Annotated in this window: 99 protein-coding genes and 1 pseudogene (1 of these 100 cut by a window edge); 54 read left to right on the forward strand and 46 right to left on the reverse strand. The window is 62.5% G+C overall.

The features are described from left to right. Positions 1 to 289: 289 nt before the first annotated feature. From AC07OT_RS27150 to AC07OT_RS27180, 7 genes are all read right to left on the reverse strand, one after another. On the reverse strand, positions 290 to 1234 hold the full coding sequence (locus AC07OT_RS27150) for a D-isomer specific 2-hydroxyacid dehydrogenase family protein (protein ID WP_495109518.1): 945 nt from the start codon (positions 1232 to 1234) through the stop codon (positions 290 to 292). Beyond that, positions 1231 to 2400 (reverse strand): acyl-CoA dehydrogenase family protein, encoded by a 1170-nt coding sequence (locus tag AC07OT_RS27155; RefSeq protein WP_495109519.1) that lies wholly within the window; start codon positions 2398 to 2400, stop codon positions 1231 to 1233. The genes AC07OT_RS27150 and AC07OT_RS27155 overlap by 4 nt, the downstream gene beginning before the upstream one ends. A 39-nt stretch (positions 2401 to 2439) precedes the next feature. Beyond that, positions 2440 to 3123 carry a peroxiredoxin-like family protein gene (locus AC07OT_RS27160; RefSeq protein WP_495109520.1) on the reverse strand — a complete coding sequence of 228 codons (684 nt, stop codon included), beginning with the start codon at positions 3121 to 3123 and terminating at the stop codon, positions 2440 to 2442. Beyond that, on the reverse strand, positions 3120 to 4484 hold the full coding sequence (locus tag AC07OT_RS27165) for an LLM class flavin-dependent oxidoreductase (protein WP_495102402.1): 1365 nt from the start codon (positions 4482 to 4484) through the stop codon (positions 3120 to 3122). The genes AC07OT_RS27160 and AC07OT_RS27165 overlap by 4 nt, the downstream gene beginning before the upstream one ends. A gap of 11 nt (positions 4485 to 4495) precedes the next feature. Then, the gene (locus AC07OT_RS27170; RefSeq protein WP_146477979.1) at positions 4496 to 5470 is read right to left on the reverse strand and encodes an ABC transporter substrate-binding protein; all 975 of its coding nucleotides are present in this window, start codon (positions 5468 to 5470) and stop codon (positions 4496 to 4498) included. 319 nt (positions 5471 to 5789) lie between these two features. Further along, complete coding sequence (locus AC07OT_RS27175) at positions 5790 to 7373, reverse strand: rhodanese-related sulfurtransferase (protein ID WP_495109521.1); 1584 nt, start codon at positions 7371 to 7373, stop codon at positions 5790 to 5792. After that, positions 7370 to 7981, reverse strand: coding sequence for a cysteine dioxygenase family protein (locus tag AC07OT_RS27180; protein WP_115488250.1), 612 nt, complete (start codon positions 7979 to 7981; stop codon positions 7370 to 7372). The genes AC07OT_RS27175 and AC07OT_RS27180 overlap by 4 nt, the downstream gene beginning before the upstream one ends. Before the next feature lie 216 nt (positions 7982 to 8197). Here AC07OT_RS27180 and AC07OT_RS27185 point away from each other — a divergent pair, with 216 nt between their 5' ends. Together AC07OT_RS27185 and AC07OT_RS27190 are read left to right on the forward strand one after the other, a co-directional pair. Beyond that, positions 8198 to 9103 (forward strand): LysR family transcriptional regulator, encoded by a 906-nt coding sequence (locus AC07OT_RS27185; protein ID WP_027608694.1) that lies wholly within the window; start codon positions 8198 to 8200, stop codon positions 9101 to 9103. A gap of 164 nt (positions 9104 to 9267) precedes the next feature. Further along, complete coding sequence (locus AC07OT_RS27190) at positions 9268 to 10062, forward strand: class II aldolase/adducin family protein (protein WP_108572797.1); 795 nt, start codon at positions 9268 to 9270, stop codon at positions 10060 to 10062. A 130-nt stretch (positions 10063 to 10192) separates the two neighbouring features. Here AC07OT_RS27190 and AC07OT_RS27195 read toward each other — a convergent pair whose 3' ends face one another. Then, complete coding sequence (locus AC07OT_RS27195) at positions 10193 to 11269, reverse strand: LLM class flavin-dependent oxidoreductase (RefSeq protein WP_495109522.1); 1077 nt, start codon at positions 11267 to 11269, stop codon at positions 10193 to 10195. Positions 11270 to 11565: 296 nt separating this feature from the next. Here AC07OT_RS27195 and AC07OT_RS27200 point away from each other — a divergent pair, with 296 nt between their 5' ends. Continuing rightward, the gene (locus AC07OT_RS27200) at positions 11566 to 12147 is read left to right on the forward strand and encodes a phosphatase PAP2 family protein (RefSeq protein WP_495109586.1); all 582 of its coding nucleotides are present in this window, start codon (positions 11566 to 11568) and stop codon (positions 12145 to 12147) included. On the opposite strand, the gene AC07OT_RS27205 is transcribed toward AC07OT_RS27200, so the two are convergent. Together AC07OT_RS27205 and AC07OT_RS27210 are read right to left on the reverse strand one after the other, a co-directional pair. Continuing rightward, positions 12099 to 12431, reverse strand: coding sequence for a hypothetical protein (locus AC07OT_RS27205; RefSeq protein ID WP_495109523.1), 333 nt, complete (start codon positions 12429 to 12431; stop codon positions 12099 to 12101). The two genes, AC07OT_RS27200 and AC07OT_RS27205, sit on opposite strands and share 49 nt — an antisense overlap. Continuing rightward, on the reverse strand, positions 12428 to 12736 hold the full coding sequence (locus AC07OT_RS27210) for a phosphomannomutase (protein WP_223841602.1): 309 nt from the start codon (positions 12734 to 12736) through the stop codon (positions 12428 to 12430). Before AC07OT_RS27210 ends, AC07OT_RS27205 begins: the two co-directional genes overlap by 4 nt. A 230-nt stretch (positions 12737 to 12966) precedes the next feature. On the opposite strand from AC07OT_RS27210, the gene AC07OT_RS27215 reads away from it, so the two are divergent. The 18 genes from AC07OT_RS27215 (at position 12967) to AC07OT_RS27300 (ending at position 32173) form a co-directional block, all read left to right on the forward strand. Next, entirely contained in the window at positions 12967 to 13407 is a 441-nt protein-coding gene (locus AC07OT_RS27215) for a low molecular weight protein-tyrosine-phosphatase (RefSeq protein ID WP_027608688.1), read from the forward strand. Positions 13408 to 13447: 40 nt separating this feature from the next. Further along, positions 13448 to 15667 carry a polysaccharide biosynthesis tyrosine autokinase gene (locus AC07OT_RS27220; RefSeq protein ID WP_495109524.1) on the forward strand — a complete coding sequence of 740 codons (2220 nt, stop codon included), beginning with the start codon at positions 13448 to 13450 and terminating at the stop codon, positions 15665 to 15667. A 5-nt stretch (positions 15668 to 15672) separates the two neighbouring features. Next, on the forward strand, positions 15673 to 16986 hold the full coding sequence (locus AC07OT_RS27225) for a lipopolysaccharide biosynthesis protein (RefSeq protein WP_115488245.1): 1314 nt from the start codon (positions 15673 to 15675) through the stop codon (positions 16984 to 16986). After that, entirely contained in the window at positions 16983 to 18158 is a 1176-nt protein-coding gene (locus tag AC07OT_RS27230; protein WP_141155237.1) for an O-antigen ligase family protein, read from the forward strand. The genes AC07OT_RS27225 and AC07OT_RS27230 overlap by 4 nt, the downstream gene beginning before the upstream one ends. Beyond that, the gene (locus AC07OT_RS27235; RefSeq protein WP_495109525.1) at positions 18155 to 19318 is read left to right on the forward strand and encodes a polysaccharide pyruvyl transferase family protein; all 1164 of its coding nucleotides are present in this window, start codon (positions 18155 to 18157) and stop codon (positions 19316 to 19318) included. The genes AC07OT_RS27230 and AC07OT_RS27235 overlap by 4 nt, the downstream gene beginning before the upstream one ends. Next, positions 19315 to 19866, forward strand: coding sequence for an LbetaH domain-containing protein (locus AC07OT_RS27240; RefSeq protein WP_027608684.1), 552 nt, complete (start codon positions 19315 to 19317; stop codon positions 19864 to 19866). Before AC07OT_RS27235 ends, AC07OT_RS27240 begins: the two co-directional genes overlap by 4 nt. Positions 19867 to 19880: 14 nt before the next feature. Beyond that, complete coding sequence (locus AC07OT_RS27245; RefSeq protein WP_159440249.1) at positions 19881 to 20840, forward strand: nitroreductase family protein; 960 nt, start codon at positions 19881 to 19883, stop codon at positions 20838 to 20840. A 1-nt stretch (position 20841) separates the two neighbouring features. Next, complete coding sequence (locus AC07OT_RS27250; RefSeq protein WP_495109526.1) at positions 20842 to 21777, forward strand: glycosyltransferase family 2 protein; 936 nt, start codon at positions 20842 to 20844, stop codon at positions 21775 to 21777. A gap of 69 nt (positions 21778 to 21846) precedes the next feature. After that, the gene (gene gmd / locus AC07OT_RS27255) at positions 21847 to 22968 is read left to right on the forward strand and encodes a GDP-mannose 4,6-dehydratase (RefSeq protein WP_027608681.1); all 1122 of its coding nucleotides are present in this window, start codon (positions 21847 to 21849) and stop codon (positions 22966 to 22968) included. Positions 22969 to 22970: 2 nt separating this feature from the next. After that, on the forward strand, positions 22971 to 23948 hold the full coding sequence (fcl, locus tag AC07OT_RS27260) for a GDP-L-fucose synthase (RefSeq protein WP_065925164.1): 978 nt from the start codon (positions 22971 to 22973) through the stop codon (positions 23946 to 23948). After that, on the forward strand, positions 23948 to 25156 hold the full coding sequence (locus tag AC07OT_RS27265; protein ID WP_495109527.1) for a glycosyltransferase WbuB: 1209 nt from the start codon (positions 23948 to 23950) through the stop codon (positions 25154 to 25156). Before fcl ends, AC07OT_RS27265 begins: the two co-directional genes overlap by 1 nt. Positions 25157 to 25161: 5 nt before the next feature. After that, positions 25162 to 25620: a GDP-mannose mannosyl hydrolase gene (locus AC07OT_RS27270; protein ID WP_495109528.1), complete on the forward strand. Its 459-nt coding sequence runs from the start codon at positions 25162 to 25164 to the stop codon at positions 25618 to 25620. 23 nt (positions 25621 to 25643) lie between these two features. Next, positions 25644 to 27053: a mannose-1-phosphate guanylyltransferase/mannose-6-phosphate isomerase gene (locus AC07OT_RS27275; protein ID WP_115488242.1), complete on the forward strand. Its 1410-nt coding sequence runs from the start codon at positions 25644 to 25646 to the stop codon at positions 27051 to 27053. A 178-nt stretch (positions 27054 to 27231) separates the two neighbouring features. Continuing rightward, positions 27232 to 27471 (forward strand): hypothetical protein, encoded by a 240-nt coding sequence (locus AC07OT_RS27280; protein ID WP_141155232.1) that lies wholly within the window; start codon positions 27232 to 27234, stop codon positions 27469 to 27471. Between the two features lie 87 nt (positions 27472 to 27558). Further along, positions 27559 to 28671, forward strand: coding sequence for a polysaccharide biosynthesis/export family protein (locus AC07OT_RS27285; protein WP_495109529.1), 1113 nt, complete (start codon positions 27559 to 27561; stop codon positions 28669 to 28671). Positions 28672 to 28683: 12 nt separating this feature from the next. Further along, positions 28684 to 29337, forward strand: a complete 654-nt coding sequence (locus tag AC07OT_RS27290) for a YjbF family lipoprotein (RefSeq protein ID WP_495109530.1) — start codon at positions 28684 to 28686, stop codon at positions 29335 to 29337. Next, positions 29334 to 30101: a capsule biosynthesis GfcC family protein gene (locus tag AC07OT_RS27295; protein ID WP_495109531.1), complete on the forward strand. Its 768-nt coding sequence runs from the start codon at positions 29334 to 29336 to the stop codon at positions 30099 to 30101. Before AC07OT_RS27290 ends, AC07OT_RS27295 begins: the two co-directional genes overlap by 4 nt. Continuing rightward, entirely contained in the window at positions 30098 to 32173 is a 2076-nt protein-coding gene (locus tag AC07OT_RS27300) for a YjbH domain-containing protein (RefSeq protein WP_495109532.1), read from the forward strand. Before AC07OT_RS27295 ends, AC07OT_RS27300 begins: the two co-directional genes overlap by 4 nt. A 175-nt stretch (positions 32174 to 32348) precedes the next feature. Here the strand turns inward: AC07OT_RS27300 and AC07OT_RS27305 are convergent, their stop codons facing one another. The 7 genes from AC07OT_RS27305 to AC07OT_RS27335 form a co-directional block, all read right to left on the reverse strand. Next, positions 32349 to 33740: an undecaprenyl-phosphate glucose phosphotransferase gene (locus AC07OT_RS27305; protein WP_115488237.1), complete on the reverse strand. Its 1392-nt coding sequence runs from the start codon at positions 33738 to 33740 to the stop codon at positions 32349 to 32351. 224 nt (positions 33741 to 33964) lie between these two features. Beyond that, entirely contained in the window at positions 33965 to 34537 is a 573-nt protein-coding gene (locus AC07OT_RS27310; protein WP_495109533.1) for a winged helix-turn-helix domain-containing protein, read from the reverse strand. 32 nt (positions 34538 to 34569) lie between these two features. Then, the gene (locus AC07OT_RS27315; protein ID WP_115488235.1) at positions 34570 to 35262 is read right to left on the reverse strand and encodes a YuxH family protein; all 693 of its coding nucleotides are present in this window, start codon (positions 35260 to 35262) and stop codon (positions 34570 to 34572) included. Then, positions 35255 to 35983 (reverse strand): winged helix-turn-helix domain-containing protein, encoded by a 729-nt coding sequence (locus AC07OT_RS27320; protein ID WP_115488234.1) that lies wholly within the window; start codon positions 35981 to 35983, stop codon positions 35255 to 35257. The genes AC07OT_RS27315 and AC07OT_RS27320 overlap by 8 nt, the downstream gene beginning before the upstream one ends. Before the next feature lie 296 nt (positions 35984 to 36279). Next, positions 36280 to 36822, reverse strand: a complete 543-nt coding sequence (locus AC07OT_RS27325) for a thioesterase family protein (RefSeq protein WP_065941947.1) — start codon at positions 36820 to 36822, stop codon at positions 36280 to 36282. A 175-nt stretch (positions 36823 to 36997) separates the two neighbouring features. Next, on the reverse strand, positions 36998 to 37306 hold the full coding sequence (locus AC07OT_RS27330) for a hypothetical protein (RefSeq protein ID WP_495109534.1): 309 nt from the start codon (positions 37304 to 37306) through the stop codon (positions 36998 to 37000). 145 nt (positions 37307 to 37451) lie between these two features. After that, positions 37452 to 38174 (reverse strand): pirin family protein, encoded by a 723-nt coding sequence (locus AC07OT_RS27335; protein ID WP_027608665.1) that lies wholly within the window; start codon positions 38172 to 38174, stop codon positions 37452 to 37454. Positions 38175 to 38355: 181 nt separating this feature from the next. Between AC07OT_RS27335 and AC07OT_RS27340 the strand changes: the two genes are divergently transcribed. Next, positions 38356 to 39306, forward strand: coding sequence for a GlxA family transcriptional regulator (locus tag AC07OT_RS27340; RefSeq protein ID WP_115488232.1), 951 nt, complete (start codon positions 38356 to 38358; stop codon positions 39304 to 39306). 95 nt (positions 39307 to 39401) lie between these two features. After that, positions 39402 to 40925, forward strand: coding sequence for an ATP-binding protein (locus tag AC07OT_RS27345; RefSeq protein WP_115488231.1), 1524 nt, complete (start codon positions 39402 to 39404; stop codon positions 40923 to 40925). On the opposite strand, the gene AC07OT_RS27350 is transcribed toward AC07OT_RS27345, so the two are convergent. Then, the gene (locus tag AC07OT_RS27350) at positions 40872 to 43634 is read right to left on the reverse strand and encodes an ATP-binding protein (RefSeq protein WP_495109535.1); all 2763 of its coding nucleotides are present in this window, start codon (positions 43632 to 43634) and stop codon (positions 40872 to 40874) included. The genes AC07OT_RS27345 and AC07OT_RS27350 overlap by 54 nt on opposite strands. A 58-nt stretch (positions 43635 to 43692) precedes the next feature. Further along, positions 43693 to 44091 carry a helix-turn-helix domain-containing protein gene (locus AC07OT_RS27355; RefSeq protein ID WP_027608661.1) on the reverse strand — a complete coding sequence of 133 codons (399 nt, stop codon included), beginning with the start codon at positions 44089 to 44091 and terminating at the stop codon, positions 43693 to 43695. A 204-nt stretch (positions 44092 to 44295) separates the two neighbouring features. On the opposite strand from AC07OT_RS27355, the gene AC07OT_RS27360 reads away from it, so the two are divergent. The 7 genes from AC07OT_RS27360 to uvrA all read left to right on the forward strand — a co-directional run bounded on the left by AC07OT_RS27360 (position 44296) and on the right by uvrA (position 55357). Beyond that, a complete protein-coding gene (locus AC07OT_RS27360; protein ID WP_495109536.1) occupies positions 44296 to 45204 on the forward strand; it encodes a LysR family transcriptional regulator in 909 nt (302 codons plus the stop codon). A gap of 92 nt (positions 45205 to 45296) precedes the next feature. Next, positions 45297 to 45914 (forward strand): transcriptional repressor LexA, encoded by a 618-nt coding sequence (gene lexA, locus AC07OT_RS27365; protein WP_495109537.1) that lies wholly within the window; start codon positions 45297 to 45299, stop codon positions 45912 to 45914. Beyond that, complete coding sequence (gene imuA, locus AC07OT_RS27370) at positions 45914 to 46528, forward strand: translesion DNA synthesis-associated protein ImuA (RefSeq protein WP_141155222.1); 615 nt, start codon at positions 45914 to 45916, stop codon at positions 46526 to 46528. The genes lexA and imuA overlap by 1 nt, the downstream gene beginning before the upstream one ends. Positions 46529 to 46535: 7 nt before the next feature. After that, the gene (locus AC07OT_RS27375) at positions 46536 to 47951 is read left to right on the forward strand and encodes a Y-family DNA polymerase (RefSeq protein ID WP_495109538.1); all 1416 of its coding nucleotides are present in this window, start codon (positions 46536 to 46538) and stop codon (positions 47949 to 47951) included. Continuing rightward, entirely contained in the window at positions 47927 to 51019 is a 3093-nt protein-coding gene (locus AC07OT_RS27380; RefSeq protein WP_495109539.1) for an error-prone DNA polymerase, read from the forward strand. The genes AC07OT_RS27375 and AC07OT_RS27380 overlap by 25 nt, the downstream gene beginning before the upstream one ends. Before the next feature lie 109 nt (positions 51020 to 51128). Next, positions 51129 to 52841 carry an ATP-binding protein gene (locus tag AC07OT_RS27385; protein WP_495109540.1) on the forward strand — a complete coding sequence of 571 codons (1713 nt, stop codon included), beginning with the start codon at positions 51129 to 51131 and terminating at the stop codon, positions 52839 to 52841. After that, entirely contained in the window at positions 52838 to 55357 is a 2520-nt protein-coding gene (gene uvrA / locus AC07OT_RS27390; protein ID WP_495109541.1) for an excinuclease ABC subunit UvrA, read from the forward strand. The genes AC07OT_RS27385 and uvrA overlap by 4 nt, the downstream gene beginning before the upstream one ends. 119 nt (positions 55358 to 55476) lie before the next feature. On the opposite strand, the gene tkt is transcribed toward uvrA, so the two are convergent. Then, positions 55477 to 57534, reverse strand: a complete 2058-nt coding sequence (gene tkt, locus AC07OT_RS27395; RefSeq protein ID WP_495109542.1) for a transketolase — start codon at positions 57532 to 57534, stop codon at positions 55477 to 55479. A gap of 175 nt (positions 57535 to 57709) precedes the next feature. Here tkt and AC07OT_RS27400 point away from each other — a divergent pair, with 175 nt between their 5' ends. Continuing rightward, entirely contained in the window at positions 57710 to 57934 is a 225-nt protein-coding gene (locus tag AC07OT_RS27400; protein WP_141155217.1) for a DUF465 domain-containing protein, read from the forward strand. Positions 57935 to 58092: 158 nt separating this feature from the next. Here the strand turns inward: AC07OT_RS27400 and hglS are convergent, their stop codons facing one another. Continuing rightward, positions 58093 to 59469: a 2-oxoadipate dioxygenase/decarboxylase HglS gene (gene hglS / locus AC07OT_RS27405; protein WP_495109543.1), complete on the reverse strand. Its 1377-nt coding sequence runs from the start codon at positions 59467 to 59469 to the stop codon at positions 58093 to 58095. Between the two features lie 288 nt (positions 59470 to 59757). Here hglS and AC07OT_RS27410 point away from each other — a divergent pair, with 288 nt between their 5' ends. Beyond that, positions 59758 to 61167 carry an OprD family outer membrane porin gene (locus tag AC07OT_RS27410; protein WP_421147057.1) on the forward strand — a complete coding sequence of 470 codons (1410 nt, stop codon included), beginning with the start codon at positions 59758 to 59760 and terminating at the stop codon, positions 61165 to 61167. 69 nt (positions 61168 to 61236) lie between these two features. After that, positions 61237 to 63912, forward strand: coding sequence for an MGH1-like glycoside hydrolase domain-containing protein (locus AC07OT_RS27415; protein WP_495109544.1), 2676 nt, complete (start codon positions 61237 to 61239; stop codon positions 63910 to 63912). A 67-nt stretch (positions 63913 to 63979) separates the two neighbouring features. On the opposite strand, the gene AC07OT_RS27420 is transcribed toward AC07OT_RS27415, so the two are convergent. Together AC07OT_RS27420 and AC07OT_RS27425 are read right to left on the reverse strand one after the other, a co-directional pair. Then, positions 63980 to 64294 (reverse strand): SCP2 sterol-binding domain-containing protein, encoded by a 315-nt coding sequence (locus AC07OT_RS27420; RefSeq protein WP_005788868.1) that lies wholly within the window; start codon positions 64292 to 64294, stop codon positions 63980 to 63982. A 56-nt stretch (positions 64295 to 64350) separates the two neighbouring features. Beyond that, positions 64351 to 65061 (reverse strand): histidine phosphatase family protein, encoded by a 711-nt coding sequence (locus AC07OT_RS27425; RefSeq protein WP_092356735.1) that lies wholly within the window; start codon positions 65059 to 65061, stop codon positions 64351 to 64353. Between the two features lie 195 nt (positions 65062 to 65256). Between AC07OT_RS27425 and sohB the strand changes: the two genes are divergently transcribed. After that, complete coding sequence (sohB, locus tag AC07OT_RS27430; protein WP_027608646.1) at positions 65257 to 66282, forward strand: protease SohB; 1026 nt, start codon at positions 65257 to 65259, stop codon at positions 66280 to 66282. A 498-nt stretch (positions 66283 to 66780) separates the two neighbouring features. Here the strand turns inward: sohB and AC07OT_RS27435 are convergent, their stop codons facing one another. Then, on the reverse strand, positions 66781 to 68289 hold the full coding sequence (locus tag AC07OT_RS27435) for an MFS transporter (RefSeq protein WP_495109545.1): 1509 nt from the start codon (positions 68287 to 68289) through the stop codon (positions 66781 to 66783). 150 nt (positions 68290 to 68439) lie between these two features. Between AC07OT_RS27435 and AC07OT_RS27440 the strand changes: the two genes are divergently transcribed. Continuing rightward, on the forward strand, positions 68440 to 69336 hold the full coding sequence (locus tag AC07OT_RS27440; protein WP_027608644.1) for a LysR substrate-binding domain-containing protein: 897 nt from the start codon (positions 68440 to 68442) through the stop codon (positions 69334 to 69336). Here AC07OT_RS27440 and dhaL read toward each other — a convergent pair. The 7 genes from dhaL to AC07OT_RS27475 all read right to left on the reverse strand — a co-directional run bounded on the left by dhaL (position 69293) and on the right by AC07OT_RS27475 (position 76647). Continuing rightward, positions 69293 to 69940, reverse strand: a complete 648-nt coding sequence (gene dhaL, locus AC07OT_RS27445) for a dihydroxyacetone kinase subunit DhaL (RefSeq protein ID WP_065927173.1) — start codon at positions 69938 to 69940, stop codon at positions 69293 to 69295. The two genes, AC07OT_RS27440 and dhaL, sit on opposite strands and share 44 nt — an antisense overlap. Before the next feature lie 3 nt (positions 69941 to 69943). Continuing rightward, complete coding sequence (locus AC07OT_RS27450; RefSeq protein WP_495109546.1) at positions 69944 to 70945, reverse strand: dihydroxyacetone kinase subunit DhaK; 1002 nt, start codon at positions 70943 to 70945, stop codon at positions 69944 to 69946. 147 nt (positions 70946 to 71092) lie between these two features. Further along, a complete protein-coding gene (locus AC07OT_RS27455; RefSeq protein ID WP_027608641.1) occupies positions 71093 to 72208 on the reverse strand; it encodes an MDR/zinc-dependent alcohol dehydrogenase-like family protein in 1116 nt (371 codons plus the stop codon). A 27-nt stretch (positions 72209 to 72235) separates the two neighbouring features. Beyond that, complete coding sequence (locus AC07OT_RS27460; protein WP_495102369.1) at positions 72236 to 72991, reverse strand: SDR family oxidoreductase; 756 nt, start codon at positions 72989 to 72991, stop codon at positions 72236 to 72238. A 150-nt stretch (positions 72992 to 73141) separates the two neighbouring features. Next, positions 73142 to 74149, reverse strand: coding sequence for a substrate-binding domain-containing protein (locus tag AC07OT_RS27465; protein WP_495109547.1), 1008 nt, complete (start codon positions 74147 to 74149; stop codon positions 73142 to 73144). Between the two features lie 36 nt (positions 74150 to 74185). Further along, positions 74186 to 75163, reverse strand: coding sequence for an ABC transporter permease (locus AC07OT_RS27470; protein WP_027608638.1), 978 nt, complete (start codon positions 75161 to 75163; stop codon positions 74186 to 74188). Beyond that, on the reverse strand, positions 75160 to 76647 hold the full coding sequence (locus AC07OT_RS27475; protein ID WP_065941970.1) for a sugar ABC transporter ATP-binding protein: 1488 nt from the start codon (positions 76645 to 76647) through the stop codon (positions 75160 to 75162). Before AC07OT_RS27475 ends, AC07OT_RS27470 begins: the two co-directional genes overlap by 4 nt. 283 nt (positions 76648 to 76930) lie before the next feature. Between AC07OT_RS27475 and rpiB the strand changes: the two genes are divergently transcribed. From rpiB to AC07OT_RS27490, 3 genes are all read left to right on the forward strand, one after another. Further along, positions 76931 to 77392: a ribose 5-phosphate isomerase B gene (rpiB, locus tag AC07OT_RS27480; RefSeq protein ID WP_016969738.1), complete on the forward strand. Its 462-nt coding sequence runs from the start codon at positions 76931 to 76933 to the stop codon at positions 77390 to 77392. Between the two features lie 63 nt (positions 77393 to 77455). Continuing rightward, positions 77456 to 78436, forward strand: coding sequence for a sugar-binding transcriptional regulator (locus tag AC07OT_RS27485; RefSeq protein ID WP_027608636.1), 981 nt, complete (start codon positions 77456 to 77458; stop codon positions 78434 to 78436). A gap of 538 nt (positions 78437 to 78974) precedes the next feature. Then, the gene (locus tag AC07OT_RS27490; protein ID WP_495109548.1) at positions 78975 to 80543 is read left to right on the forward strand and encodes a TerC family protein; all 1569 of its coding nucleotides are present in this window, start codon (positions 78975 to 78977) and stop codon (positions 80541 to 80543) included. Positions 80544 to 80586: 43 nt separating this feature from the next. Here the strand turns inward: AC07OT_RS27490 and AC07OT_RS27495 are convergent. Both AC07OT_RS27495 and AC07OT_RS27500 read right to left on the reverse strand, forming a co-directional pair. Next, positions 80587 to 80853: pseudogene (locus tag AC07OT_RS27495) on the reverse strand (thioredoxin family protein); the annotation flags it as partial. Between the two features lie 75 nt (positions 80854 to 80928). After that, positions 80929 to 81177: a hypothetical protein gene (locus tag AC07OT_RS27500; protein ID WP_027608634.1), complete on the reverse strand. Its 249-nt coding sequence runs from the start codon at positions 81175 to 81177 to the stop codon at positions 80929 to 80931. 332 nt (positions 81178 to 81509) lie between these two features. Between AC07OT_RS27500 and AC07OT_RS27505 the strand changes: the two genes are divergently transcribed. The 8 genes from AC07OT_RS27505 to AC07OT_RS27540 all read left to right on the forward strand — a co-directional run bounded on the left by AC07OT_RS27505 (position 81510) and on the right by AC07OT_RS27540 (position 88004). Then, positions 81510 to 82358 carry a transporter substrate-binding protein gene (locus tag AC07OT_RS27505; RefSeq protein ID WP_027608633.1) on the forward strand — a complete coding sequence of 283 codons (849 nt, stop codon included), beginning with the start codon at positions 81510 to 81512 and terminating at the stop codon, positions 82356 to 82358. 52 nt (positions 82359 to 82410) lie between these two features. Further along, complete coding sequence (locus AC07OT_RS27510) at positions 82411 to 83073, forward strand: amino acid ABC transporter permease (RefSeq protein ID WP_115488214.1); 663 nt, start codon at positions 82411 to 82413, stop codon at positions 83071 to 83073. 11 nt (positions 83074 to 83084) lie between these two features. Then, a complete protein-coding gene (locus tag AC07OT_RS27515; protein WP_065941973.1) occupies positions 83085 to 83747 on the forward strand; it encodes an amino acid ABC transporter permease in 663 nt (220 codons plus the stop codon). Further along, positions 83744 to 84526 (forward strand): amino acid ABC transporter ATP-binding protein, encoded by a 783-nt coding sequence (locus tag AC07OT_RS27520; RefSeq protein WP_027608630.1) that lies wholly within the window; start codon positions 83744 to 83746, stop codon positions 84524 to 84526. Before AC07OT_RS27515 ends, AC07OT_RS27520 begins: the two co-directional genes overlap by 4 nt. A 16-nt stretch (positions 84527 to 84542) precedes the next feature. Beyond that, positions 84543 to 84932 (forward strand): RidA family protein, encoded by a 390-nt coding sequence (locus AC07OT_RS27525; RefSeq protein WP_012723821.1) that lies wholly within the window; start codon positions 84543 to 84545, stop codon positions 84930 to 84932. A 167-nt stretch (positions 84933 to 85099) separates the two neighbouring features. Then, the gene (locus tag AC07OT_RS27530; RefSeq protein ID WP_495109549.1) at positions 85100 to 85864 is read left to right on the forward strand and encodes an IclR family transcriptional regulator; all 765 of its coding nucleotides are present in this window, start codon (positions 85100 to 85102) and stop codon (positions 85862 to 85864) included. 9 nt (positions 85865 to 85873) lie between these two features. Continuing rightward, entirely contained in the window at positions 85874 to 87082 is a 1209-nt protein-coding gene (locus AC07OT_RS27535) for an amino acid deaminase (RefSeq protein WP_495109550.1), read from the forward strand. Between the two features lie 10 nt (positions 87083 to 87092). Further along, positions 87093 to 88004: a sugar kinase gene (locus tag AC07OT_RS27540; RefSeq protein ID WP_495109551.1), complete on the forward strand. Its 912-nt coding sequence runs from the start codon at positions 87093 to 87095 to the stop codon at positions 88002 to 88004. Between the two features lie 82 nt (positions 88005 to 88086). On the opposite strand, the gene AC07OT_RS27545 is transcribed toward AC07OT_RS27540, so the two are convergent. From AC07OT_RS27545 to AC07OT_RS27600, 12 genes are all read right to left on the reverse strand, one after another. Continuing rightward, complete coding sequence (locus tag AC07OT_RS27545; protein WP_065941977.1) at positions 88087 to 88362, reverse strand: peptidylprolyl isomerase; 276 nt, start codon at positions 88360 to 88362, stop codon at positions 88087 to 88089. Positions 88363 to 88393: 31 nt separating this feature from the next. Further along, on the reverse strand, positions 88394 to 90901 hold the full coding sequence (locus AC07OT_RS27550) for a PAS domain-containing hybrid sensor histidine kinase/response regulator (protein WP_115488210.1): 2508 nt from the start codon (positions 90899 to 90901) through the stop codon (positions 88394 to 88396). A 134-nt stretch (positions 90902 to 91035) separates the two neighbouring features. Continuing rightward, a complete protein-coding gene (locus AC07OT_RS27555; RefSeq protein ID WP_495109552.1) occupies positions 91036 to 92994 on the reverse strand; it encodes an acetoacetate--CoA ligase in 1959 nt (652 codons plus the stop codon). A 61-nt stretch (positions 92995 to 93055) separates the two neighbouring features. Further along, entirely contained in the window at positions 93056 to 93829 is a 774-nt protein-coding gene (locus AC07OT_RS27560; RefSeq protein WP_092356753.1) for a 3-hydroxybutyrate dehydrogenase, read from the reverse strand. Between the two features lie 7 nt (positions 93830 to 93836). Then, positions 93837 to 95228: a GntP family permease gene (locus tag AC07OT_RS27565; RefSeq protein ID WP_495109553.1), complete on the reverse strand. Its 1392-nt coding sequence runs from the start codon at positions 95226 to 95228 to the stop codon at positions 93837 to 93839. A 293-nt stretch (positions 95229 to 95521) separates the two neighbouring features. Beyond that, positions 95522 to 96913, reverse strand: a complete 1392-nt coding sequence (locus AC07OT_RS27570) for a sigma-54 interaction domain-containing protein (protein WP_495109554.1) — start codon at positions 96911 to 96913, stop codon at positions 95522 to 95524. Beyond that, entirely contained in the window at positions 96910 to 98484 is a 1575-nt protein-coding gene (locus AC07OT_RS27575; RefSeq protein WP_495109555.1) for an ABC transporter ATP-binding protein, read from the reverse strand. Before AC07OT_RS27575 ends, AC07OT_RS27570 begins: the two co-directional genes overlap by 4 nt. 10 nt (positions 98485 to 98494) lie before the next feature. Continuing rightward, positions 98495 to 99517, reverse strand: coding sequence for an ABC transporter permease (locus AC07OT_RS27580; RefSeq protein ID WP_495109556.1), 1023 nt, complete (start codon positions 99515 to 99517; stop codon positions 98495 to 98497). After that, on the reverse strand, positions 99517 to 100578 hold the full coding sequence (locus AC07OT_RS27585) for a microcin C ABC transporter permease YejB (RefSeq protein ID WP_027608619.1): 1062 nt from the start codon (positions 100576 to 100578) through the stop codon (positions 99517 to 99519). Before AC07OT_RS27585 ends, AC07OT_RS27580 begins: the two co-directional genes overlap by 1 nt. After that, a complete protein-coding gene (locus tag AC07OT_RS27590) occupies positions 100578 to 102437 on the reverse strand; it encodes an extracellular solute-binding protein (RefSeq protein ID WP_115488205.1) in 1860 nt (619 codons plus the stop codon). The genes AC07OT_RS27585 and AC07OT_RS27590 overlap by 1 nt, the downstream gene beginning before the upstream one ends. Positions 102438 to 102567: 130 nt before the next feature. Next, positions 102568 to 102849: a peptidylprolyl isomerase gene (locus AC07OT_RS27595; RefSeq protein ID WP_003208024.1), complete on the reverse strand. Its 282-nt coding sequence runs from the start codon at positions 102847 to 102849 to the stop codon at positions 102568 to 102570. Between the two features lie 762 nt (positions 102850 to 103611). After that, the gene (locus tag AC07OT_RS27600) at positions 103612 to 104106 is read right to left on the reverse strand and encodes a DUF1543 domain-containing protein (RefSeq protein ID WP_495109557.1); all 495 of its coding nucleotides are present in this window, start codon (positions 104104 to 104106) and stop codon (positions 103612 to 103614) included. Between the two features lie 106 nt (positions 104107 to 104212). Here AC07OT_RS27600 and AC07OT_RS27605 point away from each other — a divergent pair, with 106 nt between their 5' ends. Further along, complete coding sequence (locus AC07OT_RS27605) at positions 104213 to 105034, forward strand: aldo/keto reductase (RefSeq protein WP_495109558.1); 822 nt, start codon at positions 104213 to 104215, stop codon at positions 105032 to 105034. Positions 105035 to 105087: 53 nt separating this feature from the next. On the opposite strand, the gene AC07OT_RS27610 is transcribed toward AC07OT_RS27605, so the two are convergent. Then, the gene (locus AC07OT_RS27610) at positions 105088 to 105603 is read right to left on the reverse strand and encodes an Hcp family type VI secretion system effector (protein ID WP_048729440.1); all 516 of its coding nucleotides are present in this window, start codon (positions 105601 to 105603) and stop codon (positions 105088 to 105090) included. A gap of 469 nt (positions 105604 to 106072) precedes the next feature. Between AC07OT_RS27610 and tssA the strand changes: the two genes are divergently transcribed. The 7 genes in view from tssA to tssH are tightly spaced (at most 32 nt apart) and all read left to right on the forward strand, a layout consistent with a single transcriptional unit that may run on beyond the window. Beyond that, on the forward strand, positions 106073 to 107629 hold the full coding sequence (gene tssA, locus AC07OT_RS27615) for a type VI secretion system protein TssA (protein WP_495109559.1): 1557 nt from the start codon (positions 106073 to 106075) through the stop codon (positions 107627 to 107629). Between the two features lie 32 nt (positions 107630 to 107661). Next, positions 107662 to 108159 (forward strand): type VI secretion system contractile sheath small subunit, encoded by a 498-nt coding sequence (tssB, locus tag AC07OT_RS27620; protein WP_115488201.1) that lies wholly within the window; start codon positions 107662 to 107664, stop codon positions 108157 to 108159. A gap of 26 nt (positions 108160 to 108185) precedes the next feature. After that, entirely contained in the window at positions 108186 to 109661 is a 1476-nt protein-coding gene (tssC, locus tag AC07OT_RS27625; RefSeq protein ID WP_495109560.1) for a type VI secretion system contractile sheath large subunit, read from the forward strand. 14 nt (positions 109662 to 109675) lie between these two features. Then, entirely contained in the window at positions 109676 to 110077 is a 402-nt protein-coding gene (tssE, locus tag AC07OT_RS27630; protein WP_065941989.1) for a type VI secretion system baseplate subunit TssE, read from the forward strand. Next, positions 110067 to 111854, forward strand: coding sequence for a type VI secretion system baseplate subunit TssF (gene tssF, locus AC07OT_RS27635; RefSeq protein ID WP_495109561.1), 1788 nt, complete (start codon positions 110067 to 110069; stop codon positions 111852 to 111854). Before tssE ends, tssF begins: the two co-directional genes overlap by 11 nt. After that, entirely contained in the window at positions 111818 to 112825 is a 1008-nt protein-coding gene (gene tssG / locus AC07OT_RS27640; protein ID WP_495109562.1) for a type VI secretion system baseplate subunit TssG, read from the forward strand. Before tssF ends, tssG begins: the two co-directional genes overlap by 37 nt. A gap of 12 nt (positions 112826 to 112837) precedes the next feature. Further along, positions 112838 to 114982: the 5' portion of a type VI secretion system ATPase TssH gene (gene tssH / locus AC07OT_RS27645; protein ID WP_495109563.1), read on the forward strand. The gene runs 423 nt beyond the window's last position; 2145 of the gene's 2568 nt are visible here — the first part of the coding sequence; its start codon is at positions 112838 to 112840; its stop codon lies beyond the right edge, outside the window.

Here is a 114982-nt window from a genome sequence, read left to right on the forward strand (position 1 = left end):
GGGTAACCCGGCAGGACGCCGGGTTAGCCGTCCTGGGCCAGGGATGGCCCATGACGGCGGCCCACGGATTCAAGCCTGCGTTCGGGCATACCGAGCCTAGGCGAGGTACCGAGTGGTGGGGCAAGAGCCCTTTGGTTACTTTGGGGCTTTTCCAAAGTGACCCGCCGTAAGGGCGGAACCAATAGCGGCCGTTACCGCAGCAACGGATATGTACTCACCCAAACCCCAAAAAGCGGTCGGCCCGAAGGCCGCCACGGGAGCAAGCTCCCTCCCACATTTTTGAACAGCGTCAGGCGTTAGCCAGATTCGCCAGTTCGATCCCTGAAACGTAGCGCTCCAGATTCGCCAAGAACGTATCGGCAATCTCGTTGCGGCTATTGGTCGAAATCGCTGACGTGTGCGGCGACAACCGTACCCGTGGGTGGCTGTACAGCGGGTGCCCGTCCGGCAAGGGCTCCGGCTCGGTCACGTCAAGCGATGCCAGGCCGATCTGGCCGTTATCCAGGGCCTCCAGCAACGCCTCCTGATCGAGCAGGCCCCCACGTGCGATGTTGATCAGGTGCAGGCCCGGCCTGGCGCTGCCCAGCACATCGCGGTTGATGATATGCCGCGTGGCGTCGGTCAGTGGCGCGGCCACCACCAGGTGGTCGGCGCGGGCGAACAGGTCGTGGATGTCCTGGGCGGCGTCCACGCCGGCGCCGAACGGTGCCTGGCTCTGACGCAGCGCGACCACCTTGATGCCCAGGCCCAGGGCTTTTTGCGCCAGGCTTTCACCAATCGCGCCAAAGCCAAGGATGCCCAGGGTGGTGCCCTTGAGGGGGCGCAGGGCGGTGAAGTTCCATTGCGAGTCCTTCACCCAGATGTCCGGCAAATGCTTGGAGGCGGCAAAGATCGCTGCCAGGGCGAACTCGGCCAGGTTGTCGGCGGCGCTGCCTCGGGAAGTGGTCACCGGCGGACCGTTGAACAGCCATTGCGGGTAGAAGTCGATGCCCGATGAGACCAGGTGCACCCATTGCGCGCCGTAGGGCCAGCCCGGTGGCGGGGTGTCCGGGGCAGTGTAGCCGCGCACGTTGATCGGGCGCAGCAGCAGGATATTCGCCTGGGGCGGCAGGTCGCTTGGCACGCCTGCCGGCACGCCGATCACCTGGGCTCCGGGGTGGATCGCAGTGAGGCGTGTGCGGATCACGTCGTTGTAGTCTTCGTCCAACTGGCTGGCAATAATCACCTGGCTCATGTGCGCTCCTTCTGGCGTTGGGCGAACACGGCTTTACCCACGCCCTGCAGCACCGCATCGTTCTGCGGGGTATGCACACGACTGCACAGCACATCGCGGTAGTGGCGTTGCAGCGGGCTATGGCGTGACAGGCCGGGGTTGCCGGAGGCCTCGATGGCCAGCTCCACGGCGCGGATGGCGTTGTGGGTGACCAGGTACTTCAACTGCGCGGCATTGGCGGCCGGGGTGTGGCCGTCGGCGGCGGCGTCGAGCAGGCTGCGGTTGGCGAACAGCAGGGTGTCGATATGGCCGACGGTTTCCTGGAAACGCGGCAGTGTCGACAACGCCGCACCGAGATTCGATGGCTGGCGCTCTTCCAGCCAGTTCACCAGCCAGTCCCGCGCAGCCTGGGCCACGGCGTCATACACCGAGGACAGCAGCACCGACATCCACAGGAAACCCTCGGCATCCAGTTCCGGTTGCGGCGCGCTCCAGGGGCTGACGCTGACGGCGTGGTCCAGTGGCACCAGTACATTGTCGAGCACCACTTCATGGCTACAGGTGGCGCGCATGCCGAGGTGGTCCCAGGTGTCGATGATGCTTACGCCGGGGCTGTCCTTGGGCACCAGCCAGGCGCCCACCAGCGGGTCGGCGTCATCGCTGCGCGCCCATACGCTGAACCAGCTCAGGCCATGGCTGCCGGTGGAGTAGATCTTGCGCCCGCTGATGCGCCAGCCCTCGGCAGTGCGCACGGCAGTCGTCGCCGGCAGTCCGCCACGGGCCGGGGTGCCGAGGTCGGGTTCGACGCGCAGGGCATTGATCAATGCACCGTTGCGCACCGCATCCTCGGCCACTTGGGTACGTAGGTGGGGCGGCCAGGTCTTGCTGTCTTGCAGGCGCGTGTGTTGCAGGTACTGCATCACCAGGATCAGTGCGGTGGACGGTTCGCCCTTGGCAATCGCACTGATCGCTTTGCGCGCCTGGGGCAGACTGGCTCCACCGCCGCCGAGGGCCTTGGGCACGGTGAGGGCGACCAGGCCGTGGTCGTGCAGCCGCTGGAAGTTGGCATGGGGGAAGGCGCCGCTCTCGTCATACAGGTGCGCGGTGCCGGCCAGCTCGGCGCTGAGGCGCTCGAGCAGGGCCTCGAAGTTGGCGACCTCCACGGAGCGTAGAGACGGTTGGGTCATGAGAATGTACTCGGTCAAAATGTGGGAGGGGCGGTGGGCCTAGATGGCGATGCGTACAGGCTGTTGGCCCAACAAGCGCTCCACCACCTGCACCACCGGCTCGGCTTCGGTACGCACCAGCCAGTCCGGGCTGACGTCCACGAACACCACCGTGCCGTCCTGGGCAATCACCACCACGGTCGGTTGCGGCAACTCCCAGGTCCCCGTCCCGGTGGTTTCGCCGATGTGATTGCCCTTGGCCAGGGCTGCATTGCGCGAGGCTTCGTCGAAGCTGTAGAGGATGCCCAGGCGGCGACCGAGGTGGTTGCCCGGGTCGCTGGCCACCAGAAATTGCAGGGCGTGGCGGCTCTTGATCTCAACCAGCCGTTCAGGCACTTGCGGGCTCACCGCGACCAGAGGCACGCCCAGTTCGCGCAGGCGTGGGTAGAGTTGGCGTTCGTAATAGGGCAGGGCGATATTGCACGCCGGGCAGCCGGCAAAGCGGAAGAAGATCAGCACCGCCGGGCCGTCGGCCAGCAGCCGTTCGCGGGTCAGTTCGCCGCCTTCCACATTGAGCAGGGTGAAGGGGTCCAGTTCATCGCCGAGCTGCACGTAGTCGTCTACCCGTGCTTCATCCACCAGGCGCTGGCGCTGGTCGATATTGACCTGCAACGCCGCCGGTGCCCAGGTCGCTACACGCTCGGCGTGCAGCGCCGCCAACTGACGGTTGAGGGACTCGCTCATGCCAGCGCCTCCTGTTGCGTTTCGACCTCGGCGGTGACGCTGTAACGGTTGGCCGGCACGTCCAGGCCGAGGTTGTCGCGCAGGGTGTGCCCCGCGTATTCGCTACGGAACAGGCCGCGCTGTTGCAGCACCGGTACCACCAGTTCGGTGAAGTACTGCAAGCCGTCCGGCAGCACCGAGTTGATGATGAAACCATCGCTGGCCCCGCGCTCGAACCAGGTCTGGATCGCGTCGGCGACTTGCTCCGGGGTGCCGACAAAATCACGCTTGGGCCGCGAGAAGCGCAGCGCCACTTCGCGCAGGGTCAGGCCTTCGTCCCTGGCCAGTTGCTTGATGCGGTCGGAGCCGCCTTTCTGGCTGTTGGCGCCCAGGTCGCCGAGTTCCGGGAAGGGCGCGTCCAGCGGGTACTGGCTGAAGTCATGGTCGTTGAACGGGCGGCCGAGGGCGACGATGGCGTCTTCCACGGTGACCAGCTCCACCGCCTGCTGATAGCGGCTTTCCACTTCGGCCTCGTCGCGGCCGACAATCGGGCGGATGCCCGGCAGGATCGACAGGCTGTCGGCGTCGCGGCCAAAGCCTTTGGCGCGGCGCTTGAGGTCCTGGGTGTAGGCCAGGCCTTCTTCGATGCTTTCCACATGCACGAAGATGGCGTCGGCGTTCTGCGCCGCAAAGTTACGCCCATCTTCGGAGGTGCCCGCCTGGAAAATCACCGGCTGGCCCTGGCGCGAGCGCGCAATGTTCAGCGGGCCTTTGACCGAGAAAAACTCGCCTTTGTGGTTCAGCGCATGCAGCTTGCCCGGGGTAAAGAATTCGCCGCTTTGCTTGTTGTAGGCAAAGGCGTCGTCTTCCCAGGAATCCCACAAGCCCTTGACCGTGTTCAGGTGTTCCTTGGCGATGCGGTAGCGCACGGCGTGGGGTGGGTGCTCGGCTTTACCGAAGTTGTCGGCGGTGCCGCTGAGCCACGAGGTCACCACGTTCCAGCCGGCGCGCCCGCCGCTGATATGGTCCAGGGACGCGAACTGGCGCGCCACCTGGTAGGGCTCGGTGTAGCTGACGGTCACGGTGGCCACCAGGCCGATATGCGTGGTCAACGCGGCCAGGGCCGAGAGGATGGTCAGCGGTTCGAAACGGTTGAGGTAATGCGGGCTGGACTTGGCGTGGATGTGCAGGCTGTCGGCGATGAACACGAAGTCGAACTTGGCCGCTTCGGCGAGTTCGGTCTGCTGTTTGTAGAAGCCGAAATTCGTACTGGCATTCGGTTGCGCCTGCGGATGGCGCCATTCGCCCCAGCCGTGTCCGACACCGTGGACCATGGCGCCCAATTTCAAATGACGGGGTTTCAATGGATGTGGCGTGCTCATGTTCTGCTCCTTCAGCGTGATGCTTGGTTGTTGGGGGCGCGCTTGGCGTTAAAGCTCGTGTCGAAGCCCTGGGACACGTCGATGTGCCGGGGCAGCAGGCCTTCTTGCTGGTAGGTGTCGGCGGTGGCCTGCAGGCCACTGATCACGCTGTCGTCAATCAGCACCGGGCTCAGGCGGGTTTCCTTGGCCACGGCCACATGCACGGCCAGCGGCAGCCCGGTGATTTTGGCCTGGGCGGCGGCGTACTCGTCGGGGTGGGTATTGGCCCAGGCGTAGGCGCGGTCGACGCGGGCGACAAAATCGTCCAGCTGCGTGCGCTTGTCGGCGATGGCCTGGCGGGTGGCGGCGAGGTACAGGTGGTTGCTCAACAGCGTGTTGCCGCTGGCCAGGATCCGCGCCTGGCTTTGGGACGTGACGACGGTGGTGTAGGGGTCCCAGGTCGACCAGGCGTCGACGGTGCCGTTATCCAGCACCAGGCGCGACTCGCTGGGCAGCAGGAAAATGAACTGCACATCCTTAGTGGTCAGGCCGGCCGTGGCCAGGGCCTTGATCGCCAGGTAGTGGCCGATGGAGCCGCGGCCGGTGACGATTTTCTTGCCCTTGAGGTCGGCCACCGTCTTGATCGGCGAATCCTTGGGCACCAGCAGGGCGGTGGTGTTACGCCCTTCGGCGTGGATGATGCTGACCACCTTGAGCGAGGCGCCGGCGCCAAGGGCAAACACGTAGGGCGCATCGCCCAGGGCACCGATATCCACGGCACCGGCATTCAAGGCTTCGCCCAGGGGCGAGGCGGACGGGAATTCCGACCACTGGATTTCATAGGGCACGTTTTTCGTTTCGCCGGAGACTTCCAGCAGCGTCTTGATCGTCGATTTCTGATTGGCCACCCGCAGCGGTTGCAGGTCGGCGGCGTGGGCGCCGGTGGCCAGGCCAAGGGCCAGGGCGGTGCCCAGGAGCAGGCGTTTGAACGGAGTGAAAAAGACCATGGGATGCAGGCTCCAGGCAGATCGAAAAAGGGTTCGGCTACCTCCGCCTGGAGAAGGGGTCGGTGAGGAGTTCACGTTATGCCCATAAAAACCTGCTGTGAAGGTCTTTTTGGTTATATGGTAATTATTAAAATAATTGATTATCTGTGAATTGATTATTCTTTAATTTTATTTATTGGTATTGGAGTAGATGCGGCCCATGTGGGAGGGGGCTTGCCCCCGATTGCGGTTTATCAGTATCAGATGTACTGACTGACACACCTCAATCGGGGGCAAGCCCCCTCCCACAGAGATCTGTGCTGGACCTGCAAAAAAGTGATCAGATCACATAGAACCCATGGGTCCCATCACGGGCCAGTTGCTCCACCAGACCGAACTCCCAATCCAGATAAGCCTGCATGGCCTCCCTGGGGTTGTCGGTGCCTTCGTACGGCCGGCGGTAGCGGTCGATGCGTGGCGAGGCCAGGTGGGTTTCGCCTTCTTCCAGCGGCAGTTGCGCGTTGATCCAGGCGGCGGTGCCGTCTTGCAGCAGGAACACTTGCTTGCCGGTGATCGCTTCGACTTCAGCCACCGCCAGGCGCGCCAGTTGGCTGCTGCCGCAGGTCAGCACATAACGCTGGGCGGCGGGTACCTTGGCCAGGGCCTCGGGCAGTTGCGCGCGCAACACCCACCAGGCACCGGGTATATGGCGCTTGACGTAGTTGGCGCTGGCGGTGAAATCCAGCACCACGGTGTCGCCATGGGTGAGCCATTCGGCGAGGGTGTGCGGGCTGATCAGTTCGGCCTGGGGCGGCGCGGGCACCGGGGCGACCCAGGCGCCTTTCGCGCTGAAATGCGCTGCCTGCAGGTCATCCAGCACATGCACCTCCCAGCCCAGTTGGGCCAGCCAGGACGCAGACATATTCGCCCGCACGCCATCGTCGTCCACCAGGACCAGGCGTGCCCCGCGCACGCTGGCGACATGGTCGGTTTCCTGTACCAGCTGGCCGCCCGGTGTGGAGCGTGCGCCGGGCAGGTGGCCAGCTTCGAATTCTTCCGGGGTGCGCACATCGAACAGGTAGGTGGTGCGCGCAGCGTCTTGCTGCCAGGCTTGCAGGTCGGCCAGGGTGGCGCGGCCGACGCGGGCCTTGTCGGCGACACGGCGGGCATCGACGGCGGCGATCTGGCGGTGTTCTTCCGACGTCGGGGCAAAGCGCCGCGACTGGCCGTGGGCGAGTTTCTGCCCGGCGAGGGTCCAGCCGATGGTGCCGTTGCGCAGCGCAGACACCGGGTTGGCCACGCCGGCATTGATCAGCGACTGGGTACCGATAATGCTGCGGGTACGCCCGGCGCAGTTGACGATGATGCGGGTGGCCGGGTCGGGCGCCAGTTCGCGCGCCCGCAACACCAACTCGGCACCGGGTACGCTGATGCCGGTGGGGATGCTCATGGTTTGGTATTCGTCGAAACGGCGGGCGTCGAGCACCACCACATCGGCCTGGCTGTCGAGCAGCGCCTGCACTTCTTCAGCGGCGAGGGACGGCGTGTGGCGCTCGCTTTCCACCAGCTCGCCAAAGGCCTTGCTCGGCACGTTCACATCGATAAACAGCTCGCCACCGGCCTGGCGCCAACCGTCCAGGCCACCTTCCAGCAGGCTGACCTGGGTGTAGCCCAGCGCAACCAGGCGTTCGGCGGCACGGGCGGCCAGGCCTTCACCGTTGTCGTAGACGGTGACCTGCGTATCGCGGCGTGGAATGCGCGAATACACCTCCAGTTCCAGCTTGGACAGCGGGATATTCGCCGCGAACAGCGGGTGGGATTCGGCAAACGGCGCTTCTTCGCGCACGTCCACCAGGGCGACTTCTTCACGGTCCAACAGGGCCTGGCGAATCCGGGCAAAGCTACGGGTCGATACGGTGGTCATAGGGCAGGGCTCTTTTCTTTGGACAAATCCCAGATATTCGGGAGGAAGGCATTGGAATAACCGGAGATAAACAGTTTCTCGCTGCCGTCGGGCTGGTACACCGCACGGCGCACCGCGCCGATATTGGCGCCGTACACATGAATGCTGATCGACACCTGGTCGCTGTGGGCATTGCTCACCTGGTGGATGTCGCCGACCTTGGGCGACACCGCTTCGACCTGGCCCGGCACCAGTTGAATCGGCTGGCCTTCGGCAACCAGGCTGCCGTCGGGTGCGCGTTGGAAGCCTTGGGAGAACTCTGCGCCGCGCAACATGCCGATCAGCCCCCACACCCGATGGTCGTGGATCGGCGTGCGTTGCCCCGGCCCCCAGACAAAGCTGACGATGCTGAAACGCTGGCGCGAATCGGCATGCAGCAAAAACTGCTGGTAGCGCTCGGGGTCGGGTTGGGCAAATTCATCGGGGAGCCAATCGTCATGGCTGACCAGTTGCGCCAGCAGCTTGCCGCCACGGTGCAACAGGTCGCCTTCCCGTGGGTTGCCGTCGATCAATTCCGCCAGGGCGCCTATGAAGGCTCTGAGTCTCTCGGGGTGTCGGGCCTGGGTCATGGCACTTCCATCGTGTGGTCGCAGGGATGGGGTTATCTAAGCATAATGTTTATGGTTAATATGCTATTTTTTAATGATTAGCTTATAGCTGAAGGTAATTTAGAACCGGTCTGAATAGCGTTAGACGTTATCGATTGCAGCGCGGGCTATTCACGCCACGTTCCTGCAACTATGCTTCACACACATCTTAATGACTGTTCTCTATGTGCGGCCCAAATGAAAATTGACGATATCGATGCCTTTGTCGAAGTGATTCGTTGCCAGTCCATCAGCCATGCCGCCGAGTCGTTGCAATTGACCCAGCCGGCCATTACCCGCCGCGTGCAGAACTTCGAGCAGGCGCTGGGCGTGGAGCTGTTCGACCGCAACACCAAACCCCTCAAGCCGACATTGATCGGCACCCGCGTCTATGAGCAGTGCCGGCTGATCCTGCGCGAGATGGATGCCCTGCGCGAGCTGGTGGCCACCGACGCACCGCCCACCGGCCTGCTGCGCCTGGGGGTGCCGCAGACCATCGGCGACGTGGTGCTGCTGGACGCGCTCAAGCACCTGCGCAGCGAATACCCCGACTTGCGTGCCCAGGTCGCCACCGGCTGGGGCAGCCAGTTGGTGGGCAAGATCGAACGCGGCGAACTGGATGCGGCGGCGGCGCTGTTCCCGGCAGGCAAGATCTTCCCGGACAACATCGTCGGCGAGTCCATCGGCAAGATGGAACTGGTGGTGGTCTGCGCCAAGGCCCAACTGCCGAAAAAGCCGTGCAAGCTGGCCGATGTGTACCAGAATGGCTGGGTCCTCAACCCGGACGGCTGCGGCTTCCGCGCCGGCTTGCAGCGCACCTTGTCCGATCAGGGCCTGGCCCTGCGGGTCAACCTGGAGACCTTCGGCACCGAACTGCAACTGGGCCTGGTGGCCGACGGCCTGGGCTTGGGCCTGGTGCCACGGCCGTTGCTGGAACGCAGTGCGCACCGTGAGCAGCTGGCGGTGATGCCGCTCAAGGATTTCAAGCCGGTGATGGATCTGTGGCTGATCTATCCGCACTTCCTGGGCAACCTGCAGGGGCCGGTGGATGCATTTGGCAAGCGGGTGGCGGCGTCGTTGCATAAAGTCCGCGACGCAGCCTGATCCATGTGGGAGGGGGCAAGCCTGCTCCCATTTGCCTTGTGCTGTTGCTGAGGGTTATATGAAAAAAAATAATAATTAGCTTAGATTAAAATGTGCTTTTTATTATTTTTGACCATCCCCTAGGCTTGCCTGGAAGTCCTTAAGGCCATCCAGGAAGTTTTGCCATGAGCAGCGTCACCTCGATCACCAACCTCACCAGCAATGTTCGCCAGCGCGTTACCCCGCAAGAGTGGGAGGTGCGCGTCAAACTGGCCGCCGCTTATCGCCTGGCCGCCTTGTACAAGTGGACCGACCACATCTATACCCATTTCTCCGCCCGTGTACCGGGGCCGGAGGAGCATTTCCTGATCAACGCCTTCGGGTTGTTGTTCGATGAAATCAGCGCATCCAACCTGGTCAAGGTCGACCTCGACGGCACTATCGTCGATGACCCTACCGGCCTGGGCATCAACTACGCCGGTTATGTGATCCACAGCGCGATCCACGGCGCACGCCATGACCTGCAGGCGGTGCTGCACACCCACACCCGCGACGGCATTGCGGTGTCGGCGCAGAAAGACGGCCTGCTGCCGATCTCCCAGCATTCCATTGGTTTTTCCGGGCGCGTGGCGTACCACGGATATGAAGGCGTGGCCCTCGACCTGGACGAACGCGAGCGGCTGGTGGCGGACCTGGGCGACAAGAGCGTGATGATCCTGCGTAACCATGGCTTGTTGACCGCCGGCGTCAGCGTTGAACATGCGTTTGCGCAGCTGCAACAGTTGGAGCGCGCGTGCAATATCCAGGTGGCGGCGCAGGCGGCGGGGAATGCGGAGTTGATCTTCCCGCCGGCCGAAGTGGTGGCGAAAGTCGAACAACAGGCCAAGGTGTTTGCCAGTGGCGAAGGACCGGGGGTGGCGCGGCATTGGAATGCGCTGATTCGGCAGTTGGAGCGCAACGATACCGATTACAAGAACTGATGCCGGGCCAGATGAAGATCAAAATGTGGGAGGGGGCTTGCCCCCGATGGCGGTGGATCAGTCAATTATCTTTGACTGACACTCTGCCATCGGGGGCAAGCCTCTCCCATACGGGGTTTGTGGTGTTTGGTCAGGCGACTTTCTGCTCGCGTTCAGCAATCAACTGCCGGGTGAGGGGGATCAACCGCTTGCCATAGTCGATCGCATCATTGAGCGGATCAAACCCACGGATCAGGAAGGTGGTGATGCCGAGGTCGTAATAATCGACCAATGCCTCTGCCACCTGTTCGGCGGTCCCCACCAACGAGGTGGAATTCCCCTGCGCCCCCAGCAACCCGGCAATCCCCGTCCACAAACGCTTGTCCAGCCGCGAGCCCTGTGCCGCCGCCGCCAGCAGCCGGCGCGAGCCTTCATTCGGCGGTTCACGCCGCACAAAGCCATTCTTCTCGGCCAACTCGGTGGCCTGTTGCAGGATGCTGTCGGCGCGCGCCCACGCGAGCTCTTCGGTCGCGGCCAGGATCGGTCGCAGCGACAGGCTGAAGCGAATCGTGCGCCCATGCCTGGCCGCTTCGGCGCGCACCTGGGTCACGATCTCGCGGACCTGCTCATAGGTTTCGCCCCACAGCGCGTACACATCGGCATGCTTGCCCGCCACTTCAATCGCGGCCTTGGACGATCCGCCAAAGTACAGCGGGATATGGGGCTGCTGCGGCGACTTCACCGCGGAGTGTGCGCCTTCGACCTGGTAGTAGGTGCCGGCAAAGTCGAAGGGCTGATCGCTGGTCCATTCCTGGCGGACCACGCTCAGGTATTCATCGGTGCGCGCATAGCGTTCGTCCTTGCCGATATGGCTGCCATCGGCGCGCAGTTCGCGGTCGTCGCCGCCGGTGATGATATGCACGGCGGTGCGCCCGCCATTGAACACATCGAGGGTGGCGAACTGGCGGGCGGCCAGGGTCGGTTGGGCGAAGCCCGGACGGTGGGCAATCAGGAACTGCAGTTTTTTCGTCACGCTGGCGGCATGGGCGGCGATCAGCGTGCTGTCCGGGCTGTTGGAATGGAACGCCACCAGCGCGCGGTCGAAACCGGCTTCTTCGTGGGCACGGGCCACGGTTTCCACGTAGTCCGGTTGCAGGGTAGGGCCGCTGCGTGGGTGGATCTCGGAAGCGTGGTGACCGCCGATATAGCCGATGAATTCAATGCTCATGGTCTGTCCTTGTCGAGTAGGGGTGAATACCTCCGCCGGGCAGGGGGTCGGTCATGCTCGTCCACGGTAGGGGCCGCGACAGCCTGTGTAAAATGCCGTTTGGTTCTAACCTAATTATTAAAATATAGAATCATATTTAGGTGTTGTGATCAGTAAATTGCATTTTGAGCGCGTTGCTGACCCTAGATAACGTTGTGTTTTTGCCGGGCCTGAGGTCTGATGAGCGCCGAAAATGGCATGTCGAAGGTTAAGCAGTGATGCGGGCAGAACTTGCGCAATATGGCGGCATTACCGTCATGATTCCGGCCGCACTGGTGATTGCTGTCTGGTTAAGGTATTCCACGCCGTGGGCATTGCGGGCCTGGATAATAACCGTAGGTACGACTTATTCGATTGTGGCGGCCAGCAAGTTGCTGTTTAAAGGCTGGGGCTTATCGTCTCAGCACTTGGATATTGCTGTAATAAGTGGCCATGCCATGAACACCTGTTTGATGGTCACGGTGGCAACGAGTTTGCTGGCTCGCCAGTTCAACCTGGCCTGGCGCTGGCCGGCGGCGTTGGTGGGGTTAGTGATAAGTATCGGGTTCAGTGCTTATTGTGTTGCGCCTTATATACATCCGCTGAATGAAGCCCTGGCCGGTGCCGCACTGGGTGCGACAGCGGCCATTGTCTTTCTGTGGCGTATCGATGCCGCGCCCATCAAGGTATCCCCCGTGTTCATCGGCGGCGGGCTGGTGTTTTTGCTGGTCTGTGGGCTGGTGCCCAAGTACAACGCGGAGTGGCTGCTCAACCGCGTCGCAGTGACCCTCTCAGGTGCCGACCAGGCCCATCAGGAGCCTGCCTGGCGCCTGGAAACCGCGCACAGGAAGGCCGAGTAGGTCGCCAGGTCCAGCGCCAGGTTGCTTTCCACCATCAGCGCCAGCAAGGTCGTCTGCGCGTTGAAGCGTCGCGCATTGCCCCGGCGCCGCGCGCGTTTCATCTGCTGGAACAGCGCATGGGTGATCTGCTGGGGGGAGCTGCCGCGCAACAGGTCCAGCCAATGGCCGATGGCCCGGGTGTTGCGCTGGTACTGCGCGCCCTGCACCGGTTCGGCAAACCCCTCGAACATCCCCGTCAGTCTGCGCAACGCATAGTCGCGTCTCAAGCCCGCCCACAGGCTCATGGCCGCTCCTCGGTGCCGCAGATATTGGCCAGCAGTTCGGCCGTCTTGACCTGCATGAACTGGCTATCGCCGCGACTTTCCACGCACAGGCATACCGACAACGGGTCACTGACCTGCAACTTGAAGCGCCAGTCGGCGAACACCATGGAAAACCCGGCACCGGACGCGTCGCTGTCCAGTGAGTTATCGGCATACAACACCTGCAGGCGTTCGACGACATGGGATGAATCATGCACTTCCACTTGAATATTTCCCGAAGAAGGAAATAGGCCAATACGCTCTACCAATAACTTTGACGTGTTCATGGCCGTCCCCTATCTGGTGCATTCAAATCGCACTTTATTATGGGACGGTGAAAAAATACCGGAATGTTAGTTTTAGTCGGTTAATGCCGGTGTTGTTATTTTTTGTCTTGCGCGATAGATGGTCTCGGTTTGTAGGCTGTGGTCATAATTAGTCGGTCGTTAGTTGCAACTCATTAAATAAGGTCGTCCCTTTTGCCGAAGAATAAGTGTGCGGTGCGTGGGAGGTTGCCTTGTTCAAAAAGATATTGATTGTGTGCATCGGCAACATCTGCCGCAGCCCCACGGCGGAACACTTGCTGGGGGCCGCACTGACGTCCTCCGGAATCACGGTGAGTTCGGCGGGCTTGGCGGCGTTGCGTGACCATCCGCTGGAACCGACGGCCGGGCAAGTGCTGCAGGAGCATGGGCACGTTCCCCGGGCACACAAGGCGCGGCAACTCAGCGTTGAAGCCGTGAGTGAGGCCGACCTGATCCTGGTGATGGAACAACGGCACATCGACGGCGTGCTCGACCTCGCTCCCGAGGCGCGGGGCAAGGTCTTCCTGTTGGGCAAGTGGCAGCACGATCGCGAGATCACCGACCCCTATCGCCAGGGCAAGCCCGCCTTTGTGCAGGCCTATGCCTTGATCGAACAGGCCGCACAGGCCTGGGCCCAGCGCCTGGCGCGCTGACGCTCCTCTTTAAACGATTGCAAGGACGAAGACGCGATTTATGTATTCACCCCAGAACGCTTCCCCTGAAAGCCCTCACCGTGACGAGATCGATGTGCTCGGCATGCTTGGCACCCTGATCGATCACAAATGGCTGATCGCCGGGATCACCGGCACCTGCATGCTGATCGGTGCCGCCTACGCGATTCTGGCGGCGCCGGTGTTCCAGGCGAATGCATTGATCCAAGTGGAACCGAAGAAGAACGACATGCTCGGTTTCTCCGACGTCAGTAGCCTGCTGGGCAAGGAATCGCCGGCGGTGACCGAGATCGAGCTGATCAAGTCACGCACCATCATTGGCAAGACCGTCGATACCCTGGCGTTGGACATCACCATCACGCCGCAGCATTTTCCGTTGATCGGTGGCTTCCTCGCGCGGCGTTATGCGCCTGAACACAAGGGCGATATTGCGCCGCCGCTGTTCGGTTTCAGCCGCTGGTCGGCAGGGGGCGAGGCCCTGGCGCTGAGCAGTTTGAACCTGCCGACGGCGTTGCTCGGGACCACCCTGGTACTGGTGGCCGGCGAGGCCCAGGCCTACACGTTATTTGATGAGGACGGCGTCGAGATCGCCGCAGGAAGCGTCGGCGTGCCGTTTGCCGCCGACGGCGTCGAGGTGCTGGTCAAGGAGCTGCGGGCCAATCCGGGCGCGCATTTCAAGATCGTGCGCAAGCCGCGCCTGGACGCGGTGGCCGACTACCAGGACCTGCTCACCGTGATCGAACGCGGCAAGGAGTCGGGCATCATCAGCCTGTCCCTGGAGAGTACGCGCCCGGCCCTGGCGGTGCGGACGCTGAATGAAATCTCCAACCTGTATGTGAAGCAGAACGTCGACCGCACCTCGGCCGAGGCGGCGCAGAGCCTGTCGTTCCTCAATGACCAGTTGCCCCAGGTGCGTCGCGACCTGGAGAAGGCCGAGAACGCCTTGAACCGCTTCCAGACCCGCAGCAAATCCATCGACATCAGCCTCGAAGCCAAGGCCGTGCTCGACCAGGTGGTGGCCCTGGACACCGGCATCTCCGAACTCAAGCTGCAACAGGCCGAGATGGACCGCAAGTTCACGCCCCAGCACCCGGCTTATCGCGCCTTGATCGCCAAGCTGGCGGAACTCAATGCCAAGCAGGCGCAGATGACCAAGCGCGTCGAAGGCTTGCCCACGACCCAGCAGGAATTGCTCAGCCTGACCCGCGACGTGCAAGTGGGCACCGAGATCTACACCCAGTTGCTCAACCGCTCCCAGGAGCTCGACGTAATGCGCGCCGGCACCGTGGGCAACGTGCGTTTGATCGACAGTGCCGATGTCAACCTGGCCAAGCCTGTGGCGCCGCGCAAGGTCATCGTGGTGCTGCTGGCGATGCTGCTCGGCGGCATGCTCTCGGTGGGCATCGTACTGGTGCGCAGCCTGCTCAACCGTGGCCTGGAAAGCCCGGATGAGATCGAGAAACTCGGCCTGCCGGTGTACGCCTCGATCCCCTTCAGCCTGTTGCAGAAGGCCGAGGAAACCAACGCCGCCAAGGGCCGCTCCGGCGCACCGTCGCTGCTGGCGGTCAATCACCCCCATGACCTGGTGATGGAAGCCATGCGCAGCCTGCGCACCAGCCTGCACTTCGCCATGCTCGAGGCCAGGAACAACCGCCTGATGATCACCGGCCCGAGCCCCGAGGTGGGTAAGACGTTTGTCTCGGCCAACCTGGCGGCGATTGTCGCGCAGTCGGGCCAGCGCGTGCTGCTGATCGATGCCGACATGCGCAAGGGCTACTTGCACAAGATGCTCGGCAAGGCGGTGGAGGCGGGGTTGTCCGACCTGCTCGCCAAGCGCTGTGATCTGCAGGAAGCGATTCACCCGACTGCCGTGGAGCGCTTCGACTTTATCGGTCGTGGGCAGATTCCGCCTAACCCGTCGGAACTGCTGATGCACCCCAACTTCGCCGCGTTGCTGGCCGGCGTCAGCGAGCGCTATGACCTGGTGATCATCGACACGCCGCCCTTGCTGGCGGTGACCGATGCCGCGATTGTCGGGCGCCAGGCCGGCACCAGCCTGATGGTCACCCGTTTTGGCGTGAACTCGGCGAAGGAGATCGAATTGACCCTGCGCCGCTTCCATCAGAACGGCATCGAGCTCAAGGGTGCGATCTTCAATGGTGTGGAAAAACGCCGGTCCGCCAGCTACGGCTATGGCGACTACGGCTACTACAGCTACGCCTATCAGTCCGACAAGGCCTGATGACCATGAGCAAAGTGCTTGAAATGCCGCGCTCGTTGTCGCGACGGTTTCGCCTCAACGTGTTGAGCTACGGCTACACCCAACTGGTGACGCTGGCGGCGCAACTGGTGCTGGTGCCGTTCTTCCTGCACGCCTGGGGCACCGGGCGCTATGCCGATTGGCTGGTGCTCACCGGTATTCCGTCGATGCTCAGCCTGCTGGACCTGGGGGTGGCCCAGGCGTCGGCCACCAGCGCCACGCTGCGTGCGAGCCAGGGCGATGTGCCGGGGGCGCGGCGCAGTGTGCAGACCGCGCTGGCCTTTACCCTGGCGGTGGTCGCGCTGGTACTGGTATTCGCCCTGACCTTGGGCCAGTGGCTCGACTGGGTGTCATTGCTCGGGCTCAAGACACTGACACCCGAACAGGCCGGCCTGGTGGTGCTGTTCATGTCCGGCTACCTGTGCACGCGCTTGCTGGGTGGGCCGATCGACGCCTGGTTTCGCACCATCGACAGAACCGTCGGCGGCGTCTTCATCATGGCCAACCGCAGGACCCTGGACATTGTGCTGTCCATCGTCGTACTGCTGCTGGGTGGCTCCGAACTGCAATTGGCCCAGGGCATGTTTTTCAGCCAGGTGCTGTTCCTGGTGCTGGTGACCCTGTTTGTGCGGCGGATTTCACCCTGGCCGCTGCTGGGGCTGGCGTCGGCGTCCTGGGCCGAGTTCCGTGGTATCTGGAAACCGGCGCTGGGCAGCGCGGCGATCCCGCTGGCGCAGGCGATCACCCTGCAAGGCGGCCTGCAAGTGCTCAACCAGATCGCCGGCCCGGCGGTGGTGGTGGGTTACACCATGGCGCGCACCCTGATGCGCCTGATCATCCAGTTGGGCATCACCTGCAGCAACGCCCTGACCCCGGAGATCTCACGGCTGGCCGGGCGCGGCGAGTTCGAACAGGCACGACGCTTTACCCAGCGCGCCAGCTCCCTGGTACTGGGCCTGTGCCTGCTGGTATATGTCGCCGGGATCTGGGCCGGGCCGCAGGTCATCCTACTGTGGAGCCATGGCCTGGTGCAGGTCGATCGCCTGTCATTGGCGCTGATCGGCTCCCATACGATTTTGAATGTGGCCTGGTTCATCCTCGCGGCGATGCTGATTTCCACCAATCGCCACACCCTCACCTCAGTGATCTATGCCGTAAGCAGCGTGATGGCCTTGCTGCTGTGGCTGGCATGCAAGGAGCGCATCGATCCGCTGCTGGGCGCGTCGCTGTTGCTGTCGCTGCCGGAACTGGTGGTGTTGGTGTACCTGCGGGTGATTCGCGTGGGGGAGGTCGGCCCATGATGCTGTCCCAGGCGCGCCTGACCCTCTACTTGCCGCTGACGTTCTTCGCCTTGCCCCTGGCGCTGAGCAACAACCTCTCGCAACCGGTGGCGCTGCTGCTGTTGCTGCCGTTCGTGGTGTACGCGGCGCGCGGCTTTACCCGCGCGCTGCCATTGCTGGCGCTGGTGGTCGCGTCCAGTGTGTTGCAGGTATTGGTGAGCAGTGGGGCGAATATCTCGCTGTACCAGTTCCTGCGTTCCGGCATTCCGTTTTTCTATTTTGTGCTGCTGTTGGCCGGGTACAGCCATGTGTTGGCCAACGTGGAAAAAATCGCGCTGGCCCATAGCGTCAACTACCGGCGCATCCTCGAACGCATCATCTACATCTTCGCCCTTGGCCAGTTGCTGCAGGTCAGCCTGTATGGCGTGGGCATCGACCTCACCAACGCGGCGTCCAAGTCCAGCGACGAAGTCGGGCGGATCATGTTGTTCCCCACCAGCTCGGCGGTGCTGCTGTTTTTCTATGCCTGTTGCCAGCGCAGGGTCGGCTTGATGCTGATCCTCGCGGTCACGTTGCTGGCGGCCGGGTCCAAGACCATCCTCGCGGCGATGGCGGTGATGATCCTGTTGTCGGCGATTACCCAGCGCAAGCTCAAGTCGTTGGCGGTGCTGGTGGTGGCCATCGGCGCGCTGGGCACGCTGACGTTCTATGCCAGCCCCCTGGCGGTGTCGCGCTTTGCCACGTACCTGTTCGAGGAGAAGGGCGAGGACGTGACCCGTGCGTTCGAGATCGCCCATGCCAAGGAATCGTTTCTCGACAACCCGGCCACGGTGTTCCTGGGCAATGGCCTGGCCAAGCAATTGACCCCCGGCGTGCCCACCAATGACGAGCGCTGGTTCGAGAACTCCAAGTTCGATATCGAGAACGGCTACTGGGGCGTGACCGCGAAGCTGGGAGTGCTCGGCGTGGCGCTGTTTTGCCTGCTGTTCAGCGGTTTGCCGCGCAGCCCGGTATCCCTGGCCGTGGTGGCGATCCTGCTGATTTTCTCGTTCAAGACCAGCTACCAGTTCTTTACCACTTTCGATGGCAGCTACCTGCTGGTGTGGTCGATGTTCATCGGCCTGCTCAACAAGGCTGCGCCTGCACGCCAGGCGGTTTACCCCAATTACTTACTGAAACAGGCTGGATCATGAACGCACCTGCTAGCCCCATCAGGGCCGGGATACTGACGTACCACTTCAGCGAAAACTTCGGCGCGGTGCTTCAAGCCTATGCCTTGCAGCGCTGGTTGCAGCAACAGGGCTTGCAGGTAAGCCTGATCAACTACCACCCGGCTTACGTGGAGGATGGCAGCGAGATCCGCCAGCTGTTCAACCCGCGCCAGCTCAAGGCCAACCTCAAGGCCCTGTACCTCAAGACCCTGGCGTTGAAAACCCGGGTGCTGGGACCGAATGCCCAGTCGCGCCAGTTCGAGGCGTTCAAGATGCGCTTCCTGAATATCCAGGCGCCGCGCTACGCCCACGCCCACCAGCTCCACCAGGCGGTGGCCGGCCAGCAGTTGCTGGTGGCCGGCAGCGACCAGATCTGGAACCCCTCGGGCCAGACCGGCCTCGACCCGGCGTACTTCCTGGCCTTCGACTGCGACAAGGCGATCCGGCGCATCTCCTACGCCGCAAGTTTCGGCAAGGAATACCTGGAGCCGCAGTACCACGCCGAAGCCGAGGGCCTGCTCAAGCAACTGTCGGCGATCAGTGTGCGCGAGGAGAGCGGGGTGGGCATCGTGCAACAGGTCTCGGGGCTGGCTGCCCAGTGCGTGCCGGATCCGACGCTGCTGCACCGCGACTATTCGGCGCTGCTCGCCACGTCCACCCAGACCCGCACCGGCCACGTGTTCTGCTATGCGCTGCGCACCGGCGTGGGCGTGCGCGAAGTGGCCCAGGCGCTGTCGCGGCAGGTGGCCGGGCCGATTGTCTCGCCGTACAACGCGCACCGGCGCTGGCGGCAGATCGGCGAGACCGTGCAGGTGGGCCCGCAGGATTGGCTCAAGTTGCTCAAGGAGAGCGCCTACGTGGTGACCAACTCCTTCCACGCCACGGTGTTCGCGATCATTTTCGAGAAGCCGTTTATCGCCGTGGGGTTGCCGGGCAATAAGGCCTCGCTGAACGCCCGTGTGCGCAACCTGCTGGAGAAGCTGGAGCTGTCGCAACGCTTCCTGCCGGCAGACGATGCCGACCAGGTGCACGCCTTGATCGCGGCGCCCATCGACTGGGTGGCGGTGCGGGCCCGGCGCCAGGCCCTGCAACAGGTGGGCGAGCGCTACCTGTTGGAACAACTGGCGGCGATCCGGTCATGAGCGACTTCGCGCAACTCAAGTACGTCGACACCCTGCCGCGCAGCAACAAGGCGCGCCGGCTGTTGTGGGGCATCGTCTACCAGCTGCTGTTTCGTCCCACGCCGCGCTGGATGCTGCACAACTGGAGGCGTTGGTTGCTGCGCTGCTTTGGCGCCAAGGTCGGCGTGGGCTGCCGCATCGCGCCCACGTGCAGCATCTGGGCGCCGTGGAACCTGGAGATCGGCGACTACACCGCCATCGGCGATGGGGTCGATGTGTACGCCATGGCCAAAATCACCCTGGGCTCCAAAGTCACCATCAGCCAGCGCAGCTTCCTGTGCACCGGCAGCCACGACACCCGCAGCCTGCTGCGGCCCTTGGTGACCCGCGAGATTGTGATCAAGGACCACGTGTGGGTCGCCGCCGAGGCCTTTATCCACCCCGGTTGTGTGTTGGAGGAGGGCTGCGTGGTCGGCGCGCGTTCGGTGGTCACGGCCAGCCAGCCGGCCTGGATGATTTGCGTCGGTGCGCCGTGCCGCCCCCTCAAAACGAGAGACATCGCACTATGAAACAGGTGAAACCCATGATGGATAAGGCATGGAAGTTGATGTATTTCGTCAGCGAGTTCTTTCGCGACATGCTCACGTTTATTCGCCACAACGGTTACTCGCCGTTGGAAAGCCGCAACAAGAAGCTGTTCTACAAAATCCTCATCGAAACCCACACCGTGGAAAAGGGCCTGTCCCTCAAGGAACCCAAGCCGCTGTTCGGCAAGGACAAGATCAACGGCATCATCCATATGCTCAACGAATACGACCGCACGTATTCGGCGCTGCCGGTGGAGATGGCCCTCGGCGCGTTCCAGGGTTACCTCGAGCTGCACCGCACCCTCGGCATCAGCGACGACTTCGTGTTTTACCTGGATGCCTATGTGGAGCACCTCAAGCGCGACGGCACCGCCGGCAGCGGCGGCATCAAGCGTGCGGCGCCGTGGCTGGGCAATGGCGGGCTGGATGCCAAGGCGTTCCTGCAATCGCGCTCCAGTTGCCGCATGTTCCAGGCCGGCAAGATCGACAGTGGCCTGCTGACGTCCCTGGTGGAGCTGGCGCAGTCGTCACCCTCCCAATGCAACCGGCAGTCGTCGCGGGTGCATGTGTATCAGGACCGCGCGGTGATCGCGCAGCTGCTGGAGCTGCAAGGCGGCTCGCGCGGGTTTGCGCAGTCGGTGGACAACCTGTTTGTGGTCACGTCCGAAGTCACCGCCTGGGGCGGCGCCGGGCAGCGCAACCAGCTTTACGTCGACGGTGCGTTGTTTTCCATGGGCCTGCTGCTGGCCTGCCACGCCAATGGCCTGGGCGCGTGCCCGCTGAACCTGGCGATCCTCAATTCGGTGGAAAAGAAGATCCGTGGCATCGGCGCCATCCCGGCCAGCGAGCGGTTGATCATGATGATCGCCGTGGGGCTGCCCCTGGAAAGCCACTTCCGGGCCGCGCGTTCACCGCGCCGGCTCACCACCGAAGTCCTGCAGATGCACGGTGGCTGATATGAAGCGCGAAACCATCAGTGTGATCATCCTCACCTACAACGAAAGCCTGCATATCGCCCGGGCCATCGAGTCGGTACGGACCTTCAGCGACGAAGTGCTGGTGGTCGATTCGTTTTCCACCGACGACACCTGCGACATCGCCCGGCGCCATGGCGCGCTGGTGGTGCAGCACGCCTTCGTCAACCAGGCCAAGCAGTTCCAGTGGGCGCTGGATCACCTGCCGATTACCGGCAACTGGACGATGCGCCTGGACGCCGACGAAATCATCGAGGCCGACCTTGCCGCCGCGATCAATACCCGGCTGCCGACCCTGGCCCGCGACATCACCGGCATCAACTTCAAGCGCAAGCATATCTTCATGGGGCGCTGGGTGCGCCATGGCGGCCGCTACCCGTTGAAGATGTTGCGGCTGTGGCGCACCGGCCAGGGGCGCATGGAGGACCGTTGGATGGACGAGCACATCTCGGTCGCCGAGGGCCGCACCATCACCCTCGACGGCGGGTTTGCCGACCATAACCTGCATGACTTGACCTTCTTCACCCACAAGCACAACCAGTACGCCACCCGCGAAGCGATTGAAGTGCTTAACGCGCGGCTGGGGCTGTTTGCGATACGCGATGAATTGCATGCCGGGCAGAGTTCGTTCCAGGCCAAGGCCAAGCGCCTGGTCAAGAACCGCGTGTACAACCGCGTGCCGTTCACCCTCAGTTCCACCGCGTATTTCCTGTGGCGCTACATCATCCAGCTGGGGTTTCTCGATGGCCGCAGCGGCCTGGTCTATCACCTGCTCCAGGGCTATTGGTACCGCTTTCTGGTGGGCGCCAAAGTGCTCGAGCTGGAAACCGCGATTGCGCACTTAAACGATAAGGAAGCCATTGTCCGGGAACTCTCAAAGTTGACCGGCCATAACTTGAACCTGCCCACACCGAAGTAACTGAGCGTTTTTAACAAACACCCAAGTCTGGGTGTCGGCCTTCGCTCGCCTATCAATTGGGAGACAGACATGAATAAAGTCGCGCTTATTACCGGGATCACCGGTCAGGATGGCTCGTACCTGGCCGAGCTGCTGCTGGAAAAAGGCTATACCGTGCACGGCCTCAAGCGCCGTTCTTCGTCGTTCAATACCCAGCGCATCGATCATATTTACCAGGACCCCCAGGCCCTGCGTAAAAACCTGATCCTGCACTATGGCGACCTGGCGGATTCGTCGAACCTGACGCGTATCATCCAGCAGATCCAGCCCGATGAAATCTACAACCTCGGCGCCCAATCCCATGTGGCGGTGAGCTTCGATTCGCCGGAATACACCGCCGATGTGGATGCCCTCGGCACCTTGCGCATCCTCGAGGCGATCCGCCTGCTGGGCCTGGAAAAGAAGACCCGCTTCTACCAGGCCTCGACCTCCGAGCTGTACGGGCTGGTGCAGGAAACCCCGCAGAAGGAAACCACGCCGTTCTACCCGCGTTCGCCCTATGCGGTGGCCAAGCTGTACGCCTACTGGATCACCGTGAACTTCCGCGAAGCCTATGGGCTGTATGCGTGCAACGGCATCCTGTTCAACCACGAGTCGCCGCGTCGCGGTGAAACCTTCGTGACCCGCAAGATCACCCGCGCCCTGAGCAACATCGCCCTGGGCCTGGAACAGTGCCTGTACATGGGCAACATGGATGCACTGCGCGACTGGGGCCACGCCAAGGACTACGTGCGCATGCAGTGGATGATGCTGCAACAGGAACACCCCGAGGACTTTGTCATCGCCACCGGTGTGCAGTATTCGGTGCGCGACTTTATTCGCTGGTCGGCGGCGGAACTGGGGCTGCATCTGCGCTTTGTCGGCGAGGGCGTGGAAGAGGTGGCGGTGGTCGAGCGGATCGACGGCGACCTGGCGCCGGGCATCCTGGTGGGCGATGTGATTGTGCGCGTCGACCCGCGTTACTTCCGCCCGGCGGAAGTCGAGACGCTGTTGGGCGACCCGTCCAAGGCCAAGCGCCTGCTCGGCTGGGTGCCGGAAATCAGCGCCCAGGAAATGTGCGCGGAGATGGTCCGCGAAGACCTCAAGGTCGCCCAGCGCCACGCCTTATTGCGCCTGCACGGGCATGACGCACCGATTGCCGTGGAGAACTGAGCATGGCACGTGACTTTGATGCGCGGATCTTCGTGGCCGGTCATCGCGGCATGGTCGGCTCGGCCATCGTGCGGCGCCTGTGGGCCTTGGGCTACACACAGTTGCTTACCGCCGGTCGTGACGAACTGGACCTGCTCGACCCGGCGGCAGTGCAGGCGTACTTCGCCCGGCACCGAGTGGACCAGGTGTACCTGGCGGCCGCCAAGGTCGGCGGGATTCACGCCAACGCAACGTACCCGGCCGATTTCATCTACCAGAACCTGATGATCCAGGCCAACGTGATCCACGCCGCCCACAGCCATGGCGTGGAGAAGCTGTTGTTCCTGGGCTCGTCCTGCATCTACCCGGTGCATGCCCCGCAACCGATGATCGAAGCGGTGTTGCTCGACGGCGCGCTGGAGCCCACCAACGAACCCTACGCGGTGGCCAAGATCGCCGGGATCAAGCTGTGCGAAAGCTACAACCGCCAGCATGGCCGCGATTACCGCAGCGTGATGCCCACCAACCTGTACGGGCCGGGCGACAACTACCACCCGCAGAACAGCCATGTGATCGCCGCCTTGCTGCGGCGCTTCCACGAGGCGACCCAGCGCGGCGATGAGGAAGTGGTGATCTGGGGCAGTGGCAAGCCACGGCGCGAGTTCCTGCATGTGGATGACATGGCGGCGGCCAGCGTGCATGTGATGGAGCTCAGCCAGGAACGCTACCGCGAGCAGACCCAGCCGATGCGTTCGCATTTGAACGTCGGTACCGGGGTGGATTGCACCATCGCCGAACTGGCCCAGGCGCTGGTGCGGGTCACCGGCTTCAAGGGGCAGTTGCGCTTTGACGCCAGCAAGCCCGACGGCGCACCGCGCAAGCTGCTGGATGTGAGCCGGATCAACGCCCTCGGCTGGGAAGCCTATGTGCCGCTGGAAGAGGGCCTGCGCGACGCCTACAACGCCTACCTCGCGGCCCTCGAACAGCCTCGGGGCCACTGATGAAGATCCTCCTGTACGGCATCAACTACAGCCCGGAGCTCACCGGCATCGGCAAGTACAGCGGTGAACAGGCGCGCTGGCTGGCGGGCCAGGGCCATGAGGTGCGAGTGGTGACAGCGCCGCCGTATTACCCGCAGTGGCAGGTGGGCGAGGGCTATTCGCCGTGGCGCTTTCGCACCGAGCAGGACGACGGCGTGACGGTGATTCGCTGCCCGCTGTATGTGCCACGCCAGCCCACGGCGTTGACGCGCCTGTTGCACCTGATGAGCTTTTCCGCCAGTTCGTTTTTGGCGGTCATGGGGCAGTGGCGCTGGAAACCGGACCTGGTGATCCTGGTGGTGCCCACGCTGTTTTGTGCGCCCCAGGCACTGTTGTTGGCCAGGCTCAGTGGCGCGCGCTCGGTGCTGCATATCCAGGACTACGAAGTGGACGCGATGTTCGGCCTCGGCATCGGTGGCGGCTCCCTTGTGCGGCGCCTGGCGTTTGGGCTTGAACGCTGGCTGTTGCGGCGCTTTGACCGGGTCTCGACGATTTCCAGCGGCATGCTCGACAAGGCCCGGGGCAAAGGCGTGAACGGCAAGCGCCTGCTGTTCTTTCCCAATTGGTCGGAAACCGCCCGCTTTCGCCAGGTGCCCCGCAGCCCCGGGCTGCTGCAGCGCCTGGGTGTGGCGCCGGGCCAAAGGGTGTTGTTGTACGCCGGCAATATCGGCGAGAAGCAGGGCCTGGAGCTGATCCTCGACGCCGCCCAGGCCTATGCCGATCGCCCGGAGCTGGTGTTCCTGATCGTCGGCCAGGGCACCGGCAAGATCCGTTTGCTCGAGCGTGTACAGCGCGATGGCCTGCGCAACGTGCTGTTTGCGCCGTTGCAGCCCTACGAGGATTTGCCGGTGCTGCTGGCCTCGGCCGACGTGCACCTGGTGATCCAGAAGCGCGGGGTAGCGGACGCGGTGCTGCCTTCCAAGCTGACCAATATCCTCGCGGTGGGCGGCCACGCCATCATCACCGCCGACCCCGGCACCACCCTCGGCCGCCTGTGCGAGGAACACCCGGGCATTGCGGTGCTGGCTGAACCGGAGTCTGTCGCGGCGCTGAACATCGGGATCGAGCGGGCACTGGCATTGCCCGCGCGCAACGAGGTGGCGCTGAACTACGCCAAGGAGTTCCTCGACAAGGAACGTATTCTGCAACGCTTTATGGCACAGGTCTGATGGGTATGTGGCTTGATTTACTGACCTTTAATACGGTCGTGGCATCGACGCCGCTGGTGGCGATCGACCTGGTGGTGAGAAACGCCCGTGGCGAGGTCCTGTTGGGCCTGCGCGTCAATCGGCCGGCCTATGGATTCTGGTTCGTGCCCGGCGGGCGTATCCAGAAAAACGAACACCTCGACAACGCTTTCCGGCGCATCACCCGCGACGAACTGGGACACCCGTTCGAGCGCGCCGAGGCGCGACTGCTGGGGGTGTACGAGCACTTCTACGACGACAGCGTGTTCGCCAACGCCGGGGCCGGGCCGAACACCCATTACGTGGTGCTCGGCTATTGCCTGGACCTGGGCGAAGGCCAGACCCTGCAACCGCCCACGGAGCAACACCAGCATTACCGCTGGTGGTCCGCAGATGAACTGCGCATCAGCCCGCGGGTGCACGAACACACTCGCGCCTATTTCTGACTCTCTCTCCCGAGGACGCTCTCATGTTGTTACCGGTGATCATGGCAGGCGGTTCGGGGTCGCGCCTGTGGCCGCTTTCGCGGCAACTGAACCCCAAGCAGTTCCTGCGCCTGACCGACGCGCACCTGTCGATGCTGCAGCAGACCATCACGCGGCTGGAAGGCGCCAACGTCGCGCTGCCGCAGTTGATCTGCAATGAGCAGCATCGCTTCCTGGTGGCCGAGCAATTGCGCCAGTTGGGCATGGAGCAGGCCAGCATCCTGTTGGAGCCGGTGGGGCGCAACACGGCGCCGGCCATCGCGCTGGCGGCGTGCAAGGCGCTGGCCGAGGCACAGGACCCGATCCTGCTGGTGCTGGCGGCAGACCATTTGATCGAAGACGTCCCGGCGTTTCATGCCAGCCTGGAAGTGGCGCTGCCGCTGGCCCGTGACGGCAAGTTGGTGACCTTCGGGATCACGCCCACTTGCGCCCATACCGGCTACGGCTATATCGAACAAGGCGCGGCGGCGGGCGAGGGCGGTTATCGGGTCAAGCGCTTTGTGGAGAAGCCGGACGCCGCCACCGCTGCGGCGTACCTGGCCAGCGGCGGGTATTACTGGAACAGCGGCATGTTCATGTTCCGCGCCAGTCGTTACCTGGAGGAACTGGAGCGCTTCCAACCGGCGATCCTCGAGGCCTGTCGCGTGGCGCTGGAAGGCGGCAGCCAGGATCAACCCTTCACCCGCGTGCATGCCGCGACTTTTGCCGCGTGCCCGGACGATTCCATCGATTACGCGGTAATGGAAAACACCCATGACGCGGTGATGGTGCCGTTGCAGGCCGGCTGGAGTGATATCGGCTCGTGGTCGGCGTTGTGGGAGGCCAGCGAAAAGGATGCCAGCGGCAATGTGATACGCGGCGACGGGCTGAGCCTGGACACCCGTGACACCTACGTCCACGCCGACAGTCGGCTGGTGGCCACGGTGGGGGTGCAGGACCTGATCATTGTCGAGACCAAGGACGCAGTGCTGGTGGCCCACAAGGACCAGGTGCAGCAGGTCAAGGGCATCGTCGACCTGCTCAAGCAGGCCGGGCGCCATGAGCATCTCAACCACCGCGAGGTGTACCGGCCATGGGGCATGTACGACTCGGTGGACAACGGCCAGCGCTATCAGGTCAAACGCATCACGGTGAAGCCGGGGGCCAAGTTGTCGGTGCAGATGCACCACCATCGCGCCGAGCACTGGATCGTGGTCAGCGGTACGGCGCGGGTGACCAATGGCGAACAGACTTACCTGGTGTCGGAAAACCAGTCGACCTATATCCCCATCGGCCAGGTGCACGCCCTGGAAAACCCGGGGGTGATCCCGCTGGAGTTGATCGAAGTGCAGTCGGGCTCTTATCTGGGCGAAGACGATATTGTGCGCTTCGAAGACAAGTACGGCAGGGCCTGAGGTTTTCCGACAATTAATAACGTTTTTAATAACTTTGCCGGGCGCAACGCATTGAAGGCCGGGGCTTGCCGGGAAAACGTTATTTTCAACTAAGTCGGCTGAATATTATCCGTCTGGTGTGCTGTTTAGTTGAATGGCACTATCGGTTTGCCTGCTCACTGATGATAAGGAGTCTGAAATGAGAAAATCACTGGCTATTCTGGTACTCGGTGTCTTGAGTACTTCGGCGATGGCCGACGAGTTACCGTTGGGGCTTGATACCACAGTGGCCGGAACCGTTACGGTGGGGCAATCGTTGTTGGTCGGCGCTGCCCTGGTTGCCGGTGTTGCCGCTGTTTCCAACAGCGGCGGCAGCTCCAATGGCGGCACCACCACGGGTACTACCGGCACCACCGGCACTACGGGTACCAGCAACTAGTCGTACACCCTCCGCTTTTAAGACCGCTTGGAATCCCCGCCCAAGTGGTCTTTTTTTCTTGTCGTCTATCGCGAGTGTCCTAGCACTATGATGCGTATTTTTTCTATTGCAGCCGTGGCCGCTGCATTATTGCAAGGCTGCATGTTTGCCCCGGGTCAATCTATGGACACGGCCGCCCTGACCGAAGAGGGCGGGCCTGAAAACAGTCGCGTGGATTTAATTCCGATTACCCCAAAGTTATTGGCCATGGACGCGGCAAGTCATGTGCCTTATTCCATTCCTGCAGAACTCTTGAGTTATAAACCCGGGCCGTATTTGATCGGCGCCAATGACGCGCTGTATATCACGGTGTGGGATCACCCTGAACTTACCGCGCCATCCGGCCCGCAGCAGCAGATCGATGCCAACGGTCGCTTGGTCAGCCCCGAGGGCAACCTGTTTTACCCCTACGTCGGCGAGGTGGTTGCCAAGGGTCGCAGCATTGAAGCGCTGCGCAGCGAGATCACCGACAAGCTGCGCCAGTACATCGACAGCCCCCAGGTGGATGTCAGCGTGTTACGTTTTGCCAGCCAGAAAGTGGTGATCAGCGGCGCGGTGATCAAGGCCGGGCCGGTGCCCCTCACCACCATTGCCATGAACGTCAGCGAGGCCCTTGGCGCCGCCGGGATCGACCCGATCAACGCCGACCTGTCGAACCTCACCCTCACCCGTGGCGGCAAGCGCTACACCCTGGACCTCGACACGCTCAACCTTGAGCAGTCGCGCCTGAATGACATCTACCTCAAGGACGGCGACCAGCTGTACCTGGCCTACAACGACCGCAAGCGCATCTACGTGATGGGCGAGGTGATGCAACCCCGTGCGCTGAGTTTCAAGACCCGCAGCATGAACCTCTCCGACGTGCTGGGTTCAGTGGGCGGGGTCAACCAGAACACCTCCAACGCCGATGCCATCTACGTGATTCGCGGCGCGCAGAACATTGATGTGGAACCGGCCAAGGTGTTCCAGCTGCAAGCCAGCTCCCCCTCGGCCATGGCCCTGGCCACGCGTTTTGATGTGCAGCCCCAGGACGTGGTGTTTGTCGGCCCGGCGAATATCACGCGCTGGAACCGCTTTATCAGCCAACTGGTGCCGTCCGCGTCGATCATCGGCATTGGTGCATCCACCCAGAACAACCTGAGCGAAGCCAGCAGCCGATAGGGTGGTACCTGCGTGAATAGTCTGAAAATCGGTACGTACGCGGGGTTGGCGTGGCTGTTGGCTGGCTGCAATCCGCTGATGCAGGCCTCGCTGGATACCTTCAAGGCTGCCGTCGGCGGCCCGCCGCCGCTGGTGTTGAGCCAGGCCCAGGTGGATGCGGTGCCGTTCCCCCAGATCAAGGTCACCACGGTGTCCGGCGCAGGGGTAATGGCGTTGATCCGCCAGCGTGACGACCTGCAGTTCTGGGTGGCGTCCGGCAAACAGGTGCTGCTGCTGCGCGACGGTCTGGTGGTGCGCACGGTGGGCCTGGGCACTGACCTGGATGGCACGCGCTGGCAAGGCCGGTCACCGTTCCAGCAAGGGTTGCATCGTGTCCCGGACGGCTATCGCAGCACGCGCCAGATTGACGTGGTCGACGGCTATCGCCTGGGCGTTACGGTCAACAGCCGCATGACGCGCCAGGGGCTGGAGAGCGTCGAGATTCTCGACAAATCCTATGCCTTGCTGCGGGTGGATGAAGACATCGAGGCCCCCGGCTTTCACGCGCGTAACCGTTACTGGGTCGACCCCGGCGACGGTTTTATCGTGCAGAGCGAGCAGCACCTGACGCCCGACCTGACGCTCACCATTACCCAACTGCAACCGACCCGCAAGGATGCCCCATGATGCTGCGAAAATTGGCCGCGCTGGTGCTGTTGTGCAGTGGCGCCAGTGTGTCCCTGGCGGCGATGACCGTCAGTGGCGAGGTGCGCAATCCGGGGCCGATCCCCTTGGCGCCCGAGGCGCGCTTGCTGGATGTGATCACCGCGTCGCAACCGGATGCCCAGGGCTATTGGCTCGGTGCGGCCTGGCTGCGCCAACCCTTGCTGGCACAGCAGGCACGGCTCAAGGCCGGTGTGCTGTTTGACCTGCAAACCCTGCAGCGTGCGGCGTTGGCGGCCGGTCGCGAAGGTCGCGCGCATGCGGCGGCTCGGCTCTATCAACAGGTGCAGGCCTTGCCGGTGACCGGCCGCCAACGGGCGATGCTGGATCCGGTGGCGGTGGAAGTCGGCTTTGCGCCGAACCCGCTGGTCAGTGAGGGCGACCGCCTGGTCTATCCGCCGAGGCCGGACAGCGTGCGCGTGGTGGGGGCCGTCGCCGCGGCCTGCACGTTGGCATTCCAGCCGATGCAGCGGCCCCTCGATTACCTCCACGCCTGTCCGGCCCTGGCGGAAGCGGACCGCGATTACCTGTGGCTGATCCAGCCCGACGGCCATGTCACGCGCCTGGGTATCGCGGCATGGAATCGCGAGGAGGGCACGCCTCCCGCGCCGGGCAGCACGTTGCTGGTACCGATCCGCAGCGACGACCTGGACCCGCTCACCCCCGAACTCAATCAGCAACTGGCCGAGTTTCTTGCCACCCAACCCCTGGCCGAGGTCACGCCTTGAAATTATGTATTGCAGCCGTGCTGCTGGTGCCCTGTGGCGTCGCCCATGGCGATCCCCGTTACACCCAAAGCGATTTCGGCGGCGTCGGGCTGCTGCAAACCCCCACCGCCCGCATGGCGCCCGCCGGCGAACTCAGCGTGAATGCCAACCGCACCGAACCCTACAGCCGCTACAGTTTTTCGGCGCAACCCCTGGACTGGCTGGAGGGCACCTTTCGCTACACCGCGATCACCAACCGCCCCTATGGCGCCGAGTCCTTCAGCGGCGGCCAGAGCTATAAGGACAAGGCGGTCGACGCCAAAGTGCGCCTGTATCAGGAAAGCCACTGGCTGCCCGAGGTGGCGCTGGGGTTCATGGACCTGGGTGGCACCGGGTTGTTTTCCAGCGAGTACCTGGTGGCCAACAAGCGCTACGGTGACGTGGATTTCAGTGCCGGCATCGCCTGGGGGTACCTGGGCAGTCGCGGTGATTTCGGCAACCCGTTGGGCGCCTTGGATGATCGTTTCAACCAGCGGCCCGCCGCCGAAGGCTCCGGCAGTTTTTCCAACGGCTACTTTCGCGGCCGGCCCGCGTTGTTCGGCGGGATTGCCTATCAGACACCCTGGGCACCGCTGAGCCTCAAGCTGGAATACGAGGGCAACGACTATCAGAACGAACCCCGCGACAACAACCAGCGCCAGGACTCGCCCATCAACCTCGGCCTGGTCTACAAGCTGGCCGACTCCATCGATGTGAGTGCCGCCTGGGAACGTGGCAACACCGCCATGTTCGGCATCACCCTGCACACCAATTTCGTCAGCCGCAAGGCCCCGGTAAAAACCTACGACCCGCCGGCCCCCAAGTTGCCTGCCAGGGCCCCGACCACGCCGATGGACCAGGTGGATTGGGCCGCCGTCTCCCAGCGCCTGCATGACAATGCCGGCTACAACGTGCAGCGCATTACCCAGCGCGGGCCGGAGTTGTTGGTGTACGGCGAACAGCAGCGCTATTTCTACAGCGCCAAGGCGGTGGGCCGCGCCAGTCGGATTCTGGATGGCAGTGTGAATGACCAGATCGATTGGTTCACCCTGGTGAGCGAGCGTTATGCGCTGCCGATCGAAGAAACCAGCGTGCCGCGCGAGACCTTTCGCGAGGTGGTCAACCACCGCGAGGACCTGCAGAACCTGCATCGCCAGGTCGAGGTCAATCGCGCCAGCAACCGCAGCCAGACAGTGCTGTACACCCAGCCGCCCAAACCCTTCACCTATGGTGTGGGGCTGGGCTACAAGCAGAACGTCGGCGGGCCGGATGGCTTGCTCTACCAGCTGTCCGCCGACCTCGACGGCGAGTATCGTTTCACCCGCACTACCTGGTGGAGCGGCCTGCTCAGCGTCAACCTGCTGAACAACTACGACGGGTTTACCTACGATGCGCCCAGTGGCTTGCCCCGGGTGCGGACCGACCTGCGCCGGTACATGACCTCCTCCGATGTGACCCTGCCGACCTTCCAGCTCAACCATGCGCAGCAGTTGGACCAGGACCTCTACGGCATGGTCTACGGTGGTTTGCTGGAGTCGATGTACGCCGGCGTCGGCAGTGAAGTGCTGTACCGCCCGATGGGCCAGCGCTGGGCGTTGGGGGCCGACCTGAACTACGTGCGCCAGCGCGGTTTCGAGCAGGATTTCAGCTTGCGCGATTACCGCACAGTCACCGGGCATATCACCGGTTACACCGATCTGCCGTTCAACATTCAGGGCGCCTTGAGTGTGGGGCGCTACCTGGCCAGGGACTGGGGCGCGACCCTGGACCTGTCGCGGGAATTCAACAATGGTGTGCGGATTGGCGCGTGGATCACCCGCACCACTGCATCCAGCGCAGAGTACGGCGAAGGCAGCTTCGACAAAGGCCTGTACCTGTCCATTCCGTTCGATGAGTTGATGAGCCTGTCGACGATGCGGCGCGCCAACCTGGTATGGGCGCCGCTGACCCGCGATGGCGGCGCTCGCTTGAACCGCGCCTACTCACTACATTCGATGACCGATGGGCGCGACAGTGAGCTGTTCTACAAGAACATCGACAAGATCACTGAATAGACCTAGCGTTGTCGCGCAGCAAACTGGGACCTTTGTGGTGAGCGGGCTTGTCCCGCGTAGGGGGGCGAAGCGCCCCTGATGAAGACGAATGCGGTGTATCAGGCACTCCTCTGGGCCTGGTTTTGGGGCTGCCGCGCAGCCCCTCCCACATTTGAACTGTATTGATTGCCGGCTATCAGTAGATGTCCTTGGACAGCAGCGTAAACGGCGTCTTCAGCAGGATCTTGATGTCCAGCCACAGCGACCAGGTATTGATGTAGCGCAGGTCGATGTCGACGCGCTGTTGCATCTTCTCCAGGGTCTCGGTCTCGCCCCGGCAGCCATTGACCTGTGCCAGGCCGGTGATGCCGGGTTTGATCCGGTGGCGGGCCATGTAGGCGCGGATTTTCCCCGAGTAGTAGTCGTTGTGTGCAATCGCATGGGGGCGTGGGCCGACCAGTGCCATGTGGCCTTGCAGCACGTTGAACAGCTGCGGCAATTCGTCGATGGAGGTGCGCCGGATAAACCGGCCCACCGGCGTAATGCGCGAATCGTTGCGACTGGCCTGGCGTACCTCATGGTCGTCATGCACACGCATGGAGCGGAATTTCCACACCTTGATCACCTCGCCATTCCAGCCGTGGCGGTCCTGCTTGAAGATCACCGGGCCGGGGGAGGTGAGCTTGATCAGCAGGGCGACCAGCAGCAGCAACGGGCTCAGCACGATGATCGCCAGAGCAGCCAGGCTCTTGTCCAGCAGCGACTTGCTCAGCGCCGCGGTGGGGCGGCTGGTCAGCGGGCTTTCGTTGAGGTAGATCGCCGGCAGCCCATCCACTTCGGCCACGCAATGGTTGAGCAGCAGCATGTTATTGAGGTCGGGCACCCAGATCACATCCACGCTGATCTCCAGCAGGTTGAGGTACAACGCCTCAATGTGGGTGGCGTCCTGCAATGAATGGGTGATGTAGAGCCGACGGATGCCGTGTTGCCGGATCAATTGGGGCAGTTGCGGCAGCTCGCCCAGGATCTGCGCTTGCGCACCCTCTGCGGCGCCGGCAGGGTTGCCGACGAGCCCCACCAGGGGTGAACGCTTTTGACGGGAGAGGGTTCTGGCCAGGTCCACGGCAAGCTTGCCGGTACCCACGATCAATGACTTTTGGCGCTCGTGAAGTTGGCGGTGGTAATACCGGGACAGGCTATGTAAAGGGATATAGCACAGGGCCAGTAACGGATAACTGATTGCCGCCCAGAGTAATAAGGTTTCCCAAGGAAATAATGAACTTGCATTGCACGCCATGCCCACGATAAACACTATTGCGACGGTCAGCAGCCAGCCCATGAACAGTCGTCCCAGGCCCACGCGGTAGTCATCTTTTTTACTATAGACGTCACACAGGCTATACGCCGGAAGGGATGCCAATATGGTAAATGCGGCCAGCGCTCGGTAGTTGTATTCAAGTTGGCCGGTCTTTAAAAAGACCAACATGAATAACGCTGTAACCACCAATCCCGATGCCAATGTCCACTGGCCCCAAAACGTTAAACCCTTGGGGGTCAGGTTGCGATGCATTCTAGTATTGTTCAACATAGTTCTGCTCCCGGTGGTGACCACGCACGTGGTGGCAGGGTTTAATCAACAGGCGGGCACGCGCACGCGCGTACCCTTGGATAGTAATGAACGGCGGGGGGCAGTGGCTGACGACTTATAACAAGGTCGCAAGGATGTTGTTATGGCGCTGATGTTATAAAAAGGCAGGTAGAAGAGGGTGGTAGTAGGCAGGGTGCGTGATAAGGTCTGATGTATTTATTATTTTAGCGGCGCGTCTGGGTCGGCTCTAATGGCTTCTTGATTTTCTGTGTCAGGCAATAACCGCGATTTCTGACGGCGCGAAATAAACGTTCGCCTTCGTTGGCCCGCTTGAACTTTTCCTGCAGGCGACTCAAGCACATCTCCAAGCCGCGATAGTATTCCGGCTCGCGCCCGATATTACGGATCAGTTCTTCTTTGCTGACCACACGGTCTTCGTGGTTCAGCATCTTTTTAATCAAGGCCGACTCAATGGCGGTCAGCGAAATGCGCAGGCCGCCTTTGACCAGCGTTCGGTCATGCTGGGTAAGTAACCAGAAATCCTGGGGATACAGTTGAGTTCTTTCCAGGCCGATGTCCATGGAACGAGAGTGGGGATCCCCCAGGTCGTCGGGAGTCTTGGGCGTAGGCATTCTTGCTTCTTGCCGCGCGGCGTTAAAAGGGTGTGAGAGCAAGGTGATGGAGTGCGTCGCCAGCGCGTTCAAATCGTAGTGGAACGTTTCTGCACTGGGGGTGAAGTCCTGCAGTGCGATAGCCGGGAGTGTCGGAGTGAAGGCGTATTTCTTGAGGGAGCTCATAGTGTCCACCGAGATCAGTGAGAGGCAGGTTTTTATAAGCGATCAGCTGGGGCGTAATACCCGCCCTGAAAGTATTTGAATGGCAGGTTTTTAGCCAACATTGCGCTGTCGCAAAACTCGACATGGTCGGCAATGAAACGCACCCCCGTGGCATTGATCAGCTCAAGCATGTGGTCGTAGAGCCGATCGAACAGGCCCGACCGCGTGTTCAGGCTCAGCCGGAGGGCGGAGTCGGGGAAAGGCATTTTTATGTAGTCGTAGAGGTCCAGCTCGATCAACAGGTCGCCGCGTGTTGTATCGAGTGTGTAGCCACTGTAGGCCAGCTTGATACAACCCTGGTCTTTGAGCTTATACAGTTGGCGCACCATGCCCCGGCGTTCTGCAGGATCCGGGAGTGCGCCCAGCGGGTTGTGGAGGCTGACTGTCAAGGTCTGGCCGTGGGTTTTCAGGACGTGGGCGGCTGCAATGATGTCCTTGACCAGAGGCTCGTTCATCAAGGCGGCCTGATCTATATTCACAAGCCGGTGGCCCACCTGCTGGAGGGCTTTGTGGCGTGGGTGGCTGCGTTGCAGCGCCTCACGGTAAGCAACCTCGAGTTGCTCGCGGTGGCCGCTGCCCACTACGCTGATTTCGCTGCCCCATAGAGCATGCGTACGCTCGACGATGGCCTGCCGGGCCAGTGTGAAGTCCACCGTGTATGCGGGTGATAGTTGCTCGTTATTCACGGTCCGACCGCTCCCTGGAACGTTGGAAATGGCTGGCGCAAATAAGACCGCTGCTGAGTTTGTAGCCGTAGCCGCGGATGTTCTGGATGATATTGTCGCCGTAGTGCGCCTTGATCTTACTGCGCAGTCGACTGATAGACTTTTCCAATGCCCTGGAGTCGTAGTACTTGGTGTTAAGCCCCATGACCGCCGCAATTTCATTGTGACTCAGCAGTCTGTTCTGAATAAGGGCTTCGAGAACTTTCATTTCGACGAAGGATATTTCCAGCTTTTTACCGTCGCCATAGATGCACATGCGATCCTGATCCAGCACCAGGCCACAACGTTTCAGTCGAGCGCTTTCACTCAAAAAAGCATCAAACAGGCTTAGTTCTTTTTCGGCAGAGGTTTCCAGCGCTTTGATGCAATAGTCAGCACCGGCCAGATAATATTTTGTCTTGCTCAGTGTGGAGGCAAAGGTCACGACAACGAATATCGTGCAGCCCGGATTATCGCTGCGGGTCTTTCTGATAATGTCCAGGGTCTGATTGCTGGCAGAGGGTGTATCAATTTCTATAATAATGGCGCGGTAATGCTTATGACTTTCCAAGGACTCGGTTAGTTGCCCGTAGCATCGTGTATCGATTTTTAAATCATTCGGTACAGTACGAACTATCAGCGCCCGAAAGTCCTCCGATTTCGATGGAGTCCGTGCAATAGCGAGGACATTGGAAAAATGCATCACCTACTCCCTTTTCTGGCATGCAAGGCCATCAGTTCAATCGCTGCTAGCATTTAGATACTAATCGAATTGAATACGCTCAAACGTGACAAATTTTAACATTCATCACGTTATTTTTGATGGCGAAGCGAGGGGGGAGGCGGTTGTTTCGAGGATCTTTACCTGAACTTACACATAGGCTAGTGCAAATTTGTAATGCGCGGTAAGTATTTTAGCCCTAACGATTTTTTGAGCGGGGCAGGGTTTAAGCCTTGCCCATTTATGCGGCGCTAACAGGGGCTGGGAAGGTGGCATCCTCAGGTCAATTCCTCCTCCCGCAACTGCACGCTCATGTCATCGCAACTCTGCGCCCAGTCGATCAACCATTGCGGCATCGGCGGTGATGCCTCGTCCAGACCCAGTTCCCGCACGAACTCACCCGGAGGCAAAGTGCCCTTGGCCGAGCGGAACAGCCCGCGCATCACCACCACGCCGACTACGCGACCGCGACTGATAAAACGGTGTTCCATCAGGCTCCACTTCGCGTCCCAGCCCAGCATGCGGGTGTGCACCTCGAACACCTCGAACAGCTTCAACTCCCGTCGAAACTTGCCCCAGGTGTCGCCCACGATGGGCAGGGCCTTGTGGCGCAGGGCGACGCGAAAGGCACCGGTACGCAAGACGAAATCCATGCGTGCGACATCCGCCAGTGAAAAGTACCGGCCATTGGTGACATGCCGGTTGATATCCAGGTCCAGGGGCCACACCCGCATGCGCACCACCGTGGTGGCCAGGCCGTGGGCGGGGGTTCGCCATGGGCGGCGGCAGAGCATGTACAGCAAACGCAACCAGAGATTCATAAGTACGCCCGTCAATTGCTCAGTGGCAGCACTTTAAGGACCTGGAGTCGGCCATGGTAGGTCCGTAAATGACTTATTTGCGCAGGAAAGCGCAATTCGGTGACTTCTCTGATGAGGCAGACGAAAAAAAACCGGCTGATCAGGCCGGTTTGGGGGGCTCGCAAACGCTGCGGTATCAAGCGTGGTTGTCCAGCAGGCGATCGGCACCGCCCTCGGCCAGGCCACGTTCCTGCAAGCGATCGGCACCACCTTCGGCTACACGATTGCCTTGCAGGCGATCGGCACCGTCTTCGGCTACACGATTGCCTTGCAGGCGATCGGCACCGTCTTCGGCTACACGATTGCCTTGCAGACGGTCAGCCCCGCCTTCGGCAACACGGCTTTCGATCAGGCGATCCGCGCCGCCTTCAGCAACAACAGGGTGGGCAAATGCGTTTGCAGCGAGTACCGAGAAAGCGAGGCTAAGCAAGATTTGGCGTTTCATGAGGGGGTGCTCCGAGTGTTTTAGTTGGGTGTTGCCTGGTATGGGTTTGATGTTACGCGTTGCATTTTTTAAGAGAACTTCATTGGGATGATGGTGACTATCGATGCCAGCGATGGCCCGTTTCAAAGGGCCAACGCCGAGCCGGTCACGGCATCTGTGGCCGTTCCTGGGGGCGCAGGTCGAACACCAGCACCTCGGCATCCTGGCCCTGGCTCAAGCGGATTTGCCGCTCATCGCGCACTCGGGCACCGTCGCCTTCCTGCAAGCGCTGGCCGTTGATGTCCACGCTGCCCCGAGCCACATGGATGTACACGTGGCGATCCGGCGGCAGGTCGAGGGTCGCGGCTTCGTCGCCATTGAACAGCCCGGCGTACACCCTGGCGTCCTGGCGCACGGTCAGGGAGCCGTCGCTGCCGTCCGGCGAGATGATCAGTTGCAGGCGCCCTTGTTTCTGCGCCGCGCTGAAGTGCTCCTGTTGATAGCGCGGTTCGGCACCGGCCACGGCGGGTACGATCCAGATTTGCAGGAAGTGCACGCCACGGGTCTGGCTGTGGTTGAACTCGCTGTGGGCTACGCCGCTGCCGGCGCTCATCAGTTGCACATCGCCGGGGCGGATCACCGAACCGGTGCCCAGGGTGTCCTTGTGTTCCAGGGCGCCTTCAAGCACATAGGAGAAAATCTCCATGTCGCGGTGCGGGTGCTGGCCGAAGCCTTTGCCGGCCGCGACGCGGTCGTCGTTGATCACCAGCAGGTCGGAAAAACCCTGTTCATCGGGGTTCCAATAGTTGGCGAACGAGAAGGTGTGGAACGACTTCAACCAACCGTGATTGGCGGCGCCGCGTTCGGAAGCTTTGCGAAGGGTCAGCATGGTCTTGTCCTCAAGTGAGCGCGGGCTGCGAGATGCAGGGCGCTTGCGTTGAGAAGAAGGTTACTGGTAACCGAAATATTCATTAAGAAGATGAAATCTGAATAACTGTCTCCTTGAGATTGACAGTGAAGGGCATGCCATAATGCCTTTCGCTTTCTTACCCTCGATGGATGCTTCCCGTATGAAAACCGTGGCCATGGCGCTGTTCCCGGACTTCCTCCTGCTTGACATGGCCGGGCCGCTCGAAGTGTTTTCCATTGCCAACCGCTACCTGCCGGCGGCGGAGCATTACCAGATCCTCACCCTGGGCACCGAGCCCGGGCCGTTACGCGCCTCCAATGGGGTGCTGGTCCAGGCCGACCTGCTGCTGGACCAGGCCCAGGCGGCTTATGACCTGCTGCTGGTGCCCGGCGGCCCGGGTGCCTATAACGAATGCCATCCGGCGCTGCTGCCCTGGCTCAAGGCGGCGGCGCCACGGGCGCGGCGCTTCGGCTCGATCTGCACCGGCGCTTTTGTGCTGGGCCACGCCGGGCTGCTCGACGAACGCCGCGTGACCACCCACTGGCACTACACCGAGCGCTTGATCAAGGCCTTCCCCAAGGCCATCGTCGAGACGGATCGCATCTACCTGCAGGACGGGCGGTTGATTACCTCGGGCGGGGTCACCGCCGGTATCGACCTGGCGCTGTCGATCGTCGCCCAGGACCATGGCAAGCAAGTGGCGGTGGATGTGGCCAAGGTGCTGCTGGTGGTGATGAAGCGCCAGGGCGGCCAGGCCCAGTTCAGCCCGATGACCGCGTCGGTGGCGCCCCAGGAAACCCCGATCACCCGCGTGCAGAACCATGTGCTCGCCCATCTGGACCAGCCCTTCACCATCGAGTCCATGGCCGAACTGGCCGGCATGAGCCCGCGCCACTTTGCCCGGTTGTTCGCCAAGGACGTACAGATGACGCCCATGGCCTTCCTGCAGGGCGCGCGCATCGACCGCGCCCGGCAACTGCTGGAAACCACCGACCTGCCGCTCAAGACCGTGGCGTTCCACGCAGGCTTCGGCAGCGTGCGGCACATGCGCTTTCTATTCAGTGAAAAACTCGGCCTCAACCCGACCCAATATCGCCAGCAGTTCAGTTAACGACAGGATGTCCGTCTCGCGCACCCGATTGTCCGTATCGCTCCCCGTGCCAGCATTGCCCTGTCACGGGTAGCTGGCAAGATAACGTCGAGCCCATGGAAAAGGATGCGCGGACGCCCAAGACCGGGTGTTTCAGCGCGATTGCAGACATGAATATGCCTCAGGCGATTGACGCGGATAGCACGGTGCGCTTCGGTGACTATGCCTTTCATCGGCAGCAGCGGCTGGTGAGCAAGGCGGGTTGGCCGGTGCCGTTGGGCGGGCGGGCATTGGATATTCTGGCGGTGCTGCTGGAGTCGCCAGGGCAATTTATCAGCAAGGCCACCCTGATCGAGCGGGTCTGGCCGTCCAGCGTGGTGGAAGAGAACAACCTGCGGGTGCACATCGCTGCATTGCGCCGTGCCCTTGACGGGCAACGCTTGATTATCAACGACCCCCAGCGCGGTTACTGCTTCGCCGCCCCCGTGCGGGTCGCGGCTGCCGCGGTGCTGCCCCGACATAACCTTGCCCCCCGGCTCAGCCCGCTGATCGGTCGCGATGAACTGCTGGGCGTGCTGGTGCGGCGTGTGTCCGGGCAGCGCCTGATGACCCTGACCGGTTGCGCCGGCGTGGGCAAGAGCAGCCTCGCCCTGGCGCTGGCCGAGCGGGTGTTGCCGCGCTATCGCGACGGTGTGTGGTGGATCGACCTGGCCACGGTGGAGGCGCCGTTGATGATGCTGCGCCACCTGGCCACGGTGCTGCATCTGGAACCCGGCGGCAGTGTCACGCAGTTGTGCCGCCAGCTGGTCTCCCGGCAATTGCTGCTGGTACTCGACGGCGCCGACCTGCTGCTCGGTGCCTGTCGACATCTTTTACGGGCGCTGCGCGAAAATGCGCCCCAGGTCAGCGTGCTGGTCAGCAGTCGCGAAGCGTTGCAGGCCCCAGGCGAATGGGTGCTGCGCGTCCCCCCGCTGGGCGTGCCGGCACCGTCGGCGTTGGGCGGTGTTGAACAGGCGATGGCGTTCCCCGCCGTGCAACTGTTCGTCGCCCGGGCGTGTGCCGGCCAACAGGGCTTTGTGTTGCGCCGACAGGACCTGGCACCGTTGCGGGACATCTGCCGGCGCCTCGACGGTATTCCCCTGGCCCTTGAACTGGCGGCGGCCCAAGTGGATGCGCTGGGCGTGCGCGGTCTACAGGCGCAGTTGCACAGTGGAGTGCAGGTACTGACCCGGGGCCGCCGCACAGCGGTGGAGCGCCACCAATCCCTGGCCGCCGCCCTGGACTGGACCTACGAGCGCCTGAGCCTGCCGGAGCGCTGGCTGTTCCTGCAACTGAGCCTGTTCAAGATGGCCGTGACCTTACCCACCCTGGGTAAGCTGGTGGCCGGCACCGAGCTGGAACACGCCGATTTGTCGTACCTGCTCGGGCGGCTGGTTGGTACCTCGCTGCTGAGCCTCGAACCCGGTCCGGGTTATCCACGCTATCGTCTGCTCAACAGCACGCGCAGCTATGGCCTGGCACTCCTGCGCAACCCGCAGCAGGTGGCGCGTTTGCAGCAGGGCTATGGGCATTACCTGGGGACGTTTTCAGGCCGGCCGTTTGTCCTGCAACTCGTCGAGCAGGCGGCGTACGCGGACTAGGTCCTGGGTGGCGAAGCCTTCGGTAAATCGCGCGTAGACCGAACCCAGCAGGTCGCGGGCGGCCTGCACACGACCCTGCTGTTGCCACAGCCGCGCCAACGAGTCTGCACAGCGCAGCTCCCAGGCCAGCGCGCCTTGCTGGTGTGCCAACTCCAGGGCTTCGAGCAGCAGCGCCTCGGCCCCTTGGGGATCGGCCATGGCCTCGGCGCGCACGCGCAGGATTTCCGGGCTGCACCAGCCGGCCGCACCGCTCCGGGCGCGTTCGAACAAGGCTTCATCCACGGCTCGGGCGTTGAAGGTCACCAGGATGTCTGCGACCAGCCCCAATCCCTGCATATCGGCGATCTGCGCCGTGCCTTCGTAGCATTGCGCCCAGGTGTGGAACAACTGCACCGAATGCTTTTGCGCCTGTTGCAGGAGGAGGTCCAAGCGGTCGCGGGCCGTGAGGGTGTCGCCGTTGCAATGGGCGATGACCACCCCGGCCAGGGCCAGGGTGTAGCAAATCGACGTGCCGTGGTTGATCTGCAGCGCCAGCTCCAGCGCCTGGCTGGCGGTGCGCCACGCACGTTCGGGAAAACCGCGCAGCCACAGGATGCGCGCGAGGATGGTCAACGAGGCCACGCTCTGGTCGTACTGTACGCCAAAGCCGTGGGTAAACCGGTTGAGATGGCCGCTCTGGGCCATGCGCTGGATCACCTGTTCGGCATTCTGCTGCGCCAGTATCTGATTGCCGGCGAAGTGCTGCGCCAGCACCCTCAGGCGTTGGGCACTGAGGGCCAGCAACGGCTCGGCCTGCGGCCCCAACCGGTCGAAATGCAGGCTTTGCTCCAGGGCCTCGCGGTAGTTGCCGCCACACAGGCTGACCGCCATTTGCCCCGACACCGCGCGCAGTTGGCCAACCAGGTTGCTGTCGGCTTCGGCCAGGCGCCGTGCATGGGCAAAGGCTTCGATGGTCTGCGGCGTACCGCCCTGGGTGTGATAGGAAAAACTGCCGAAGGCCAACTGCAAGGCCATGTTCAAGTTCGGGCTCGGCGTGCTCGATTGCCCCAGCCGCGCCAGGGCCTTGCCCACGTACAGCCCGTGTTCGCGCAGCAGCGACAGCTCCTGCCACAACGGCATGGCGCTGACGGTGAGACGAATACCCAGCAGGTGCACGCCCTGGTCGCCCAGGCCCCAGTCGAGGGCGGCACGAATGTCTTCGCGCAGCGGGGCATAGCGGTCGATCCAGGTTTGGGTGGCGGTCTGTTCCCAATCGTCCTGCGCCTGGTTCATCAGCACCAGGCAGCGCTTGGCGTGGTGTTCACGGGTGGCGTCGAGTTCATTGGCGACGCTGAGTTTTTCCAGGGCATAGGTGCGGGTGATGTCCAGCAGGCGGTAGACCACCTCGTCATCCCCGGCCTCCACCGTGAGCAGGGATTTCGCCACCAGCTGGGTGATCGAACCCAGCACCTCGGCCGGTGCAACCTGTTGCCCGGCGATTACCGCCGCTGCACTGGCCAGGCTGAAACCACCGCGGAACACCGCCAGGCGACGCAGGCAGATTTGCTCGCAGCCGGTGAGCAATTCGAAGCTCCAGTCCAGGGTGGCACGCAAGGTTTGATGGCGGGGCAGGGCGCTGCGTCGGCCACGGGTGAGCAGGCGAAAGTTGTCTTCCATCTGCACCAGCAGGCCGGGCAGCCCGAAGCGCTCGATCTGTGCGGCCACCAACTCGATTGCCAGGGGGATGCCGTCCAGGCGTTGGCAGATATCAATGGCCAGGGGCAGTTCGGCTTCGCTCAGTTCGAAGCTGTCCTGATGGGACATGGCCCGCTCGATCAGCAGTTGCAGGGCCGGATAACCCAGGGCTTGGGCGCGGTTACCGGTGGCGGGCGGGCAGGCCAGGGGTTCCAGGCGCTGCACCGACTCGCCCTCGGCGCGCAAGGCTTCGCGGCTGGTGGCGAGGATGTGCAATTGGGGCGCGTGGCGCAGCAGGGCCTCGCTGATCAGCGCGATGTCGTCCAGCAGGTGTTCGCAGTTGTCGATCACCAGCAGCAACTGGTGCTCCTGCAGGCGGCGTGCAAACACGGGCAACGGTTCATGCTCGGTGTAGGTGAGGTCGAGGAGCGCGGCGAGATTGGGCAGGATCATCGACGGCGCGCTGAGAGGTGCCAGGTCCAGCAGGCGAATACCGTCGCGGTAATGTCCGATCAACAATTCCGCAACGCGCAACGCGACGGTGGTCTTGCCGATGCCGCCGGCGCCGGTCAGGGTGATAAAGCGTTGCTCGGGCAGCTGCTGTACCAGGCTGTCGATCAGGGCCTGGCGGCCAAGCATGCGCGTGCGTCGCAGCGGCAGGTTGTGGCTCGGGCGTTGGGGGGCGCCTTCGGTCGGTAGGCTCATCGGCTCGATGCTCAGTGGCGCCACAAAACTGTAGCCACGCTGGGCCACCGTAACGATATAGCGCTGCCCGGCCTGGCCATCGCCCAGGGCCTTGCGCAGCGCCGCCATGTGCACCCGCAGGTTGCCGTCTTCCACCACGCTCTTGGGCCAGACCCGGGCGATCAGTTCCTGCTTGCTCACCACCGTGCCGGCCTGCTCCAGCAGGATCAGCAGGATGTCCACGGCCCGCCGTCCCAAGCGCAATGGGCGACCGGCCTCCAGCACCAGGCGCTGGCGCGGGTGGACACGGTAAGGACCGAAATGCACGGCCTGGTCGCGTGGGTCACTCATGGGTGGCCATGCTCTGGGAAAAGTAAGTGGCCAGCATATTCCAGGTGCGTGCCGACCACTAGGCAGCGATCTCCCGAGGCTTGTGACGCAGTTGGTGATTTCGCCAGGTCATCGGGTTGACGCCCTCGCTGCGCGTGAACATATGGCAGAAATGCGCCTGGTCGCAAAAGCCGCACTCCAGGCTGATTTGCGTGAGGCTCAAGGAGGAACCGGTGATCAACTCCTTGGCCCGCTGGATGCGTTGCTGGCGTATCCATTCCTGGGGCGACAGCCCGGTGGTGCACTTGAACGCGCGGGAAAAATGGCTGCGCGACAGGGCGCAGGCCTGGGCCAGGTCGGCAATCGCCAGGCTTTCACCGAGGTTGGCGAGGATCAATTGCTTGGCGATTCGTTCGCGCCGGGGGCACAGGCCGCCGGTGGCGGATAAGCGAGGAGCACAATACGCAGGTCGGGCCATGACGGATATCCGCAGTCGATGGGAGCGTTCCCGGTGAATGGATGCAGTGTAGACCGGCTCATTTTTGGCGCCGTACCGTCTGGCTGGCGAGTTAATCGTTGTTAATTTCGCCAGGTTCGGTCGCGGAAAAGACAGCACAGGCATGCAATCCAGGCAGTGTCCTGTCTGCTTAGCTGGGAGCCTGCTAACCGTTTGGATACCGCCATGAACCGCAATGACCTGCGCCGCGTCGACATGAACCTGTTGGTGATTTTCGAAGCGCTGATGTTCGAGAAGAACCTGACCCGGGTCGCCGAAAAGCTCTTCATGGGCCAACCGGCGGTGAGTGCGGCATTGGGCCGGCTGCGAGATTTGTTCGACGACCCGTTGCTGCTGCGCAACGGCCGGGGCATGGAGCCCACGCCACGTGCCGTGGCGATACTCAAGGAGCTGCAACCGGCCATGGACACCATTTCAGGCGCAGTCAGCCGCGCCAAGGATTTCGACCCTTCCACCAGCTGTGCGGTGTTCCGCATCGGCCTGTCCGACGACGCCGAGTTCGGCCTGTTCCCGCCGCTGCTCAGCCAACTGCGCGAAGAAGCCCCGGGCATTATCGTGGTGGTACGCCGCGCCAATTACCTGCTGATGTCCGCGTTACTGGCCAGTGGCGAGATCTCGGTGGGCGTGAGCTACACCACTGAACTGCCGGCGAATGCCAAGCGCAGGAAACTGCGGGACATTCCCTGCAAGGTGCTGCGCGGGGATGATGGCGACGAACCGCTGACCCTCGACGACTATTGCGCACGGCCCCATGCGATGGTGTCGTTCTCGGGGGACTTGAGCGGCAATATCGATCTGGACCTGGCCCGTATCGGCCGTGCCCGGCGGGTGGTGCTGGCGGTACCGCAGTTCAGTGGCTTGCGGGCGCTGCTGGCCGGTACGCAGATTATTGCAACGGTGCCCGACTATGCGGCGTGTGCGTTGACCGAGGGCACGGCGCTGCGGGCAGAGGATCCGCCGTTTGCGATCGACGCGGCGGAGTTGTCGATGGTGTGGAGTGGGGTGCATGACAATGACCCGGCGGAGCGGTGGTTGAGGGGCAGGATTGCGCAGCATATGGCGGGAGGGGGATGAGCTTGGCGGCTTCTGGGCCTCCCATAGTTTGATCTGCATAACCTCCAGCCCCGACTACCGGCTCTTGTAAGAAATTTCCCAGAGGAGTACAAATGTACTCCATGACGACCCTGACCCCCCGCCGCACCGCCATCCTGACCTTCATCCGCGACCGTATCGCGCAGCAAGGCCAACCCCCCAGCCTCGCCGAGATCGCCGAGGCGTTCGGCTTTGCCTCCCGCAGCGTCGCGCGCAAGCACGTCGTGGCCCTGGCCGAAGCCGGCTTCATCGAGGTCAACCCCAACCAGGCGCGCGGCATTCGTTTGCTCAACCAGCCCCTGCGCCCGGAGTGGCTGGATGTCCCGGTGCTCGGCCGAGTGGCAGCCGGCCGGCCCATCGGCGCGGATGCCGACGTGCACAGCCGCCTGCAACTCGACCCCGCCACTTTCGCGAAAACCCCGGATTATCTGTTGCGGGTGCAAGGCGACTCGATGATCGAGGACGGCATCCTCGACGGCGACCTGGTGGGTGTGCGCCGCAGTGCCGAAGCCGTGAACGGGCAGATTGTGGTGGCGCGCCTGGACGGTGAAGTCACCATCAAGCGTTTCGAGCGCAGTGGCGAGCGTGTGCGTCTGCTGCCGCGTAACCCCGCATACGAACCTATCGTGGTCGGCCCCGACCAGGACCTGGCCATCGAAGGGGTGTTCTGCGGCTTGGTGAGGCAAGGCTGATGGGCGCCGTGGTTGCACTGGATACGCTGTTCAATGGCGGCCGCGTCTGGAAAGGCCGGCCTGTCGCGCCTCCGGCCAGCGTGCAGCCTACGGGGCTGGCGGCGCTGGATGCGGTGCTGCCCACGGGCGGCTGGCCGGAGTCGGCCTTGAGCGAAATCCTGATGGCCAAGGACGGTATCGGCGAACTGCAACTGGTGCTGCCGACCCTGGCGCGGTTATCGGCGGCGGGGGAGCGCATTGTGCTGGTGGCGCCGCCCTACACCCCGTACCCCCACGCATGGCAGAACGCCGGGGTGGATTTGCGCCAGCTGTCGGTGGTCCAGGCCGAGGCGCGCGATGTGCTGTGGGCGGTGGAACAATGCCTGCGCTCCGGCAGTTGCGGCGCGGTGCTGTGCTGGCCGCACAAGGCGGATGACCGCGCCTTGCGCCGCTTGCAGGTGGCCGCGGAAACCGGGCAGACCCTGGCGTTTGCCTGGCGCGCCTTGAGTGAAGCGATCAACCCTTCGCCCGCCGCCCTGCGCCTGGCCGTCGAGGCCAAACCTGCCCGGGTGCGGGTGCTCAAGTGCCGGGGTGGCTTGGCTCATCCGGCGCCGATTGCACTGGCGGGGCACTGAGGTTGCCATGCGCTGGGTGTGTATTGTCTTCCCGCAATTGGCGCTGGACGGGGTGCAGCGCCTGCACCCCGAGCCCGACCAACCCCTGGCGCTGCTGGCCGGCACGCCGCAGCGGCGCGTGCTGCAAACCGTCAATGACGCCGCCCGCGCATTGGGCCTGCGCCCGGGGCAATCGCTGACGGCCGCCCATGCCCTGGCCAAGACCTTTGCCTGTGCCGAATACGACCCCGTGGAGATCGAGCGCTGGCAGCAGTTCCTCGCCGCCTGGGCCTACCGTTTCAGCTCCCAGGTCAGTGTGTATTACCCGCGTGCCTTGCTGTTCGAGATCGAATCGAGCCTGGGCCTGTTCGGGCCCTGGCCTCGGTTCGAGGCACGCCTGCGTCAGGAGTTGACCGAGCTGGGCTTTCGTCATCGTATCGTCGCCGCCCCCAACCCGGCGGCGGCGCGGGTGCTGGCCAATCTCTACGATGGCCTGGCCGTGGCCGATGAGGAGGGGTTGCTCCAGGCCCTGGCGCCATTGCCCATCGACCGCGCCGGCCTCGACCCGCAAGCGGCCACCGCGTTGTCGCGTATGGGCCTGCGTACCCTGGCCCAAGTGCAGGCGTTGCCCCGGCACACCCTGGCGCGGCGCTTTGACGCCAGCCTGCTCAAGCACCTCGATGCTTTGACCGGACAACGGCCGTTGGCCCTGGCGTTCTATCAGCCGCCGGACCAGTTCGATGTGCGCATCGAGCTGAATTTCGATGTGCAATCCCACCAGGCCTTGTTATTCCCCCTGCGCCGTCTGACCGGCGACCTCTCGGCGTTCCTCTGCGGCCGTGACAGTGGCGTGCAGCGTTTCGACCTGCACCTGGAACATGCCGATGCACCGGACAGTGTGATCAAGGTCGGCCTGCTGGGCGCCGAGCGTGAGCCGGCGATGCTGTTCGAACTGGCCCGTGGGCGCCTCGAGCACGTGCAAGTCACCTCGCCGGTGCGCGGTTTTCGCCTGGTGGCCCAGGACCTGCCGGTGTTCGTGCCGCAACGCCAAGACCTGTTCGACGATCGCCCGCAACAGACCCTGCCGTGGGAACAACTGCGCGAACGCCTGCGTGCACGCCTGGGGGATGAGGCGGTACAAGGCCTGCGCTTCCATGCCGACCATCGCCCCGAATGCGCCTGGCAAATGGCGGCGGATAAAAGCCCGTGCGCCACCTTGAGCAAGGTGCGGCGTCCCGGCTGGTTGCTTGACGAACCGACCTTGCTGGCCGAGCAGGGCGTGCAGATCCTCATGGGCCCGGAGCGCATCGAATCCGGCTGGTGGGACGGTGCTGATATTCGCCGCGACTACTACCTGATCCAGACGCGCGCCGGCCAGCAAGGCTGGGCCTATCGCAGCGTGGGGCAAAGCGATGGGCTGTGGCTGCAGGGCTGGTTCGCATGAGTTATGCCGAGCTGCACTGCCTGTCCAACTTCAGCTTCCAACGCGGTGCCTCCAGCGCCCTGGAGTTGTTCGAGCGGGCCAAGCGCCAGGGCTACAGCGCCCTGGCGATCACCGATGAATGCACCTTGTCGGGCATCGTGCGGGCCTGGCAGGCGGCGAAGGCGGTGGGCTTGCCGCTGATTATCGGCAGCGAAGTGCGCATCGAAAACGGCCCGAAACTGGTGTTGCTGGTGCAGGACCTCAGCGGCTACCAGCACCTGTGCCGCTTGATCACCGTGGCCCGACGCCGGGCTGAAAAAGGTCGCTACCGCCTGCTGCTGGAAGACTTCGAGCAGCCGTTGCCCGGCCTGCTGGCGCTGTGGGTCGCCGAAGACAGCGACACCCAGGCCTCCATCCAATGGCTGCGCCGTACCTTCGCCGAACGCCTGTGGCTGGCGGTGCACCTGCACTGCGGCCAGGACGATGCGCGGCATCTGGAGCAACGCCTGCACCTGGCCGCCAGCCTGCATATCCCGGCGGTGGCCTGCGGCGATGTGCATATGCATGCCCGTGGCCGCCGCGCCCTGCAAGACACCATGACTGCGATCCGCCATCACGTGCCGGTGGCCGACGCCGGCACGCGCCTGCACCCCAATGGCGAGCGGCATCTGCGCAGCCTCGACGCCCTGACCACGCTGTACCCGCAGGCGCTGCTCGACGAAACCCTGGCCATCGCCCAGCGCTGCCACTTCGATCTTGGCCAGTTGCGCTATCACTACCCGCGCGAGCTGGTGCCCGAGGGCCATGATGCCGAATCCTGGTTGCGCGCCGTCACCGACGAAGGCATCGCCCGGCGCTGGCCCCACGGGGTCGACGCCAAGACGTTGCAGCAGATCCATCACGAGCTGACACTGATCAGCAAACTGGGTTACGAAAGCTACTTCCTCACGGTGCACGACATCGTGCGCTTTGCCCGCAGCCGGTCGATCCTGTGCCAGGGCCGGGGTTCGGCAGCCAACTCGGCGGTGTGTTTTGCCCTGGGCATCACCGAGATCGACCCGAGCCTGACGAGTACGTTGTTCGAGCGCTTCCTGTCAGAGGAGCGCAACGAGCCGCCGGACATCGACGTCGACTTCGAGCACGAACGTCGCGAAGAAGTGCTGCAGTACGTGTTCCAGCGCTATGGCCGTACCCGCGCGGCGCTGACGTCGGTGGTCAGCAGTTACCACGCCGCCGGCGCAGTGCGCGATGTGGCCAAGGCCCTCGGCTTGCCGCCGGACCAGATCAACGCGCTGGCCGAATGCTGCGGGCGCTGGAGTGACGATGCGCCGCCCCTGGAACGCCTGCGCGAAGGCGGCTTCGACCCGGACAGCCCGATCCTGCGCCGTGTGCTGACGCTCACCCAGCAACTGATCGGTTTTCCCCGGCACCTGTCCCAGCACCCCGGGGGCTTCGTGATTTCCGAATACCCGCTGGATACCCTGGTGCCGGTGGAAAACGCCGCCATGGCCGAGCGCACCATCATCCAGTGGGACAAGGATGACCTCGATGCGGTCGGCCTGCTCAAGGTGGATATTCTCGCCCTGGGCATGCTCAGCGCGATCCGCCGCTGTTTCGATCTGCTGCGCCGCCATCGTGGCCGTGACCTGTCGCTAGCGACGATCCCCAAGGAAGACCCGGCCACCTACGCGATGATCAGCAAGGCCGACACCATCGGCGTGTTCCAGATCGAGTCGCGAGCGCAGATGTCGATGTTGCCCAGATTGCGGCCGCAAAAATTCTACGACCTGGTGATCGAGGTGGCCATTGTGCGCCCCGGGCCGATCCAGGGTGGCATGGTGCATCCCTATCTGCGCCGGCGTAACAAAGAGGAACCTGCTACCTATCCGTCGCCGGAGCTGAAGACGGTGCTCAAACGCACCCTGGGCATCCCGCTGTTCCAGGAACAGGTGATGCAGATCGCCATGGTCGCCGCCGACTACAGCCCCGGCGAGGCCGACCAGTTGCGCCGTTCCATGGCCGCCTGGAAACGCCACGGTGGCCTGGAACCGCATCAAGCACGCCTGCGCACCGGCATGTTGAAAAACGGCTACACCGAGGCTTTTGCCGCGCAGATCTTCGAACAGATCAAGGGCTTCGGCAGCTATGGTTTCCCCGAGTCCCACGCCGCCAGTTTTGCCTTGCTGACCTACGCCAGTTCCTGGCTCAAGTGCCATGAACCGGCGGCCTTCGCCTGTGCGTTGATCAACAGCTGGCCCATGGGGTTCTACAGCCCGGACCAGATCCTGCAGGATGCGCGGCGCCATCGCTTGCAAATCCGCCCGGTGGATGTGCAGGCCAGCGACTGGGATTGCAGCCTGGAACCCATCGATGGCCAGCAGCCGGCGATTCGCATGGGGTTGCGCATGATCTCGGGGTTTCGCGAAGAGGATGGGCGGCGTATCGAGGCCGCACGTCAGCGCCGGGCGTTCAGCGATATTGCCGATCTGGACGCCCGCGCCGGGCTGGATGCGCGCACCCAGGCATTGTTGGCGGATGCCGGGGCCTTGCGCGCGCTGGCCGGCAACCGGCATACGGCGCGCTGGGCCGTGGCAGGGGTGCATAAGCAGCTTGGCTTGTTCGCCGGCCTGCCCAGCCCCGATGAGGCGCGGGTGGAACTGCCGAAACCGACGGTGGGTGAGGATCTGCACGCCGACTACGCCCTGCTTGGCACCACCCTTGGCCCGCACCCATTGGCGCTGCTGCGCGCCGAGCTGCGTAAACGGCGTTGCCGCAGCTCGAATGAACTGCAGGCGGTGGAGCATGGGCGCACTGTCAGCGTCGCCGGGCTGGTCACCGGTCGCCAGCGCCCCGGCACGGCCAGTGGCGTGACCTTTGTCACCCTCGAAGATGAATTCGGCAACCTCAATGTGGTGGTCTGGCGCGACCTGGCCGAACGCCAGCGCCAGGCCCTGGTGGGGTCGCGGTTGCTCAAGGTGGACGGGCGTTGGGAGGCGGTGGGCGAGGTGCGGCACCTGATCGCTGGGCGCCTGACCGACCTGACGCCGCTGCTGGACGGCATCACGGTGCGCAGCCGGGATTTTCACTGAGGCGGGTAGCGTTGGCGGTGATTAGCCCCTAATTTATAGAAAATGAAACCATCGCCCCTTGATACGCTCCAAATTTTGCGACCGTCCTTTCTCTGCGCAGAGCCGAACGATGCAATTCTTATCCGACCCCCACGGCTGTGAAGGTTGGGCCGGCGAAATGGCCCAGCGCATTCGCGCATTTGACTGGTCCACCACCGATCTGGGCCCCCTTGATCGCTGGTCCACCAGCCTCGCCTGTACCGTGCAGATGATGCTGGCATCCCCCGTGCCCATGGTGATGCTCTGGGGGCCGGCGGGGCACATGATCTACAACGACAGCTATTCGGTGTTTGCCGGTGGCCGCCATCCTTATTTGCTCGGCACGCCGGTGGAACTGGGCTGGCCGGAAGTCGCCGACTTCAACCGCCATGTGGTGGACACCTGCCTGGCCGGCGGCACCTTGTCGTTCAACAACAAAGACCTGGTACTGCTGCGCAACGGCCAGCCGGAAACGGTGTGGCTGGATCTCTATTACAGCCCCGTCGCCGGGGATAACCAGCAACCGGCCGGTGTGCTGGCGATTGTGGTGGAGACCACCGCCCATGTGCATTCCGAACGTGTGCGCCAGGAATTGACCCATAACCTGGAGCAACGGGTGGCCGCCGAAGTCCAGGCGCGTTCCGCCGCCGAAGACCAACTGCGCCAGTCGCAAAAGCTCGAAGCCATTGGTGGCCTGACCGGTGGCGTGGCCCATGACTTTAATAACCTGTTGCAAGTGATCGCCGGCAACCTGCACCTGCTGGCCCGCCATGAACCGGAGAATGCCCAGGTGCAGCGGCGGGTCACGGCGGCCATCGCTGCGGTGGAGCGGGGCGCCAAACTGTCCTCGCAGCTGCTGGCCTTTGCCCGGCGCCAACCGTTGTCACCGGCCGTGTATAACCCGCAGCGCATCTATGCCGGGCTGGGCGAACTGCTGCAACGTGCGTTGGGTGAAACCATTCATATCGACGTGCAGCTGCCCCAGGATTCCTGGTGCATCAACGTCGATCGCAACCAGTTGGAAAATGCGCTGCTCAACCTGGCGATCAACGCCCGCGACGCCATGAAAGGCGAAGGCGTGATTCGCATCACCGGCGAAAACATCATCCTCAACCCCAAGGATTGCCGCGGCAAAAGCATCAAGCCAGGCGAGTATGTGCGCCTGGCCGTCACCGACATTGGCGTGGGCATGCCGGCGGCGATCCTGTCGCGGGTGTTCGAGCCGTTTTTCACCACCAAGCGCGATGGCCACGGCACCGGCCTTGGCTTGAGCATGGTGTTTGGTTTTGTCCGCCAGAGCGGTGGGCATGTGGACGTGTGGAGCGAGGAGGGCAAGGGCACCGTGGTGCAAATGTACTTTCCGCGCAGCCTGGGCGAAGAGGCCCAGGAGACTCACCCAGAACCCGTGCCCCACGACATGGGCCAGGAGACCATCCTGGTGGTGGAGGACAACGAGGATGTGCGGGTGACCGTGGTGGACCTGCTCGAACAGGCAGGCTACACGGTGTTGACCGCCGAAGACGGCGACCGCGCGATGCAAGCCTTGCAGGACGGCGTGCGGCCCGACCTGATCTTCACCGATGTGGTGATGCCCGGCCGTATCAAAAGCACTGACCTGGCCGAGTGGGCCCGCGTCCAATCGCCGCCGGTGGCGGTGCTGTTCACCTCGGGGCACACCCGCGACATCCTCTCCAGCAATCACCTGCTCAGCGCTGACATTCACTTGCTGAGCAAACCCTACAGCCCCGAGGCCCTGACGCAACGGTTGCGCAGCGTGCTCACCGCCAGACAAGGTTGTTCATGACGTCACAGCGCAACATGCCTCCGATCACTGCCCAGCACCTTGGATTCGTAAAGGTGCGCGGCGCCCGCGAACACAACCTGAAGAACGTCGACGTGGACATTCCCCGGGATGCCCTGGTGGTGTTTACCGGCGTCTCCGGCTCGGGCAAATCGTCCCTGGCGTTTTCCACGGTGTATGCCGAGGCCCAGCGCCGCTATTTCGAATCGGTGGCGCCCTATGCACGGCGCCTGATCGATCAGGTCGGCGTGCCGGATGTCGACAGCATCGAAGGCCTGCCGCCCGCCGTGGCGTTGCAGCAGCAGCGCGGCACGCCGAGTGCGCGTTCCTCAGTGGGCAGTGTGACCACCCTGTCGAGCCTGATCCGCATGCTGTATTCGCGTGCCGGCAGCTACCCGCCGGGACAGGCGATGCTGTATGCCGAGGACTTCTCGCCGAACCTGCCCCAGGGCGCGTGCCCGCAATGCCATGGCCTGGGCCGTGTGTATGAAGTGACCGAGGCGCTGATGGTGCCCGATCCGTCCCTGACCATCCGCCAGCGAGCGGTGGCGTCCTGGCCCTTGGCGTGGCAGGGCCAGAACCTGCGCGACATTCTCGTGACCCTGGGCTATGACGTGGATGTTCCCTGGCGCGACCTGCCGAAAAAGCAGCGCGACTGGATCCTGTTCACCGAAGAAACCCCCACCGTACCGGTGTATGCCGGTTTCACCCCGGCGCAAACCCGCGATGCACTGAAACGCAAGCTGGAGCCAAGCTACCAGGGCACGTTCAGCGGCGCGCGGCGCTACATCCTGCACACCTTCACCCACACCCAAAGCGCGCTGATGAAGAAGCGCGTGTCGCAGTTCATGCAGGGCAGCGCCTGCCCGTTGTGCGAGGGCAAGCGGCTGACCCGGGCGGCGCTGTCGGTGAAGTTTGCCGGGGTGGACATTGGCGAGTTGTCGCAACTGTCATTGACGCAATTGGCCGCGTTGTTGCGGCCGGTGGCGGCGGGGCAGGACAAGATGAAGCTGTCGGTGGAAAAACGCCTGGCGGCCCAGCGTATTGCCGAGGATCTGCTGGAGCGGGTCAGTACCTTGATCGAATTGGGGTTGGGCTATTTGTCCCTGGAGCGCAGCACGCCGACCCTGTCGTCCGGGGAGTTGCAGCGCCTGCGCTTGGCCACGCAATTGGGTTCGCAATTGTTCGGGGTGATCTATGTGCTGGATGAACCTTCGGCAGGCCTGCACCCGGCGGATGGCGAAGCGTTGTTCAGCGCGCTCGAACGTTTGAAAGCGGCGGGCAATTCGTTGTTTGTGGTGGAACATGACCTGGAAACCATGCGCCGCGCCGACTGGTTGATCGATGTGGGCCCGGCCGCCGGCGAGCATGGCGGGCACGTGCTGTACAGCGGGCCACCGGCCGGTCTGGCGGACGTTGAGGCGTCGCAGACCCGGGCCTATCTGTTCGCCGACAAGCGCCCTGGGAACCCGGCGCGCCGTGAACCCAGCGGCTGGCTGAGCCTGGAAGGCGTGACGCGCAATAACCTCAAGGACCTGAGCGTGGATGTCCCGTTGGGCTGCTTTACGGCGGTCACCGGTATTTCCGGCTCGGGCAAGTCCAGCCTGGTCAGCCAGGCGCTGCTGGAACTGGTGGGCAGCGGCCTCGGCAGCCGGGTGGAAAACGACGAAGAGCCGAGCCTGGAAGACGACGCCCCGCAAATCAGCGGCGGGCGCATCAGTGCCGGCCTGGAGCACATCCGCCGCCTGGTGCAGGTGGACCAGAAACCCATCGGCCGCACCCCGCGTTCCAACCTGGCGACCTACACCGGTTTGTTCGACAACGTGCGCAAGTTGTTCGCCGCCACGCCAGCGGCGAAGAAGCGCGATTACGACGCCGGGCAGTTCTCCTTCAACGTCGCCAAGGGCCGTTGCCCGAACTGCGAAGGCGAGGGCTTTGTCAGCGTCGAATTGCTGTTCATGCCCAGCGTCTACGCCCCGTGCCCGACCTGCCACGGCGCGCGCTACAACCCTGAAACCCTGGCCGTCAAATGGCAAGGCCTGAGCATCGCCCAGGTGCTGGGGCTGACCGTGGAACAAGCGGTGGAGGTGTTCGCCGAACAACCTGGGGTACTGCGTTCACTGCACGTGCTGCGGGATATCGGCCTGGGTTACCTGCGCCTTGGGCAGCCGGCGACGGAACTGTCCGGCGGCGAAGCGCAACGCATCAAACTGGCCACCGAGCTGCAACGTAATGCCCGGGGCGCGACCTTGTATGTGCTGGACGAACCCACCACCGGGCTGCACCCACGGGATGTCGACCGTCTGCTCAGCCAGCTCAATCAACTGGTGGATGGAGGGCATACGGTGGTCGTGGTGGAACATGAAATGCGCGTGGTGGCCCAGAGTGACTGGGTGATCGACATCGGACCGGGAGCCGGGGACCTGGGCGGCAAGGTGGTTGTCAGTGGGACGCCGCAGAAGGTGGCCAAAAACAAAACCAGCCGCACCGCGCCATTCCTGGCCCGAGAGCTGCTCTGACAAGCGATGTTGTCCAAATGTGGGAGGGGGCTTGCTCCCGATGAGGGAGTGTCAGTCGCTAACAATTTGACTGAGCCACCGCCATCGGGGGCAAGCCCCCTCCCACATTTTGCTCAGCGTTAGGTCAGGTTGATCTGTGCCCTGGCCTGCTTCACCACATTCTCAACCGTAAACCCGAACTGCTCCTGCAACTTCGCCAGCGGCGCCGACGCGCCGAAGCTGTTCATAACCACCTTGGCGCCGGTCTGGCCGACATAGCGGTCCCAGCCCAGTGGCCCGGCCTGTTCCACCACTACCCGGGCCTTCACTGCCGGCGGCAACACGCTGTCGCGGTAGGCCTGGTCCTGGTCTTCGAACAGTTCCCAGCTGGGCATTGAAACCACCTGCGCGGCAATCCCTGCGCCTTTCAACTGCTCATACGCCGCCACCGCCAGGCTGACTTCACTGCCGCTCGCCAGCAGAATTACCTGAGGATCATCTGCCTTCGCCAGCACATAGGCGCCCTTGGCCGCCCCCGATGCCGCCGCGTACTGGGTACGATCCAGCGTCGGCAGTGGCTGGCGGGACAGTATCACGCAACTTGGCCGGTGGGTCTGCGCCAGCGCGACCTTCCACACTTCCAGGGTTTCATTCGCGTCGCCGGGGCGCAGGGTCAGCAACCCCGGCGTGGCGCGCAGTTGGGTCAGGTGTTCGATGGGCTGGTGGGTCGGCCCATCTTCGCCCACGCCAATCGAGTCATGGGTAAACACGAACACCACCGGCAGCTCCATGATCGCGGCCAGGCGGATCGGCGGTTTCATGTAGTCGCTGAACACCAGGAATGTCGAGGTGTACGGCCGCAGGTAGGACAGCGCCATGCCGTTGGCAATCGCGCCCATGGCGTGTTCGCGGATGCCGAAGTGCAGGTTGCGCCCGCTGTAGTCGTCGGCACTGAAACGCCCGGCACCGTCGAAGGTGAGGTTGGTCTTGGTCGAGGGCGACAGGTCCGCCGAGCCGCCGAGCAGCCACGGGATCTGCCGGGCAAAGGCATTCAGCACTTCGCCACCGGCGGCACGGCTGGCCACGCCCTTGGCGTCGGGGTCGAAACCGGGCAGGTCATCCTGCCAATGCTCCGGCATTTCGCCGGCACGCATGCGGCGCAGCTCTTCGGCCAGTTGCGGCTCGTGCTGCTGCAGCTGCGCCAGGCTGTGCTGCCAGGCGTCATATAACGGCTGGCTGCGCTCCAGCAGGGCGTCACGCAACACCGTGCGGGCCTCGTCGGGGACCAGGAAGCTGGAATCCTGCGGCCAGCCATACCCGGCCTTGGTCAGGCGGATTTCCTCATCGCCCAACGGCTCGCCATGGGCGGCGGCGGTGTTGTGTTTGTGTGGCGAACCGTAGCCGATCACGCTGTCGACCACGATCAGGGTCGGCGCGCCGGTGTTGCCCTTGAAGGTGTTCAGCGCTTCGCTCAAGGCCTGCAGGTCATTGGCATCGGTCACGTGCACGGTGTGCCAGCCATAGGCCTGGAAGCGCTTGATCACGTCTTCGCTGAAGGCCAGCTCGGTGTGGCCTTCGATGCTGATGGTGTTGTTGTCGTAGATCCAGCACAGGTTATCCAGCTTCAGGTGCCCGGCCATGGACGCGGCTTCGCTGCTGATGCCCTCCATCATGTCGCCGTCGCCGCACAGGGTGTAGACGTTGTAGTCGAACAGCACCTGGCCGTCGCGGTTGAAACGCTTGCCCAGCCAGCGCTCGGCCATGGCCATGCCGACGCTGTTGGCGCAGCCCTGGCCCAGCGGCCCGGTGGTGGTTTCCACACCGGTGGTCATGCGGTACTCGGGGTGGCCGGGGGTCTTGGAGCTCATCTGGCGGAACTGCTTGATATCGTCCAGGCTGATTGCCGGTTGCCCCGAACGTTTGCCGTGGGCATCGATCTCGACCACACCGGCCAGGTGCAGCAGCGAATACAGCAGCATCGACGCATGCCCCACCGACAACACAAAGCGGTCACGGTTGGGCCAGTCGGGATGCTCGGGGTGGTAACGCAGGAAGCGGCTCCACAGCGTATACCCCACCGGTGCCAGGCCCATGGGCGTGCCGGGGTGGCCGGAGTTGGCCTTCTGCACGGCGTCCATGGCCAGGGTGCGCAGGGTGTTGATGCATTGGGTGTCGACAGCGGTGGCAGCATGAGTCATGAAACCGTTCTCCCTCGGGTGGCGATTTACAGTGGAGGGCGGGGTGTGGCAAAGGTTTGATCCCATTGCCCGCGCCGCGACGAACGGGGATGGATTGACCCTGAACATGACAAGACCGGCTGGAATGGGCTAGCTTCAAGGGGGTAAGCCATTGATCAACATGCGGAGGTACGCCATGCCAGTGAAACACGACCTGTATCAGGACTTGGGGTTGAGCAAGGAAGCCGTTCACGAACGCAGGGCGAACGACAAACGCCTGGACTCGCTGCTCACTCAATACGCTGCGGCCGACGGGGAGGTGCTGAAGGCGGAATCGGCCAAGGCCAGCGATGAGGAGGTGGAGAAGCTGAAGAAGAAACGCCTGTTGGTCAAGGACGAGATTGTGGGGCGATTGGGTTAAGCGCAACACTGCGCCTGCCATAGCGGGCGCAGATTTTTTCAGAATTGCCTGAAAGACATCTCTGCGCCGCCTGCCTATGATCCCGCTCGCCCTCCCGGCTCTGGGGACTGTTGCGGCGCAAGGATTGCGCCGGTGAGCCGGGTGGGCACTTTCCGTTTCTACACCAGCAGTGCCCGAGTGCATTCATCTATGGAGCGCTGCTGCGTCTCGCCATACACCTTCAATTCATCGACAGTCCTGCGCCCCAGGGCCTTCTCGAATTCGGCCTGGTTCGAATTGGCTGCGTAGTGACTCTGCGCCCCATCCCCCAGGTTCGACTGGAAAATCCCCGCCGCACTCACCGGCAGGAAATCCTCATACACCAAGGGTTCGACAGCCACATGGCCGGCGGCGACCAGTGCCTCCAGTGTGCGCGGTTGATCGGCCTGGCCGCGTGCCGCCAGGCCTTTCTCCGTGGCGAAGTAGCGGAAGTAGGCCAGATCCTGCTCACGCATCTGCCCGTGGTTATCCGGGAAGGCCTGGAAGTGCTGCTCCATCAACTGCATGTAGCGCGCGGCATTGCCCTCGTTGGGGAAGGCGCCCAGTTCGTCGCGCGCGGCATTCAGCAGTTGGTCGTACAGCGCGCGGCCCTTGGGCGTCAGCGCCACGCCACGTTGTTCGATTTCGCCGAAGCGCGCGCTGTGGCTGCCCTGGGCGTCGGTGAAGGCGATGGGTTCGTCGAGGGCCTTGAAGCTGGTCTGGCGCAACAGGATCGGGCACTGGCGGCGGGGCGGCCCTTCGATCACGGCCTTGGGGGTGATGCCCTTGCCGGGCATGGCGGCCTGGACCTGGTCGATGTCCAGGGTGCGCGGGGTCAGGTGGTTGATGTGCGGGCCCTTGAAGGCCACCACGTCAGCGATCAGGCGGTGCTGGTCGCTGAGTTGCTGGTACTGCGCGGCGGTCACGGTCGCGGTGTGGTGCCAGCGGAAGGTTTCCAGGGCCTGGCGCACAAACTCATCGGCATCCGCAGCGTTGAGGCCACCGTCCTTCTCCGCTTGTTCGACCAGCGCCAGGGCGCGGGGAGTGAATATCGAGCGCTTGGCCAGGGCGGTTTCGGCAAATCTGCGCAGCTCGGGGTTTTCGATCAGTTCCAGGCGCAGCAGCGATGTAAACACGCGAAACGGGCTGGTCTGCAGCGCGCTTTCGTGCACGGCGCGGAACGCCGTGGAATGCACCGGCACGCCGGCGGGGGTCAGGTCGTAGTAACCCACCGGCTGCATGCCCATCACCGCGAACAGGCGGCCGATGGTCGCCAGTTCCGCCGCGGTGCCGAGGCGGATGGCGCCATGGCGTTCCATGTCCAGGCGCTGGATCTCACCGGTGCGTTGCAGCTGTTGCGCCAGGTCCGGTTCGCTGGCGAGTACGCGGGCGTTGGTGGCGGCGACCAGCTCCATCAGTGCGCCATACAGCGGAACTTCATCTCGGTACATGTCGGACATGGCCTTGGAAAAGCCCTTGCGGATCTCGTCGGGGCTGACATGTGCGGTGCTGTGCATAGAAAAATTCCTGATCACGATGCTGATGGGCGCGGCCGATACCTGGATTTTGTTGGGCTGTGGGCGCGCGTGCAAACGAAGAATCCTCTGGACTTCATTCTGCAAATGAATGAAATGACGTGAATATGACAAAAAACGGCGGCAGGGAAATTTCATTTTCCAGGCCCTTTTCTAAAGAAAGCTTCACGAGGTCCGCCCTGGCCGGCATGAAAGAATCGTCACGTTTGCAGAGCCGACAGTGGGTTTGCACGCCAAACACGATAAAAAAACATTCAGGGGCCGCAGTTAATGAAAATTTCTACACTGGCGCTGTCGATCACCGCCGCCGTTCTTGCGCAACAGGCTTACGCTGATGACTTCGGGCTCGGCGCGCTGGGGACGGGCAATGGTCACAGCGGCTTTCTCGAAGACAGCCATGCGTCCGTCAGTTCGCGGACCATGTACTACAGCGCAGATAACCGCTCGGGCACCAACAACGACTTGCGCGAAGCTGCTACCGCACTGCGTTTCGACTACAAATCCGGCTTCACCCAAGGCACCGTTGGCCTGGGTTTCGACGTGATGGCCTTCGGCGCCCTGCGCCTGGACGGCGGTGATGGTCACACCGCAGGCCCGGGCCTGGCGGGTAACGGCAACAGCTTCTTCCCGACCAAAAACAACGGCACCGAGCCGGCCGACTCCTTCGGTCGTGCGGCCGGCAACGTGAAGTTCCGCATTTCCCAGACCGAGTTGCATGTCGGTGGTGGCCTGGCGCCGGTGTTGCCGATCCTGGTCTCCAACGACAGCCGCGTGGCGCCGCAAACCTTTGACGGCGGCATCCTCACCTCCAACGATATTCCCAACGTCACCTTCACCGGCGGCGAGCTGAACCGCGCCGAAGGCCGTGCCTCCAGCAACGCCACGGGCTTGAGCGTGGCCGGCGGTACGCGCGACAGCGACAGCTTCAAATTCGGTGGGGTGGACTACAAGCCGTTTGGTTCGTCCGACAACGCCATCGCAAAAAACCTGACGTTGCAGTACTACTACGCCCAGTTGCAGGACTTCTACAAACAGAACTACGTCGGCCTGGTCCACGTGCTGCCCCTGGGCAACGACCAGTCGTTCAAGACCGACCTGCGTTACTTCGACAGCAGCAGCGACGGCAAGAATGGCGAGAGTGGCTACCAATTCAACAACAACGGCGGCTACGCCAAGCACGCCAACGAAGTGGACAACAAAACCTACAGTGCCGCGTTCACCTACCAGCTGGGTGGCAGCAGCTTGATGCTTGGCCACATTGGCGTGGGTGACGATGGTGGTTTTGTCTGGGTCAACCAGGGCAGCCTTGCCGATCCCCACGCCCAAGGTGCCGGCGGCAGCGACTTCTACCTGTTCACCGATGCGGTGGTGGGCCAGTTCTCCCGAGCGGGCGAGCAGGTCAACTTCGGGCAGTATGCGTATGACTTCAAGGCCTACGTGCCGGGCCTGAAAGCGTCCGTGGCCTACCTGGACGGTACGGATATCAAGTCGAAGGTCGCCGGTGGCCCTGACCAGAAAGAAAACGAAACCGACTTCCGCCTGGACTACGTGGTGCAAGCCGGGCCTCTGAAAGGCTTCGGTACCACCTTGCGTACCGGCACCTATCACGGCAAAAACACCGGCACCGCCGACCAGGACCAGACCCGCCTGATCTTCAACTACACCTACGCCATCTTCTAAGTCTTCATGTGCAACCGGGCGTCATTGGGCTCTACACTGCTCCTCACCTGGTAGGCGATGGAGGACCCGATGACGGCCACACCCGACACCCGAATACTGGACACGATCGAAGGCCAACGCCTGGCGACGCCGGAGGCCGAGCGTTGGCGCGAGTGGGGCCCCTACCTGAGCGAACGCCAATGGGGCACGGTGCGCGAAGACTACAGCGCTGACGGCGATGCCTGGGCTTACTTCCCCCATGAACATGCGCGCAGCCGCGCCTATCGATGGGGCGAGGATGGCCTGGCCGGTTTCAGCGACAAGGCGCAACGCTGGTGCCTGGGCCTGGCCCTGTGGAACGAGCGCGACGCGATCCTCAAGGAACGCCTGTTCGGCCTGAATAACGCCGAGGGCAACCACGGTGAAGACGTCAAGGAGTTGTACTTTTTCGTCGACGGTGTGCCCAGCCATGCCTACATGCGCATGCTCTACAAATACCCCCATGCCGCCTTTCCCTACGCCGACCTGATCGCCGAGAACGCCCGCCGTGGGCTGGGCGATGCCGAGTACGAGATCCTTGATACCGGCGTGTTCGAAGACAACCATTACTGCGACGTCAGCGTCGAATACGCCAAGCACCAGCCCGACGATATTTTCATGCGCGTCACCGTGCACAACCGCTCGCAGCAGCCGACGCGCCTGCAGGTGCTGCCGCAGCTATGGGCGCGCAATGACTGGAGCTGGACCTCGGATGCGCCCAAGCCGCAGTTGAGGCTGGACGGCGAACACGTGCTGGCCCGTCATCATGCATTGCCCGATCTGCGCCTCAGCGCCTGGGGGCAGGAGGGCGTGGAATGGCTGTTCTGTGAAAACGAGAGCAACTTCCCGCGACTGGGCGGGCAACCGGCGCCGGGGCCGTTCAAGGACGGGATCAACGATTATGTGGTTGAAGGGCTGGACGCTGCGATTCGTCGCGACACCGGTACCAAGGTTGCCGCGCGCTTTATCCTTGAACTGGCGGGGCTGCAAAGCCAAAGCCTTTACCTGCGCCTTGCGCCCGTGGACGCGCCGGAGGTCAACGCGCGCAAACTGTTTGAGCAGCGTCGCCAGGAAGCCGATGACTTCTACGCCGCCTTGCAGCAAGGCATCGCCGATGACGATGCGCGCAATGTGCAGCGCCAGGCCCTGGCTGGCTTGCTGTGGTCCAAGCAGCTCTACTATTTCGATGTGAACCAGTGGCTCGACGGCGACCCGGCCCAGCCCGCGCCACCGCCCGAGCGCCTGCATATCCGCAATACCCATTGGCGGCACCTGTCCAACTTCGACATCCTGTCCATGCCCGACACCTGGGAATACCCGTGGTACGCCTCCTGGGACCAGGGCTTCCAGGCGGTGGCGTTTGCCCTGATCGATCCGGGGTATGCCAAGCAACAGTTGTTGTTGCTGGTGAAGGACCGCTTCATGCACCCCAACGGCCAACTGCCGGCCTATGAATGGCGTTTCGACGACGCCAACCCACCGGTGCATGCCTGGGCCAGCTGGCGCGTGTACCAGCAGGACAAGGCGCTGACCGGTGTGGGCGACCTGGATTTCCTCGAGCGGATCTTCCACAAGCTGCTGCTGAATTTTTCCTGGTGGGTCAACCGCAAGGACGCCGAGGGTCGCAACCTGTTCCAGGGCGGCTTCCTGGGGCTGGACAATATCGCCTTGTTCGACCGCTCGGCCGCGTTGCCGCCGGGGTATCAGCTCGATCAGGCCGACGGTACCGCCTGGGTGGCGGCGTATGCGCTGGACTTGATGCGTATCGGCCTGGAGTTGGCCAAACGCAATGTCGTGTACGTCGATATTGCGGTGAAGTTTTTCGAGCACTTCCTGTATATCGCCGGCGCTATCAACCGTGTTGACGACAGCGCCGAAGGCCTGTGGGACGAGCAGGACCTGTTCTTCTACGACGTACTGCACCGTCCCGACGGCCAGAACGAGCCGGTGCGCCTGCGCTCCATTGTCGGCCTGATGCCGTTGTTTGCCGTGCTGGTGCTGGAGCAGCGCGAACACGAAGGGCTGGAGGGGTTGCGTGAACGGCTGTTGGGGTTCATGCATCACCGGCCGGACCTGGCCAAACTGGTGTCGCGCTGGAACGAACCTGGGCAGGGCAATCGCCTGTTGCTGGCGCTGTTGCGTGGCGAGCGCACCAAGGATTTGCTGCGGCGCATGCTCGATGACGACGAATTCCTCTCGGCCTTTGGTGTGCGTTCCCTGTCCAAGGCGTTTGCCGAGCAGCCACTGGCGCTGAAGATGAATGGCGACACCCTGTGCGCCCGTTACCAGCCGGGTGAATCCGACTCGCGCCTGTACGGCGGCAACTCCAATTGGCGCGGGCCCTTGTGGATGCCGGTGAATTACATGCTGATCGAATCGCTGCGGGAATTTCACCGCTACTACGCGGACAACTTCTCGGTGGAACACCCCACGGGCAGCGGGTATCTGGCATCCCTGGAGGACGTGGCCGACAGCCTCAGCCAGCGGTTGACCCGCCTGTTTCTGCGGGATGAAAACGGTTCACGACCGTCGATGGCGGGGTATGCGCAGTTGGAGGCGGACCCGGCCAGCCGTGACCTGGTGTTGTTCCATGAGTATTTCCATGGCGAGACGGGGCGGGGGTTGGGGGCTTCGCACCAGACCGGATGGAGTGCGTTGGTGGCGTTGCTGCTACAGCCCAAATGTGGGAGGGGGCTCGCCCCCGATAGCGGTGGATCAGTCAACTGATGACGCGACTGACAAACCGCCATCGGGAGCAAGCCCCCTCCCACAGAGATTCAGGGTTGCCCGTGAATCAGGAAGGGAACAGTTCGCTCAGCTTCATGGCCAGCATCATGTCGCCTTCGGTGCGCAGCTTGCCGCCCATGAAGGCCTGCATGCCGTCGGTGGAACCGTCGACGATGCCTTCAAGGGTCTCGCTGTCCATGACCAGGGTCACTTGGGCGTCCGGGTTTTCGCCTTCCTGCAGTTCGCAGGTCTTGTCTTTGACCACCAGGGAAAAGTTCTTGGTGTCGTCGATACGGAAACCGAACACCAGGTCCAAGCCTTCGGCAGCGCTTGGGTTGAATTTGGCTTTCATTGCTTCTACGGCTTTAGCTACGTCAGTCATGGTTTCGATCCTTTTATGGTGAGTCCAGTGACCTTGGGGTCACGGTTGGCCGCACTTCATCGGAAGGTGATGAGTTGCGGCGCCTTCAACAGTTGCAAGTGGGTGTGACTGTTGAAGGAAGCCAGTGCCACCTCGCGACCGCGGAATTTCAGCTGGTTGAGCGAGGTGTTAACAATTTGCCAGTTCAGTTCGAAGGCCTGGGCGGCAGGCATCCGGGTAATCAGGTGGAGCAGGGCGGTGATGGTGCCGCCGGAGGTAAACACGGCGATCTTCTGCGTGTTGTCCGCCGCTTCCAGAATGCGTTGCAGGCCACCCTGGACGCGCTCGACGAAGCCCAGCCAGCTTTCCAGCCCCGGGGGGTCATAGGTGCCGGCCAGCCAGCGCTCGATGATCAGGGCGAAAATGCGTTGGAATTCGCTGCGGTTTTGCGCGGCGTTGCGCAGGATGTCCAGGGCGTCGGGTTCGCTGCCGAGCAGGTCGGGGAGCAGGGCGCGGATGATTGCGTCGGCGTCGAATTCGTTGAAGGCGCTGTCGGTTTCCAATGCAGGCACCGGCAGGCCGAGGGTGCTGTATTGATCGAAGGCGGCAGTGGCGGTGTGCTGCTGGCGGCGCAGGTCGCCGGCGATGCAGCGGTCGAACACCAGGCCCATATCCGCCAAGTGGCGGCCGAGCACTTGCGCTTGTTCCACGCCGACGGGCGACAGCACGTCATAGTCGTCTGCACCGAAGGAGGCCTGGCCATGTCGAATCAAATAGATGCTGCCCACGTCCGTTTTCCCGGTACGTTGAAAGTCTGGCGAGGTTATGAGGATGCCAGGGTGCTGTCAATGAAAAAACATACGCTTGTTTTAAAAGCTCGTTGGAGCGCGTTCCTGCTGGCGGTTTGAGCACTGGCCGCCCGGCGATCCCGTCGGTATGCTTGGGCAATCCGCGCCTGGCGCCGTGCATTGTTAAGGAGACACATGGATTTTTTGGCTGAATACGCGAGCTTTCTGGCGAAGACCGTCACCCTGGTGGTCGCTATTCTGGTGGTCTTGATCAGCTTCGCGGCACTGCGCAGCAAAGGGCGTCGCAAAGCCGCCGGCCAACTGCAGGTCAGCAAGCTCAATGACTTCTATAAGGGCCTGCGTGAGCGCCTGGAGTCGAGCCTGCTCGACAAGGAGCAGCTCAAGGCCCTGCGCAAGTCCGAAAGCAAAGCCGAAAAGAAGAACGGCAAGAAGAAACCCGAGGCCAAGCCACGGGTGTTCGTGCTGGATTTCGACGGCGACATCAAGGCCTCGGCCACCGAGAGCCTGCGCCATGAAATCACCGCGCTGCTGAGCCTGGCCACGCCCAAGGACGAAGTGGTGCTGCGCCTGGAAAGCGGCGGCGGCATGGTCCACAGCTACGGCCTGGCGTCGTCGCAACTGGCGCGTATCCGTCAGGCGGGCGTGCCGTTGACCGTGTGCATCGACAAGGTCGCGGCCAGCGGCGGCTACATGATGGCGTGCATCGGAGAGAAGATCATCAGCGCACCGTTTGCCATCCTCGGCTCCATTGGCGTGGTGGCGCAGTTGCCCAACGTCAACCGCCTGCTGAAAAAGCACGACATCGACTTTGAAGTACTGACCGCCGGCGAGTACAAGCGCACCCTCACGGTGTTTGGCGAAAACACCGAGAAGGGCCGCGAGAAGTTCCAGGAAGATCTGGACATCACCCATCAGTTGTTCAAGAACTTCGTCTCGCGTTATCGCCCACAGCTGGCGATTGATGACGTAGCGACCGGAGAGGTGTGGCTGGGTGTGGCCGCGCTGGATAAGCAACTGGTCGACGAACTGCAAACCAGCGACGAATACCTGGCCACCAAGGCCAAGACCGCCGAAGTGTTCCACCTGCACTATGCCGAGCGTAAAAGCCTGCAGGAACGGGTGGGCCTGGCGGCCAGCGGCTCGGTAGACCGGGTGCTGCTGACCTGGTGGAGCCGCCTGACCCAGCAACGCTTCTGGTAAGCCCCTTTGGGGGATAGGTAATACCTGTGGGAGGGACGGTGCGACGATTCGACTTGCCCCCGATGGCGGCCTGACAGCCGACCAGGCCGACCAGGATGTTGGATCAGACCGAGTACATATCCGTTGCTGCGGTAACGGCTGCTGTTGGTTCCGCCCTTACGGCGGCTCACTTTTGAAAAGCGCAAAAGTAAGCAAAACGCTTCGCCCCACCACTCGGCACCTCGCCTAGGCTCGGTGTGCCCGTAATCCGACAGTGATTTGGGGGGCCGCCGCCACGTGCCATCCATGGCGCGGGGCGGCTAAACCGGCATCCCTGCCGGTTTACCCCCCAAATCACTATCGAATTCCGGCCAGCGTGGTTTAACGGGGCGCCTGAGATCAAGATCAAGATCAAGAGCGGCTCGCTTCGCATCGTGGTTAGCGTTGGCTGCTACAAATTTTTGTAGATACCTATGCTCATCGGGGGCAAGTCGAATCGTCGCACCGTCCCTCCCACATTTAGTTCGGTGTGGGTATCGGCTTGCGCATCAGCCTCCCCACCACCAGTGCTCCGAGCAATCCCAATAACCCTGCCACCCACAACACCCCGCTGAACCCATCCACAAACGCCTGCCGCGCCAGCGGTTGCACCACCGCCCGTGCCGGCTCCGGCAACAAGCTCATTGCCGCCGGCATATCCCCGGCCACCACCCGTGAAGCAATCCCCGCCGCCTGCGCCTGCCATTGCGTGTCGATACGTGCGCGCAACACGTGCTCGCTGTGGCTGCTCAGCAGTGCGCCATACACGCCAATCGCCAACATGATCGCGCTGAACCGCATGGTGGTGCTCATGCCCGAGGCCATCCCCGCACGGTCCCGTGGCACGCAGGCCATGATGTTTTTTTGCGTATCACCATTGAGCAAACCCGCACCGGCACCGGTGACGGCAATCGCCAGGGCGAAGGGCAGGTAGCCGCCGATATTCACCGCCCAGGCACTCAGCAGGTTGCCGCAGCCCACCAGGGTCAACCCGGCCGCCATCATCGTTGCCGGTGCGAAGCGCCCCGCCAGCCGCGCGCCGATCCGGGGGCAGACCAGCATGGTCAGGGCGAACGGCAGCATGCCCAGGCCTGAGGCAATCGCGGAGAAACCCAGGCCGTTCTGCAGATAGAACGGCAGCAGCGTCATCATCACTTGGGCGCAGCCGGCGTAGGCAAACATCCCGAGCAAAGCGCCGATAAAACGCGGGTGGCGAAACAGTTGCAGGTCCACCATGGGCCGCTGCTGCACACGTTCGACCCCTACAAATACACCCAGCAACACCGCACCGCCGATCAGGCGTGCATAGGTCAGCGGGTTATCCCAGCCGATACGGTTGGCCTCGATCAGGCCCCAGATCAGGCACAACAGGCTCGCGCTGAAGGCCAGGCTGCCCCACGGGTCGAGGCGGGCGGATTGGCTATCGCGGGATTCCGGAATCGCGTGCAGCACCAGGCTCATCAGCGCCAGGCCCACGGGCAGGTTGAGGTAGAAAATCCAGCGCCAGCCCAGGTACTCGGTGATCACGCCGCCCAGGGTCGGCGCGGCCGTCATCGCCACGCCCATGCAGGCGCCCCAGAACGCCCAGGCCTTGGCCCGCTCGACTTCATCGTGGAAGGTGTGGCCAATGGAGGCCAGGGCTGACGTGAGCAATAACGCTGCACCGACGCCCTTGACCGCGCGGGCGATATCCAGCCACAACGCACTCGGCGCCGCCCCGCAGCCAAGGGAGGCGAGGATAAAAATACTCAGGCCCCAGACCAGGGATTTCTTGCGTCCGAACCGATCAGCCAGGCTCCCGGCCGGCAGCAGCAAGGCGGCAAACGCCAGCATGTAGGCACTGACGACCCATTCGATATCGGCAAAGTTCGCCCCCAGGTCGCGAGCGATGCTCGGCAGGGTCACGGCGACGATATTGGTGTCGAGCACGATCAGCGAGCAGACACCGGACGCGGTGAGCAACGTCAGGCGTGGGCTGACCCGACTCATGGCTTGATTACCTTACGGGCAATAGGGGAAATGCAGTTGGTGGGCATCGCAAGAGCGCTCCAGTGTTGAGGTGCTTCGAGCTTATCCCTCGCCGCTGCTGGTATTGTTAGCCACTGTGGAGCACTTCATTACCTTTGAGCTAATCCTGTTATGGATATCCGCCATTTTCGCTACTTCCTCGCCGTGGCCCGGCAGCGCAACTTCACCCGTGCCGCCGAGCAATTGGGCATTGCGCCGCCGACCCTGAGCCGACAGATCCAGGACATGGAAACCAGCCTGGGCACGCGCCTGTTTATCCGCCGGCAACGCGAAGTCAGCCTCACCGAAGCCGGCGCCGCCTTGCTGGTCGAAGCCGAAGCCACCGTGCGCCAGTTCGAATTCGCCCAGCATCATGCCCAGCGCGCCGGGCGTGGCGAGATCGGCCATATCGAATTGGGTTACGTCGCCTCGGCGCTGTACGCCGGGCTGTTGCAGCGGCAAATGCGTGCGTTCGGCCAGGCATTTCCCGACGTCAGCGTGACGGTACGCGAATGCGCCATGGCCACGTTGCCGAGTGCGGTGGCGGACGGGCGCTACGACATCGGCTACATCCGCTCGCCGATGACCTTGCCCGAGGGGGTGGAGGCGGTGCGCCTGGACGGCGAAGGTTTTGTCCTGGCGCTGCCCCAGGATTCCTGGCTTCTGGGGCTCGCGGCCATTGGCTGCGAACACCTACAAAACGAGACATTTATCCTGCCGGAGCAAATCAGCGGCACCCTGCATGTCGCCGCGCAAGGCGGTTATGCCCCGCGCCTGGGGCCACAGCCCGGTGGGCTGGTCGCGGTGGTGGCGCTGGTGTCGATGGGGCAGGGCGTGGCGGTGGTGCCCGCATCAATGGTCGGGCATGTGCAGTTGCCGGGCGTGGTGTATCGCAGCATTCAGGGCTGCGACGCATCCTCGTGGCTGTCGCTGATTCACCGGCGCTTCGAGAAAGCGCCGGCGGTGGCGCGGTATATCCAGCAGGTCAAGCACTCAGGCGCGGCTGCACCGAATCCGCCAGGCGCGTAAGGATCAGGCAGCACGACACCGCCCCCGCATCCAGCACGCCCAGTGAGCGCTCGCCCAGGCGACTGGCGCGGCCGATCTTCGCCACCAGGTCCTTGGTGGAGTCGCGCCCCTGGGAGGCGGCGGTTTTCATTGCCTCCAGTGCATCGCTGAAGGACGCCCCCGAGGCGTGCGCGCGCTCGAAGGCTTCCACCGCCGGGATCAATGTGTCCATCAGGCACTTGTCGCCCACGCCCGCTTCGGTGATGTCCTGCAACGAGGTCAGGCCGCCGCGCAACAGGTGGGCGAAGGTGGCTGCGTCGATGTCGTCACGGCCGCGCACTTCGTCGGCCATGCCGATAAACAGGCTGCCATACAACGGCCCCATGGAGCCGCCGATGCCTTCCATCAGGCTCAGGGTCAGCTCATCCAGGGCTTCGGCGAGGGTCAGTTGGCGACCTTCGATCGTGCGCCCGCAATGGGCGAAGCCCTTGGCCATGTTGATGCCATGGTCGCCGTCGCCAATCGCGCCGTCGACTTCGCTGAGGTATTCACGGTTGGCCACGATCACGCTGACCAGGTCGGTGACGATGGCGCTGCCGTGGTGGCTGGAAAAATGCTGGCTCATGGTTCAGTCCGCCTGGGTCATGCCGATGGAGCGGCAGGGTTGGTCGATCAGGGTTTTCAGCTCCGCGTCGAGGCCGAGCAGGGTCAGGGTCACGCCCATCATTTCCAGGGAGGTGAAGTAGTTGCCGACGTAGCAGCGGTGAATCTTCAGGCCCTTGGCGTTGAGTTGGCGTTCCACCTCGGCGTAGAAAATATACAGCTCCATCACCGGCGTGGCGCCAAGACCGGAGACCAGCACCACCACGCTGTCATCCTGGCTGAAGTCGCGGTCGGCGAGGATCGGCGCGAGCATGCGCTCGGCCATGGCGGCGGCGGACTCAATGGGGATGACCTCAATGCCCGGTTCGCCGTGATGGCCGATGCCCAGTTCCATCTGGCCGTCGGGGATCTGGAAGTTGGGCTTGCCCACGGCGGCAATGGTGCAGGGCGTGAGGCCGATGCCGATCGAGCGGCAGTGGTCGACAGTTTTCTGCGCGACGCGAATCACGCCGTCGAGGTCGTAGTGCTGGGCGGCGGCGGCACCGCCGATCTTCCACATGAAGATTTCCCCGGCCACGCCGCGACGCTTGGCGATCTCGGCCTTGGGCGCGGAGGCCACGTCGTCGTTGGCGACCACGGTGCGGATGCGCATGTCTTTGCTGGCGGCCATTTTCATCGCCAGCTTCACGTTCATATTGTCGCCGGCATAGTTGCCGTACAGGCAGGCCACGCCGGCGCCATGGTCGGCGGCGCGGAAGGCGTCGAAAAAGCTCTTGGCGGTGGGCGAGGAGAAAATCTCACCGACGGCCACCGCGTCGACCAGGCCGGGGCCGACATAGCCGAGAAAGGCCGGCTCATGGCCGGAGCCGCCCCCCGTGACAATGCCGACACGCCCTGGCCCGGAAGGCCTGGCCTTGACGATCACCCGTGGGTTGTTTTCGTACTGGCGCAGTTCTGGGTGCGCGACCAGGATGCCGCGCAGCATGTCCTCGACCACGTGGTCCGGATCGTTGATGACTCGATTCATAACGCGGGTTCCTGTTTTTATGGGTTCACCGCTATCCAATTGTGGGGGGGGGCTTGCCCCCGATAGCGGTGTGACAGTTAGCTTATCTATTACTGAGCCACCGCAATCGGGGGCAAGCCCCCTCCCACATTTGGACCTGTGGGGTGCTTAGGGCTCTAGTACAACCTTGAGCGACTTGTCGCCACGTTCCATCACCGCAAACGCTTCCTTGAAGTCCGCCAGAGCGAACTTGTGGGTGACTACATCGCGCATATCGATCTTGCGGTTGCCGATAAAGTCGATGGCCCGCGGGTACATGTACGGCCCCAGGTGCGAGCCGAGGATGTCCAGCTCCTTGCGGTCGCCGATGATCGACCAGTCCACCGTGGCCTCGTCGTTGAATACGCTGAACTCCACGAAACGCCCCAGCTTGCGCAGCATCGCCAGGCCCTGGTTCACCGCCTTGTGGTGCCCGGTGGCCTCGATATAGATGTCGCAGCCATAGCCGTCGGTGATCGCGCGGATGTTGGCCAGGACGTCCACTTCGGCCGGGTTCCACACTTCGTCGGCGCCCATGCGCAGGGCGAGGGCGGCGCGTTCGGGTTTCATGTCGAGCACGATGAGTTTTTTCGGGTTGCGCAGGCGCACGGCGCCGATGATGCCCAGGCCCAGGGTGCCGGCACCGGCCACCACCACGACGTCGTCATGGTCGACGTTGGCGCGTTCCGCCGCATGCAGTGAGCAGGCCAGGGGTTCGATCAGGATCGCTTCATCGGGGGCGATGGATTCCGGCACTTTGTGAATGATGCCTTCCTTGGTGAAGATCATGTACTGGGCCATGGCACCCTGCACATTGTTCTGGAAGCCATAGAGGTCGTGTTTCTGGCACATCCAGTACTGGCCGTGGTTGCAGAAGCGACAGCCCCAGCACGGCACGATCTGCTCCGAGATCACCCGGTCACCGACCTTCACGCCGCGCTTTTCCGCGCCCGGGCCCAGGGCCACCACGCGACACACGAACTCATGGCCGGGGATCATCGGCGGCTTGACGTAGCGCGGTTGCTCGGCATCGCCCCAGAACGACGGCGCGCCGCGATAGGTCTTGATGTCGCCCATGCAAATGCCGCACAACTCGACTTTGGTGAGGATCTCATCGGGGCCGGGCGTGGGCACGTCGACGGTTTCCAGGCGATAGTCTTCCGGGCCATGGCAGACCACGGCCTGCATGGTTTTCGGGATGACCGGCGAGAGTTGTTCGGGTGTGCGTTCGGTGACGGTGGACATGACAAAACCTCACGACAGATAAATGAATTACTGAATGCTGTAGCCGCCGTCGATCACCAGGTTGGCGCCGGTGATCATCTGCGCGGCATCGCTGAGCAGGTACAACGCCAGCCCGGCGATTTCCTCCGGCTGGGCAAAGCGGCCCGCCGGGATCTGCAATTTGGCCCGTTCGCCGACTTCACCGGCCCAGGCCTTCTTGCCCAGCGCGGTCTCGACGATGGTGGGGGAGATGGCGTTGACGTTGATATGCGGCGCCCATTCCATGGCCAGCACCTTCGTCATGCCGACGATGGCCGCCTTGCTGGCGCAGTAGGCGACGTGGCGGTCGAGGCCGATCACCGCGGCCTGGGACGCGAGGTTGACGATGCGCCCGCTGCCCTGGGCGAGCATGTGCCGCGCGCAGGCTTGGGCCACGAAAAAGCTGGCCTTGAGGTTGATGTCGAGGGTGGTGTCCCAGGCGCTTTCGCTGACATCGACGGCCTTGTCCAGCAGGGCCACCCCGGCGCTGTTGATCAGGTAGTCCAGGCGTTGGAAGTGTGCGAAGACCTGGTCGATGGTGTGTTGCACCTGGTTGATCCGGCTGAGGTCGACGGCAATGCCCAAATGCCCGGCACCCAGGCTTGCTGCCACTTCAGCCACCGCCGGGTCGCGGTCGAGCAACGCTACGCGGGCGCCGCGCTCCACCAGCAGGCTGGCGCAGGCCAGGCCGATACCGGCGGCACCGCCGGTGATCACCGCGCAACGGCCGTTGAGGTCGAAGGCTTGGTTCCAGAATCCAGACATTTACATGACTCCATTTTCGAAAACAGTGAAGATCTCATGTGGGAGGGGGCTTGCCCCCGATGGCGGTGGGTCAGTCACCTGATCTATCACTGGTACACCGCCACCGGGAGCAAGCCCCCTTCCACACTTGCCTGTATTTCAAGCCAATAACTACTTACCGCCACTGACCTGTTTGTACAGCGCATCGGCGTTGGCGTTAGTCACGGGCACCCACGGCAGGATGTAGGTCTTGGCCGTGCCATCGCCCCATTTCAGGTCCTTGGCATAGCGCTCCCAGATCACCGACTGCGGTTTGTAGTCCTTGCCGGCCAGTGCGCGTAACGCCACGTCCAGTGCGCCCTGGGACTGGGCCTGGGCGTCCTGGAGGAAGGTGGTGACTTCGTCTTTCTTCGCCGCCTGGATCGCGTCCGGCATGCCGTCGATGGACGTGACGGGCACATCCTTGGAGGTCAGGCCGTGGGATTTGAGGGCCTGTACGGCGCCGAGGGCCATGTCGTCGTTCTGCGCGATCACACCGTTGATGCCTTTGGGGTGGGCGTTCAACCAGTCTTCAGTCAGCGCCAGCGCCTGGGCGCGGTCCCAATTGGCGGTCTTCTTCTCGATGATCTTGATGCCAGGGTGCTTGCCCAGCACTTCCAGCTCGCCTTTCTCGCGGTCGATCTGCGCCGACTGGCCAATCGGGCCCTGGATGATCACCACGTTGCCCTTGCCGTTGAGCTTGTCGACCATGGCCTGGGCCTGCAGGCGGCCGCCTTCGACGTCATCGTTACCGACGTAGGGCACCGAGGCGTCGGCGACCTTGGTGTTGGAGGCGATAACCACCACGTCGTTGCTCATGGCTTGCTTGACCGTGCCGACGCCGGCCTTGGTGTCGATCGGCACGAACAGGATCGCGTCGTAGCGCTGGGTCACCATGTTTTCGATCTGGTTGTTCTGGGTCAGGGCGTCGTAGTTGCCGTCGAACACGGTCAACTGCACGGTGCCGTCCTTGACCGCCGGGTGTTCCTTGAGCTCGCGGACCCAGTTCTGCATGAACTGGCCCTTGAGGCCGTAGACGGCCGCGCCGACCTTGTAGGTCTTGCCATCGGCGGCCATTGCGATACTGCCGGCGAGCAGGGAGAGAGCCGCCACGGCGGCCAGGGTGGTACCAAGTTTCATGGGGGGAACTCCGGTTATTGTTGTAGTGGTCGTTCTCTAGCGTTTTTTCTTGCGCCACACGTCGATCAGTACTGCAAACACGATGATCAGGCCCTTGGCGACCTGCTGGTAATAGGAGGACACGCCGAGCAGGTTCAGGCCGTTGTTGATCACGCCGATCAACAACGCGCCGAACAGCGTGCCGACGATGCTGCCGGTACCGCCCGACAGGCTGGTACCGCCGATCACCACGGCGGCAATCGCGTCCAGCTCATAGGACACCCCGGCCTGGGGCAGGGCGGAGGTGGTGCGTGCCGACAGCACCACGCCGGCCAGCCCGGCGAGCAGGCCGGACACCACGTACACCGAAAACATCACCTTGCGCACGCCGATCCCGGAGGTGCGCGCGCTTTTTTCATTGCCGCCCACCGCGTACACGTAGCGGCCGTAGGTGGTGTAGCGCAGCACCATCCAGAAGATCAGCGCGACCACCGCAAAGATGATGATCGGCACGCCAATCGGGCCGATCTTGCCGATGCCCAGGGCCAGGTAGGCGTCGGGCAGGTCGGTAATCGGGCTGCCGTCGTTGAGGATGAAGGTCATGCCGCGGGCAATGCTGAGCATGCCGAGGGTGGCCACGAACGGTGGGATCGACAGGTTGGCGACCATAAAGCCGTTGACCACGCCGAGCATCGCCCCGGCAAACATCCCCGCGCTCACCGCCGCCAGCAGCCCGTAGCCCTGGGTCGCGACCATGGCGCTGCACAATCCGGCAAAGGCCAGGATCGAACCGACGGAGAGGTCGATGCCCTTGGTCAGGATCACGTAGGTCATGCCCACCGCGAGGATGCCGTTGATGGAGGTCTGGCGCAGGATGTCCATCCAGTTGCGCCAGGTCATGAAGTACTCGCTGGAAAACGCCATCACCACGCACAGCAGGATAAACACCAGCGGCAGGCCGAAGCGGTCGAGGGACAGGCGCAGGCGGTTGCGCGGTGCGGTGGTGATAGGGGCGGCAATGGTTTTGGCGTTCATGAGGCAAGACTCAACAGGGCTTCCTGGGAAAGGGCGGTGTCGGTGCTGATGGTCACCAGGCGGCCGCCCTTGAAGACGGCGATGCGATCACTCAGGTGCAACAGTTCCGGGGCTTCCGACGACACCACGATGGCGGCGCCACCGGCGCGCACGAATTGATCCAGCAGGTGATAGATCTCCTGCTTGGCGCCCTCATCGATACCCCGGGTCGGCTCATCGCAGAGCAGGCACACCGGTTCGGTCGACAGGCATTTGGCGAGCACCACTTTCTGTTGGTTGCCGCCGCTCATGGACGCCACCGGCAGTTCCAGTGAGGTGGTTTTGATCTGCAGGCGCTTGACCATGTCCTGGGCCAGTTGGGTTTCCTTGCGCGCATTGATCAGCGACCAGCTCGACAGGCGCTTGTAGGCCGACAGCGCAATGTTGGAAAGAATGCTGCCGGTCAGCACCAGGCCGCTGTCCTTGCGGTCTTCGGTGACCAGCGACATGCCGGCATTGATGGTCGCCTTGGGCAGGCCGACGGGCATGGGCTTGCCTTGCAGGGTGACGCTGCCGGAGTCCGCCACGGTCAGGCCATAGATGCAGTTGAGGAATTCACTGCGCCCCGAGCCCATCAGGCCGTAGATGCCGAGGATTTCACCCTGGCGCAGTTGCAGGCTGATGTCGTGGAACTCGCCGGCGCGGCTGAGGTTGTCGACTTGCAGGCAGGTGTCGGCGGCGCATTCGCGGCCGACCTTGTGGTCGATGCGGGTCAGTTCCTGGCCAACGATGCCGCGCACCAGGTGGTCGCGGTCGATATCGGCCATGCGTCCGCTTTCCACAAAGGCGCCGTCGCGGAAGATGCTGTAGTCATCGGCGATCTGCGCCAGTTCGCTCAAGCGGTGCGATACATAGACGATGCCGGCGCCGCGCGCGGTGAGGCGGCGAATCGCCTTGAACAGGGTTTCGGCTTCGCGCTCGCCAATGGCCGAGGTGGGCTCGTCCATGATCATCACCTGGCAGTCATGGCTGAACGCCTTGGCGATTTCCACCAGCTGGATCTGCGCCACGCTCAGGCGGTGCATGGGGCTGCTGGCGTCCACCTCGAATTCCAGGCTTTCCAGCAGTTCGCGGGTGCGGCGGTTCAAGGCCTTGTTGTCGACGATGCAGCCGGCGCGGCGCGGTTCGCGGCCCAGCCAGATGTTTTCGGCGACGGTCATGTAGGGGATCGGTTCCAGTTCCTGGGTGATCATCGCGATCCCCGCCGCGAGGGCTTCGCTGGGGCGATTGAACTGTACGGCGGTGCCGTTGAGCAGAATGCTGCCGGCATCACGCGGGGTGATGCCCATCAGGATGCTCAGGAAAGTCGACTTGCCTGCGCCGTTGCCGCCGCACAGGGCGTGGACGCTGCCGGCACGCAGAGAGAGGCGCCCGTCACGCAGGGCAGGGATCCCGGCGTAAGCCTTGGCGACGTGTTCAGCCTGGAGCAGTAATGGCGTGGCCATCGGCGTGTCCTCGTGCTGTGAATTCTTATTAGGTCGCACAGTCATGTTTCGCTGTGATCATATGTGTATCAAATGAAATTCTGATCAGTCAATCTCTTTCATGTAAATGCGGTGATTCTGATCTTTTTCGCCAATTACCCTTTTTTAGAGCGCTTTGACTGGCAGGTCAGTTAAATCCCGCTTGACAGAAGAGGGGTAACGCCTGCGAAATGAATGAGAGAAATTTCATTGAGTGATCAATTGATCAGTCGTAAGCACCCTCACGGCAGCGGAGCCAGACACCATGAACACACCTTTCCCGGTGGCTATCGGATGCGATGAAGCGGGTTTTGAGCTCAAGGAGCTGTTAAAGCGCCATATCGAGGCGCTGGGCTATCCGGTGACCGACTTCGGCACCCATTCCACCGCGCCGGTGTTGTACCCGGACATCGCCCTGGCCGTGGCCACCGCCATCAACGCCGGGCAGCAGCGCCTGGGCGTGCTGGTGTGCGGCACGGGGATCGGCATGGCGATCTCGGCCAACAAGGTGCTCGGGATTCGCGCGGCCCAGGCCCATGACACGTACTCGGCAGAGCGGGCGCGCAAGAGCAACGATGCGCAGATCCTCTCTATCGGCGCGCGGGTGATCGGCGCCGAACTGGCGAAAAGCATCGTCAAGTCGTTCCTGGAGTCGGAGTTCGAGGCGGCCCGTTCCGGGGCCAAGGTCGAGCGCATCAATGCGATCGAGCGCGATGGGCATCAATAGTGGACGTAGCAGGGCAAGAGTCGGGAGAATGCGCCTTTGACGCCGAAACGGAAGCCCGTCCCCATGAGTGACAGTACCCAGCGCATGGCCAGCGATATTGATCAGATGACCGAAGTGGCGATGCTCTATTACCTCGAGAACGTCACTCAGGAAGCCATCGCCAAGCGCTTCGACCTGTCCCGGGCCAAAGTCAGCCGATTGCTCAAGCGTGCGCGGGATGAGGGCATTGTCGAGGTGCGCGTCTTGCAGCATCCGGCGATGAACAACGAGCTGGAACAGGCCTTGGTGGCGCGCTTCAAGCTGGATCGCGCGTTGATCGCGGTGGACCACAGCGATCCCGATACCCAGCGCTCGGCCGTCGCCAGCCTGGTGGCCAACTACCTGAACAAGACCTTGAGCGACGGCATGATCGTCGCCGTGGGCATGGGTCGCAACGTCGGCGCCGTGGCCGATAACGTGTTCCTGCCGGTGACGCGCAACTGCACATTTGTCTGCGCCATTGGCGGTTCGCTCAAGGCCGGCGAATACATGAACCCCGATCACATCTGCCGGCGCCTGGCCCTGCGCTTTGGCGGCGAGAGTGAAAGCCTGTACGCCCCGGCCCTGGTGGCCAACCCGGAGTTGCGCGGGGTGTTGATCAACAATGACACGGTGCGCTCGACCCTCGACCGTGCGCGGCGGGCTGACATGGCGCTGATCGGCATCGGCGACATGAGCGAAAACAGCAACATGGTACGCATGGGCTGGTTCTCGCCCCAGGAGATCGCCCAGGCACGCCTGTCCGGTACCGTGGGCGACATGATGGGCTATGACTTCATCGACATCCATGGCCAGCCGGCGGTCAACGCGATCCAGGGGCGAGTGATCGGGTTGACGGTGCAGGAGTTGTTCCGCATCCCGGACGTGGTGGCGATTGCCAGTGAGAACACCAAGGCGGCGGCGACGTTGGGGGCGTTGCGGTCGGGGGTGATCAATACCCTGGCGACGACGGTGACGAATGCCCACACCATCCTGGCGCTGGACGATGCAACCCGTAAAACCTGACACGCCCTCATCGGGGCATGGGTATCTACACAACGTTGGCTCAACGCCGGACGCCCGGCAGACAGGGCTGTTGTGGTGAGCGGGCTTGTCCCGCGCCGGGCTGCGAAGCAGCCCTAGTAAAGAAGAATGCGGTGTATCAGGCACTCTGTAGAGGCTGGTTTTGGGGCTGCTTCGCAGCCCAGCGCGGGGCAAGCCCGCTCACCACAGAGATTTGGCAAGATCTTAAAAGTTGTGTAGATACTCATGCTCATCGGGGGCAAGCCCCTTCCCACATGATTTTGTGTGGGTTCGAAGACAGGTTTTGTAATAGTTTTGCGTTGTAGGGAATTTGTATTTCGCCTGTAGGATTCAAGTCCTTTTGTTATCTCAGGACCTGCATGAACATCCTCTCGGAGCCTCCCAGTCGTCTTTCCCCAAGACATCCGCCGCCGCTGTTCCCGCTGAAACACCTCGTATTCCGACTGCCAGCCTTGTCCCGGTCCACTGACCGCGCCTTGCCGTGCCCGGCATTCTGAAACCTGTAGAGAGACTTGTATAAATGGAATGGTTAGCGGATCCAACGGCCTGGCTCGGCCTGTTGACCTTGATTGTGCTGGAACTGGTGCTGGGCATCGACAACCTGGTGTTTATTGCGATCCTGGCGGACAAGCTGCCGCCGGAGCAGCGCGACCGTGCGCGCTTGATCGGTTTGTCCCTGGCGTTGCTGATGCGCCTGGGCCTGCTGGCGAGTATTTCCTGGTTGGTGACCCTGACCCAGCCGCTGTTCGAGGTGTTCGACAAGAGCTTCTCCGGCCGTGACCTGATCATGCTGTTCGGCGGTGTGTTCCTGTTGTTCAAGGCCACCATGGAATTGCATGAACGCCTGGAAGGCCATGTGGCCCAGCGCACCGGCAACGTGGCATACGCCATGTTCTGGCCGATTGTGGCGCAGATCGTGGTGCTCGACGCGGTGTTCTCCCTGGATGCGGTGATCACGGCCGTGGGCATGGTGGATGAGTTGGCGGTGATGATGATCGCGGTGATCATTTCCATCGGCCTGATGATCGTCGCGAGCAAGCCGCTCACACGCTTCGTCAACGCCCACCCGACGGTGATCATGCTGTGCCTGGGCTTCCTGATGATGATCGGTTTCGCCCTGACCGCCGAAGGCCTGGGTTTCCATATTCCCAAGGGCTATCTGTACGCGGCGATTGGTTTCTCGATCCTGATCGAGGTGTTCAATCAGATTGCCCGGGCGCGTCGCAAGAAGTCGGCCCAGGGCGTGTTGCCGGTGCGTGAACGTACGGCCCATGCGGTGATGCGCTTGCTCGGCGGTCGCAGCCTGGCGGTGGAGGAAGTGGGTGAAGAGGTGGCTGACCTGTTGGGCGAGACGGATGCTGCCCAGGGGCCGCTGTTCGACCGACGCGAGCGGGTGATGATCAGCGGTGTGCTGCAACTGGCCGAGCGGCCGATTCGCAGCTTGATGACGCCGCGGGCCAACGTCGACTTTATCGACCTGGCGGACGACCCCGACACGATTCGACTGAAGCTGATGCATTCGTCCTATTCGCGCCTGCCGTTGATCCGCAATGGCGCGGTGGATGAGCCGTTGGGCTTCGTGCACAAGAAGGAGTTGCTCAAGGAATACCTGGCCGGCAACGAGCCGAACCTGGAGCACCTCGCACGCCGGGCGATCAATCTGCTGGAGAGCTTTTCGATCCTCAACGCCCTGGAGCAGATGCGCCAGGAATCCACTCATATCGCCTTCGTGATCAACGAATTCGGTGACTTCATGGGCGTATTGAGCATGACCGACATCCTTGAATCCATTGCCGGTGAGTTGCCGGATGCCAGTGAGATCGAAGGGCCGGATATTGTCGAGGAGGGCGCGGGTTTTCGTGCCAATGGCGCCCTGAACCTCACCCAGATTCGTCAGCGTACCGGCTTCAAGGCCGTCGCGACCGAGGATTATCAGACCCTGGCCGGTCTGGTAATGAGCCTGCTCGACCGCCTGCCGGTGGTGGGCGATAGCCTGGAGCATGAGGGCTGGCGCCTGACGGTGGCTGCGGTGGAGGAGCGGCGGGTGACGCAGGTGCTGCTGCATCCTGGAGAAGCGCATAGCGCTTGAATAGCGCTTCTACCCGCTGTGGTTTTTGATCCTCGGGGCCGAAACCCTTGAGTTTCTCGACCAGGTGGCCGTTGAGGTAGATCAACAGCGTTGGGGTGCCCGTGACCTCCGGGTGCCTTGGCGTCTGGGCGCAATCCAGTACCCGGCTCGTCACAGCGGGGTATTTGCCCGCTATCCGCTCAAACAAGGGTGCCGAGCCTGCACAGGCAGCGCAATGCTGCGAGACAAATAGTAGGAACACCGGGCGTGATGTGCTCAGCACGCGTTGATACTCCTCGGCGTTGGCGATGGTTGCGGTGGCATACCCCATGACAATGTTCCTCCTGGACGCTGCGGCTTTTTGCCAACGCTAGGCCGGAGGATCACCTTCGTCTACTGTCAACCTTCACAGGTCTGCCTCACGCTCCACACGTTCCCGGGCCTTGCGCGCCTGGTTTGCGCACTTGCGGTATTCCTCATTGTCCCGGGAGGCCTTGGCCCGGCGGTAGTCGTGGTGGTTCTGGCTGGTGTAGTTGGTGTCGAAGGCTTCCTTGAGCCTGCGCAGTTCTTCCTTGCAGTCGCGGCGGTCGTTGCTGGCCGACGCGTTGCCGGCTGCCAGTAAGGTGAGCACCACCAGGGTAAGACATGACTTCATCAGGGCAGGGTCCTTGTCGGCAGGGATGTGCCAAGGCTAGTCCAGCGTGGGAATTTTTCCACGCTGCACGCGCACTGCAACGGTGCGCGGTAACGCTGTTGCAGTGCGTCCGCCGAGACCTGTAACCGCCTTATGGGGCCCTGGGTAGCAAAGTGATTGCAGGTGCTGGCGTAGCGCCTTATCTCCCAGAAATATTTATCTATCTGATTTAACAAGCCTTTATTGCAGGCATGTTTTTCTTTGAGGGCGTGTGGCACACTTTCTGCTGTCTATTCCGTTGTTACATACTAAGTTCCGGTATAGCGGAATACACAACTCCTGGAGTGCTTGTCATGCATCACCGACCTTCCGTGTTCAAAGCGTGTGTTTTTCTCTTCGCCGCATCGGCTTCCCTCGCAGGCATCGTGCAGGCGGCGGACAGCAAGCTCGATGATGTGCTCAAGCGTGGGCACCTGATCGTGGGTACAGGCAGTACCAATGCGCCGTGGCACTTCCAGGGAGCGGATGGCAAGTTGCAGGGGTTTGATATCGACATCGGCCGCATTGTGGCCAAGGGCTTGTTCAACGACCCGAGCAAGGTCGAGTTTGTGGTGCAGTCGTCCGACGCACGCATTCCCAACCTGCTGACCGACAAGGTCGACATGAGCTGCCAGTTCATTACTGTCACCGCCAGCCGTGCCCAGCAAGTGGCGTTCACGCTGCCGTACTACCGCGAAGGCGTGGGCCTGCTGCTGCCGAACAACAGCAAGTACAAGGAAATCGAAGACCTGCAGGCGGCGGGCGATGGCGTCACCGTGGCGGTGCTGCAGAACGTGTATGCCGAAGAACTGGTGCACCAGGCACTGCCCAAGGCCAAGGTCGACCAGTACGACAGCGTCGACCTGATGTACCAGGCGGTGAACTCCGGCCGCGCCGATGCCGCCGCCACCGACCAGTCCTCGGTCAAATACCTGATGGTGCAGAACCCCGGCCGCTACCGCAGCCCGGCCTATGCCTGGAGCCCGCAAACCTACGCGTGCGCGGTCAAGCGTGGCGACCAGGACTGGCTGAACTTCGTCAATACCGCGCTGCATGAAGCCATGACCGGTGTGGAATTCCCCACCTACAAGGCGTCGTTCAAGCAGTGGTTCGGTGTGGACCTGCCGGAACCTGCCATCGGCTTCCCCGTCGAGTTCAAGTGATTCGTGAAAACCGGGGCGCCGCCAACGGCGCCCCCATCAGGTACTGCTGACCATGAACTATCAGTTGAACTTTGCCGCCGTGTGGCGCGATTTCGACACCTTGCTGGCGGGGCTCGGCCTGGGCCTGCAACTGGCATTGCTGTCGATCGCCATCGGCTGCGTGATCGGCCTGTTGATGGCGTTTGCCATGCTGTCCAAACACCGCGCGTTGCGAATCCTGGCCTCGGTGTATGTGACGGTGATCCGCAATACGCCGATCCTGGTGCTGATCCTGTTGATCTACTTTGCGTTGCCCAGCCTGGGTATCCGCCTGGACAAGATCCCTTCGTTCATCATCACCCTGTCGCTGTACGCCGGTGCCTACCTGACCGAAGTGTTCCGCGCCGGGCTGTTGAATATTCCCAAGGGCTTGCGTGAAGCCGGACTGGCCATCGGCCTCGGCGAATGGCGGATCCGCGCCTACATCACCGTGCCGGTGATGCTGCGCAATGTGTTGCCGGCGTTGTCGAACAACTTCATTTCGCTGTTCAAGGACACGTCCCTTGCCGCCGCCATCGCAGTGCCCGAGCTGACCTATTACGCCCGCAAGATCAACGTCGAAAGCTACCGGGTGATTGAAACCTGGCTGGTCACGACCGCGCTCTACGTGGCGGCCTGTTACCTCATTGCCATGCTGCTCCGTTACCTGGAGCAGCGTCTGGCGATCCGTCGTTAAGGAGGGTGTCCATGTACGAGTCCCCCAGCTGGCTGCATGAGTTGTGGATCGCCCGGGATACGCTCTGGGCGGGGTTTCAGGCTAGTGTCGCGGTGTCGGCGCTGGCGATTATCTTTGGCACGCTGATCGGTATCGTCGCCGGGTTGATCCTGACCTACGGCAAATTCTGGATGCGCGCACCGTTTCGCCTGTATGTCGACCTGATCCGTGGCACGCCGGTGTTTGTGCTGGTGTTGGCGTGTTTCTACATGCTGCCGGCGCTTGGCTGGAAAATCACCGCGTTCCAGGCCGGCGCCGTCGGGCTCACGCTGTTCTGCGGCTCCCACGTGTCGGAAATCGTGCGCGGTGCACTGCAAGCCATTCCCCGTGGGCAGTTGGAAGCAGGCAAGGCGATTGGCCTGACATTCCGGCAGTCCCTGGCCTACGTGCTGCTGCCCCAGGCGCTGCGGCAGATCCTGCCGACCTGGGTCAATTCCTCGACGGAAATCGTCAAGGCCTCGACCTTGCTCTCGGTGATCGGCGTGGCCGAATTGCTGTTGAGTACCCAACAAGTGATCGCGCGTACCTTCATGACCCTGGAGTTCTACCTGTTCGCCGGGTTTCTGTTCTTTGTCATCAACTACGCCATCGAGTTATTCGGGCGCTACATTGAAAAGCGGGTGGCCTTGCCATGAACCAACCTCAAACAACCGAGCCGCTGCTGGACATCCGCGGCCTGCGTAAACAATACGGCGAGGTCGAAGTGCTCAAGGGCGTCGACCTGTCCATGGCGCGCGGCAACGTGGTGACGTTGATCGGCTCCAGCGGCTCGGGCAAGACCACCTTGCTGCGTTGCGTCAACCTGCTCGAAGAGTTCCAGGGCGGGCAGATCACCCTGGATGGCGAGTCCATCGGCTACAGCGACATCGGCGGCAAGCGCGTGCGTCACCCCGAACGCGTGATCGCCCAGCACCGGGCGATGACCGGCATGGCGTTCCAGCAGTTCAACCTGTTTCCCCATCTGAGCGCATTGCAGAACGTCACCCTCGGCCTGTTGAAAGTTAAGAAAATGCCTAAGGACGAGGCGGTGGCACTCGCGGAAAAATGGTTGGACCGTGTAGGACTTCTGCAGCGCCGTGATCACTTTCCCGGCCAGCTGTCCGGCGGCCAGCAACAGCGTGTGGCGATAGCCCGTGCCATTGCCATGAACCCGAGCCTGATGCTCTTCGACGAAGTCACGTCGGCCCTCGACCCGGAACTGGTGGGCGAGGTGCTCAGTGTGATCAAGGGCCTGGCGGAAGAGGGCATGACCATGTTGCTGGTCACCCACGAAATGCGCTTTGCCTATGAAGTCTCGGACAAGATCGTCTTCATGAACCAGGGCCGGATTGAAGAGCAAGGCTCGTCGAAGGACATCTTCGAGCGGCCGCAATCGCCGCGCCTGGCGGAATTTCTCAAGAACATTCGTTTTTAATCAGGAGCATCGTTTTATGAGCATCACTCGTTACGGAGCCGGCAGTACGGCCGGCGGTGGCCAGCCGCGTCCCTTCGCCCGCGCGGTGGAAGCGGACGGTTGGCTGTACGTCTCGGGCCAAGTGCCTGCGGTGGACGGCGAAATCATCACCGGCGGGATCATCGAGCAAACCCGGCAGACCCTGCGCAATGTGGTGGCGATCCTCGAAGAGGCCGGCTACGAGTTGAAAGACGTGGTGCGGGTCGGCGTGTGGCTGGAAGACCCGCGGGACTTCTGGAGTTTCAACAAGGTCTTCGGCGAATACTTCACCCCGGAACACGCCCCGGCGCGGGCCTGTGTGCAGGCCAACATGATGGTGGACTGCAAGGTCGAGATTGATTGCGTGGCCTACAAGAAAAAGGGCTAAATTGCCCCACTCTTAAGCCCACCAGAGATCAAATGTGGGAGGGGGCTTGCCCCCGATAGCGGTGTATCAGTAACAGATGTGTTGATTGACACGCCGCCATCGGGGGCAAGCCCCCTCCCACAGTGGACCTGCGCCAGCCCTACCATTTCGACCGGACCGATATCGCCATGACCGAAGACACCATCAAACGCCGCGCCAAAGGCCTGGACCGTGCATTCGATATCCTCGATTTTCTCAAGGAAATCGGCCAGCCCCTGCGCCCGAATGATATTGCCAGTGGCATCGGCAGCCCCAAATCCACGGTCTACGAATTGGTCGCCTCCTTGTTGGAGCGGCGCATCCTCGAAACCGTGGGCAAGGACGGTCACGTCTACCTCGGCCGTCAGTTGTATTTCCTCGGCCAGGCCCACTTGCGTCATTTCGACCTGACCCGCGAGGCCGACCACGCCTTGCAGGAGATCGTCAGCCAAACCCACGAAACCGCGCAGATGTGCCTGCTCAACGGGCGCAAATACACGGTGGCGCTGATGCGCGAAGGCGAGCGGCATTTCCGCATTTCCTCGGACATCGGTGAAGACGCGCCGATCCCATGGACCGCCTCCGGGCGCCTGTTGCTGGGGCATTTGAGCGACCAGCAGATCATCGACCTGATCGACCACGACGACTTTATCCTGCCGGACGGTCAGCGCCTGCCGGTGGAGACCTTCCTCGCGCAAATCCGCCAGGCCACCCTCGATGGGTTCTTTTCCTTCGACAGTGTGGCCGACACCTTTACCCACTGCTTTGCCGCCCCGGTCCGGGACGCGCAGGGCGTCAGCATTGCGACGCTGTGCATCGTCGCCCCTCGGGCCGATGCGAGCAAAAACTACAACGACTATCGCCGGGTGTTGATCGACAGCGCCAACAACCTGGCTCGTCGCATCAACGAATAGGAGTTTTCCATGTCAGCCATCAATGCCGTTGAAAAGGGCGCCGCCGCCGTCGGTGCCCACCTGGTCCGTGACGTCAGCCTGCCCGCCCTGGTGCTGCACCGCGACGCCCTGGAACACAACATTCGCTGGATGCAGGACTTTGTCAGCCACAGCGGCGCGGAACTGGCGCCCCACGGCAAGACCAGCATGATGCCGGCGTTGTTTCAGCGCCAGCTTGTCGCGGGCGCCTGGGGCATCACCCTGGCCAACGCGGTGCAGACCCGCGCCGCCTATGCCGGTGGCGTGCGCCGGGTGCTGATGGCCAACCAGTTGGTGGGCGCACCGAACATGGCGTTGATCGCCGACCTGCTGGCCGACAAGGATTTCGACTTTCACTGCATGGTCGATCACCCGGACAACGTCGCCGACCTGGGCCTGTTCTTCGCCGCCCGTGGCCTGCGCCTGAACGTGATGATCGAATACGGCGTGGTCGGCGGCCGTTGCGGTTGCCGCAGCGAGCAGGAAGTGCGCGACCTGGCCAAGGCGATCAAGGCCCAACCGGCCCTGGCCCTCACCGGTATCGAAGGCTACGAAGGGGTGATCCACGGCGAGCACGCCATCAGTGGCATCCGCGACTTCGCCGCGAGCCTGGTGCGCCTGGCCGTGGACCTGCAAAACAATGGGGCCTTCGACCTGCCCAAGCCTATTATCACGGCGTCGGGGTCGGCCTGGTACGACCTGATCGCCGAGTCCTTCGAAACCCAAAACGCCGCCGGCCGTTTCCTCAGCGTATTGCGCCCCGGCAGCTATGTGGCCCACGACCATGGCATCTACAAAGAGGCGCAATGCTGCGTGCTCGACCGCCGCAGCGACCTCCAGGAAGGCCTGCGTCCGGCCCTGGAAGTCTGGGCCCATGTGCAATCGTTGCCTGAGCCGGGCTTTGCGGTGATCGCCCTGGGCAAGCGCGACGTGGCCTACGACGCCGGTTTGCCGGTGCCGCTTAAACGCTATCGCGCCGGGATCCTGCCGGCGGAAGGCGATGATGTGAGCGCCTGCACCGTCACCGCCGTGATGGACCAGCACGCCTTCATGACCGTCGCGGCAGGTGTCGAGCTGCGCATCGGCGACATCATTTCCTTCGGCACCTCGCACCCTTGCCTGACCTTCGACAAGTGGCAGGTCGGCTGCCTGGTGGATGAGCAGTTGCGGGTGATCGAGTCCCTGGAAACCCGTTTCTGAGTGTAAAGCCATGACCACCACCCATCCCCGCATCGCCCTGATCGGCGAATGCATGATCGAATTGCAACACCGCGCCGACGGCAGCCTGCAACAGAGCTTCGGCGGCGACACCCTGAACGCGGCGGTGTACCTGCGCCGTGAGCTGAGGGAGATCGGCACGGTGGACTATGTCACCGCCTTGGGCGATGACAGCTTCAGCGACGCCATGTGTGCGCACTGGGCCGAAGAAGGCCTGGGGCTGGAGCGGGTCCAGCGCCTGCCCGGACGTTTGCCCGGTTTGTACTGCATTCAGACCGATGCCAACGGCGAGCGCAAATTCCTCTACTGGCGCAACGAAGCGGCCGTGCGCGACTGCTTTACCACGCCGGCGGCTGCCCCGATCCTGGCGGCATTGCCGGACTACAACGTGGTGTATTTCAGCGGCATTACCCTGGCGGTGCTGGGTGAAGTCGGGCGCCAGCGCCTGCTCGAAGTCCTGAGCGAAACCCGCCGACGTGGCGGTGCAGTGGTGTTTGACAACAACTACCGGCCGCGACTCTGGGCCGCGGTGGACGTTGCCCGCGAGGCTTATCGCCGCGTACTGGCCGAGGTGGATATCGCCTTGCTGACCGAGGATGACGAACGCGCGTTGTTTGGTTATGCCGACAGCGAACAGGTGTTCGCGGCGTACCCGGCGATTGCGGAAGTGGTGCTCAAGCGCGGTGCGGATGCGTGTTTGATCCGTTGCGACGGCGAGCGCCTTGCCGTGCCGGCGCTGAAGGTGGAGAAGGTGGTGGACACCACGGCGGCGGGGGATTCGTTCAGTGCGGCGTACCTGGCCAGTCGGCTCAAGGGCGGTTCGCCCCAGGAGGCTGCTTTGGCCGGGCATCGATTGGCGAGCCGGGTTATCCAGGTGCCGGGTGCGCTGATCCCCAGGGAGTAGGCGAATGGCCGCCTGCGGCGGATCGGGAGCAAACCCCCTGTGGGAGGGGGCTTGCCCCCGATAGCGGTCTTAAGCCAAAGCCTCAATCCCGGTAAAACACCTGCACCAGGTGATACCCGAACTTGCTCTTGATCGGCCCGTGCACCACCTTCACCGGTTTCTTGAAGATCACCGCATCGATCACCCCGACCATCTGCCCAGGCCGCACTTCACCCAAGTCGCCGCCGCGCTTGCCGGACGGGCACGTGGAGTACTTCCTGGCCAGCACATCAAAGGCTTCGCCCTTGGCAATGCGCTGCTTGAGTTGTTCGGCTTCTTCGCTGGTTTTCACCAGGATATGGCGGGCTTGGGCTTTCATCGGTCTCTACCAGGTGTGCGACGGCGCGCGATTATGCCTGAACTGAATCATCGACGCTGATCATGCTGCGGATTTTGGTCGCCAGCAGGTCGATGGAAAACGGCTTGGCGACCATGTCCATGCCGTCCTCCAGGAAGCCCTGGCGCTCGGCGGCTTTCTCCGCGTAGCCGGTCATGAACAGCACCTTGAGCCCCGGCCGATGCTGGCGGGCGATCTCCGCCAGTTGGCGGCCGTTCATGCCGGGCAGGCCGACGTCGGTCACCAGCAGGTCCACGCGCAAGTCCGACTCCAGCAACGGCAGCGCCGCACGGGCATCCGCCGCCTGGTGCGCGGTATAGCCCAACTCGTCGAGCACATTGACCACCAGCATGCGCACCGCCGGGTCATCCTCGACCACCACCACCGCTTCGCCGGCAAGGGCCAGCGGGACTTCGCCCAGATGGGCGGGCTGGCTGCTTTCCAGGGAGGTGCCGTGCAGGCGCGGCAGATACAGGCGCACGCAAGTGCCTTGGCCCGGTTCGCTCTGGATGGTCACGTGGCCACCGGACTGCTGGGCAAACCCATAGATCATCGACAGCCCCAGGCCGGTGCCCTGGCCGATGGGCTTGGTGGTGAAGAACGGGTCGAACGCCTTGGCGAGAATCTTCGGTGCCATGCCGCTGCCGTTGTCACACACGCCGAGCATCACGTAGTCGCCGGCCCTGACCGGTTCGAGGGTGGTGATATCGGTGCCGTCCAGGTAGCTGTTGGCGGTTTCGATCAGCAGTTCGCCGCCATCGGGCATGGCGTCGCGCGCGTTGATCACCAGGTTGAGCAGGGCGTTTTCCAGTTGGCTGGCGTCGGTGTTGACCGGCCAGATGTCGCGGCCCAGTTGCACCTTGAGCGTGATATGCGCGCCCTTGGTGCGCTGGAACAGCTCCTCCAGGGACGCTACCAACTGGTTCGGATCCAGCGGGCGAAGGTCCAGCGACTGGCGCCGTGAAAACGCCAGCAGGCGGTGGGTGAGGGCGGCCGCGCGATGGGCCGAGGACACGGCGGCGTCGGTAAAGCGGCCGATCTCGTCGCTGCGCCCGGCGGCGATGTAGCGCTGCATCAGGTCCAGGCTGCCGATGATGCCGGTGAGCATATTATTGAAGTCGTGGGCGATACCTCCGGTGAGCTGGCCCACTGCTTCCATCTTCTGCGCATGGCGCAGGGCATCTTCGGCGCGCTCGCGCTCGAACATCTCGTTTTGCAGGCGTTCGTTGGCTTCGGCCAGCGCCTGGGTGCGCTGGGCCACGCGCTCCTCAAGGTTCTCGTTGAGGTGGCGCAGGGCTTCTTCGGTGAGTTTGCGTTCGGTTTCATCGATGACAAAGATGTAGAAACCGTTCACCGAGCCGTCATTGCTGAAGCGTGGCAGGTATTTCATCAACGCATGGCGCGGGCGGCCATCGCGATGGGGGGTGACGGTCATGAAACTGCAGGCCTTGCCCCTGAGCGCAGCGGCGATCTTGTCCTCGCGCCCGGCGTACACGTCGTCGCCGAGCACTTCGCGGATGGTCTTGCCGTACAGTTCCTGGGGCGTCAGGCCGTACCAGTCGAGGTAGGCACTGTTGTTCAGGCGAAAACGCTGCTCGTGGTCGACGTAACCGATCAGCACCGGCATGGCGTTGATGATCAACTGCAGTTCGGTCTGGCTCTGGCGCAGGGCCTGCTCGGTGTTTTTGCGCTCGGTGAGGTCCAGTGCCGCGCCGAGGAAGCGCGCGGGGCGGCCTTGATGATCCTTGTAGCAACGCCCTCGGGCGAACACCCAGCGCACCTGGCCGTCGGCCTGTTGCAGGCGATATTCCTCGGCGTATTCAGTGCCGAAAGTGATGCAATGCTTGATGCTGCGCGCCACCATGCCGCGGTCTTCGGGGTGTACGCCTTGCAGGTAGTCGCTGATCGGCAACCGGCTGGCGTCGCTTGGATCAACCCCGTGCAGGTAGGCGAAGTGCGCGTCGGCGATAAAGCGGTCTTCGCCAATGTCCCAGTCCCAGGTGCCCACCGCATCGGTGGCGGCCAGGGCCAGTTGCAGGCGTTGTTCGGTGTTGTGTTGGGCCTTGCGCCGTTCGTTGGTTTCGATGGCCGTGACCAGGATGCCGGCCACATTGGCGCTTTCATCGCGGATCGGGCTGTAGGTCAGGTCCAGCCAGATTTCGGTGTCGCGATTGTTGCGTTGCAGGACAAAACGCTGCTCGCTGAAGGTGCGCACCTGGCCGGTCAGCACGGCGTCGTAGATCGGCGCAGTGAAGCTTTCGAGTTCCGGCCAGGTCTGGTGCGCCGGCTGGCCCATGGCGTCCGGGTGTTTATTGCCCGCCAGCAGGGCGAAGCCGTCGTTGTAGAGCTGGGTGAGTTCGCTGCCCCACAGCAGGAGCATCGGCATCGGTGAGTGGATGACAATGTCCACGGCTGTGCGCAGGCTTTGCGGCCAATCATTGGCCTCACCGAGGGGGCTGTGCGCCCAGTCCAGCCGCGCAATCAATGCAGCGGCTTCGCTGCCGGTGGTTGTTTCCTTCATAAAAAGCCCTGAGCGTAACGCTTTGAAAAATGACAACACCCATTATCCCGTGGGACACCGATGGGTGACTACCCTCGAAAAATAGCATGCATTGAGGGTTTGTCTTCAAATGAGTGCGGCAGGGCTGAAACCTTTCATCTTTCCGCCAGTTCGGGGCGGTCGCGAAATTGTTCCAGGGCCTGCGGGTTGGCCAGTGCGTCGGTATTCTTCACCGGCTCGCCGTGTACCACGTTGCGCACCGCCAGTTCGACGATCTTGCCGCTGATGGTGCGGGGGATATCGCTGACAGCGAGGATCTTCGCCGGCACATGGCGCGGCGTGGTGTTGGCGCGGATCACCTGGCGGATCTGTTGCGCCAGGGCCTCATCCAGTTCGATGCCGTCATCCAGGCGCACAAACAGCACCACGCGCACATCGTCCTGCCAGCGTTGGCCGATGGCCAGGCTTTCCAGCACCTGCGGGACTTTTTCCACCTGGCGATAAATCTCCGCAGTGCCGATGCGCACGCCGCCGGGGTTGAGCACTGCGTCGGAGCGGCCGTGAATCAGCAGGCTGCCGTTGGGGCGTAGCTCGGCGTAGTCGCCCTGGGCCCACACCCCGGGAAATTGGCTGAAATACGAGGCGCGCAGCTTCTTCTGGTGCGGGTCGTTCCACAAGCCGATGGGCATCGCCGGGAAATGCCGGGTGCACACCAGCTCGCCTTTTTCCCCGACCAACGGTTGGCCCTGGTCGTCCCACACCTCGATGGCCATGGCCAGGCTCTTGCACTGCATTTCCCCGCGCCGCACCGGCAACACCGGATTGCCGATCACAAAGCAGGAGACGATATCGGTGCCGCCGGACATCGATGACAGGCATATCTCGGCCTTGATCTCGCGGTACACGTAGTCGTAGCTCTGGGGCGACAAGGGCGAGCCGGTCGAAATCAGGCCCTTGAGGCTGCCCAGGTCGTGGCTCAGGCGCGGTTGCAGCCCGGCCTTTTCCAGGGTGGCGAGGAACTTGGGGCTGGTGCCGAACACGCTGATCTTTTCCGCGTCGATCAGGTCGATCAAGCGTTCCGGGCCGGGGTGAAACGGCGAGCCGTCATACAGCACCGCCGTGGCGCCGATGGCCAGCACCGAAACCAGCCAGTTCCACATCATCCAGCCGCAGGTGGTGTAGTAGAACAGGCAGTCCTCGCGGGAGATATCCGCGTGCAGGCCGTGTTCCTTGAGGTGGGTGAGCAGCACGCCGCCGGTGCCATGGATGATGCATTTGGGCACGCCGGTGGTGCCGCTGGAGTAGAGGATGTACAGCGGATGGTCGAACGGCACTGCGACGAACACAGGCTCGCCGCCGGGTTGGTAGAAGTTGTTCCACAGGGCGACGCGGGCCTGGGTCTGATAGTCCTCGACGCAGGCCTGGGGTCGTGCATACGGGACGATGATCAATTGCTCCAGGGACGGCAGGCGTTCGAGGATTTCATTGAGCTTGGCGCTCTGGTCGATGGTTTTACCGGCGTAGCGGTAGCCGGCGCAGGTGATCAGCACCTTGGGCTCGATCTGGCCGAAGCGGTCGATGACGCCTTGGGTGCCGAAGTCTGGCGAGGAGCATGACCAGATCGCGCCCAGGCTGGTGGTGGCCAGCATGCCGACCAGGGTTTGCCAGGTATTGGGCATGCACGCGGCGACCCGGTCCCCGCGGCCGACACCGGCCGCCCGCAGGCTGTCCTGCAGGCCGGCGACGTGGGCGGCCAGTTCGGCGTAGGTCAGTTGTTCGCGCTGGCCGTCTTCGCTGATTGCGACCACCGCCGGGTGATCGTCGCGGCGGCGCAACAGGTGTTCGGCAAAATTCAGGGTCGCGCCGGGAAACCACTGGGCGCTGGGCATCTCGACGTCTTCGATCAGCACTGCACTGGGCGGGCTGCGAAACTGCACCTCGAAGAATGCCACGATCGCCTGCCAGAAATCCGGGCGCCGGTCGATGCTCCACTGGTGCAGGGCCGGGTAGTCGCTGAGCTGCACGCCGTGGCGATCATTGATAAAGCGTCGGAACTGGTCCATTCGCGTGGTGCGGATGCGTTCCGGGGAAGGTTGCCAGAGGATTTCGGACATCAGCACGGTCTCTTGTTCTTATGCAGGTTTTCCAAACTATAGCGTTCGAATGTGTCTGGCCTTATTGGGCCAGCCAGCCGCCATCAATGTTCCACGCCGCCCCCCGCACCTGGGCACCGGCCTCGCTGCACAAGAACAGCACCAGCTCTCCCAGCTGCGACGGCGTCACGAACTCCAGTGACGGCTGTTTCTCCGCCAGCAGATCATGTTGCGCCTGCTGCGGATCGACGCCATTGGCCACGCGATCATCAATCTGCTTCTGCACCAGTGGCGTCAGCACCCAGCCGGGGCAGATCGCGTTGCAGGTCACGTTGCTGGTGGCGGTCTCCAGGCCCACCACCTTGGTCAAGCCGATCACGCCGTGCTTGGCTGCCACATACGCGGCCTTGCCCACCGAGCCGACCTGGCCGTGCACCGAGGCGATGTTGACGATACGCCCCCAGCCCTTGGCCTTCATGCCCGGCAGGCTCAAGCGCGTGCTGTGGAACACCGACGACAGGTTGATCGCGATGATCGCGTCCCAGCGTTCCACCGGGAAGTCCTCCACCGCCGCCACATGCTGGATGCCGGCATTGTTGACCAGGATGTCGACACCGCCGAACTCACGCTCGGCGTAGGCCAGCATGTCGGCGATCTGCGCCGGGTCGCTGACGTCCGCCGGGTGGTGGCCGACCTTGCCGCCAAACGCCTGCACTTGGGCGACCACTGCGCTGGCGTCGCCGAAGCCGTTGAGGATCAGGTTGGCACCGGCCTTGGCCAGGCTCAGGGCGATACCCAGGCCGATGCCGCTGGTGGAGCCGGTGACCAGGGCGGTCTTGCCGTTCAATCTCGTCATGAAAACCTCACACAATGCCGGTGGCGTAGAAAGTACCGATCACCACGAACACCGCGAGGGTCTTGATGATCGTGATGCCGAAAATGTCCTTGTAGGCTTCGCGGTGGGTCAGGCCGGTCACCGCCAGCAGGGTGATTACCGCGCCGTTGTGGGGCAGGGTGTCCATGCCGCCGCTGGCCATGGCCGCGACCCGGTGCAGCACTTCAAGGGGAATATTGGCCGCATGGGCCGCCGTAATAAAGCTCTCGGACATGGCCGCCAGGGCGATGCTCATGCCGCCGGACGCGGAGCCGGTGATACCGGCCAGCAGGGTCACGGTGATCGCTTCGTTGACCAGCGGGTTGGGGATGCCCTTGAGCCAGTCCGCCAGCACCAGGAAGCCCGGCAGCGAAGCGATCACCGCGCCGAAGCCATATTCGGAGGCGGTGTTCATCGCCGCAAGCAATGCGCCGCTGACTGCGCTTTTGCTGCCGTCGGCGAGCTTACTTTTGATCGCCGACCAGCCGAATACCAGCACCATGATGATGCCCACCAGCAACGCCGCCTGCACCGCCCAGATCGCCGTGAGCTTGGCGATTTCAGTGGTCACCGGCGCGCTCATGCCCGGCAGGCTGAGGCTGTGGGTCTTGCCATACCACTGTGGGATCCAGTGGGTGAACAGCAGGTTCATCACGCCCACCAGGATTAGCGGCGACAGCGCGATCCACGGGTTGGGCAGCGTGAGGTTCTCGGCGGTTTCCGGCTCGTTGCGCAGCTCGGTGCCGTAGCCTTCACCGGCGCGCTGGGCCTTGTTGCGCTGGCGCGCCAGGTAGAGCATGCCGGCGCAGAACACGAAAATCGTGCCGATCAGCCCCAGCCACGGCGCGGCCCAGGCGGTGGTGTTGAAGAAGGTGCTGGGGATGATGTTCTGGATCTGCGGCGTGCCGGGCAGGGCGTCCATGGTGAACGAGAACGCACCGAGGGCGATGGTCGCCGGGATCAGGCGCTTGGGGATATTGCTCTGGCGGAACATCTCCGCCGCAAACGGGTACACCGCAAACACCACCACAAACAGCGACACGCCGCCGTAGGTGAGCAGGGCGCAGACCAGCACGATCACCAGCATCGCCTGGCGCGTGCCGAGCAAACGGATCGCCGCCGCCACGATAGAACGCGAGAAACCTGACAGCTCGATCAGCTTGCCGAACACCGCACCGAGCAGGAACACCGGGAAATACAGTTTGATAAAGCCGACCATTTTCTCCATGAACACCCCGGTAAAGGCAGGGGCGACGGCGGACGGGTCGGTGAGCAGCACGGCGCCGAGGGCGGCGATGGGGGCAAACAGGATAACGCTATAGCCACGGTAGGCAGCCAGCATCAGCAACGCGAGCGCTGCCAGGGCAATGATCACACTCATGGTGTGTCTCCATCGGATTGTTATTGTTGTGGGTGAAGCGGTGGGGAGGGCTATAGCGAGATGTGTGCCATGTTTTCAAGTTATTGAAATATATGGATATTTTTTAATTTCTTTCGAGTGTTTTTGAATGCTGTCTCTATTTGGAGACAAATGAAGATCAAATGTGGGACGGGGCTTGCCCCCGATAGCGGTGCATCAGCCAGCATATGTGTTGACTTACCTGATGCTATCGGGAGCAAGCCCCCTCCCACAGGGAGTGTCTTTGTATTGAGAGTTTTGTCTCTGTTTGGAGATCAGGCGATTCCCAGCGCCACCATCTTCTTGTACAACGTCGACCGCCCCAGCCCCAATCGCCTGGCCGCCTCCACCACATTCCCACCACACGCCTCGAGCGCCGCCGCAATCACCTGCCGATCAAACCGCTCCCGCGCCGCCGCAAACGTCTCGCCCTCAACCGTGTCCACCGCACCGCGTTCCACCGGGCTGAACGTGCCAATCGCCGCACGAATGTCCCTAGCGTTCAACACCAGGTCATCGCTCAACAACGCCGCCCGCTCCAGCACGTTGCGCAGTTCGCGGATGTTCCCCGGCCACGCATGCTGTGCCAACAGCGCCAGGGCTTCGCGGTCCAGTTCATGCTGGCTGCGCAGTTCCTCGAGGATCGCTTCGCTCAGCGCCGGAATGTCCTCCAGCCGTTCACGCAGCGGCGGCACCTGGATCGGCAATACGTTCAGGCGGTAATACAGGTCCGCACGGAACTCACCGCGCTTGATCGCCGCTTCCAGGTCCATGGAGGTGGCCGCGATCACCCGCACATCGCTGTGCAGCATTTCGTTGGAACCCACCGGTTCGAATTCCTTTTCCTGTAACACCCGCAGCAGCTTGCTTTGCAGCGGCAGCGGCATATCGCCGATTTCATCGAGGAACAGCGTGCCGCCCTGGGCAATCTGGAACTTGCCCGGACGGCCCTTGCGATCGGCACCGGTAAAGGCGCCCGGCGCGGTGCCGAAGAACTCGGCTTCCAGCAGGTCATGGGGAATCGCCGCGCTGTTGATGCTGACAAACGCCCTGTGCGCACGCGGTGAGGCGCCGTGGATCGCCTGGGCGAGCAATTCCTTGCCGGTACCGGTCTCGCCCAGCAGCAGCACCGGCGATTCGGCGCTTGCGCTGCGCCGGGCACGGCGTTTGACTTCCAGGCTGGCGGCGCTGGTGCCGATAAAGTGCGCGAAGTTGTACTTGCTCTGGCGTGAGCGCAGCAACGAGCGGGTGGAGGCCAGTTCCTGCTGCATGCTCAGGTAGCGTTCGATCAGCGGCGACAGGTTGCGCAGCTCATCGAACAAAGCAAAACCAATCGCACCGATCACTGCACCGGCGTCGTTGTGGATCGGCAGGCGCATCACCACCAGCGGGCCTTTGGGGGTGTCCTGGATGTCCAGCAGAATCGGCCGGTCGGTGCGCACCACCTGGCGCAACAGGCTGTTGGAAATCACCTGCTCGCACGGCTGGCCGATGGCTTCATCGGCACTCTTGAGGCCGAAGCGCTTGGCGTAGCGCTCGTTCATCCAGACAATATTGGCGTCGCGGTCGACAATCACCGTGCCTTCGCTGGACTGCTCGATGATCTCGAACAGCGACTGGATCGCCAGGCCGCGAACCTGTTGGTAGTCCGTCAGGCTGGTACTCATGACGACAGCCCGCCGGCCGCCGCCAGGAGTTCTTTGGTATACGGGTGCTGCGGCGCTTCGAAAACGTCATGGCTCGGCCCGCGCTCGACCACCTTGCCGTCCTTGATCACGATCATGTCATGGGCCATGGCGCGCACCACGGCGAGGTCATGGCTGATAAACAGGTAGGTCAGGCCGTACTTTTCCTGCAATTCACGCAGCAACGCTACGACCTGTTTCTGTACGGTGCGGTCGAGGGCTGAGGTAGGTTCGTCCAACAGCATCAACGCCGGCTTGAGCACCAGCGCGCGGGCGATGGCGATGCGTTGGCGTTGGCCGCCGGAGAATTCATGGGGGAAGCGATGGCGACTGGCGGGGTCGAGGCCCACGTCCTTGAGCACCTGGATCACTTGCGCATCGCGCTCGGCCAGGCTGCACGGCGCATGCACCTCCAGGCCTTCGCTGATGATCTGCTGCACCGACATGCGCGGGCTGAGGCTGCCGTAGGGGTCTTGGAAGACCACTTGCATCTGCTTGCGCCACGGGCGCATCTGCTTGTGGTTGAGCGGGTCGAGGGCCTCGCCCTGGAAGCGGATGCTGCCGGTGGAGTCCAGCAGGCGCAGGATCGCCTGGCCGAGGGTCGACTTGCCCGAACCGGACTCGCCGACAATCCCCAGGGTCTTGCCGCGCTGCACGCTGAGGCTGATGCCATCCACCGCGCGCAGGTAGGTCTTGCGCCGGAACAGACCGCCGCCCAGGGGGAATTGCACGCTCAGGTCGTGCACGTCCAGCACGGTCTCCCGTGGCTCGCTGCACAGCACATCGCCGGACGGCTCGGCGTCCAGCAGCAGGCGGCTGTAGGGATGTTGCGGTGCTGTGAACAAGGTCTCGCAGTCGGCCTGCTCGACAATCTCCCCGGCGTGCATCACGCACACCCGCTGGGCAATGCTGCGCACCAGGTTGAGGTCATGGCTGATCAGCAGCAGCGACATGCCCAGGCGGTGTTGCAGGGACTTGAGCAGCAGCAGGATCTTGCGCTGCACGGTCACGTCGAGGGCGGTGGTGGGCTCGTCGGCGATCAGCAGTTCCGGCTCACAGGCCAGGGCCATGGCGATCATCACCCGTTGGCGTTGGCCCCCGGAGAGTTGGTGCGGATAGGCCTTGAGGCGGTCCCGGGGTTTCTGGATACCCACCAACTGCAGCAATTCGAGGATGCGCGCCTGCGCCGCCTTGCCGCCCAGGCCCTTGTGCAGCAGTAAGGTTTCGCCGATCTGTTTTTCGATGCTGTGCAGCGGGTTGAGGGAGGTCATCGGCTCCTGGAAGATCATCGCAATGCGGTTGCCGCGCAGTTTCTGCAAGGTCGACGCCGAGGCGCCGACCAGTTCCTGGCCGCGATATTTCACGGAGCCACGGGTTTCAGTACCGGCTTCGGGCAGCAGTTGCAGAATCGAATGGGCGGTCACCGACTTGCCGGAGCCGGACTCACCCACCAGCGCCAGGCACTCGCCGGGGCGTACATCCAGGCTCAGGTTGCGTACCACGGTCTGGCCGCTGAAGGCGACGCTGAGGTCGCGGATTTCGATCAGGTTCATACGCAGTCACTCATGAGCGTGGGTCGAAGGCATCACGTAATGCCTCGCCGATAAAGACCAGCAGCGACAGGATCAGCGCCAAGGTGAAAAACGCCGTCAGGCCCAGCCACGGCGCTTGCAGGTTCTGCTTGCCCTGGGCAATCAGCTCGCCCAGTGACGCACTGCCCGCAGGCATGCCGAAACCGAGGAAGTCCAGGGCGCTCAGGGTGGAAATCGCCCCGGTGAGGATGAACGGCAGGTAGCTCAAGGTGGCGGTCATGGCGTTGGGCAGGATGTGCCGGCGAATGATCTTGCCGTCGCCCAGGCCCAGGGCCCGTGCGGCCTTGACGTACTCCAGGTTGCGCCCGCGCAGGAACTCGGCGCGCACCACATCCACCAGGGCCAGCCAGGAAAACAGCGCCATGATCCCCAGCAACCACCAGAAGTTCGGCTCGACAAACCCCGACAGGATGATCAGCAGGTACAGCACCGGCAGCCCGGACCACACTTCAAGGATGCGTTGGCCGAGCAGATCCACCCAGCCGCCGTAATAGCCCTGCAAGGCCCCGGCGGCGATGCCGATGGTGGCGCTGATCGCGGTGAGTGCCAGGGCAAACAGGATCGACACCCGCGCGCCGAAGATCACCCGCGCCAACACATCCCGCGACTGGTCATCGGTACCCAGCCAGTTCACCGTCGAGGGCGGGCTGGGGGCCGGGCGGGTCAGTTCGTAGTTGGGCGTGTCGTCGCTGAACGGGATGGGCGGGAACAGCATCCAGCCGCCGTCCTGCTTGATCAGCTTTTGCACGTAGTCACTGCGGTAATCGGCCTGGAACGGCAGTTGCCCGCCGAACTGCTGCTCGGTGTAGCGCTTGAACGCCGGGAAATACAGCTCGTGCTTGTAGCTGAGCACCAAGGGCTTGTCGTTGGCGATCAATTCGCCGCCCAGGGTCAGGATAAACAGCCCGATAAACAGCCACAGCGACCACCAGCCGCGACGGTTTTTCTTGAAACGTTCGAAACGCCGACGGGCCACGGGAGACAGGTTAAGCATCAGGCGTTCCTCGCGGCGAAGTCGATACGCGGGTCCACCAGGGTGTAGCAGAGGTCGCCGATCAGTTTTATCAGCAGGCCAAACAAGGTGAAGATAAACAGCGAGCCAAACACCACCGGGTAGTCCCGGGACACGGCGGCTTCGTAGCTCATGCGGCCGAGGCCATCGAGGGAAAAAATCACCTCGATCAACAGCGAACCGGCAAAAAACACACTGATGAACGCCTGGGGAATCCCCGAGATCACCAGCAGCATGGCGTTGCGAAACACATGGCCGTACAGCACCCGGCGTTCGCTCAGGCCCTTGGCGCGGGCGGTCACTACGTACTGGCGCGTGATTTCATTGAGGAACGAGTTTTTGGTCAGGATGGTCAGGGTGGCGAACCCGCCGATCACCAGCGCACTGACCGGCAGCACCAGATGCCAGAAGTAGTCGGCGATCTTGCCCACGGTGCTCAGCTCGGCGAAGTTTTCCGAGACCAGCCCGCGCACCGGAAACCAGTTCAATGACGTGCCTCCGGCGAACACCACGATCAGGAACATCGCGAACAGGAACGCCGGCATCGCGTAGCCAATCACAATGGCGGTGCTGCTCCACACATCAAAGCTGCTGCCATGGCGCACCGCCTTGCGAATGCCCAGGGGGATCGACACCAGGTAGGTGATCAGCGTGGCCCACAGGCCGAGGGAAATGGTCACTGGCATTTTTTCCAGGATCAGGTCGATCACGGTGGCGCCGCGAAAGAAGCTGTTGCCGAAATCCAGCTGGGCGTAGCTCTTGAGCATCAGCCACAGGCGTTCCGGCGCGGGCTTGTCGAAGCCGTATTGTTTTTCGATGTCCTTGATCAGTTTCGGGTCCAGGCCACGGCTGGCACGGGAGCCGCTGCTGACACCGTCGCCGGATGAGCCGCCGACCGCGCCGCCGCCGATGCCCTGCAAGTGGGCGATGGCTTGTTCCACCGGTCCGCCGGGGGCGGCCTGGACGATCACGAAGTTGACCAGCAGGATGATCACCAGCGTCGGGATGATCAGCAGCAGGCGCCGCACGATATAGGCAAACATCAGCGAGCTCCCGCGCGTTTTTTCAACTCGGCATTCATTTGTTCATTGGTCAGCGGGGTAGGGCTGATTTCCCACCAGGTTTCCAGGGCTTCATCATTCCTGGCCTCGATGGCCGGACGGCCGAAGCGGTTCCACCACGCGGCGGAGGTGCCGGGCGGGTAGTAATTGGGGATCCACAGGTAATTCCATTGCAGCACCCGGTCCAAGGCATGGGCATAGGTAAGCATCTGCGCCTGGGTGTCGGCCTTGACCAGGCCCTTGATCAGGCTGTCGACGGCCGGGTCCTTGAGCACCATGTAGTTGTTGGCGCCCGGATCGAATGCGGCGCTCGAGCCGAAGTAGTTGTACAGCTCCATGCCGGGCGAGGTGGTGACCGGGAAGCCGGTGACGATCATGTCGTAGTCGCGGGCCATCAGGCGGTTGACGTATTGCGAAGAGTCGATGCGGCGGATGTTCAAGGTAATGCCGATCTGTGCGAGGTTGCGTTTGTACGGCAACAGCAGGCGTTCCAGGCCGTTCTGGGCATTGAGGAAGGTGAACTCCAGCGGCTCGCCCTCGGCGTTGACCAGTTTGTCGCCGTCTGGCTTCCAGCCGGCTTCTTCCAGCAGCGCCAGAGCTTGCAACTGTTTGTCGCGGATCATGCCGCTGCCATCGGTGACCGGGGCCTTGAACACCTGGGTGAATACCTCGTCGGGAATCTGCCCGCGCAAGGGTTCCAGAATCGCCAGTTCTTCCGGGGTGGGCAGCTGGGTGGCGGCCAACGGGCTGTTGGAGAAGTAGCTTTGCTGGCGGATGTACAGGTTGCGCATCATCTGCCGATTGGCCCATTCGAAGTCCCACAGCATCGCCAGGGCCTGGCGCACGCGACGGTCCTTGAACATCGGCTTTTGCACGTTGAACACATAACCCTGGGCCGGTTGCGGCATGTCCTTGGCCAGGTGCGCACGTTGCAGGCGGCCATCGTCCAGGGCCGGGCCGTTGTAGCCGATGGAATAGCCGGTGGCGGAAAACTCACGGTTGAAGTCGTAGGCGCCACCGCGCAGTACCTGGCGGGCCACTTCGGTGTCACCGAAGTACTCCAGGCTCAGGTGATCGAAGTTGTACAGGCCGCGGCTGACGGGCAGGTCCTTGCCCCACCAGTCGGGGTCGCGGGTAAAGGTGATGGTGCTGCCCGAGTCGATCTTGCCGACCTTGTACGGGCCGCTGCCCAGGGGGGCTTCGTAGCCGCCGCCGTTGGCGAAGTCGCGGGTTTTCCACCAGTGCTCGGGAAACACCGGCAGGGTCGCGACATCCAGGGGCAGGGTGCGGTTTTCATTGCTGGAGAAATCAAAACGCACCTGGCGCGGGCCTTCGACTTCGACGTGCTTGACGTCGGCGAACAGCGTGCGAAAGCGCAGGCTGCCTTGGGTCATCAGCAGGTTGAAGCTGTAGCGCACGTCTTCGGCGGTGATCGGCTTGCCATCGGCAAAGCGCGCCTTGGGGTTGAGGAAGAAGCGCAGGGACAGGCCGTCCTCCGCGCGTTCCATCTTCTCGGCCACCAGGCCATACACCGTATAGGGCTCATCCAGGGAACGCAGGGCCAGGGGCGCATACAGCCAGCCGTCGACCTGGGAGACGCCGATGCCTTTGTCGATATACGGCAGCACATGGTCGAAACGCCCGATCTCCAGCGCCGAGCGCCGCAGGCTGCCGCCCTTGGGGGCGTTGGGGTTGGCGTAGTCGAAATGGCTGAAACCGGCGGGATACTTGGCCGGTTCGCCGTACACGGTCATGGACGGTTGGGGCGCCGCGATCACGGCGCTGCTGGCCAGCAGCAGGGCCAGGGAGGTACTGAACAGTCTGGAAAAAGCCAATCGCATTGTCAGCCTTGAACGCCGGGTGAAGAAGAATAAGGATTTGTACGCTAACGGCATCAGCGTCGCCAGTCGTCACATGCACAACGGCCCACCAAGAGGCGGGCCGTTGTTTCAAGCAGCAGCGCGGACGGGATCAGTCCTGGCGGCTGGTGACTTCCAGCAGGTGGTAGCCGAACTGGGTTTTTACCGGGCCTTGCACGGTGTTGACCGGGGCACTGAAGACGACGGTGTCGAATTCCTTGACCATCTGGCCTGGACCGAACGAACCCAAGTCACCGCCCTGGCGGCTGGATGGGCAGCTGGAGTTGGCTTTGGCGACTTCTGCGAAATCGGCGCCGCCTTCGATTTGGGCCTTGAGTTCGTTGCACTTGTCTTCGGTGGCAACGAGGATGTGACGGGCGGTGGCTTTGGCCATGGGGATTAACTCCTTGAGTAAAAACGGTGAGCGTACCGGATTCAGGCGGTTATTTCCTGGCAAAGTTCCGCTGGGGTTCAGGTTGGGGCGCTGAGCTTGGGTATTGGCGTGATGGAGTGAGACCCAGAGCAGGCTGGTATCTACCTGATGCATAGAGATCACATGTGGGAGGGGCGGTGCGACGATTCGACTTGCTCCCGATGGCGGCCTGATGGCCGACCAGGATGTTGAATTAGATCGAGTGCATATCGGTTGCTGCGGTAATGGAGTGAGATCCAGAGCAGACTAGTATCTACCTGATGTATGGAGATCAAATGTGGGAGGGGCGGTGCGACGATTCGACTTGCTCCCGATGGCGGCCTGACAGCCGACCAGGATGTTGGATCAGACCGAGTACATATCCGTTGCTGCGGTAACGGCCACCTATGGTTCCGCTCTTACAGCGGCTCACTTTTGGAGGGACCCAAAAGTAAGCAAAAGGTCCTCGCCCCAACACTCGGCACCTCACCTAGGCTCGGTGTGCCCGAACGCAGGCTTGAATCCGTGGGCCGCCGTCATGGGCCATCCCTGGCCCAGGACGGCTAACCCGGCGTCCTGCCGGGTTACCCACGGATTCAAGCCTGCGTTCGGCCAGCGTGTTTGACGGGGCGCCTGAGATCAAGAGCAAAAGCCACAGCAACAGCAACAGCAACAGCAACAGCAACAGCAGTGTTACGTCTGACGTTGCCGGAGTTATCTGATGTCAGGTCGAATAAGCCTCCATCAATTCAAGACGATATAGTCGTTCTGCTGAATGATCGGCCGATGGGCGCCTTGCACCAGGTGCAGGTAGCGGCCGTCCACCAGGTCGATGGGCAGGCAGTCGTCGATATCCATCACGCCGTCGGTGTGGGCCTGGGACCAGTGGCGCAGCACCTGTTGCTTGCCCTTGCTGGTCGCCTCCCGTTTGTTGCGGGCGACCACCAGCAGGTAGTGGTGGGCCTCGCCAAAGCTATTGGTTTCATAACCGCCAAGGTTGATGAAGTACAGGTGATAGGCGTTGGCAGCGGGGGCCAGGTGGCTGAGTTCGACTTTCCAGCCGTCGACGCCGTCCACCGCCATCCACGAATCGATATGCACGCCCTTTGGGCTGCCAAACCAGCCCTCGCGCAGTTGCGGGTAGGTGCCTTCCAGGGTGTCTGCTACGGCGAACACCACATCGTGCACTTCAATCCTTGCCCGTGGGTGCTTGCCCCCGAGCATCACGACAAACAGCATTGCAGGTCCTTCCTGGCGACTTGGCAAAGGGCAACCATACTTCGATTGAACCCTTTTGTCCGGTCAATGCCACACTGTTAATTCGCGAACTCATCAGGAGGTTGTCATGCGCACCATTGATCTGGCGGGTGTTCCCGTCCCTGTCATCGGCCAGGGAACCTGGCGCATGGGCGAAGATCCGGACCGGCGCCGCGCTGAAGTCGCGGCATTGCAACTGGGGATCGACGAGGGCATGACCCTCATCGACACCGCCGAGATGTATGGCGAGGGTGGCGCCGAGGAAGTCGTCGGCGAAGCCATCAGCGGCAGGCGTGACCAAGTGTTCCTGGTGAGCAAGGTCTACCCGCACAACGCCAGCCAAAAAGGCGTGCCCCGTGCGTGTGAAGCCAGCCTCCGGCGCCTGGGCACGGACTACATTGATCTGTATCTGCTGCATTGGCGTGGCCAGTACTCCCTTGAAGAAACCGTCGAAGCGTTCGAGCGCCTGCGTGAGGCCGGCAAGATCGGTCGCTGGGGTGTCTCCAATTTCGATGTGGCCGACCTGCAGGAGCTCGCATCCCCGGCCTGCGCGACCAACCAGGTGCTGTACAACATCGAAGAGCGCGGGATCGAATTCGACCTGTTGCCCTGGTGGCAACAACACCATTTGCCGCTGATGGCGTACTGCCCGATTGCCCAGGGTGGGGCGTTGCTGTCCAGCCAGACCCTCAAGCAGATCTCCCGCCGCCACGAGATCACGCCCGCCCAGGTTGCCTTGTCCTGGGTGCTGCGCCAGGACGGTGTGATCGCCATTCCCAAGGCGGTCACCCCGGAGCATGTGCGGCTCAATGCGGCTGCCGCCAAGGTGGTGCTGGATGAGCACGACCTGGATGCCATCGATCGGGTGTTCGGCGCACCCAAGCGCAAGCATCCCCTGGCGATGGTGTAGTTGCCTGGCAGAAACGGTGCCGTCCCTGGCTCCCGTTCCTGCTCAGGTCCGACTTAGCCCGCTACCGGGCTGCGCCAGTCATCCGATCCGGATGTGCCCGACACTTCGTGGGTCCATACGATCTTGCGATAGGTGAAGTACACATCCTCCAGGTGAGTGAAGTGGGCATTGTCCGGGTCCTGGCAATTGGGCATGCGGGACTGGATGTCCACGAGCGTCGCGCCCTCCAGTTCTATCGTGAAGTAGTGCTCCTGGGTGCCGGCCGATGATGTGCGGAACCACTCCAGTCGGCATTTGACCTCTTCACCGCTGGTCAATGCGCTGAACAGCAAGGGCGATGACTTATCGAAGACCTTGCTGATCATCAGCGGCTTATGGACCCTCTGGCCTGTCGGCTGACCCGACTGCGGATCGCGGGGGATGATCACCTGATGAGCAAAGGCCTGGACCAGAATCTGGTCTTCATGACCTTCCTGATAAATGTTGCCTACCGAGTCCTGGGTAAATGTGCCTGCCGTAATCAAACCTTGTTTGACACCGGTGATGGAAAGATACGCGGGTGTTGGCATGACGGGTTTCCTTGCCTGATTGATGAGTTGTTCCAACCGGTCATGGTGCCGGTCGGGCAACTCTCATTAACAAGAAGCGTGCCCGAAAGTATCAGGCTCAATAAAAACACTGGCGTCAGCGGTTAATGGAGCGGTTTTTTGCTCGGGGGAGGGCGATTTAATCGAATATATGCAGAATACGTTGCGCATAAGTGCGCATTTAGTTGCTCATGGAATTGGGGTTGTTGGTATTGGGGTAGGCAAAGATGCTCGAGGCCAGATGAAGGTTTAACTGCGCAAAACCCTGCGCAGGCCTCGAATTATGGTGGTTGTAGGAAACGGCTTAAGTGTTGGGGCTCTGCTTGTTGAATGCTGTTTGCATGGCTAAGGTTTACGAACTTTGCAGCGGTGGGGCGAAGGTTAGATGGCGATTTGATAGATGGTTTAAATATTAATGCTCTGACTTTTTTGTTTTGGGTAATTGTGCCGAATGTCTTATTCAGAAAAACTTTATAACGACTACCTTGAACTTGCACGGTCGCCCTGCACGCCGACGAGTTTTGCCGGCAGCGATATGCGCTATTCAAGTGAGTATGAAATTCTGGAGTTCGAATTGGGCAAGGCGCAATCGATTCATGGGGGCGTCCAGACCGACTGGCAGAAGGTCCTGGAAACCGGTGAATACCTGTTGCGTCAACAATCCAAGGATCTGCGGATTGTCGTCTGGCTGACCTGGGCATTGCATCAACAGAAGTCCTTTCCAGGACTGTTGGCAGGCCTTGGGTTATTGCGCTATCTCTGTGTGCATCATTGGTCCGCGGTCTATCCCGAAAAACCGCGTACTCGTGGCGCAGCCTTCAGTTGGCTGGCGGGGCGCCTCGAGCCCCTCTTTGCGCAAAGCCTGTCGCTGCAGGACCAGCAGCCCTTGTTCGAATCCGTGCTTGAACATCTGGTGTGTCTCGATGAGTGTTGTGTCGAGCGCCTTGAAGATAACGCGTCGCCGTTCCTGCCGATTCGCAGGCAACTGGCCCAGCGGTTGGAGCGTGCTGCGCAAGGCGATTCTCCGGTCGCGACCCTGGGCGGTGTTGCCGTGCAGGAGCAGGTCGGGCAGGTGACCACCCTGTTGCAGAATGCCGAGGTCGTGGTGAGCACCGAGAAAGATGCCCACAAGTTGCTGCGCGCCTTACAGGATCAGGCCCGTCCTCTGTGTGCCTGGTGGTTACGCCAGAACGCCACCGACCTGCGCGCGCTGCGTCTGAACCGGGCGCTAACCTGGCTGACCCTCGTCAGCTACCCGGACGCTGACAGCGAACGGATCACCACCTTGCGCGGGCCTGCACCCGACAAGCTCAAGCGTTACCAGGAGCGGCTTGCCCAAGGTCATTACACCGACTTGATGCTCGAGCTCGAGGCCAGCCTCGCCGGTGCGCTGTTCTGGTTCGACGGGTTGTACATGGTCTGGCAGTGCCTGGAAGCCCTGCAGGCCGACCTGGCCATGACTGAGCTGGAAGTGAACTTCGCCCTGCTGCTGCAGCGCCTGCCCCACCTGCCCGAGTTTCGTTTTCACGATGGCGCTCCTTTTGCCGACGGTCCCACGCGTGACTGGATCGCGCAGCAGGTTGCCCGTCATCTGCAATGGCCCGAATCACCGACCGTGGCGGATGCCGACGCCGAGCCTTGGGAGGTGGCCTTGCAAGTGGCACGGCTGCGGCTGCGCCAGGACGGGCTCAAGGCGGCCGTCCATGAACTCAAGCAAGGCATGCATGCGGCTCATAGCGATCGTGCCCGTTTTCATTGGCGACTTGCCCAGGCGCGCCTGTGTGGGCAGGCGGGCAAACACGAGTTGGCGAAGATCCAGCTCGAACACCTCGACAATGAGCTGCAACGCAGGGGCCTGGAGCACTGGGAGCCGGAGTTGGCCTTGCAAGTCACCCAGTTGCTGCACCGTTGCTGTGACGTGTTGCCACAAAACCAGGCCGTACGCGAGCGTAAGGAAGACACCCATCGCAGGCTGTGCCTCTTCGATCTTGAAGCGGTACTTGAATAGGCTTTCGAGCCACTTGGAAAAGGAGAAACACGATGGCCAAAGAAGGTTCGGTAGCGCCCAGGGAACGTATCAATATCACCTTCAAGCCTGCCATCGGCGGTGCGCAGGATGAAGTTGAACTGCCGTTGAAGCTGCTGGTGCTGGGTGACTTCACCCAGCGTGAGGATGTACGCAAGCTTGAAGACCGCAAGCCCATTGCCATCGACAAGAACACCCTTGATGAAGTGCTGGCCAAGCAAGCATTAAGCCTGACGCTGAACGTACCCAATCGCCTGCAGGAGTGTGCTGAAGTCGAGGAGCTGGCCATTGAGGTGCGGATCAATGCCATGAAGGACTTCAATCCCGCGAACCTGGTGGAACAGATACCCGAATTGCACAAGCTGATGGCATTGCGTGAAGCACTCATGGCGCTCAAAGGGCCGCTGGGCAATACACCAAGCTTTCGCAAAGCCATTGAGCACGCCCTGGCGGATGACGAGTCCCGCGCCCGGGTATTGGCCGAGTTGGAGCTGAGCAACCACACCGCCTGACATTTCAGTAAAAGGACACTGACCGCATGACCACCCAACAGAATCCGATACCGGAACACACCAGTGAGGATTACAGCATCCTCGACAACATCATTGCCCAAACACTGCTGAGTGCGGATGACGAGGCCTATGCCATTGCCAAGCGAGGTGTCTCGGCTTTTATCGAGGAGTTGATCAAACCACAGAACCACGGCGAGCCCGTCAAGAAGCGCCTGGTCGACCGAATGATTGCCGAGATCGATACGAAGCTCAGCCAGCAAATGGATGAAATCCTGCACCATCCGGAGTTCCAGGCCCTGGAAGCTTCCTGGAAAGGTTTGCAATTGCTGGTCGATCGCACCAATTTTCGTGAAAACATCAAGATCGAACTGTTGAACGTCTCCCGGCAAGATTTGCTGGAGGACTTCGAAGATTCACCGGAAGTGACTCAATCCGGGTTGTACAAACATGTCTACAGCGCTGAGTACGGTCAATTTGGTGGTCAGCCCGTGGGCGCGATCATTGCCAATTACTTTCTGTCCCCCAGCGCGCCCGATGTGAAACTGATGCAATACGCTGCCAGCGTCGCGTGCATGGCGCACGCGCCTTTCATCGCAGCAGCCGGGCCGGCGTTCTTCGGGCTGGAAAGCTTCACGGGACTGCCTGACCTCAAGGATCTCAAGGACCATTTCGAAGGGCCGCAATTTGTCAAATGGCAAAGCTTTCGCCAGAGCGAAGATGCGCGTTATATCGGTCTGACCGTGCCGCGCTTCCTGCTCCGTACGCCCTATGATCCCCTTGAGTGCCCGGTCAAGACCTTTGCCTACCAGGAAAACGTGGTGAGCAGCCACGAGCATTACCTGTGGGGCAATACCGCCTATGCCTTCGCCACGCGCCTGACCGAAAGCTTCGCGCGGTTCCGCTGGTGCCCGAACATCATCGGTCCGCAAAGCGGAGGGGCCGTGGAAGACTTGCCGTTGCATCACTTCCATAGCATGGGCGAAATCGAGACCAAGATTCCCACCGAAGTGTTGGTGTCCGATCGCCGCGAATACGAACTTGCGCAAGAGGGCTTCATTGCCTTGACGATGCGCAAGGGCAGTGACAATGCCGCGTTTTTTTCCGCCAGTTCGGTGCAGAAACCCAAACAGTTCGGCATCAGCGCAGAGGGCAAGGACGCCGAGCTGAACTATCGCCTGGGGACCCAGTTGCCCTACATGATGGTGGTCAACCGGCTGGCCCACTACCTGAAGGTATTGCAGCGTGAACAGCTGGGTTCGTGGAAAGAGCGTACAGACCTCGAGCTGGAGCTCAACAAGTGGATTCGCCAGTACGTCGCCGACCAGGAAAACCCCAGCGCCGAAGTGCGTGGGCGGCGCCCGTTGCGAGCGGCGCGCATCGTTGTCAGTGACGTAGAGGGCGAGCCTGGCTGGTACCGCGTCAACCTGAGTGTGCGACCGCACTTCAAGTACATGGGGGCGGACTTCACCCTGTCTCTGGTTGGCAAGCTCGACAAAGAATGAAAGAAGGTCAGGGAATGCCCCACAAACATAGCCTTTTCGAGCGCCTCGAACGCCCGGCGGCCGTACATGCCTGTGGCGTGACGTCCATTGCCAGCCACCTGGGGAAAATGCTCAGTATCCGTGCGGGCAGTGTTCAGACATTACCGGACTACGGCTTGCCCGATCTTAATGACATGAACCAGAGCCTGCATGAGTCATTAAGCCAGTCGCGCTTGTTGATAGAGCGATTCATACGGGCCTACGAGCCACGATTGAAGCAGGTGCGGGTTACGGCATTGCCGCGTGATCACGACCCTCTGGCCCAGGCGTTCTCCATTGAAGCCACGCTGATGGCGGCGGGTGTCAAGCAGCCTGTGGTGTTCGTTGCACGACTCTGCGAGCCCGGACGGGTTGAGGTTTTGCCGGATGTCCTTTAATCGCTATTACCAGAGCGAGCTGAGTGCGTTGCGCCAACTCGGGCGGCGTTTCTCTGAACGCAACCCTGCGCTCGCGCCGTTTCTTGCCGACCCAGGCCAGGACCCGGACGTGGAACGTTTGTTGGAGGGCTTCGCGTTTCTCACCGGTCGCTTGCGCCAGAAACTGGATGATGAGCTGCCTGAGCTGACTCATTCCTTGATGCATTTGCTGTGGCCCAACTACATGCGGCCGATGCCCGCGTTCAGCATCTTGCAGTTTGATCCGTTGAAGCACGTCGGCCCTGGGGTGATGGTCGCGCGGGATACCCCGGTCGAAAGTGCCGCCGTCAAGGGCGAGCGTTGCCGCTTCCGTACCTGTTACGCCACCCAAGTCCTGCCGCTGCAACTGAGCGCCCTGGATTACAGCGTCCAGGGTGAAGATGCGCTGTTGAGTCTGCACCTGGGCATGAGTGCCGAGGGCAACTTCAGTGAATGGACGTTCGATCAACTACGCCTGCACCTGGCGGGTGATCGCCACATCGGCCAAGGGTTGTACCTGAGCCTGTTGCGTCATCTCGAGGGTATCGAGTTGCTACCGTTGGGCCGCGATGGCCTGCCGTTCAGTGGCGAGGATGGGCAACCCCTTTCGTTGCGATTGGGTGCCGACCCGGTACGCCCCGTGGGATTCAGCGAGGAGCAGGCATTGATTCCGTATCCAATGAACACCTTTCATGGATATCGTCATTTGCAGGAGTACTTCGCCTTTACTGACAAGTACCTGTTTGTCGATGTGGTGGGGCTGGATGTACTGCACGGTTTGCCCCATGAGTTGCTCAAGCAGGTGCGTGCAGTGGTGCTGCGTTTCAAACTGCGCAACCCATGGCATGAGCCCCATCACCCCACCCTGGACAACGTGAAGCTGTACTGCACGCCCATCGCCAATTTGTTCAAACATGACGCCGTACCGATCCGCCTGGACGGCAAGCAGGACGAATACCTGGTGATACCGGGGGAATACTCACGGGAAAACGCCTGTGTATTTTCCGTGGACAGTGTCACCGGTTGGCGTCCCGGCGGGTCGGGGTATCGGACCTACGTACCGTTCGAATCCTTCGAGCATGACAGCGATAACGCACTGTCGGCGGCCTCCGCCAGCTACAGCATTCGCCAACATGCATCGGCACAGCACGCGGGCCTCGATACCTGGCTAGGTTTTTCCAATGCACCGGAGCTTGGCCCGGAAACCCTGTCGGTCGAGCTGACGTGTACCAACCACGACCTGCCTCGGCTGCTTCAGATCGGGGAGATCAACCAGCCTTGCGAGCAGACACCGGAAGGGTTGTCGTTTCGTAATATCTGCACGCCGACCGCGAGTTTTTCGCCGCCCCTGGAGCAGGATTTTCTCTGGCGGCTCATCAGCAACATGTCGCTCAACTACCTGTCATTGACCGACATCAATGCCTTGAAGGTCATCCTCGAAACCTACGACCTGCCGCGCTACCACGACCGACAGGCGCAGAAAGTCAGTGAGAGAAAGCTTGGCGCATTGCGATCCGTCAGGCACTCGGCTGTCGACCGACTGCACCGTGGCTTGCCGGTCAGGGGCTTACGAATCGACCTGACGATTGATCCACAAGGTTTTCTTGGCCAGGGCGAGGTGTTTGTGTTCGCGTCGGTGCTCAACGAATTCTTCGCGCTTTACGCCAGCCTTAATACCTATCACGAATTGCGAGTCATCAGCACACAAGGAGACGTGTACCTATGGCCACCCCGGATGGGCCAGCAGCCCCTGCTTTGACGGCACTGTCCAGCGTCATCCGCGAATACTCGCTGTTCCAGGCGGTTTTGCAGGTGATCAGGCGTTTACGCGATGCTCATCCGATGCTGGATGACGACGCGCTGTATGACCAGTTGGAGTTTCAAGCCAACCCAGGTCTTGGTTTCCCCGGTCATGATATTGAACGGGTGGAGTTTTTTGTTGAACACGGTCAATTGCGCGCCCGTCTTTGCCTCAACGTGCTGGTGCTGTGCGGCTCAGGTTCGCCATTGCCGGCATTTTATGGCGAGCAAGCGATTGTTGACGGTGCGGGAGGTCAGGCTACCCGGGACTTTCTCGACCTGTTTCATCATCGGTTGCAGCGGCTGATGCTGCCGATCTGGCGCAAGTACCGCTACCGGGCGTGTTTCCAGGCTGGCGCCCGGGATGTCTTTTCCGAGCAGATGTTTGCCCTGATCGGGTTGAAGGGCCATCACCTGCGCGCGACTGCCCAATTGAACTGCAAACGGCTATTACCCTACCTGGGGTTGCTCAGCCTGCGGGCCCATTCGGCAGCCTTGATCGAGACGGTGCTGCGTTACTACTTCAAGCACACCCGCTTGTTCGTCGAGCAGTGGGTGGAACGCTCGGTGGTCATTGCCGTCCCCCAGCAGAATCGGCTGGGTGCTACCAACAGTGTGCTCGGTCATGACCAGGTGCTGGGTTGTCGGGTCACCGACCGCAGCGGCAAGTTCAGGGTGCATGTGCAGGACCTGGGCTGGCAGCATTTCCATGAGTTTCTACCTACGGGTGTGGACTACCCGTTGCTGTGCGCATTGCTGCGGCTGACGGTGCGCGACCCTCTGGCCTATGACCTGCGTCTGGTACTGCTCAAGGAGGAGATCAGGCCGTTGCACCTCGGCGAACACAACGTCTGCCGCCTCGGCTGGACCACTTGGCTGGCCCATGGGTGTGCCGACGGTGTGGTCATTGTGGCCAGCAACGCTGATTAGGGATGAATGATTATGAAGAATGTGGACCTGCAGCAACTTATCCAGACATTGACTCCCCAGGCGCGCCGAGACCTTGAGCGCTCGGCGGAACGTTGCGTGACCCGCGGCGGTAGGGAAGTGTTGGTGGAGGACCTGCTGCTGACCCTGCTGGAATACCCCCACGGTATTCTGGTAAGGGCGTTGGTGGATGCAGGTGTCGAGCCAGGCGAACTGCAGGCGGCCCTGCACCCCAAAGCTGGCACGAATGCCTCGTGTAATCCGGTGTTTGCCCAGGCCCTGGTGCAATGGCTGCAGCACGCCCTGATGGTGGCCCGCCTGGAGCTTCGGCAGGCGGACGTTGATCACGGCGCTCTGTTACTGGCGCTGTTGCGTCACCCGTTACAACATGCCGACAGTGGTTATCAGGCGGTACTGAGCCGGTTGGATGCACAGCGTGTGTGCAGTTATTTGTTGAGCCAGGTGCCTGAACTCGACCCTGTGCCGGGCGGCGACGCGTTGCTGGCGCGTTTTACCCATGACTTGACCCGCCAGGCCCGGGAGGGCGGTATCGACCCGGTGTTGTGTCGCGATGCCGAAATCCGCCAATTGATCGACATACTCTTGCGCAGGCGCAAGAACAATCCAATCCTGGTTGGCGAAGCCGGGGTGGGTAAAACCGCCGTGGTTGAAGGGCTTGCCCTGCGTATCGCCAGCGCAGAGGTGCCGGAGCCGCTCAAACACGTACAGGTGTTGACCCTGGATATGGGCCTGCTCCAGGCCGGCACCGGGATCAAGGGGGAATTCGAACGGCGCCTCAAAGGCGTGATCGATGAAGTCAACGCCTCGCCAACCCCGGTGATCCTGTTTATCGACGAGGCGCATACACTGGTGGGCGCAGGCGCCCAGGCAGGTGGGTCCGATGCTGCCAATCTGCTCAAGCCCGCCCTGGCCCGTGGCGAGTTGCGTACCATCGCCGCCACCACGTGGTCGGAATATAAGAAGTACTTCGAAAAAGACCTGGCATTGGCGCGGCGTTTCCAGCCCGTGCAGGTCGGCGAACCCAGTGTTGAACAGGCGGTTTCGATCCTGCGCGGCCTGGTTCCGGCGTATGAGCGCAGCCATGGCGTGTATGTGCGGGATGATGCCATTGTCACGGCAGCCCACATGAGCGCGCGCTACCTGGCTGGGCGGCAGTTGCCCGACAAGGCGGTGGATGTGCTGGACACCGCCTGCGCCCGCATGAGAACCAGCTGGGAGACGGCGCCCGAGGCATTGCAACGCCTTTACGCCGAGCAGGCGGAAGGCGCGCGACAGCGCCAGGCGTTGAATCGCGATAGGGACGCCGGGCTGCCGGTGGACGAGCAGGCCTTGCACGCGTTGAACCTGCGCCTGGAGACCGTGGCGCGCGAGCGTGAACATCTGGAGCAACACTGGTTGGAACAGCGAGCATCGGCGCAGCAGGTACTCGCGCTGCGCCAGCAATTGGATGCTGCTCGTGGTGCAGGGCAGAACACCGACACCCTTGAACATGCCTTGGCCCAACAGCGCCAGGTACTGCACGCGCAACAAAACGGCCAGCCATTGGCCAGCCTTGAGGTTTGTCCACGTCTGGTGGCACAGGTCGTCAGCGCCTGGACGGGTATTCCTGTCGAACGACTGGCCCTGGAAAGCAGTGAAAGGGTGTTGGGCTTTGCCGATGCATTGCGGTCGCGCATCCTCGGTCAGGAGCACGCCGTGCAGATACTTGAACGCAACCTGCGCGCGGCTGCCACCGGGCTCAATAAGGCGGATGCCCCGGTCGGCGTATTCCTGCTGGTTGGCCCAAGTGGTGTGGGCAAGACCGAGACGGCCCTGGCCCTCGGCGACCTGCTGTACGGCGGTCGGCGTTTTGTCACCACCCTTAACATGTCGGAGTTCCAGGAAAAGCATTCCCTTTCCCGGCTGATTGGCGCTCCACCCGGTTATATCGGTTTTGGCGAGGGCGGCGTGTTGACGGAGGCCGTGCGCCAACGCCCGTATTCGGTCGTGCTGCTGGACGAGGTCGAGAAGGCTGATCCGGAAGTAGTGAACCTGTTCTATCAGATTTTCGACAAGGGACTGGCCAATGACGGGGAAGGGCGGGAAATCGATTTTCGCAACACGCTGATCCTGATGACCTCCAACCTGGGCAGCGAGTGC

This window comes from Pseudomonas sp. GW821-FHT09C10 (assembly GCF_059418085.1).

What these genes read in the sequence shown, in the direction of transcription:
- AC07OT_RS27150 (WP_495109518.1), bottom strand. Translation starts at nt 1,234, where the DNA reads ATGAGCCAGGTGATTATTGCCAGCCAGTTGGACGAAGACTACAACGAC.
- AC07OT_RS27155 (WP_495109519.1), bottom strand. Translation starts at nt 2,400, where the DNA reads ATGACCCAACCGTCTCTACGCTCCGTGGAGGTCGCCAACTTCGAGGCC.
- AC07OT_RS27160 (WP_495109520.1), bottom strand. Translation starts at nt 3,123, where the DNA reads ATGAGCGAGTCCCTCAACCGTCAGTTGGCGGCGCTGCACGCCGAGCGT.
- AC07OT_RS27165 (WP_495102402.1), bottom strand. Translation starts at nt 4,484, where the DNA reads ATGAGCACGCCACATCCATTGAAACCCCGTCATTTGAAATTGGGCGCC.
- AC07OT_RS27170 (WP_146477979.1), bottom strand. Translation starts at nt 5,470, where the DNA reads ATGGTCTTTTTCACTCCGTTCAAACGCCTGCTCCTGGGCACCGCCCTG.
- AC07OT_RS27175 (WP_495109521.1), bottom strand. Translation starts at nt 7,373, where the DNA reads ATGACCACCGTATCGACCCGTAGCTTTGCCCGGATTCGCCAGGCCCTG.
- AC07OT_RS27180 (WP_115488250.1), bottom strand. Translation starts at nt 7,981, where the DNA reads ATGACCCAGGCCCGACACCCCGAGAGACTCAGAGCCTTCATAGGCGCC.
- AC07OT_RS27185 (WP_027608694.1), top strand. Translation starts at nt 8,198, where the DNA reads ATGAAAATTGACGATATCGATGCCTTTGTCGAAGTGATTCGTTGCCAG.
- AC07OT_RS27190 (WP_108572797.1), top strand. Translation starts at nt 9,268, where the DNA reads ATGAGCAGCGTCACCTCGATCACCAACCTCACCAGCAATGTTCGCCAG.
- AC07OT_RS27195 (WP_495109522.1), bottom strand. Translation starts at nt 11,269, where the DNA reads ATGAGCATTGAATTCATCGGCTATATCGGCGGTCACCACGCTTCCGAG.
- AC07OT_RS27200 (WP_495109586.1), top strand. Translation starts at nt 11,566, where the DNA reads ATGATTCCGGCCGCACTGGTGATTGCTGTCTGGTTAAGGTATTCCACG.
- AC07OT_RS27205 (WP_495109523.1), bottom strand. Translation starts at nt 12,431, where the DNA reads ATGAGCCTGTGGGCGGGCTTGAGACGCGACTATGCGTTGCGCAGACTG.
- AC07OT_RS27210 (WP_223841602.1), bottom strand. Translation starts at nt 12,736, where the DNA reads ATGAACACGTCAAAGTTATTGGTAGAGCGTATTGGCCTATTTCCTTCT.
- AC07OT_RS27220 (WP_495109524.1), top strand. Translation starts at nt 13,448, where the DNA reads ATGTATTCACCCCAGAACGCTTCCCCTGAAAGCCCTCACCGTGACGAG.
- AC07OT_RS27225 (WP_115488245.1), top strand. Translation starts at nt 15,673, where the DNA reads ATGAGCAAAGTGCTTGAAATGCCGCGCTCGTTGTCGCGACGGTTTCGC.
- AC07OT_RS27230 (WP_141155237.1), top strand. Translation starts at nt 16,983, where the DNA reads ATGATGCTGTCCCAGGCGCGCCTGACCCTCTACTTGCCGCTGACGTTC.
- AC07OT_RS27235 (WP_495109525.1), top strand. Translation starts at nt 18,155, where the DNA reads ATGAACGCACCTGCTAGCCCCATCAGGGCCGGGATACTGACGTACCAC.
- AC07OT_RS27240 (WP_027608684.1), top strand. Translation starts at nt 19,315, where the DNA reads ATGAGCGACTTCGCGCAACTCAAGTACGTCGACACCCTGCCGCGCAGC.
- AC07OT_RS27245 (WP_159440249.1), top strand. Translation starts at nt 19,881, where the DNA reads ATGATGGATAAGGCATGGAAGTTGATGTATTTCGTCAGCGAGTTCTTT.
- AC07OT_RS27250 (WP_495109526.1), top strand. Translation starts at nt 20,842, where the DNA reads ATGAAGCGCGAAACCATCAGTGTGATCATCCTCACCTACAACGAAAGC.
- gmd (WP_027608681.1), top strand. Translation starts at nt 21,847, where the DNA reads ATGAATAAAGTCGCGCTTATTACCGGGATCACCGGTCAGGATGGCTCG.
- fcl (WP_065925164.1), top strand. Translation starts at nt 22,971, where the DNA reads ATGGCACGTGACTTTGATGCGCGGATCTTCGTGGCCGGTCATCGCGGC.
- AC07OT_RS27265 (WP_495109527.1), top strand. Translation starts at nt 23,948, where the DNA reads ATGAAGATCCTCCTGTACGGCATCAACTACAGCCCGGAGCTCACCGGC.
- AC07OT_RS27270 (WP_495109528.1), top strand. Translation starts at nt 25,162, where the DNA reads ATGTGGCTTGATTTACTGACCTTTAATACGGTCGTGGCATCGACGCCG.
- AC07OT_RS27275 (WP_115488242.1), top strand. Translation starts at nt 25,644, where the DNA reads ATGTTGTTACCGGTGATCATGGCAGGCGGTTCGGGGTCGCGCCTGTGG.
- AC07OT_RS27280 (WP_141155232.1), top strand. Translation starts at nt 27,232, where the DNA reads ATGAGAAAATCACTGGCTATTCTGGTACTCGGTGTCTTGAGTACTTCG.
- AC07OT_RS27285 (WP_495109529.1), top strand. Translation starts at nt 27,559, where the DNA reads ATGATGCGTATTTTTTCTATTGCAGCCGTGGCCGCTGCATTATTGCAA.
- AC07OT_RS27295 (WP_495109531.1), top strand. Translation starts at nt 29,334, where the DNA reads ATGATGCTGCGAAAATTGGCCGCGCTGGTGCTGTTGTGCAGTGGCGCC.
- AC07OT_RS27305 (WP_115488237.1), bottom strand. Translation starts at nt 33,740, where the DNA reads ATGTTGAACAATACTAGAATGCATCGCAACCTGACCCCCAAGGGTTTA.
- AC07OT_RS27310 (WP_495109533.1), bottom strand. Translation starts at nt 34,537, where the DNA reads ATGAGCTCCCTCAAGAAATACGCCTTCACTCCGACACTCCCGGCTATC.
- AC07OT_RS27320 (WP_115488234.1), bottom strand. Translation starts at nt 35,983, where the DNA reads ATGCATTTTTCCAATGTCCTCGCTATTGCACGGACTCCATCGAAATCG.
- AC07OT_RS27325 (WP_065941947.1), bottom strand. Translation starts at nt 36,822, where the DNA reads ATGAATCTCTGGTTGCGTTTGCTGTACATGCTCTGCCGCCGCCCATGG.
- AC07OT_RS27330 (WP_495109534.1), bottom strand. Translation starts at nt 37,306, where the DNA reads ATGAAACGCCAAATCTTGCTTAGCCTCGCTTTCTCGGTACTCGCTGCA.
- AC07OT_RS27335 (WP_027608665.1), bottom strand. Translation starts at nt 38,174, where the DNA reads ATGCTGACCCTTCGCAAAGCTTCCGAACGCGGCGCCGCCAATCACGGT.
- AC07OT_RS27340 (WP_115488232.1), top strand. Translation starts at nt 38,356, where the DNA reads ATGAAAACCGTGGCCATGGCGCTGTTCCCGGACTTCCTCCTGCTTGAC.
- AC07OT_RS27345 (WP_115488231.1), top strand. Translation starts at nt 39,402, where the DNA reads ATGGAAAAGGATGCGCGGACGCCCAAGACCGGGTGTTTCAGCGCGATT.
- AC07OT_RS27350 (WP_495109535.1), bottom strand. Translation starts at nt 43,634, where the DNA reads ATGAGTGACCCACGCGACCAGGCCGTGCATTTCGGTCCTTACCGTGTC.
- AC07OT_RS27355 (WP_027608661.1), bottom strand. Translation starts at nt 44,091, where the DNA reads ATGGCCCGACCTGCGTATTGTGCTCCTCGCTTATCCGCCACCGGCGGC.
- AC07OT_RS27360 (WP_495109536.1), top strand. Translation starts at nt 44,296, where the DNA reads ATGAACCGCAATGACCTGCGCCGCGTCGACATGAACCTGTTGGTGATT.
- lexA (WP_495109537.1), top strand. Translation starts at nt 45,297, where the DNA reads ATGTACTCCATGACGACCCTGACCCCCCGCCGCACCGCCATCCTGACC.
- imuA (WP_141155222.1), top strand. Translation starts at nt 45,914, where the DNA reads ATGGGCGCCGTGGTTGCACTGGATACGCTGTTCAATGGCGGCCGCGTC.
- AC07OT_RS27375 (WP_495109538.1), top strand. Translation starts at nt 46,536, where the DNA reads ATGCGCTGGGTGTGTATTGTCTTCCCGCAATTGGCGCTGGACGGGGTG.
- AC07OT_RS27385 (WP_495109540.1), top strand. Translation starts at nt 51,129, where the DNA reads ATGCAATTCTTATCCGACCCCCACGGCTGTGAAGGTTGGGCCGGCGAA.
- uvrA (WP_495109541.1), top strand. Translation starts at nt 52,838, where the DNA reads ATGACGTCACAGCGCAACATGCCTCCGATCACTGCCCAGCACCTTGGA.
- tkt (WP_495109542.1), bottom strand. Translation starts at nt 57,534, where the DNA reads ATGACTCATGCTGCCACCGCTGTCGACACCCAATGCATCAACACCCTG.
- AC07OT_RS27400 (WP_141155217.1), top strand. Translation starts at nt 57,710, where the DNA reads ATGCCAGTGAAACACGACCTGTATCAGGACTTGGGGTTGAGCAAGGAA.
- hglS (WP_495109543.1), bottom strand. Translation starts at nt 59,469, where the DNA reads ATGCACAGCACCGCACATGTCAGCCCCGACGAGATCCGCAAGGGCTTT.
- AC07OT_RS27410 (WP_421147057.1), top strand. Translation starts at nt 59,758, where the DNA reads ATGAAAATTTCTACACTGGCGCTGTCGATCACCGCCGCCGTTCTTGCG.
- AC07OT_RS27415 (WP_495109544.1), top strand. Translation starts at nt 61,237, where the DNA reads ATGACGGCCACACCCGACACCCGAATACTGGACACGATCGAAGGCCAA.
- AC07OT_RS27420 (WP_005788868.1), bottom strand. Translation starts at nt 64,294, where the DNA reads ATGACTGACGTAGCTAAAGCCGTAGAAGCAATGAAAGCCAAATTCAAC.
- sohB (WP_027608646.1), top strand. Translation starts at nt 65,257, where the DNA reads ATGGATTTTTTGGCTGAATACGCGAGCTTTCTGGCGAAGACCGTCACC.
- AC07OT_RS27435 (WP_495109545.1), bottom strand. Translation starts at nt 68,289, where the DNA reads ATGAGTCGGGTCAGCCCACGCCTGACGTTGCTCACCGCGTCCGGTGTC.
- AC07OT_RS27440 (WP_027608644.1), top strand. Translation starts at nt 68,440, where the DNA reads ATGGATATCCGCCATTTTCGCTACTTCCTCGCCGTGGCCCGGCAGCGC.
- dhaL (WP_065927173.1), bottom strand. Translation starts at nt 69,940, where the DNA reads ATGAGCCAGCATTTTTCCAGCCACCACGGCAGCGCCATCGTCACCGAC.
- AC07OT_RS27450 (WP_495109546.1), bottom strand. Translation starts at nt 70,945, where the DNA reads ATGAATCGAGTCATCAACGATCCGGACCACGTGGTCGAGGACATGCTG.
- AC07OT_RS27455 (WP_027608641.1), bottom strand. Translation starts at nt 72,208, where the DNA reads ATGTCCACCGTCACCGAACGCACACCCGAACAACTCTCGCCGGTCATC.
- AC07OT_RS27460 (WP_495102369.1), bottom strand. Translation starts at nt 72,991, where the DNA reads ATGTCTGGATTCTGGAACCAAGCCTTCGACCTCAACGGCCGTTGCGCG.
- AC07OT_RS27465 (WP_495109547.1), bottom strand. Translation starts at nt 74,149, where the DNA reads ATGAAACTTGGTACCACCCTGGCCGCCGTGGCGGCTCTCTCCCTGCTC.
- AC07OT_RS27470 (WP_027608638.1), bottom strand. Translation starts at nt 75,163, where the DNA reads ATGAACGCCAAAACCATTGCCGCCCCTATCACCACCGCACCGCGCAAC.
- AC07OT_RS27475 (WP_065941970.1), bottom strand. Translation starts at nt 76,647, where the DNA reads ATGGCCACGCCATTACTGCTCCAGGCTGAACACGTCGCCAAGGCTTAC.
- rpiB (WP_016969738.1), top strand. Translation starts at nt 76,931, where the DNA reads ATGAACACACCTTTCCCGGTGGCTATCGGATGCGATGAAGCGGGTTTT.
- AC07OT_RS27485 (WP_027608636.1), top strand. Translation starts at nt 77,456, where the DNA reads ATGAGTGACAGTACCCAGCGCATGGCCAGCGATATTGATCAGATGACC.
- AC07OT_RS27490 (WP_495109548.1), top strand. Translation starts at nt 78,975, where the DNA reads ATGGAATGGTTAGCGGATCCAACGGCCTGGCTCGGCCTGTTGACCTTG.
- AC07OT_RS27500 (WP_027608634.1), bottom strand. Translation starts at nt 81,177, where the DNA reads ATGAAGTCATGTCTTACCCTGGTGGTGCTCACCTTACTGGCAGCCGGC.
- AC07OT_RS27505 (WP_027608633.1), top strand. Translation starts at nt 81,510, where the DNA reads ATGCATCACCGACCTTCCGTGTTCAAAGCGTGTGTTTTTCTCTTCGCC.
- AC07OT_RS27510 (WP_115488214.1), top strand. Translation starts at nt 82,411, where the DNA reads ATGAACTATCAGTTGAACTTTGCCGCCGTGTGGCGCGATTTCGACACC.
- AC07OT_RS27515 (WP_065941973.1), top strand. Translation starts at nt 83,085, where the DNA reads ATGTACGAGTCCCCCAGCTGGCTGCATGAGTTGTGGATCGCCCGGGAT.
- AC07OT_RS27520 (WP_027608630.1), top strand. Translation starts at nt 83,744, where the DNA reads ATGAACCAACCTCAAACAACCGAGCCGCTGCTGGACATCCGCGGCCTG.
- AC07OT_RS27525 (WP_012723821.1), top strand. Translation starts at nt 84,543, where the DNA reads ATGAGCATCACTCGTTACGGAGCCGGCAGTACGGCCGGCGGTGGCCAG.
- AC07OT_RS27530 (WP_495109549.1), top strand. Translation starts at nt 85,100, where the DNA reads ATGACCGAAGACACCATCAAACGCCGCGCCAAAGGCCTGGACCGTGCA.
- AC07OT_RS27535 (WP_495109550.1), top strand. Translation starts at nt 85,874, where the DNA reads ATGTCAGCCATCAATGCCGTTGAAAAGGGCGCCGCCGCCGTCGGTGCC.
- AC07OT_RS27540 (WP_495109551.1), top strand. Translation starts at nt 87,093, where the DNA reads ATGACCACCACCCATCCCCGCATCGCCCTGATCGGCGAATGCATGATC.
- AC07OT_RS27545 (WP_065941977.1), bottom strand. Translation starts at nt 88,362, where the DNA reads ATGAAAGCCCAAGCCCGCCATATCCTGGTGAAAACCAGCGAAGAAGCC.
- AC07OT_RS27550 (WP_115488210.1), bottom strand. Translation starts at nt 90,901, where the DNA reads ATGAAGGAAACAACCACCGGCAGCGAAGCCGCTGCATTGATTGCGCGG.
- AC07OT_RS27555 (WP_495109552.1), bottom strand. Translation starts at nt 92,994, where the DNA reads ATGTCCGAAATCCTCTGGCAACCTTCCCCGGAACGCATCCGCACCACG.
- AC07OT_RS27560 (WP_092356753.1), bottom strand. Translation starts at nt 93,829, where the DNA reads ATGACGAGATTGAACGGCAAGACCGCCCTGGTCACCGGCTCCACCAGC.
- AC07OT_RS27565 (WP_495109553.1), bottom strand. Translation starts at nt 95,228, where the DNA reads ATGAGTGTGATCATTGCCCTGGCAGCGCTCGCGTTGCTGATGCTGGCT.
- AC07OT_RS27570 (WP_495109554.1), bottom strand. Translation starts at nt 96,913, where the DNA reads ATGAGTACCAGCCTGACGGACTACCAACAGGTTCGCGGCCTGGCGATC.
- AC07OT_RS27575 (WP_495109555.1), bottom strand. Translation starts at nt 98,484, where the DNA reads ATGAACCTGATCGAAATCCGCGACCTCAGCGTCGCCTTCAGCGGCCAG.
- AC07OT_RS27580 (WP_495109556.1), bottom strand. Translation starts at nt 99,517, where the DNA reads ATGCTTAACCTGTCTCCCGTGGCCCGTCGGCGTTTCGAACGTTTCAAG.
- AC07OT_RS27585 (WP_027608619.1), bottom strand. Translation starts at nt 100,578, where the DNA reads ATGTTTGCCTATATCGTGCGGCGCCTGCTGCTGATCATCCCGACGCTG.
- AC07OT_RS27590 (WP_115488205.1), bottom strand. Translation starts at nt 102,437, where the DNA reads ATGCGATTGGCTTTTTCCAGACTGTTCAGTACCTCCCTGGCCCTGCTG.
- AC07OT_RS27595 (WP_003208024.1), bottom strand. Translation starts at nt 102,849, where the DNA reads ATGGCCAAAGCCACCGCCCGTCACATCCTCGTTGCCACCGAAGACAAG.
- AC07OT_RS27600 (WP_495109557.1), bottom strand. Translation starts at nt 104,106, where the DNA reads ATGCTGTTTGTCGTGATGCTCGGGGGCAAGCACCCACGGGCAAGGATT.
- AC07OT_RS27605 (WP_495109558.1), top strand. Translation starts at nt 104,213, where the DNA reads ATGCGCACCATTGATCTGGCGGGTGTTCCCGTCCCTGTCATCGGCCAG.
- AC07OT_RS27610 (WP_048729440.1), bottom strand. Translation starts at nt 105,603, where the DNA reads ATGCCAACACCCGCGTATCTTTCCATCACCGGTGTCAAACAAGGTTTG.
- tssA (WP_495109559.1), top strand. Translation starts at nt 106,073, where the DNA reads ATGTCTTATTCAGAAAAACTTTATAACGACTACCTTGAACTTGCACGG.
- tssB (WP_115488201.1), top strand. Translation starts at nt 107,662, where the DNA reads ATGGCCAAAGAAGGTTCGGTAGCGCCCAGGGAACGTATCAATATCACC.
- tssC (WP_495109560.1), top strand. Translation starts at nt 108,186, where the DNA reads ATGACCACCCAACAGAATCCGATACCGGAACACACCAGTGAGGATTAC.
- tssE (WP_065941989.1), top strand. Translation starts at nt 109,676, where the DNA reads ATGCCCCACAAACATAGCCTTTTCGAGCGCCTCGAACGCCCGGCGGCC.
- tssF (WP_495109561.1), top strand. Translation starts at nt 110,067, where the DNA reads ATGTCCTTTAATCGCTATTACCAGAGCGAGCTGAGTGCGTTGCGCCAA.
- tssG (WP_495109562.1), top strand. Translation starts at nt 111,818, where the DNA reads ATGGCCACCCCGGATGGGCCAGCAGCCCCTGCTTTGACGGCACTGTCC.